We start from the raw sequence: 115,343 nt of genomic DNA, 5'->3' as shown, positions 1-115,343 counted from the left end.
CTACGGCGTGACCATCAAGAACATCTGCTACGCCGAGGGCGCCGACGACTACTCCACCGCACGGGTGCGGCTGCAGGCCATTGCCGGTGAGCCGGTCGCGCTGGTGCACACGGCAGCGGCCGAGGTCGGCCAGGGGCTGGTGACGGTGCAGCAGCAGATCGCGCGCACCGAACTCGGCGTGGAGCGAGTCACCATCCACCCGAACGACACCGCGGTCGGCGCCGCCGGTTCGAGCTCGGCCTCCCGGCAGACCTACGTCACCGGCGGCGCGGTGAAAACCGCATGCGAAGCGGTGCGCACCGAACTGCTGGAGCGGGTCGCGGCCGAACGCGGTGAGCGGGTCTCCGACCTGTCCCTCGGCGGCGGGAAGGTCATCTCGGCGGTCAACGGGGTGCTGGCCGACCTGGTCGAGGTCCTCGGCGAGGAAATCGTGGAGGAGACCAGGCGGTTCCACCACCTGGAGACCCTTCCGTTGGACGAGCTGGGCCGCAGCGCACGCGCCCAGGTCCAGCACGCGTTTTCCGCGCACCGCGCGATCGTCGACGTGGACGTGGAGCTGGGGCTGGTTAAGGTGGTGCGGCTGGACTGCGTGCAGGACGTCGGCAAGGCGGTCAACCCGGACGCGGTCATCGGCCAGATCCAGGGTGGCTCCGCGCAGGGGCTGGGACTCGCCGTGATGGAGGAAGTCCTGGTGGACGGGGGCGGCATCCGAAATCCCTCGTTCACCGACTACCTGATCCCGACGATCCTCGACATGCCGCCGATGGAGATCGAAATCCTAGAGCGGGGCGATCCCAACGCGCCCTACGGACTTCGCGGCGTGGGCGAACCGCCCACGATCTCGACCACACCCGCCGTGGTGTCCGCGATCCGCGCGGCCACCGGCGAACCGCTCCCCCACACGCCGGTGGCACCGGAACACATCGCGGGCAGCACCGCGCGTCCGTCCTGAACCGACCGATCGATCATCGACACCTGCCGAGGAGAACATGTCTGTGGACGCCGTTGAAACCGATTCGCACCAACCCGAGAAGTCCTGGCTCGCCGAGTCGATTCGGCTGGCGGTGGACAGCGTGGATTCGGGTGGTGGCCCGTTCGGCGCACTGATCGTTCGAGAGGGCGAGGTCGTCGCCACCGGCACGAACCTGGTCACCACGTCGTTCGATCCGACCGCCCACGCGGAGGTGACCGCCATCCGCCGGGCCTGCGAACGGCTCCGGGTGTTCGCGCTGGACGGCTGTGTGCTGGTGAGCTCCTGCGAACCGTGTCCGATGTGCCTGTCCGCAGTGTTGTGGTCCCGGGTTGATCGGGTGATCTACGCCGCCGACCGCGACGACGCGGCCGGCGCGGGATTCGATGATCGCGCGTTCTACGACTTGTTCAGCGACCCCGCCGCCGTGTGGCCGACACCGGTGACCCGGGTCGACGTACCGGAGCGCAACGCGGCCTTCGACGCGTGGTGCCGAAAGCCGGACCGCGTCGAGTACTGATCGATGGCCCGGTGCGCCGATTCGGCGTCCGGTCGGGGCACGATACCGACCGGGCGCCGGGTCGGCGCGAGTAAGCTGCCGACCGTGCACGTCGACGAGCCGAGCCCCCGCGTAGCGGGCGTGGTGCTGGCCGCAGGCGCCGGACGCCGCTTCGGGATGCCGAAAGCCCTGGTGCACCACGGAGCCGGGTTGCTGGTGGAACGCGCCGCCCGCGCCCTCGCCGACGGCGGCTGCGCCCCCGTCGTGGTGGTTCTCGGTGCCGCGGCGGACGAGGTCCGCTCCCGGGCCGACCTGTCGGGGATGACCGTGGTGATCAACGACGACTGGCCGAGCGGCATGGGTTCGTCGTTGCGGACCGCGCTGCGCACCCTCTCCGAGTTCCGCGAGACCGATGTCACCGCCGCGCTGATCCTCCCGGTCGACATGCCGGGGATCGGTCCGGAGGCGGTACGCCGGGTGGCCGTCCGAGCGGGCCGGGACGAGATCGTCGCCGCCGCGCACCACGGCCGCAGAAGTCACCCGGTGTTGCTGGGTCGCGCCCACTGGAGCGGCGCCGCCGCCGCGGCGAGCGGCGACTCGGGTGCCCGAAATTACCTGGCCGAGCGCGACGTCGCACTCGTGAACTGCGATGATGTATCCGACGGATGCGATATGGACCGCCCGGAAGACCTTCGAGGCGGTTAGGCCGTAGAGTCGAATTCCACGCATGAGGTGAGGCGAACACTGCCGGTGCCGACTGCGACGCCCGGCGTCCTCGGCTCCGGGCACGCGGACGTCACAGGGAGCTTCGAGCACGTCGACGCGGAGGCAGCATGGCCACGGGACACATCACCGCCAACTACGTGCCGGACGGCAACGACTGGTCGGTCACGGTCACGACCGACGAGGGTCACGAGAGCGCGCGGGCCCCCGGACTGATCGCTGCGCGGGACAAGGCGGACCAGATCATCGAGAAGGTCGCGCCCAGCCCGCACGGCCGGGTGGTCATCCACCTGCTCAACGGGGACGGCTTCGCCTTCAGCACGGCGTACCTGCAGGCTCGGCACGGGCTCTCGGACGAGGCGACGAGGCAGGCCGCCGCGGCCGCCGACGGCGCGTCCCGCAACGCACGTGGACCGACCGGCCACGCGGCCCGATAGCACGCGGCCCGATAGCGACGTGTGTCCGGTATGGGTAGCGTGCAACATAGGCCCAAGAGGTTCCGATCTCTAGGATGTCCGCCGTGAACGCTCCGACCAGCAGTGCGCACCAATCGCCGCACACCGACTCCGTACCCTCGCCATCCGGACGGGGGCGGCCTCGTGATGTCAGCCGCGATACCGCCCTGCGCACCGCCGCCCTTGAAGTGATGGCCGACGTCGGCTACCGGGCGCTGACGATGGATGCGGTCGCCGCGCGCGCAAGGGCGGGCAAGGCCACCATCTACCGGCGCTGGGATTCGAAGCTCGACCTGGTGATCGACACGTGCACCCAGTTGGTCCAGCGGAACATTCCCGAGCCGGACAGCGGTTCGATCGACAACGACCTCGGGGAGTTCCTTCGGGCCTTCGCGTCCTTCTTGACCGGCCCGGTCGGCAAGGCCGCGCAGGCACTGGTGGGAGAGCTCCCGCACGAACCCGAACTCGCTGCGGCGTTCCGGGAGTCGTTCCTGCTGCCGCAGCGAGCCGTGCTGCGGCGCATCATCGAACGGGCGCAGGAACGCGGTGAGGTCCGGGCGGACGCGCCGGTGGACACCATCGTCGAACTGGTCGGTGCCGGGTTCATCTACCGCCTGATGATCACCGACGAGCCGTTGGACTCCCGGTTCGTGGATCGCATCCGCACCGAGGCGCTGCTGCCGCTGCTGCGCTGACGCGCCCCGGCAGGCAGCCGATGTCGCCGCGCGGTGTGGTGGTACCGCGTCGACAGCGAACGTGCACGGGTGGACCGGAGATTCACCCGTGCGCGTTCGGCGGACCCACCGAGATCAGCGGAACAGTTTGCGGACCACCAGGATCGTGACCAGCGCCCCGGCACCGATCAGCACATACCGAACGGTCGGGTCGTCGAGCTTCTCCTGCAGGCCGGCCTTGCCGGACTCGACGAACCGCTTCGGGTCCGCCTTGGTGCCCAGGTCGTCAAGCGTGACGGCCAGCGCGTCGCGGGCTTTGTCGATCTCGCGCTGGATGTCCTCGGGATCGCGGGCCACGTGTCCTCCTCATGTTCCTGGCTGATGACACGTTAGATCACTCAGCGGCCAGGGTCATCGGCCGTCGACCGTGTCTGTCGCTATCACACGGCGTTCTGGGCAGTGCGGATATGATCGCTGATCGCCGCGGATCAGTGCATCTCGGGCCCACCACCCGAGTGGTTCGTCGACCTGCCCTGCAGATCAGGCCTGGTGAAGATCCCGGGTGCGGACACCGTGGGTGATCCCGGCACGTTAGGCTGTGCCGGAGAGGGGCCGTAGCCCAATTGGCAGAGGCACTAGGTTTAGGTCCTAGCCAGTGGGGGTTCGAATCCCCCCGGCCTCACACAGCAGCGCCCAGCGGATGCCGCTTCTTCGGTGTTGCAGGATGAGATCGCCCCTCGCACCCGAGGGGCGACTGCAACAAGCAGGCGACCAGGTCAGTCGTGGTCGAGACGTCCCGACTGGACGGCATCGGGAAGTTCGCCCATCGCGCCGCGACTCCCGGCGGTCAGTAGCCGTCGCCTCCGACGAAGATCTCCTCCAGTTGGTCGGCCGTGTCGGCCACGAACGTCAGCGGGTCGGTGAACTCGTTGATGTCCAGGTTCTCCAACGGCAGCGCGTGCCGGAGCACCACGTGTTCCCCCATGATCACCGCGCCGCACACCACCGATGTCTCGCCGATCTCCTTGAGCAGCCGCCCGAGGTTGACCTCGGAGACGGGCCCGCACACCGATGCGACCTGGACCCAGTCGTGGATCTCGTCGAGCACCTCGTGGCAGACGATGATGACCTGGCTGCGGTGGTCGGCGTACTCGATCAGGATCCGCAGCTCGTCGTCGTTGTCCTCGAGGACCCGGTATTCGGAACGGATGAACGAAACGAGATCGCCCCAGTTGGCCACGTGCTCCTCGGCTTCCACTTGCGTGCATTGCGTGATCAAGCCTATTTCATCCGTTGACCGACCCCTCGTGAGTACCGGTGTTAACCGGGTACTCACGAGGGCTCCGGTCAGCGGTGGGCGGGGAATTCGACCACCTGCTGGTAGGTCGGGCGGTTCTGCCAGCTGATCTTGTCCTGGCTGATGCCGCCGATCTTCCCGTGGATGATGGCGTCCGCGCACCACTGGTCGCCCGGCTCGCAGTCGGCGTCACCGGGGTAGGTCTGCTCGCTCGGTGTCGCCGCCGCCTGCTTCAAGGTGTCCAGCAACATCTGCCTGCACGCCCCCAGGTCGCCGCCACCGCACAGCGGCTCGCCGAACCCGCCGGGCACCTCCTCACCGAGAACACCACGGATGTTCTTGGAAACCTGGCCGAACCAGCCGAGCTGGAAGGCCGAGCCCTTGTGGTCCTGGCCGACGTGCAGTCCGGGCTCACCGTTCTGCCAGCCGGACGGGGATTCGTTGATTCCCATCACGTCGGTCAACGCCTGGTACGCCTGCTCGCCGAGCGCCGGTTCGAACTGGCCGCGCACGAGCAACGGCCACCACGCGTCCATCAGCTCGATCGCTTCGGAGTGGGCGTATTCGCGGCTGCCCGGTTCGGTTTCGGTGCGCTTGCCACCGTCCGCCGACCACGCCTTGAGCTGATCGATCAGGGCTGCCGCCGCCGGATCCTCGACGGGCTCGCTTTCGAGCACCCGCAGCAGGTCCGGCAGGTTGCGTTCGGCTCGGAGGTCGGTGATGCCCGCATCGGCCATCGCCTGGGTCAGATTGACCCGGGTCACCTCGCCACTTTCGACGAGGTCGGCGACCCGTGCGTCGAGCAGGTCACCACGCTGCACGGCGCCCTTCTCCATCCGGTCCCCGGTGGTTCCCGGCGCCTGCTTGTTGTTCCAGCTGACGTAGTAGTCCTGGTTGACGGAGTTCGGGTGTTCCTCCGGCGGGGCGTAGTCGGCGGTGTTGTTCGCCGGGTTCCAGCCCTGCCACTCGAATTCCGGGTCCGAGACGATCGGCAGGCTCGGATCCACCTTCGGGTTCCGCACCAGGTTGTCGCCCGAGTTGAAGTAGGCGGTGTCCTCGGAGTCGGCGTAGAACCAGTTGAACGTGTAGTTCACGTCCTGGGCCGCGCGCTGGAACGACTCAGCCGAGTCGACCGCGTTCGGGTCGTTGAACTTCTGGAACCCGATGATCGAGTCCACCTCGTGCAGGAACGTCGAGCGTGCGCTCGCGTAAGCGACGGGCTTGCCGTCGATCGTGGCGCGGTGGGTCACCGGTCCGTACTCGGTGCGGTACGAGACCAGCCGGTAGGAACCCGCCGGTGTGTCGTCACCCAGGTTCGGTTCCCACGAGTTCTCCCGCTCGACCGCTTGGAACGGTTTGCACTCGCCGTGGAACCGGTAGAAGTTCGATTCCTTGGTGACCGGTGCACCGTTCGGATCGCACAGCTCTACGGCGTAGGAGTCGATGATGTCCTGGCTGGCGGTGGTCGCGCTCCACGCGTAGTCCTGGCCACGTCCGAGCAGGGTGTAGAAGCTCAGCCCCGCGAACGAGGCGCCCTTCGACGAGATCCCCGGTCCTTGCAGTTCCTGCAGGGTCAGCAGCTGCGGAGCGAAGTAGCTCGTCTGCGGGCCGAACACCGCCACCGGGTGCCCGCTGTCAGTGTGTTCGCCGGAGACCATCAGAGCGTTGGACATGCCGTGCGGTTCGGACATGCCTCCGGGGACGACGCCGTCCTCGAAGACGCCGTCGAGCGCGTCGGTGGCCTCGGACGGGTCGATCTCCTCCGCGGTGGACGGGCGACGGGTCGCGGCTTCCGGCACCGGGGACTCCTGCTGCGCTTCGGCGGCCGATCCAGTGCGTTCGAACACCATCTGCTGTTCGGTCACGGAGCCGGGGTCGGGCATCGCGACCCCTTCCGGGTTCTCGGGCGAGACCGCGTACGGGAACGACTGCCCGTCGTGGAGCGTCGAGATCGCCTCCGGATCGTTCGCGGCGCGGAAGGTCTCGTAGACCTGTCCGCCGCGTTCGGGGCCGAAGCGTTCCTGCAGCGCCATCTGGGCCACCGCGTTCTGCACCTCGTTCCCACCGCCGCCACCGAACTGGGCTCCGACCAGCGAGGCCATCACGACCAGGTCGGTCAGCCGGAACGGCTCGATCTCGCCCTCGTTGGTGATCGGGTCGACGTGGCCGGTCGCCACGTACTCCCCCGGGAAGTAGCGGCCGTTGTGGGACTTCTCGATGTAGCGGTTGATCCCGTCCACATAGGACTGCGCATCGGCCAGAGCCAGCTGGCCGCGTTCACCCTGGGCCGCGACGGAATCGATCTGCCGCCGGAGTTCCTGTTCCGTGTAGGGCGAGGCCCGGAAGAAGCTCTGTTCCAACTCGCGGTTGGCTTCGGCCCCACCGGCGAAGGGCGTGACCTCCCCGCGTCCGGCGCGACGCAGCACGTCCATCAGGAACAGCTTGTCCTCAGCGGTCGTGTAGCCCGAGCCGAACATGGTTCCCGACCTGGTGTCACCGTAGATGTGCGGAATCCCGGCGGTTTCGTCCCGCACGACGGTCACGTCGGTGCGGGGCCGGTAGGTCCGTTCGACCTCGTCCTCGGGCACGCCGAAGGAGTGGTCGTTGAAGAAGTCGTTGATCGTGCCGGTGGTCAGCTCGGTGTAGCCGTCGGCGAGGTCGGCGTACTGGTCGATCTGGTCGTCGGAGTGCGGTGGCCGGGTACCGAACAGCATGTGCGAGGCCAACTCCACGAAGGTGGCGTTGCCGTTCTGCCCCGGCGGGAGGATGTCGTGGCACTGCTGGCGGCAGAAGTAGGTCGCCGGCTCCGGCACCTCGGGGTCTCGCGGTGCGGCGGGAGCTGCCGGCGCCATCAGCAGCGATCCCACTACGGCTCCGATACCCAAGGTAGCCACGGTTCGGTGGCGCCGTGTTCGCCAAGTCATACCCGGTCCCTTCGTTCGGTGACCTCGCGCACGCTAACCAACTTCCGACGAAAATGAAATGCCTTCACTTTTATGCGCCGGGCGGCCCCCGGATCACGAAATCCGGAAAACCGCAGCAGATCCTCACCTTCATCCGGACGACCACTCACCGGCTGCGACACGTTGAGCCATCCGGGTGGACGCGGTCGAACCGGCCCGGCGGCGCCGCCGAACTGGCTAACCTGGCAGAACCGGCAACGCGGGGACCATTGTGGACACTTGGGGGAGGCCATGCGGTGCGGAATCCAGGAGCTCGATGCGCTGTTGCGGCACGAAGGCCCGGAGACGGAGCACATCGGACGCTCCGGCAACCGCGAACTGCCCGCCTTCCTCGCCGACGGCGCGCGAACGGAGGCCCCAGCGAACCCGCCGGACGATTCGGCTTTCACCAGAGCGATGGCCAGGGACAACGGCTGGACCGGGGACGACGGGCGGCTGCTCCCGCAGTGGGTCGAGATCCTCACGACGCTGACCCGCGGACCCGAACGCGGAATGCTGCTGGTGCGCACACCCGAGGCCGAGACCAGGACACTGGTGGTCCGACGGCACGACACCGCCTACCGACTGGTGCTGCGCGACGGGGAACTCGACATCGACGAGGTTCCGGCACGAGCACCGTGGTTCGCACTCACACAGAATCTCCCCACGGCCGAACCCGCGCAGGGCAAACCGATGACGCTGCCCGCCAAGACCCTGGATTCGGCCAGGGCCGAAGCGCACAGGCACGCCGGCGACCCGGGCGAATGGGCAGCCTACGAGCTGCAACTGCGCAAGGTTCCGGCAATCACGGCGAAAGTCCTCGGCGCCTGGCTCAAGCGGGCCGATTCGGTCACCGCCGAACTCGGCGTCGCGCTCCGCGAGCCGACGGGATCGCTGCGCGTCGGTCCGTTCACCATCGCCGTCCACCGGTCCATGTCCGGCCGGGTAGCGGTCCTGCCGCAGCTTCCGGACGGGAGCCGGACCACGGTGGCGCCCGGTTCGAGCGTCGTGATCGCCCGAACGGCGCAGCACTACCTCGACGACCTCCGTCTCGATGCGCAGCCGGCGGAGCGACCGGGCAACCCGACACCGGGCTACCGTTCGTCGAGCGCACCCGACGAACGCCCCTGAGCGCGAAGCGGCCGATTACGTACCCTGTCCGTCCCGGACGGCCGCGAACCGCATCGGCAGAAGCTCGGCCGTCCCCCGCGCGCGGAGGACGGGGCGGCCCGTGTGGCCACCCCGCCCTCCGCGGGACGTGCGAGTCAGTTGTGGACCGGCGCACCGGTTCCGATCTGCTCCATCAGCACGTCATGGTAGGCGCCGATGCGGGCGTACACCCCCGGGTAATCCGGACGAGCGCATCCCTGGCCCCACGACGTGGCACCGATCAGCTTGCCGTCGACGACCATCGGACCACCGGAGTCGCCCTGACAGGCATCGATCCCGCCCTCGGGGTAGCCCGCGCAGACCATGCTGTCCGGCGAGTACTGGCCGTAGGCGGCCGAGCACGTCTCGTCCGAGGTCACCGGGACGGTGGCCTTCTGCAGGTGATCGGCCTGCTGGCCGCCTTCGCTGGTGGTGCCCCAGCCGAGGATCGTTGCCTGGCTGTCCGGCGTGTAACCCGCGTCATCGGCCGTCGCCAGCTCGATCGGAGTCTCCGAGACCGGCGCATCGAGAGTCAGGACCGAAACGTCGAAGCCGCGGGTCGCATCGGTGTAGTCCGGGTGGACCCAGACGTCCGAGACGGTGGAGACGGTTCCGTCATTCGCACTCATCTCGGTGCGACCGCTGATCACGTTGACCTCGGACGGGGTCGAATCGACCGTGCAGTGCGCCGCGGTCACGACCTTGTCCGGGGCTACGAGCGTGCCACCGCAGAACTGCTGACCGGACGGCGTGGCAAGTGCGACGACGTACGGGTGGTCCTCGATGTTGGCGTCCTCGCCGCCAACGATGAACGGGTTGACGTCCGCGGGCTGGTCCGGCGCGGCCTGGGCGACCGCCGCCGTCGCGAAAGCCGACAGGGCGACCGCCGTGGCACCTGCCAGCCGGGCCCAGCGTCGTGCGGGTGCGACCATGGTGTTCTCCTCGTCCGCTCCGACGCCGACCGAGCGATTGCTCGTCCGATTTGCCCGGAGCTGTCGAAAACGGCTGCTGGAGCAGTGATCTCGTCGCACCATAAGGGCGCGGCGAGCCACGCCAAAAGCGCACGAATTTGCCGTTTTCACAGTGCACGGCACCGACTGAACGAGAATCCACCAACCAGGTTTCGTATTTCCGACAACCGGGTTGCGAATTTTCGACAAGCGCTTGATCGGGACGCCCGAAATGGTTTCGGATACATCCCAGGTGTTCCCGGCACGCCCCGAACGCGCCGGGAACACCTGGTGTCGTCGCGAACCGCGCACCCGTCCGGTCGCACGACGCCACCGCCACCGCGGGCGGTGGGCACGACCACCTCCGACCCCGACTGCCCTCGGTGAACGTGCCGCACATGGTTTACCCGACAGCCGGCGGAGCATTCCACGACCGTTCGGACGAGCTTGACCGAGCACCCGTTGGACCAATCGAACCAGCAGCGTTGCCCACCCGCTCCCCTTACCGCACCTGCCGCCCCGCAAACCGGACTCCCGCAGGTCGCCTCCGGGGTTCCGGCGGAATCAGCGAGCGACCAATCCCGCGTCGTAAGCCAGGATTCCGGCCTGCGTCCGGTTCGAACACGCCAGCTTCACCAGCATCCTCGACACGTATCCATGATGGGACAGGTGCACGCCACACTCACTCCGGAATCGACCGGTACGCAGGAGCCGAGACCATTCGCCAGATGGCCGGTGTTCTCGGTCGCCGGGCTGTTCGCGGTCGTTCACGGAATCTTCGGCGGCATCGGGGACTACTGGTTCGACGAGGTCTACATGCTCGCCGCGGGCAAGTACCACCTCGCCTGGGGATACGTGGATCAACCGCCGCTGGTGCCGGCTCTCGCCGCGGCGATGGACTGGCTCGCCCCCGGCTCGCTGCCGATGCTGCGCCTGCCCGCGATCCTCGCGAGCACCGCGGCCGTCGTGTTGTGCGCGCTGATCGCCCGGGAACTCGGCGGGGACCGCCGGGCCCAGGTGCTCACCGCCGCCGCCTTCGCGACCGGCGCGTGGATGAACCTGGTCGGGCACTTCCTCACGCCGTACACGATGGAACCGCTGCTGTGGCTGGTGCTGACCTGGACGCTGGTCCGGTGGATCCGCACCCGCGACGACCGGCTGCTGCTCGGGACGGGCGCGGTGGTGGGGGTGACCTTGGAGACCAAGTTCCAGGTCGGCATCCTCTGCGTGGTTCTGCTCGGCGCGGTGCTGATCGCGGGTCCACGCGCGGTGCTGCGCCGACCGCTGTTGTGGGTGGGCGCCGGGCTCGCCCTGTTGATCGCGCTGCCCACCCTGATCTGGCAGGCCGGACACGGGTGGCCGCAGTTGCGGATGGCATCGGCCGTCGTCGCCGAGTCCGAGCTGCTCTCCGGCGGGCGCAGCGGAACCGCGCTCACGCTCGTGCTCTACGCTGGAGCGGCAGGCACCTTCCTGGTCGGATACGGCCTGTGGCGGTTGCTGGTCACTCCCGAACACCGCGAACACCGGTTCCTCGGCGTGACCTTCCTCGCGCTGTACGTGCTGTTCGTCGCGACCGCCGCGCGGCCGTACTATCTGATCGGCCTGTACGGCATCGCGATGGCAGCCGGTGCGGTGGGCTTGCAGCGGCGCCGGGAGACCAAGCGGACGCGCCGGTACGGCTGGCTCGCCTGGCCCGCGTACGCGCTGTCGATCGCGGTGGTCGTACCCGTGTTCCCGCTGACGACGCAGATGTCGTCGCTGCTCGGAATACCCGAGAGCAACGTCCTGACCAGGAAGGTCGCGACCGCTTACCACTCGCTACCTGCGGGCGCGCGCGAGCACACGGCGATCATGGCCAACATGTACGGAGTCGCCGCGGTCATCGACGTGCGCGGCGAGGAACGGGGACTTCCGAGGGCCCACAGCGCGCATCGCGGCTACGGGGCCTTCGGTCCGCCGGACGAGGACGCCACGTCGGTGCTCTTCGTAGGACGAGAACCGTCCGACGTTCGCCCCTACTTCGACGAGCTCCGGTCGGTCGGCGACGACGAACTGGAGATCTGGCTGCTCTCCGGGCGCACGGAGCCGTGGACGGAGATCTGGCCACGCATCCGGCATCTGTGAGAACGGGTCACCCCTGGGGGGTGTGCCCGGGCCGCGTCCCGCCGGTTCGCCGGTGAGGCGCGGCCCGGGTCTGTGCACTCAGCCGCCCGGTTTCACCGCGCGCAACGCGTAGAGCAGGGGGATGCGCGGGGCACTGTCCGGCAGTCGCCACCATCCGCTCTCCGTGCGTTCCATCGATCCCCAGCGCGGCCACGGCAACAGCTCGGTCTCGCGCACACTCGTCACCGGCAGTCCGGCACCGACCACCGAGCTGACCACTTCACCGAGCCCGTGCGCCCACTCGTAGCTGACCGTCGTTCCGGTGACCTCGGGGCCATCGGTGTAGGTCCGGGACGCATCGCGTTCCACCGCTCCCCTACCCGCGAGGTAGTCGTTGCGCAGCACCAGCTCGTCGCCCTGGCCGGGCGCCGGAACCGGGCCGAGCGCGTTCAGCACCGGGTGGAACTCCACCACGTAGAGCTTGCCGCCGGGCTTGAGGAGGTTCGCCATGACGTCGGCCCAGCGACGAAGATCCGGCAGGTAGCACAGCGATCCCTTGCCGGTGTAGATCACGTCGAAGGTGCGCCCGCGCAGGGCTTCCACCGCGTCGTAGACGTTCGCGTGCACGTAGTCGATCCGCAGCCCGGACTCGTCGGTCAGCCGCTCGGCGTGGGCCACGGCTTCCGCGGAGAAGTCCAACCCGACGGTGTTCCGCGCCCCGCGCATCGCGAACGCCTGGGTCTCGGTGCCCAGGTGGCACTGCGGATGCAGCACGTCGAGCCCGCGGAGGTCCCCGAGGTCCTCCCATTCGAACGGGGCGAACCAGTCCTCGGCGGTCCGGCTACCGTCGAGACCGTAGAAGGCGCTGGACACGTGCACCGGTGTCCGGCTGTCCCAGTTCGCCTCGTTGGAACGCATCATCGTCCGGGTCGACAGGTCGAACCCGCTCGTCATTTCCGTCATTTCGGAACAAGCCTCCAGTTGCTCGGCGCACGGCCGGTCGCAGGAACGGCTCCACCCCGCCACGGGCGAGCCGCACACCTCACGTGTCGAAGTCTCCGCGCTTGACGCCGGTGAGGAACTCCCGCCAGCGCTGGGAGGTCACCGCGAAGTGCCCGGCGACGCGATGCTTCGTGTCCCGGACACCGATCCGCTCGATGCCGAAGCCGACCTCGACGCACTGTCCCTGCCCTTGGGTGCGAGTGCTCGTGCGCCAGCCGGTGATGCATTCCATCTACAGTTCTCCAATGCGCTCATTGATGAGTTCAACAGAGCCCTCGGGGTCTCTCGCATGTGCGCGTAAATGATCCATCATCATCACGTAGTTGGACAGCTCCACTTCTCTTTCGAGGTATAGGCCACCCACGTGGGTTTCCAGATAAACAACGTCCGGGTCGATTTGATTGGCGTAGCGCAGGATCACGAACGGACCGGCCTGCGCTGGGTGCGCACCGGCCTCCAGTGGCATCACCTGCACCGTCACGTGGGGCAGTTCCGCGAGTTTCAGCACGTATTCGAGCTGTCTGCGCAGCACGCCGGGCCCGCCGACGCAGCGCCGGAGCGCGACTTCGCCGACCACCGCCCACAACTCCATCGGATTCGGACCAACGATCCGCTGCTGGCGTTGCACCCGCAATTCCACTCTTCGGTGTATCTCGGATTCGTCCGCGCGAATGAGTGTGGATTTGGTGATCGCGTACGCGTATTCACGAGTTTGGAGCAATCCGGGAATCGCCTCGGACTCGTACGTATGAATCGAGGAGGCCTCGGCTTCCAGGCCGACGTAGGTCTCGTACCACTCGGGGAGCACGTCGCTGTAGGAGTGCCACCAGCCGCGCTTGCGGGCGTCCCTCGCCAGGTTGATCAGCTGCTCCCGCTCGGCCCCGTCCACCTCGTAGAAGTCCAGCAGCGCCGAGACGTCGCCGACCGAGGGGGAGCGCTTGGCCGTCTCCACCCGCCCGATCTTCGCCTGGGTGCAACCGAGGTGAGTGGCCGCCTGGTGCTGGGTCACTTCCGCCAACGCCCGCAGTCGGCGCAGCTCGGCGGCGAGGCGGCGGCGGCGAACGGTCGGACTCACAGTCATGGAGTTCAGTGTCCACTCCCGCCCACGGTGAGTCACGAGCGAATCACACTTACGACATCTGGCGAGGCTGATCCACTCGGCGCACGCTGGGGATCACCCGGTCCTCATCCGGAACGTCGAGCGGGAGGGTGAGATGTACGAGCTGATCGCACTGGCCACACTGGTGTGGGCCGTCCTCTTCGGACTCGGGATCACCACGTGGTGGTGGGCGAGCCGGCCGGACCGCGCCGAACTCGTCGAGCGTCGCCGACCGGCTCCGCGACACCGGCACCGGCACCCCTAGGGCGCGTCTCGAAGGCAGCTGCCCTCCTGCGCGACCTACGGCCCCGCCCGGCGGCCCGGCCGGACGAGGACCTGAAACCACCTCGCCCCGGCTCGCCTCGCTCGGTACGGTCGCGAGAGTGCTCTCGCCGCGGACCCATCCGAGGGCTGTTCGACAGGCGGGCCTTGTTCGACAGGCGGGCCTTGTTCGACAGGCGAGCGCTGTTCGACAGGCGGGGGTGATCCCGACCCTGGTCGTCGCGAGCGGTCCCTCCGCTACCGGCCGGGCACGTTGCGCAGGTTGCTGCGTGCGAGCTGGACCATCTTCCCGACACCGCCGGACAACACCGTCCTGCTGACCGCCAGCGCGAACCCCTTCACCTGGGAGCCGGTGATCCGCGGCGGCATCGACAGCGCGTTCGCGTCGGTCACCACGTCGACCAGAGCGGGCCCCGGGTGCCGCAACGCGTCGTCCAGCGCACCACGCACCTCGTCCGGTCGTTCGGCGCGGACGGCGTGGATCCCGGCGGCCGCGGCGATGGCGGCGTAATCGAAGCGGTCGTGGTCGGTGCCGAAGTCCGGCATGCCGTCCACCAGCATCTCCAGCTTCACCATGCCGAGCGAGGCGTTGTTGAACACGACGAGCTTGACCGGCAGCTGGTGGGTGCGCAGCGTCAGCAGGTCACCGAGCAGCATGCTCAGGCCGCCGTCGCCGGACATTGCGATCACTTGGCGTCCCGGGTCGGCGTTCTGGCAGCCGATCGCCTGCGGTAGCGCGTTGGCCATCGAACCGTGCACGAACGAGCCGATCATCCGGCGACGACCGTTGGGGGTCACGTACCGCGCCGCCCACACGTTGCACATTCCGGTGTCCACAGTGAACACGGCGTCGTCGGACGCGAGGTCGTCGAGCACGTCGGCCACGTACTCCGGGTGAACGGGAACCTGGTGGGTCACCTCGTGGGTGTAAGCCGACACCACTCGTTCGAGCAGGTTGGCGTGCTCCTGCAGCATCCGGTCCAGGTACCCTCGGTCGGTCTTCTGCTCGAGCCTCGGCAGCACGGCTCTGATCGTCTCCCGGACATCGCCCTGGACCGCGAGGTCGAGCACGGTCCGCCTGCCGAGGTGCGCGGGCTCGATGTCCACCTGGACGGTGTTGGCCTGCGGCAGGAAGTCGTTGTACGGGAAGTCGGTCCCCAGCAGCACCACCCGGTCGGCGCGATGCATGGCCTCGTGGCAGGCGCCGTACCCGAGCAGACCGCTCATCCCGACGTCGTAGGCGTTGTCGTACTGGATCCACTCCTTGCCGCGGAGAGCGTGGCCCACCGGCGCGTTCAACCGGCCCGCGAGTTCCATCACCTCGCTGTGCGCACCCCGCGTTCCCGCCCCGCAGAACAGCATCACCCGCTCCGCCGAGTTCAACGAATCCGCGAGCGCGGCGACCTGCGATTCGGGAGGTACCACCGTCGACGGCTCGCAGTCGACGACACCGCGTCCCGTCGAGTGCGCGACCGGTTTGTGCGCGACGTCGCCCGGCAGCACCAGCACCGACACGCCCCGGCGCCCCGCCGCGGTCTGGATGGCGCTGCGCAGCAGGCGCGGCATCTGCTCCGGCTGGGACAGCAGCTCGCAAAAGTGGCTGCACTCGTCGAACAGCTCTTCGGGATGGGTTTCCTGGAAGAAGCCGGTACCGATCTGTTCGGACGGAATGTGCGAGGCGAGCGCGAGCACCGGCGCACCGCTGCGATGCGCGTCGTAGAGCCCGTTGATCAGGTGCAGGTTTCCGGGGCCGCAGCTTCCCGCGCAGACGGCCAGGCTGCCGGTCAACTGGGCTTCGGCACCCGCCGCGAAAGCAGCGGTCTCCTCGTGCCGGACGTGCACCCACTCGATTTCTCCGGAGCGGCGCACCGCGTCCACGACCGGATTGAGGCTGTCCCCGACTATTCCGTAGATGCGGCGAACCCCTGCCTGTACGAGCACTTCGATGAACTGGTCGGCGACTGTGGGCACGACTCGGCCTCCGGGGGTTCGGGTTGGGGCGCGTCCGCTCCCCCGGATCTACGCGGCCGCACCGAGGTGCGCAACTCGAAGCATCCGCACAGCAGCGATTTCGCGAACTCCCCGGAAAATCGGCACCGCTCGGGTGAGAGCGGTAACGCGAACGCTCCGAGCGACGATCACGTCACTGTCTGAAAAGAACAATTCGGGAAGGGACGGCGTTGAGCCTGCGCGTCTACACCATTTGCGCGATGTCCATCACTGCCTCTGCCGTGGCGGGACTGCTCGTCGGCGCATTCATCGCGGGCGGAGGCCGGGGCGAGGAGCCACAACCGGTGTCACAGGTTTCGGCGAGCGTTCCGGCGGAGTCGACAACGCACTTCGTCCGGCGGTGACCGGCGTCGGCTAATCTCGGCGGCATGACTGAACAGCAACGTCTCGCCGCCGGGGACGCCGCACCGGACTTCGCCCTGCCCGACGCGGACGGCAACACCGTCTCGTTGTCCGATTACCGGGGCAAGTCCGTGGTGGTGTACTTCTACCCGGCCGCGAGCACCCCCGGCTGCACCAAGGAAGCGTGCGACTTCCGGGACAGCCTCGCGGAACTCGAAGGTGCCGGCTTCGAGGTGGTCGGAATCTCACCGGACAAACCCGAGAAGATCGCCGCGTTCCGGGACGCGGAAGGGCTGACGTTCCCCTTGCTGAGCGACCTTGAGAAGACGGTCATGTCGGCGTGGGGAGCGTACGGCGAGAAGCAGAACTACGGCAAGATCGTCCAGGGCGTCATCCGCTCGACGTTCGTCGTCAACCCCGAGGGGAAGATCGACCAGGCCCTCTACAACGTGAAGGCCACCGGTCACGTCGACCGCCTGCGCAAGACCATCGGAGTCTGACCGGGCGGGACACCCCTGGGTGCCGGTCTCCCCGGCAACCGGCACCCGCGGAAACGGCAGGGGCGCGGCCACGCACCGGTCAGTCCAGCGCCATGTAGATCGCGACCCCGGCCGCGATGACGACCACCGTGTAGCGAAGCAGCGTGGCAGGCAGCTTTCTGGCGATCTTCCCGCCCAGGAACCCGCCCAGCAACGTGGTCGGCACCAACATCAGCACCGCGATCCAGTCGACCGGCGCGACCAGCGCTAGCACCACGAACGTCGCCGCGCTGCCGACCATCCCGAGCCAGCTCTTGAGCGCGTTGAGCCTGCGCAGGCTGTCGTTGGCCGCGAGAACCAGGATCGCGATCAAGATGACGCTGCGCGCCCCGCCGAAATATCCGCCGTAGATCGACGCCAAGAAGATGCCGATCGTCAGCAGGACCGTCTTGTCCGGCCCGGCAGGATCAGGATTGCCCAGCCACTGACGGATCTTGTGCTGGAAGGCCATGAGGACCGCCGACAGGCCCACCAGCGCGGGCACCACGGCGTCGAAGACCGAACTGGGCAGGATCAGCAACAGCCCGCAACCGATCACCGAGCCGATCACCGCCGCCACCGAGGTGAACAGCATCCGCCGCTTCGTGCCGGAAAGGTCGTCGCGCTGACCGACCGCGGCGCCGATGAACCCCGGCCCCTGCGCCACCGAGTTCGTCACGTTGGCCACCAGCGGTGGCATTCCCGTGGCCAGCAATGCGGGAAAGACCAGCAGTGATCCCCCGCCGGCGACCGCGTTGATCGCGCCGGAGAAGAAGCCCACCACCACGAGCAGGACCGGTTCGAGCCATTCGGTATGCACAGGTGGAAGCTAGTCATTCGCTCCGCACGTCCCCCGTCCGGGGTCGGTCACCTCCCGTCGTGCGGGCCGCACCGACCGATCCGGCGCCGCCCGTATCCTGTTCGCCGACCGCGTGATCACAGCTCGGCATCATTGCGACGCGCATCGTTCCGGCCGGCCTCGCGCAATCGGCATGCTCGACACCGAGCCCGCAAGCACCCGACCCCGCCCGCGGGCGCCCGTTGATCACGGCCACGCGGCGAGAGCTTCCAGCCGGCCGGAACAACCAACCGTGCTGAGCAGCGACGACGAAATAGGCACCGGTGAGCGATCGGGTCGGCTCGGCAGCGGTTCGCCCGGTGCCCCGACGGGTCACTATTCAGGGGTGAGCATTCGGCGGATGAGCATTCGGTCGGTGGTCGTTCGACCGGTGAGTATGCGACCGGTGGTTCAGCTCGCGAGTTCGCGCAGCTTCGGCAGCAACAGCCGCAGGGCCCGGCCGCGGTGCGAATCCGCGTCCTTCTCCTCCGGAGTCAGCTCGGCGGAGGTCCGCGACTCGCCGTCCGGTACGAAGATGGGGTCGTAGCCGAACCCGTTCTCGCCGCGCGGGGCACGAATGATCGTGCCCCGCCACTCGCCCCGCACCACGAACTCCGCACCACTCGGCTGAACCAGCGCCGCCGCCGAGACGAAGCCGCCACCACGCCGGGAATCGGGCACGTCGGCCAGTTGCCCCAGGAGCAGATCCAGATTCGCCCGATCGTCACCGTGCTTCCCGGACCACCGGGCGGAGAACACGCCCGGCATGCCGTTGAGCGCGTCGACGGACAGCCCCGAATCGTCGGCCACCGCCGGAAGGCCCGTCGCGGCGGCCGCATCAGCGGCCTTCGCCACCGCGTTCTCCTCGAACGTCGCGCCCGTCTCCGGGGCCTCGGGAAACTCGGGGACCTCGTCCAGTCCCACGACCTCGATGCCCCGCACGCCCTCGGCGTCGAGGATGCGCCGCAGTTCAACCAGCTTCCCCGCGTTGCGGGTGGCCAGCAGCAGCCGAGTCATGCCTGCTTCCCCGGAAGTTCCTTCGGATACGGTTCGGCCAGCGCGTCCGCCTGCGCCCGCGAGAGCTGCGTGCACCCGTCCAGGGCGAAATCGATCATCTTGTCCAGAGTGGACCGCGTGTAGGTGGCTCCCTCACCGGTGCCCTGCACCTCGACGAGCGTGCCGTGGTCGGTGGCCACCACGTTCATGTCCACCTCGGCCCGCGAATCCTCCTCGTAAGGCAGGTCCAGGCGCACCCGGCCGTCCACGACCCCCACGCTGATCGCCGCGATCGAGCAGGACAGCGGTTTGGGGTCGGACAACCGGTTCGCCGCGCTCAACCAGGTCACCGCGTCGGCCAGGGCCACGTACGCGCCGGTGATCGCCGCCGTCCGGGTACCTCCGTCGGCCTGGATCACGTCGCAGTCCAGGGCGATCGTGTTCTCCCCCAGCGCGCCCAGGTCGATGCAGGCGCGCAGCGACCGGCCGACCAGCCGGCTGATCTCGTGGGTCCGCCCACCGATGCGGCCCTTCACTGACTCGCGAGGACTACGAGTGTTGGTCGCCGAAGGCAACATCGCGTACTCGGCGGTCACCCAGCCGAGACCTGACCCGGTCCGCCAGCGCGGAACGCCCTCCTGGACGCTCGCCGCGCACAGCACGCGAGTCCGGCCGAATTCCACCAGCACGGAGCCGGCGGGCCAGTCCTGGTAGCCACGGGTGATCCGCACGTTCCGGAGCTCGTCGTCGCCCCGTCCATCAGCTCGTACCACGGAGACCACCTTACGGGGCCGGAAAGAGCGCTTCCGAGCGGGTGACACGACGAGTAACGCGCTTCGGTACCCGACTCCGGCCGCGTGGGACCTCCGGAACGCCGCGATGAGGCGGCCATCGTCGCCGCCGGATCACAGCTCCACGTGACGCCACTCCACCGAGGACGGCCGACGGCCGGTTTCCAGGAACTCCCGCAGCGCGGTGGCCAACACCGGCAGTCGAACCCCGCTACCGGCGGGAAACTCCACGTCATCGGTGATCAGCTCCGGGGACTCCGGATCTCCCGCCAGCACCGCGAAGTCGTGCTCGACATCGATGTGGCTCAGATATCCGTAGCCGCCCGCCACCGCGGCCGCCACGTCGTGATCGAGCATGCCCGCCTCGGCATCGGCGAGTTCGCGCGACTCGTGCCAGATCGTCGCCGCACCGGCGTTCTGCTCCGCCAACCGGTCGATCAGGTCGTCGATCCCAGCCGGTTCGGTGATCGTGACCCCGTCCCCGGCGTTGGCGTCGGTGGTCGAGCTGATCGGCCAGACCGCAGTGATCGTCATGACTTCTTCCCCTCCTGCGCCGATTGAATCTGGGTCAGACCGTGTAGGCACGCCCGGCCTCGACCAGTTCGGTGGGCCCGTCGAAGGTCCCGCGCGCTTCGTCCAGGATGGCCTCCCGGTCCGTCCACGGCTGCAGGTGGGTGAGCAGCAGGCGTCCCGCACCGGACTCCTTCGCCGCCTCGGCCGCCTGTCGCCCCGACAGGTGGACGTTCACCGGCGCATCGTCGAAGTCGACCCACGAAGCCTCGGCTAGGAGCACGTCGGCATCCCGACCGAGTTCGAGCAGCGCGTCGCAGGGCCCGGTGTCCCCGGTGTAGGCCAGCACCTTGCCCTCCGCCTCGATCCGCAGACCCCACGCGGGGCACACGTGATCCATCCGGACCGCACGGATCTCGAACGGCCCGACCCGGAACGGTTCCGCCGACAACGCCGAGAAGTCGAAGACGTCCGACAGGTCGGTCTCGGCCCGCTCTGACGCATCGGTCGCGTACAGCGCCGCCAACCGTTCAGCGGTGCCCTCCGGCCCCCACACGGGCAGCCGTTCGCTCGCCGGGTCGTACGGCGGATTCGGATGGTATCGCCGCAGCACCGTCAGCCCGCCGAAATCGGCGCAGTGATCGGGATGCAGGTGGCTGAGCAGCAGAGCGTCGACGCTGAACGGATCGACGAGCCGTTGCAGCGCACCCAGCGTGCCGTTGCCCAGGTCGAGCACGATCCGCGCCCCACCTGCCTCGACCAGGTACCCGGAAGCGGGTGAGTCCGGAGCGGGCACGCTTCCGGAGCAGCCCAGAATCGTCAGCTTCAACTGTTCTCCAATCCCACACCCGGTTTCGGCCTCCCGGGCGGGCTCGCTCGTGCATCCGTCCGGCGGATGCCGCGAACCTCAGAACGCCGACGAGCTTGCCACGCGCACCGGCGCCACCGCATCGGCCGCCAAGGTCGGCACCAGGAAACGCCGCGCCAGCCTCGTGAACCGCTCGGGCTCCCCGGTGCAGCGGAACTCGTGGTCGGCCGGCCTGGGACCGTCCGCGAGTCGACCGTGCCTGGTCAACACCCGGAGCACGTCTTTCGCGGTCTCCTCCGCGCTGGAAACGAGCGTCACGTGCTCGCCCATCGCCAGCTGCAGAACCCCCGTCAGCAGGGGGTAGTGGGTGCAGCCCAGCACCAGCGTGTCGACATCGGCCTGCTGCAGCGGGTCCAGGTAACCCTGCGCCAGACCCAGAACCTGGCGGCCACTGGTGGTGCCGCGCTCCACGAAGTCGACGAACCGCGGGCACGACACGGTGGTGAGCTCGACGTCCGGAGCGGCGGTGAACGCGTCGTCGTAGGCGCACGAGTCGATCGTCGCGACTGTTCCGATCACCCCGACCCGGCGGTTCCGGGTGGTCGCCATCGCCCGTCGCACGGCGGGCAGCACGACCTCGACCACGGGGATGTCATAACGCTCGCGGGCGTCGCGCAGACATGCCGACGACGCGGTGTTGCAGGCGATCACCAGCATCTTCACGCCCTCGTCCACCAGCGAATCGGTGATCGCCAGGGTGCGGGCGCGGATCTCGGCAAGTGGCATGGGGCCGTACGGCGCGTTCGCGGTGTCGCCCACGTAGCGCACGCCTTCGTCGGGGAGCTGCTCCATGATCGCGCGGGCCACGGTGAGCCCGCCCACCCCGGAGTCGAAGATGCCGATCGGCGCGTCCGTCACCCCGCCAGTGTGCCAGGCGAGCCGGAACCTTCCCGCCGGGTCGTGCGCTTCGCCACGAGCCATGCGGCCACGAGTCCGCCGAACGCGCCGAACAGGTGACCTTCCCACGAGATGCCGGGTTGCCCGGGCAGCACGCCCCACAGCATCCCGCCCCAGTAGAAGAACAGCACCAGGGCGACCACGATCTGACCGAAGCTGCGCTGGAAGAACCCGCGCACCAGCAGGAAGACCATCCAGCCGAAGATCACCCCGGACGCGCCGACGTGCGTAACCGGGGCACCGACCAGCCACGTGCCCAGGCCGCCGACGATCCAGACGATCGCGGTCACGCCGAGGAATTGGCCCAGACCGCCGGACATCACCAGCCAGCCGAGGACGACGAAAGCCAGGGTGTTGGCGAACAGGTGCTCCCAGCCCGCGTGCAGGAACGGAGCCCACAGGACGCCGTCCAGCCCGTGAACCTCCCGCGGGATGATCCCGTTGCGATCGAGCTGGGCGGGAACCAGCACGTCGACCAGCTCGATCGCGTACAGCAGAGCGGTGAACAGCAGCACGACGACCGCCGACCGGACAGGCTGTTCCGGCAGTACACGGGCTCTGCGACGATCCGGTGGCCGATTCACACCACCGAGGTTACGCGGGAAAAGGAAAATACGACTCAGGGATCACCCTGAGCTTCGTGTTCACCACGGTAGGGTCCGTTCGGTCACATGATCATTTGAGCTGGAGGTGGCCCCTTGTCGGCATCGGAGCGGATCGACATCGCCGTACCGGCGATGGCTCGGCTCGGGCAGGCGCCGACGTGGGACTCCGCGCTCGACAGCCTGCTGTGGGTGGACGCGCTGTCCAACACGGTCCACCGCTACGTGCCCGGGGACAAGAACCACACGATGGAGACCCCGCAGCAGGTCAGCGCCGCGAAACCACGCAGCCGCGGCGGTCTGCTGCTGCACATGACCGAGGGCCTCGCGCTCTACGAGGCCAACGGGCAGCACCGAACCTGGCTCGTGTACTGGAACCGTGACGGCTTCGTCGGCGCGGAGACCGCCGTCGATTCGACGGGGCGACTGTGGGCGGCCACCCGACGTCCCGACGAACGGGACGACGGCTGGCTGGCTCGTGTCGAACCGCACGGTGCCGCACGCGTGGTACTCCCGGGAATCGCGGGCGGCAACGGCCTTGCCTGGAATCCCGAGAGCACCCGGATGTACTTCTCCGACAGCGCGACCGGTCAGGTCGACGTGCTCGACTTCGACCCCGCCTGCGGTGCGGCCACCGGACGGCGGGTGTTCTGCTCGCTCGACGACACCGACGGGCAGCCGGCCGGGCTCTGCGTGGACGCCGACGGCTGCGTGTGGGTGACGGTGCGGGGCGCGGGCCAGGTCCGCCGGTACTCGCCGGACGGCGCGTGGGACCGGACGGTCGGGTTGCCCGTCGAGCGCCCCACCGGCTGTTGCTTCGGCGGCACGGATCTCACGGACCTGTTCGTCACCTCGGCGCGGAACGGCGTCACCGAACCGGGAGACGTGGACGGTTCGCTGCTGGTGCTTCCCGAGCTGGGAACCGGCCTCCGGGCCCACGCGTTCGCCGGCTGATCCACCCGGCACCCGCGGTTTCGGCGGCGCATCCGCGTGTGCGCGCGGGAGCGCGTGAAGGGTGCCGTCCTACGCACGGCACCCCGCCCCAGTCGCGTGGAAGACGCGATCGGGACGGGGGTGCCGTGCCAGAGTTCTTCGGTTCTCGTACGGAAGCCGCGATGGCGACCCGCGACTCGAACTCTCCGTGAGCGGGTCAGGCCCAGAGTTGGCCGTCGAGGCGCTGCGCCGCCTCGTCGAGCGTTCCGCCGTAGGCACCCGTCGAGAGGTACTTCCACCCGGCGTCGGCGACCACGAACACGATGTCGGCGGACTCGCCCGCCGCCGCCACCTTCTCGGCGATCGTCAGCGAGGCGTGCAGGACACCACCCGTGGAGATCCCCGCGAAGATGCCCTCGTTCTCCAGCAGTTGCCGGGTCCGGCGCAACGCGTCGTAGGACCCGACCGAGAACCGGCGGTTGAGCACGTCGGCGTCGTACAACTCGGGGACGAACCCCTCGTCCAGATTGCGCAGCCCGTACACGAGCTCGCCGTAGCGCGGCTCGGCCGCGACGATCTGCACACCGGGCTTCTGCTCGTGCAGGTAGCGACCGACACCCACCAGCGTTCCGGTCGTACCCAGCCCCGCCACGAAGTGCGTGACGCTCGGGAGATCCCGCAGGATCTCGGGCCCGGTCGATCGGAAGTGCGCATCGGCGTTGGCCGCGTTCCCGTACTGGTAGAGCATCACCCACTCGGGGTTCTGCTCGGCCAGTTCCTTGGCGACCGCCACCGCCTGGTTCGAGCCACCCGCCGCCGGTGAGGAGATGATCCGAGCCCCGAACGCCTGCAGCAGTTGCCTGCGTTCCTCGGAGGTGTTCTCCGGCATCACGCACACGAGGCCGTAGCCCTTGAGCTTGGCGGCCATCGCCAGCGAGATACCGGTGTTCCCGGACGTCGGTTCCAGGATCGTGCAACCGTGGGTGAGACGGCCTTCTTTCTCCGCCGCCTCGATCATCGACAGCGCAGGCCGGTCCTTGATGGAGCCCGTCGGGTTCCGATCTTCCAGCTTCGCCCAGAGCCGCACGTCGGGCGTGGGCGACAGGCTCGGCAGACCGACCAGCGGCGTATCACCCAATGCGTCCAGCAAAGAGTCGTAGCGGGCCACGATGCACCTCCTCGTGCGCGGTCAGGAAATCAGCGCATGCCGCCCGCGACCGCGGGCAGAATCGTCACGCTGTCGCCGTCGCTCACGTTGGCTTCGAGGCCACCGGAGAAGCGAACGTCCTCGTCGTTGACGTAGACGTTGACGAAGCGGTGCAGATTGCCTTCCTTGACCAAGCGGTCCTTGAGGCCGTTGTGCTTGTTGTCGAGGTCGTTGATGACCTCGGCGACCGTGTTGCCGCTCGCTTCGACCGCCTTCTTGCCGTCGGTGTGGGTACGCAGAATGGTCGGGATCGAAACGTTGATTGCCATGATGGGGAAACCCTTCTGTCCACGGGGACTTGTCGAACGAACTTGCACGCACCGCTGTTTCGCCACTACTGCCCCGCCGCGACGGGCGGGCGCGGGCTCAGTCGCGGTCGGGGACCTCGTCGGCACCGGTGTGGGCGAACATGTACGACTCCACGATCTCCACCGGCTCCTCGGCGACCTCACCGTCGACGATCCGGTAGGAGCGCAGCTCGTAAGTCTCCGGGTCACGCGTGGACACGAGCACGTAGTGCGCGTTGGGCTCGGACGCGTACGACACGTCGGTGCGCGACGGGTACGCCTCGGTGGAGGTGTGCGAGTGGTAGATCACCACAGGCTCCTCGTCCGCCTGGTCCATCGCGCGCCAGACCTTCAGCTGCTCGGAGGAGTCGAAGCGGTAGAAGGTCGGGGACCTCTCGGCGTTGACCATTTCGATCATGCGTTCAGGTCGGTCCGACCCTTCATGCCCGGCAATGACGCCACAGGCTTCATCCGGGTGGTCCCGTCGAGCATGCGCGACCATCGCTTCGACGAGGTCGCGTCGGATCACCAGCACAGGCACCATCCTACGGGCTAGACAGCGGCCTCCCACGATGTAGAACGCATCGCGCAGGCCGGCATGTTTCTTACCGGCTTCAACGTAGGACAACCATGGTTCATTCCCGTACCGAGGGGTAGGCCCGCGTGTAGGAGGTCACCTCTCCCACCGGTTCGGCGGCCAGCACCGCACGCACTATCGCGGTCGCCACCACGTCGGCGGCGACGGCGCAGAGCTCGTCGAGTTCCCCCGCCCAACCGTCCGCGCCCACCGGTCGGTCCCGTCCCCGGCCACCCGTCGCGAGGGCGAAGATCGTGTCCCCGTCGGTCATCGCGTGAGCCGGCCGGACCGCACGCGCCAAGCCGTCCTGGGCGGCCACCGCCACCCGGTCGCATTCCGCCTTGGTCAGCTCCCGGTCGGTGGCCACGACACCGATGGTGGTGTTCAGCGGGCGCCCGACCTGCCCGTGCCTACCCGGCCGATCACCGCTGCGGTCCCGCATCACGGCGACCTCGGCGGCGTCCGGGGGCCGCAGCCCGTGGCCGGTTCCCGCCCAGGGCAGTCCGGTTTCCGGATCGATCACCGAGCCTGCCGAGTTCACCGCCACCAGCGCACCGACCGTCGTACCGTCGTCGAGCACCGAGCTCGCCGTACCGGTACCGCCCTTGAGGAAGCCGGCGACCGCACCGGTTCCGGCACCCACGTTGCCTTCCCGCACCTCGGTGTCGGTGGCCGCTTCGCAGGCCCGGTGTCCGAACTCGGCATCCGGGCGGTTGCCCCAGGCACCCATCGGCAGGTCGAACAGAACCGCGCTCGGCACGACCGGCACCACCTCGCCCGGTTCCGCACCGACCTGCAGGCCGTGCCCGTGGGCTTCCAACCAGCGCATCGCGCCGTCGGCGGCGGCCAGCCCGTACGCGCTGCCACCCGAGAGCACGACCGCATGGGCTCGCTGCACCAGATGCGTCGGATCGAGGACGTCGGTCTCCCGCGTGCCGGGGCCGCCGCCCCGGACGTCCACGGCCGCCACGGCACCGTCCGGCACGAGAACGACGCTGCATCCCGTCGCCCAGCGCTCGTCCAACCGCCCGTGGTGGCCGACGCGGACACCGGCGACATCCACGATCGCATTGCGCGGCCCCGATCGCCCCACAACAACCTCCCCGCCACCCTCGACGCGCGCCGACCGGAATCACTTCAAGCGGCGCCGGCCGCCTTCACCACATACCCAGACCGGCCCCGCCGCGGGTTCTCCGGAGTCTTCTCGCGAGGACAGCTCCACCGCCGCGTATCGGCATACTCAAGACGGAGATCCCGCAGCGAGAAGACCCCGGAGGTTCCGCCACAGGACACCACACCCAACCAGAGCGGCGAGCTACCCACCATTCAGGAGGTCACGGCTTCTACCAGGCTGTCCTGTACCCAAGTCAGCCACTGGTACACGCCGAGGTGTTCGCTCCGCAGGTCGTCGTCCGGAAGATCCTCCGGCATGTCGTCGACCACGTCCAACGCGGTTCCCAGCGCCAAGCGGACGTCGTTGAGCGCGGAGAGCCAACCGTCCGCTTCCTCGGCCGTCAGCTCGACCCAGCCTCCGTCGGGCGGGCAGGTGCGCAGCACGGTCTCGGCGACACCGGTCTTGCTCTCCACCAGCTCCGGCTCGTAGATCGAGCGCATCGCACCGGTCTCGTCGGCCTGCTCCTCATCGGACTCACCGGTTTCCGGGTCGCTGCGGTAGAAGTCGGGCAGCAGCCGTCCCAGCACCCGATCCTCGGGTGGGGTGGTCGGCCCGGTCCGGATACCGGTGAGCTCGGCGAGTTCGTCCTGTGGTGAGTCGGAAGCCCGCGCGGTGAGCATGTCCTTGATCTGCCCCACCAGTCCGCGGATGACCGCTGCCTCCTGCTGGGAGAGGTCCGCCACCACGTGGCCGTTCTTGCGCGTCCAACCGTTCACAGTTTCACGAGTCTTTCTGCATGGTCGCCCAGAGGCCGGCGGCGTGCAGTTTCGTCACGTCGCCCTCGACCTTCTCCTTCGAACCCGAGGACACCGCCGCACGTCCCTTGTTGTGCACGTCCAGCATCAGTTCGGTGGCGTGGTCCTTGGAGTAACCGAACACTTTCTGCAGAACGTAGGTAACGTACGACATCAGGTTGACCGGATCATTCCAGACCACGGTCACCCACGGCTTGTCCTCGGAACCGAGTTCGCTCGGTTCGAGTTGCGCGCGCTGCAGTTCGGCGGGCGAGGTCATACTTCCATGTTCGCACGTGTGCGCCATCACCGTGTCGACCGCACTGGGCAACCCGCACAAGCCGTCCGGACCTGGAACGCGAGGTTCACCGTTCGAGCTTTCGGGGACGCACACGTAATCTTTCGGCCATGACGGCCGCAAGCACTACGGGATCGGGCACGGTCCCCGCGCCGAGCACCGCGTTGCTCACCGACCACTACGAACTCACCATGCTGGCGAGCGCGCTGCGGGACGGCACAGCGCACCGTCCGTGCGCGTTCGAGGCGTTCACCCGCCGACTGCCGGACGGCCGCCGGTACGGGGTCGTCGGCGGTGTTGAACGGGTGGTCGACGCGATCGAGAACTTCCGCTTCGACGAGCACACCCTCGCACGACTCGCCGACGACCGGATCGTCGACGACAGGACCCTGGAGTGGTTGCGGGACTACCGCTTCGAGGGAGAGGTCGACGGCTATCCCGAAGGCGAGCTGTACTTTCCCGGTTCCCCGCTGCTGTCGGTGCGCGGCACGTTCGCCGAGGCCGTGGTGCTGGAGACGGTGATCCTGTCGATCCTCAACCACGACAGTGCGATCGCGGCCGCCGGAGCACGGATGGTTTCGGCCGCCAACGGCAGGCGGATCATCGAAATGGGCTCGCGCCGCACGCACGAGGAAGCCGCCGTCGCAGCCGCCAGGGTGTCCTACCTGGCCGGGTTCTCGGGAACATCGAACCTGGAAGCCGGGCGCCGCTTCCGCATTCCCACCGCCGGTACCTCCGCGCACTCGTTCACGCTGCTGCACGATTCGGAGCGATCGGCGTTCGAATCGCAGGTGGCGACGCTGGGGCCGGGAACGACGCTGCTGGTCGACACCTACGACATCACCCGGGGAATCGAAACGGCCGTCGACGTCGCGGGCACCGGATTGGGCGCGGTCCGGATCGACTCGGGCGATGTGGGCGTGCTCGCCAGGCAGGCACGCGAGCAGCTCGACTCGCTGGGCGCCACCAACACCCGAATCGTCGTCTCCGGCGACCTCGACGAGTACGCCATCGCCGCGTTGCGGGCCGAACCGGTCGACGGGTACGGCGTGGGCACCTCGCTGGTCACCGGTTCCGGCGCGCCCACCTGCGGGATGGTCTACAAGCTCGTCGACGTGGGTGGACGGGCGGTTTCCAAGCGCAGCTCGTACAAGGAGTCGCGCGGTGGCTGCAAGGCAGCGTTGCGCAGGCACAAGGACACGGGCACCGCGCTGGAGGAAGTCGTCTACCGGACCGAGGAAGGCTTCGAGCGACCGGAGCCGGGCGCGCACGACCGATTCCTCCAGATCCCGTTGCTCCGGAACGGCAAGAGGGTCGATGGCCTTCCCTCGTTGGAGGACAATAGAGAACGGCTGCGGCACGCTCTGGTGAGTCTGCCTTGGGAGGGTTTGAAGCTCTCCAACGGAGAACCGGCGATTCCCACGGTTTTCATGTGAGCCTCACGGAGGGACAGATATGCGCAAGGCGTTGATCGTCGTCGACGTGCAGAACGACTTCTGCGAAGGCGGTGCACTCGCCGTCGCGGGTGGGGCGGGAGTCGCCAGTGCGATCTCGCGGCACTTGGGCGAACTCGACGATGTGCACGTGCTCGCCACTCGCGATTTCCACATCGACCCGGGCTCGCACTTCAGCGAGGAACCCGATTTCGTGCACTCGTGGCCGGTGCACTGTGTGGCGGGCACCACCGGTGCGGAGTTCCACCCGAATCTCGACGTCTCCCCGGTCGAGGCCGTTTTCTCCAAGGGCCACTACAGCGACGGCTATTCCGGTTTCGAGGGGGTGGACTCGGACGAGGTCACGCTGCCGCGATGGCTCGCGGACCACGACGTCGACCGGGTGGACGTGGTCGGCATCGCCACGGATCACTGCGTGCGCGCGACCGCACTCGACGCGGCCAGGGCCGGGTTGCGGACGACGGTGCTACTCGGCCTGACCGCAGGGGTCTCCCAGCAGACCGTGGACGAAGGCATGGCCGAACTCCGCTCCGCGGGAGTGAACCTCCTCGGCCATCCGGTCGTGAGCTGACCGGCCCGACTCCCGACAGCTCGTCGGCGTCGACGGTGGTGGGCGGTAGCGTCTGCAGACGTGCCGCCCTCCGCTCCGCGCTGGTCCGACCTGACCACTTTCGATTCCGACGAGTCCGACGAACTCCCACCAGAGATCGCCGCCGATCTCGCCGGTTCCGACTCCGGCGGTTCCGACTCCGGCCGGAGCGGCACGAACGGCTCGAAGCGTCGCGGAACCGAACGGCAGGCGGCGCCCGCCGCGAGCGCGTACTCCGGCGGACCGGTCACCGACCTGCCGACCCTGCTGTCGATCGCGGTGAACGCGGTGGGCGGCTCGCCCCGGGAGGGCCAGAGCCGGATGGCCGAAGCCGTCGGGCACTCGATCAGCGCGGGTGAGCACCTGGCGGTGCAGGCGGGAACCGGGACCGGCAAGTCGCTGGCGTACCTGGTGCCCGCGATCCACCACGCGATCAACGCGAACACCACCGTGGTGATCTCGACCGCGACGATCGCCCTGCAACAGCAGCTGGTCGACCGGGACCTGCCGCGGCTGGCGTCCGCGCTGGCCGGTGCGCTGGGCCGGGAACCGAGCTTCGCCATCCTGAAGGGTCGGCGCAACTACCTGTGCCTCCACCGCGTGCACGGCAACGCGCCCGAAGAGCCCGACGAGGCCGCCCTGTTCGACCCGTTCGCCGCTTCGGCACTGGAACGCCAGGTCAAGCGGCTCCGCGAGTGGTCGTCGGAAACCGACACCGGAGATCGGGACGAACTCGTCCCCGGAGTCACCGACCAGGCGTGGCGGCAGGTGTCGGTGACCGCCAAGGAATGCCTCGGAGTGCACCGCTGTCCGGTGGGAACCGACTGCTTCGCGGAGCGCGCCAAGAGCGAGGCAGGGCGCGCCGACGTGGTGGTCACCAATCACGCACTGCTGGCCATCGACGCGCTCGACGACCGTCCCGTGTTGCCGGAGCACGACGTGGTGATGGTCGACGAGGCCCACGACCTGGTCGACCGGGTGACCTCGGCGGCCACCGGAGAGCTGTCGGCGAGCGCGGTCAAGCTGGCGGCGCGCCGTTGCGGCCGCGCCATCGACCAGGAGGTGGCCGACCGGCTGGACGAGGCGGGCGACGGCCTCGAAATGATCTTGCAGGACTGCCCCGCGCAACGGCTCGACGAACTGCCCGAAGCCCTGTCCGGGGCCTTGCGATCCACCCGCGACGCCGCCTCGGCGTGCGTGACCGCGCTGGGACCGGACCGCAAGGAGGACATCGAGGGCAGCACCGCGCGCAAGCTCGCCCTGGCACTGAGCGAGGAGGTCCACGACACCGCGGTCCGCCTGCTGGACGCGTTCGACGACCCGGCCGACCAGCGGCGGGACGTCGTATGGACCACCGGCGACGCCAACCGCGCGAGCACGGTCAAGGTCGCTCCCCTCGGTGTCGGAGGCCTGCTGCGGGAACGGTTGTTCGGCCAGCGCACGACGGTGCTGACCTCCGCGACGCTGGCGCTGGGCGGCTCGTTCGACACGCTCGCCCGCCAGTGGGGCCTCCCACCGGAAAAGCAAGCCAGGGCGGTCGACGGGATGGCCACCGAGAAGGAAGCCCCCTCCGACACGAGCTCGCCGAAGTGGACCGGGATCGACGTGGGGTCACCGTTCGAGCACCAGCGCAGCGGCATCCTCTACGTCGCCCGCCACCTGCCACCGCCGGGGCGGGACGGGTTGCCCGAGCAGTACCTCGACGAGTTGACCGAACTGGTCCGAGCGGCGGGTGGCCGAACCCTCGGACTGTTCTCCTCGATGCGCGCCGCGCGGCAGGCTGCCGAAGAGCTCCGGCAGCGATTGGACACCCCGGTCCTGTGTCAGGGCGAGGACAGCACTTCGCTGTTGGTCGGCAAGTTCGCCGACGACGCGGCGACCTCGCTGTTCGGCACCCTGTCGCTGTGGCAGGGAGTCGACGTGCCCGGCGACTCCCTGCAGTTGGTGGTGATGGACCGGATCCCGTTCCCGCGACCGGACGACCCGCTGGCCTCGGCGCGGCAGAAGGCGGTCGCGGCGCACGGCGGCAACGGGTTCCTCACGGTGGCGGGTACGCACGCCGCGCTGCTGCTGGCCCAGGGTTCCGGCCGCCTGCTGCGTTCCACCGACGACCGCGGTGTGATCGCCGTGCTCGACCCTCGACTGTCGACCGCGCGGTACGGCGGATTCCTCCGGGCTTCGCTGCCCCCGTTCTGGACAACCCACGACCCGCAGGTCGTGCGGGGCGCCCTGAGCCGGCTGGACGCCGCAGCGAAGACGACCTGAACCGGCCCCCGATTCCCGCGGACCTCCCGGCCCGTCCCGGACCCGGAGGTTTCCGGTTGTGGAACCTCCACAACCACACGGCAATCTTTCTGTTCGACGGTTCGACCCGGGTACGTTGTGCCCGCCCCGCATCCGCCGTGGGGTGGGTACCCCCGAGAAATGAGGAGATTCGAGAACCGTGTCGCGAACCGCACTTCCCGCCGCGGGGTTGGCCCGCACGGTGGTCTTCGCCGCGTTCATCGCCGTGCTGGGGCTCTTCCCCGGTTTGTACCTGGGCGCCGCCGCGGTACCGGTCGTCCTGCAGAACATGGGGCCGTTGCTCGCGGGCAGCGTCCTCGGAGCACGTCGCGGGGGCGCTGCCGTGCTCCTGTTCGTCGGCTTGGTGGCGCTGGGGCTGCCGCTGCTTTCCGGTGGGCGCGGAGGCATCGCACCGTTCTTCGGGCCCAGCGGTGGTTTCGTCCTGGGGTGGGTGCTCTCCGCCGTGGTGGTCGGCTTGATCGTGCAGCGCGCGATCCCGCGCCCCGGGCTGCTGGTGCTGCTGGTCGCCAACGTGGCGGGCGTGGCGGTGGACTACCTCATCGGCATCCCCTACTGGGCCGCGTTCACCGGCGATATCGGTTCCGCCGCCGTGCAGTCGTTGGCGTTCCTGCCCGGTGATGCGATCAAGATCGTCGCGGTGTCGCTGGTCGCCGTAGCGGTGCACCGCGCCGTCCCGTCCTCGGTGGTGGGCACGCCGCGTCCGGTGGCCTCGGAGGGGTGAGCGTGCCGTTCCCGGTGCCGCCGGTCCTCGGCGATCGGATCGGCGCGAACGTCTCGTACCCGGGCGGTTCCCTCTCCGGCCGGGAGTTGTTGGCGCGCGCGTACGACGCCGCGCGGCGGCTGCCGACCGGTTCACGGATCGCGGTGGACGCCGACGATGCGCTCACCCGCCTGTGCTGGTTGCTCGGGGCCGACATCGCGGGTTGCGCGACCTTGCTCATCGAGCCCGCCTGGAGCGCGTCCGAACGGCGATCGGTGCTGGCGGACGCCCGACCGGCCATGACTGTGGGAGCCTCGTGGCCGTCGGCAGCCGTCGACACCACCGGGACCCGGTATCCGGTCGGTGACGAATCGACGCGCTTCTACCTGCCGACGACGTCCGGGAGCAGTGGCCGGCCGCGCGTGCTCGTGCGCTCACGACGTTCCTGGCTGCGCAGCTTCGAGGCTTTCGACATCGGGACGGGAGCGGACGACCGAGTCCTCGTACCGGGTCCGTTGACTTCCTCGCTGTTCCTGTTCGGTGCCGTGCACGCGTTGCACGAGGATCTCGACCTGCACCTGCTGGATCGCTGGTCGGCGGCGGACGCTGCCGAGGAGTGCCGCTGGGCGACCGTGCTGCACGTGGTTCCGGCGATGCTCTCGGCACTGGTTTCGAGATGGGAGGCCGATGCGGCGCTGCGGCACGGGTGCACGCTGCGCACGATCGCGTGCGGAGGCGCACGCGTGGATCCGGTGCTTCGGGAGCGGCTCCACCACGTGCTCCCGGACTGCGACCTCGTCGAGTACTACGGGTCGGCCGAGCACTCGGTGGTCGCGATGCACCACGGCGAGGCGATGCGCCCGGTCGTCGAGGTCGACGTCCGCGACGAACGGGGCGACTCGCTGTCCCCCGACGAGCCGGGCGTGTTGTGGGCCCGCTCGGAGCTGCTGTTCGACGGGTATCTCCGGCACGGTGAGCTCGACTCGTCCGAAACCGGGGAGGACGGCTGGTCGAGCGTCGGTGGCCAGGCCGTGCTCCACCACGACGGCACGCTGACCGTGCACGGCCGGAGCGGATCTACGATCAGCACGGGAGCCAGGCTGGTCACGGCCGAAGAGGTCGAGTCGGTGTTGCGCAGGGCGCCGGGAGTCGGCGACGTCATCGTGGCGGCGACACCCCATCCCAGGTTGGGTTCGCTGGTGACCGCCCTGATCGAAGCGGACGGTCCGCCGCCCGCGCTGCGCGCCCTGCGCGGGCTCGTGCGCGACGAGCTCGAACCGGCCAAGCGTCCCCGACGGTGGCTCGTGACCCACGAGCTGCCCCGCACCTCCGCGGGCAAGCCCGCGCGGGGACTGGTGGCCGAGAACCTGCGCACCGGCGTTCCGCCTGGGGAGCCCCTGACTTGACCGACCGAACACCCGTGGTGGTGGCAGCCCGGCGCACCCCGATCGGTGCGGCAGGCGGGTCGATGCGCCACCTCGCCGTCGATCAGCTCGCCGCACCCGTCCTCCGGGCCGTTCTCGACGACGCCGGATTCGGAGACGCCGGATTCGGAGACACCGGACTCGGAGACACCGGACTCGGAGACACCGGACTCGGAGACACCGGACTGGGAGACGCGGCCGAAGGCGCCGTCGACGACGTCCTGCTCGGCAACGTGCTCGGCCCGGGCGGGAATCCGGCTCGTGTCGCCGCGCTGCGAGCCGGCCTCGATTACCGGATACCGGGTATGACGCTGGACCGCCAGTGCGCGAGCGGGCTGAGCGCCATCACCACCGCCGCCGCCATGCTGCGGGCGGGTGTCGGTGACTGGTACCTGGCGGGCGGGGTGGAAAGCGCGTCGACAGCGCCGTGGCGCGCGTGGCGTCCCCGATCCACGACCGAACCACCCCGGTTCTACACGCGAGCACCCTTCGCACCCGCCGAGATCGGCGATCCCGAGATGGGTGCGGCCGCGGACGTGGTCGCCGCCGAGGCCGGTGTGTCCCGCGAGCGACAGGACCGCTTCGCCGCACGCAGTCACGCTCGCGCCGTCGCCGCCAGGGCCGAACACCGGTTCGCCCACGAGCTGGTCGAGACCGGCGGGGTGAACACCGACGAACGACCGCGCGAGCGGTTCACCCCCGAACGCCTCGCCCGGTTCCGGCCCGCCTTCACGCCGGACGGCACCGCGACGGCGGCGAACTCCTGCGGAATCAGCGACGCGGCCGCCGCCGTGCTCATCACCACCGAGACCAATCGGCGACGGCTCGGTCTCGACGGGATCCGGCTGGTCGACTGGCACACTGCTGGAGTCGACCCGAACCGTCTCGGCCTGGGAGCGGTCCCGGCGATGCGGACCGTCCTGCGGCGCCGCCGGACACCGGTGGACACCGTGGAGTTCAACGAGGCATTCGCCGGGCAGACCCTGGCCTGCCTGGACGCGGTCGGCATCGACGAGCACAACGCCGGTCCGGACGGCGGTGCGATCGCGCTCGGGCACCCCTGGGGTGCCTCGGGCGCGGTCCTGGTGGTGCGATTGTTCAGCAGCATCGTGCGCGGCGACGGCCCGCGCACCGGCCTGGCCGCCCTGTCGTCCGGAGGCGGGCTGGGCGTGGCGACGGTCTGGGAGCGAGTGGGTTGATCGAATTCGACGACATCGGGCACAGCTACGACGAGCATCCGGTGCTCGCCGACGTGAACCTGCGGCTGACCGAACAGCGGGTCGCGTTCGTGGGGGCGAACGGTTCGGGCAAGTCCACGCTGGCCCGCATGATCAACGGTCTGGTGGCGCCCTCGCGGGGACGCGTACTCGTCGACGGGCTCGACCCGGCGCGCGACGGCCGGGCCGTCCGGCAGCGGGTCGGATTCGTGTTCACCAACCCGGACAGCCAGATCGTAATGCCCACCGCGGGTGAGGACGTGGCGTTCTCGCTGCGCAAAAAGTCGTTGTCGAAGCAACAACGCAAGCTCCGCGCTTCGGAGATGCTCGCCGAGCACGGGCTCGCCGGCTACGAGGAGCACCCGGCCCACCAACTCTCCGGCGGGCAGAAGCAGCTGCTCGCCCTGTGCTCGATGCTGGTCCTGGAACCGGACGTGCTGGTGTGCGACGAACCCACCACGCTGCTGGACCTCTCCAACAAGCGGCATTTCATCCGGGTCCTGAAGGAACTCCCGCAGCAGGTGGTGCTGGTCACGCACGACCTCGACCTGCTGTCGGATTTCGATCGCGTCGTCGTGCTCGATCGGGGACGCGTCGTCACGGACGGATCTCCGGAAACGGCACTACCCCACTACCGCGAGCTGATCAGTTGAGCATCGTAGGCCTCTACCAACCCGGCCGGAGCCCGCTGCACCTGCTCGGGGCGGGCAGCAAGCTGATCGGTCTGCTGTCCTTCGCCGTGTTGCTGTTCGTGTTCCGGACGCCGTTACCACTGGCGATCACCGCACTGGTGGCCGTGCTCGGCTACCCGCTGGCGCGTATTCCGGCTCGACGGTGCGGGCAGGCGGCCCGGCTGGTCGTCCCGCTGCTGGTGGTGGTGTTCCTGGTGCAGTGGTGGCTGCTGGGGTTCGACCAGGCGGCGGTGGTGTGCCTGCGGTTGCTGGCCGCGCTCGCGGCCGCGAACCTGTTCACGCTGACAACCAAGGTGGACGACCTGGTCAGCGCGGTCGAACGTGGCCTCGGTCCCACCCGGCGGATCGGACTCCGGCCGGAGCGGATAGGTCTGCTCGTGGGCCTGACGCTGCAGGCGGTGGCCGTGCTCTCGTCGATCGCGAGGGAGACCCGCGAAGCGCAGATCGCGCGGGACGCCGGGGGTTCCATCCCGGCGTTCGCCGTCCCGTTCCTCGTCCGCACGCTGCGGCATTCCGACGAACTCGGCGAGGCACTGGCCGCACGCGGCGTGGACGACGACTGAGCCGTCTCGGCGAGTCCATGGGGATCCGGGACTTTTTCCCCTGTTGTGGATCAATCGTTCGCCGCATCCTCGGACGTGCCGGGAAACCGGTGACCCGTTCGAGGATGCAGTGGCCTTGACGACTTTCGGGCCGCCAACGACCTATCAGTCGCAAGACTGAGAAACATTCTCGGACGGGCCTTTTATGTGCCGGACGCCCCCGAACCGCCGGGTCCGGTTACCGCTCCGGCCACTGCGCCAGGACCGTCACCGTGCCGGGATCGACCTCGGTGAATCCGGCATCCCGCACCATCGCGACCCGTCGTTCCCGCCACGCCGACTCCGGATCGTCGCGCGGGTGCAGGCGGTCCCACTCGGCCTGTTCGGCAGTACGCACCGAGCAGCCGAATCCATCGGCCGACCAGCGTTCGAGCGCGGAATCCGAGCCGTCCCCGTGCAGCAGCGCAGCCAACATCATGCTCGCGTGACCGACCTGGGCCGCGGCCTTTCCCGCACTCATCTCGACCTCGGGGTTCAGCCACAACGTCGGCCGGTGACCGACGGGCGACCCGGGCTCGCCGGACGGCAGCTCGCTGCCGGAAATCTGCAGGCGGGTGAGTTCCTTCGGCATCTCCGAAACCCGCATCGGCAGCATCGCGCGGACCTGCGCGCCACCGACCTCCACGGTTCGGCCGGGCAACGACTGCACGGCCGCCCAATGGGCGCCGCGCGCGCGGCGGGAAACCTTGCGGATGCGCCCGGATATCCAGCCGCGCATCGCCTCGTGCCACTCCCCGCCCGGTTCGCACCGCTCATCCAGGCACACGGCCAGCGCGGAGGCGGCCGCGGCTTCCAACATCGCCGCGCGATCCGGCGGCTCCGTTCGCTCGATGCGCAGCACCATCGGCATGAGGACCACGTTCTCCGGGTCCTCGTCCGAGGTGTCCGCGGTAGCCGAGTCCGGCAGCGCGAGCCAGGAGGCGTAGCGGGCGGTCAGTGGATCCAGCACAGCAGCGACGTCGAACACGACGATGATTATCCGACGATCCCGACCCGCGTCGGCACGCAGGTCGGGACCGCGACGGACCGGATCAGAGCATCTCGGGTTCGAGCGGCACGCGCCGCAGCACACCGTCCTCGGCGTCGGCCGCCTCGACCTCGGCGCGCGTCACGCCGAGCACGAACAACACGGTGTCCAGGAACGGGTAGGACAGCGCGGTGTCGGCGACCTCGCGCAGCGCGGGTTTGGCGTTGAACGCCACCCCCAGTCCGGCGGCCGAGAGCATGTCGATGTCGTTGGCCCCATCACCGACGGCCACGCACTGCCCCGGCGGGACGCCGAACTCGTCGGCGAACCGCCGCAACGACTTCGCCTTGCCGGGGCGGTCGACGACCTCGCCCAGCACTCGGCCGGTCAACTTGCCGTCGACGACTTCGAGCTCGTTGGCCGCGCTGAAGTCCAAGCCGAGGTCGTCGACCAATTGGTCGATGATCCGAGTGAAACCGCCCGAGACGACACCGGTGTGGAAGCCGAGGCGGCGCAGCGTTCGGACGGTGGTCCGGGCGCCGGGGGTCAGTTCCAGTTCGGCGGCGACCTCGTCGAGCACGGTCGCGGGCAGGCCCTTGAGCACCTCGACGCGGCGTCGCAGCGATTCCTCGAAGTCCAGTTCACCGCGCATCGCCTGCTCGGTGACCTCGCGCACCTGGTCCTCGCAGCCGGCCTTGGCCGCCAGCATTTCGATGACCTCGCCCTGGATGAGGGTCGAGTCGACGTCGAAGACGACCAGCCGCTTGGCCCTGCGGGTCAGCCCCGCGCGTTCGACCGAGACGTCCACTCCGATGCCCGCTGCCAGGTCGGCCATCTCCGAAGTCAGCAGCGTGTCGGCATCCACACCCGATTCCGGCGCGCTGACCTGCAGCTCCAAACCGGTTACGGGGTAGTCCGCGACCCGCTTGATGGAGTCGATGTTGACGTTGATGGAAGCCAACCGGCGGGACACGTCACCGAAGTTGCGGGCGGTCACCGGCTGGCCGAGAACGACGACGACGTGGGTGGAACCGAGCTTGTCGGCTTCGTCGTCCTCCGCACCGATCCGAATGTCGACGTTCATGCCCACGGTCGCCATCGCTTGCTCGACGGCTTCCTGCAGGTGCTCGGGATCGCCCTCGATCGAAACGAGGACTCCGAGCACGAGTCGATTCCTGATAACCACCTGTTCGACATCCACGATGTCGACGTTGTGCCGGGTCAAGGCGGCGAACAGCACGGACGTGACGCCCGGCTTGTCCCTCCCGGTCACGGTGATCAGCACGGTGTTGGGATTCGACGTGCTCACGACTGACGGCTCTCCCTCTACGTGGCGGTCATACGGGGCCCAGATGTGCGAAAAGCCCTGGCGGACCGGACTTCCGGCCTGCCAGGGCTCGTCGCTGAGCTAACCCCACCTTTACACAATCGCGCGGTGCGGGGCTAGCGTCTACGTCACTTGTCCTTGGGGTCCCTGTCACCACCCTGCTCGGGCGGAACGGTCGCCTGCGCTGCTTGTTCCGACGGTGCCGCATGCGCGACCGGCTTGCCGGTGAGACCGATGTGGGCCTCGAGTCGAGCGCGCTCCACCACGTGCGGGTAGTGCAGCTCGAACGCCGGGCGCTCGGAGCGGATGCGGGGCAGCTCGGTGAAGTTGTGCCGCGGGGGCGGGCACGAAGTGGCCCATTCCAGCGAGTTGCTGTAGCCCCACGGGTCGTCGACGTTGGCTACCTCGCCGTACCGGTAGCTCTTGAAGACGTTCCACAGGAACGGCAGCATCGAGGCGCCCAGGGTGAACGCGCCCACCGTGGAAATGATGTTCAGCGAGGTGAACCCATCGCTGGGCAGGTAGTCGGCGTACCGGCGCGGCATGCCCTCGTTGCCCAGCCAGTGCTGCACGAGGAACGTGCCGTGGAACCCGATGAAGGTCAGCCAGAAGTGCAGCTTGCCCAGCCGCTCGTCCATCATCCGGCCGGTCATCTTCGGGAACCAGAAGTAGATGCCCGCGAACGTGGCGAACACGATCGTGCCGTAGAGCACGTAGTGGAAGTGGGCGACCACGAAGTACGTGTCCGACACGTGGAAGTCGATCGGCGGCATCGCCAGCAGCACACCGGTGAGGCCACCGAACAGGAATGTGACCAGGAAGCCGACACTGAACAGCATCGGTGATTCGAAGGTCAACTGCCCCTTCCACATGGTGCCGATCCAGTTGAAGAACTTGATACCGGTCGGCACCGCGATCAGGAACGTGGTGAACGCGAAGAACGGCAGCAGCACCGCGCCGGTGGCGTACATGTGGTGCGCCCACACCACGACCGACAGGGCGGCGATGCCCATCGTCGCGTACACCAGGCCGGTGTAGCCGAACAGCGGCTTGCGGCTGAACACCGGGAAGATCTCCGAAACGATGCCGAAGAACGGCAGCGCCACGATGTAGACCTCGGGGTGGCCGAAGAACCAGAACAGGTGCTGCCACAGGATCACACCGCCGTTGGCGGGATCGAACACGTGTGCACCGAGCTGGCGGTCGGCGAGAAGGCCGAGGAGCGCCGCAGTCAGGATCGGGAACGCCATCAGGATCAGCACGCTGGTCACCAGGATGTTCCAGGTGAAGATCGGCATGCGCCACATCGTCATGCCCGGAGCGCGCAGGCAGACCACCGTCGTGATCATGTTGACCGCACCCAGGATGGTGCCCAACCCGCTGACGAGCAGACCGGCGACCCAGAAGTCGGCGCCGTGCCCCGGGGAGTGAATGGCGTTCGACAGCGGCGTGTAGGCGAACCAGCCGAAGTCGGCGGCACCACCCGGCAGCAGGAACCCGGAGATCACGAGCAGCCCGCCGAAGGTGAACAGCCAGTAGCCGAAGGCGTTCAACCTCGGGAACGCGACGTCCGGAGAGCCGATCTGCAACGGCAGGATGTAGTTGGCGAACCCGAACAGAACGGGGGTCGCGTACAACAACAGCATGATCGTGCCGTGCATGGTGAACAGCTGGTTGTACTGCTCCTGGGACAAGAACTGCATACCCGGCACCGCGAGCTCACCACGGATCAGCATCGCCATCAGGCCGCCGATCATGAAGAAACCCATCGAGGTGACCAGGTAGAGGATGCCGATCTGCTTGTGGTCCGTGGTGCGGAACATCCGCGCCATGAAAGATCCCTTGACCGGCTTGTGGACCGGATCGGGGCGCGTGGCGATCGGCTGTGGCGCGACGGCCGTCACGGTGCCTCCTGCACTGAGCCTCAAGACGTACCGGGCCCGGCTTGGGCGGGCCCGCCCGACCCGGGCGGGTCGGCGAGTCGGCAGTGCGCGAGACCCGTTGAGGCCGGGCCGTCACGATCGCTGCCGTCTGCGGATAGTAGTCCGACCGTCCCGAGGGATCTCGGCCGGGCCGTAGTCACCCTATTCATCCCGGACCCGGACGTCACCGGGGGCGAAGCGGATGCGATGCGCGCCACACGCCGGCCCTGCGACTCCCGGCGAGGCACCTGCCGAGGTCGCGGATCACGAATGTCCGACGTCGCCCACACGTCCCGTGCCGACGCCAGCTAGCCTACGGGCCGAGAAAGTCCGGCGTCGGCGTCTGCGATCGGTCTGGCAAAACGATCTACAGGGCCGCTCTGGGACGACCACCACGACCCCTGGAGGGAAGCACGTGCGGAGGAGCACGATCATCGGCGCCCTGCTGGCCGGCGGTCTCGCGCTCGCAGGCTGCTCGCCGAGCGAAGAGCCCAGCGACCAGCCCCCGGCCCCCGGAACGCCTCCGCCTGCGACCGAGCAGGCGTCCGGCGAAGCGACCGGGGCAGTGCAGGGCAGCGCGCACACCGGCACGGACAAGGAGTTCGCGCAGCAACTGCTGACCCACCACGAGCAGCTGGTCGAGCTCGCGGGCCTGGCCGAGCGGAACGCCCAGGACCCGCGGATCAAGGAGCTGGCGGCCGAGATCCAGCAGTCGGAGTCGGCCGAGATCGGCGAGCTCGAGGCGTGGCTGGCCGCGACCGCGGGCGAGGAGTCCGACAGCGCGCCGGAGGACGCCGAGGGCTCCGGCGCCGAACTCCCGAGCGCGCTGTCGCCGGAGGAGTTGGACCAGCTGCGCGAGATCAGGGGTTCGGAGTTCGACCGGCGCTGGCAGCAGGCCGTCCTCGCCTTGGAGGAGGGAGCGCTCCAGGTCGCGAAGACCGAGCTGGACGAAGGCTCCGACGAGGAGATGCGCGCGCTCGCCGAGAAGATCGTGAGCGAGCAGCCCGCGCAGATCGACAAGGTCAAGTCGCTGGGCTGAGCACCGAATACGACGAACGGCCGGGTGATCCGTCACCCGGCCGTTCGTGTGTTCGAGGTCGACGCGGCGGACCCCGGTTTCGATCTCTCCGGTCGTTCGCGCATCCGGTCGTTCGCGCATCCGGCTGCCACTGTGCCCGACGCATCGGTGATTCGACGGAGCCGGCTCTTCCGCAGATCACGAGTTCGACCTACTATGAGTAGGCTACTGTCGAGTAGGAACGTTCTCGTCGAGGAACCAACCAGGGAGTGCGCATGCCGTGGAACCTGTCCGGCAAAGTTGTCCTCATCACCGGCGCCGCTCGTGGCATCGGTGCTCAGACCGCCCGTGAACTGGCGCGGCGCGGCGCACGCATCTCGCTGGTGGGCCTCGAACCGGAGGAACTACGGGCAGTCGCCACCGAACTCGGCGACAACCACGCGTGGTTCGAAGCCGATGTCACCGAAGCGTCCTCCATCGAAGCCGCAGTCACCGCGACCGTCGAGGAATTCGGTCGGCTCGACGCGGTCGTGGCCAACGCCGGTGTCGCCCCCTTCGGAACCGTGCTCAACTGCGACCCCGACTCGTTCACCAAGACCATCGACATCAACGTCAACGGCGTCTTCCGCACCGTCCGCGCCGCCCTGCCGCACGTCATCGAGCAACGCGGCTACGTCCTGGTGGTGTCCTCCCTGTCGGCGTTCGCCCCGGTCGGCGGCATGAGCGCCTACACGGCGAGCAAGGCGGGTGCCGAAGCTCTCGCGAGCGCGCTGCACTCGGAGGTCGGTCACCTCGGCGTCGCGGTGGGCAGCGCCCACCCTTCCTGGATCGACACCGACCTGGTGCGCGACGCCGCCGAGGACCTGCCGAGCTTCCGCAAGATGCGCGCGCTGCTGCCCTGGCCCATGCGTGCCACCACGACGGTGGAGAAGTGCGGCGCGGCATTCGCGGACGGAGTCCAGCGCCGCGCGCGGCGCATCTACGTACCGCGCCCCATCATGCTCATGCACTGGCTGCGCAACCTGCCCGCCTCAAAGCTCACTTCGCTGCTCATGCGGCGGCCACTGCGGAAGATCATGCCGCAGATGGAGAAGGAGGTCGCCGGGTTGGGCCGTTCGTTCAGCGCACGCAACCAGCAGTTGAACGCGAAGCAGGACTGACCGCTCCGCGCTGACCGCGCCGCCACTCCTCGGAACCCGACCCGGCGGAGCCCGCCCCGGGACGCCGCTCATCTCGCGCACCCCGGGACGCACGGCTGGTTCGCGTTCCGGCGGGCCCGCGATGTCCTGCCCGCCGCTGATCCCACCGGCGTTCCTCCTCGATCTCGTCGATGAGCCGCCACACCGACCGGCCGTGGCGAGCGGACCCGCTGTGCTGTGGTCCCGCCGCTACCGGGGCCGGACGTTCCCGGCCCCGGTAGTGGCGCCACGGCGGCCGAACCAGCAAGCCGCCGAGCGTGGCACCGAACGTGTTCAGCACGATGTCGTCGGTGGAGGCCACCCGGCCGACAACCACGAAGAACTGGGTCAGCTCGATCGCGCAGGACAAGAGCAGGCCACCCGTGGCGATCCGACCGACGTTGTCGAACCACCGGAGCCGCAACGGAAGCATCGCCCCGAGCGGCAGCAGGAGGACCAAGTTGCCGGCCAGCTGAACCCACGGCGTCGTATCACCGGGTCCGGCCCGCATCGCCATCGAGAAGTCCATTCCGGGCGGCAGCTGCGCCCGTTCGGGAATGGACGGCTGCGGCATCAGCACCAAGTAGGCCACCGACAGGCCCAAAAACACCAGCGAGGCGTCGATCAACGCATCGCGGAGCGACGAAGCGGTAAACAGAATCCGTCGGAGCAAGACCGAAACAACGGCGGCGACCACGGCCACCGGAAAAGGGCAACTACGGGAACGAACCCGTCGAACGACACGAGAATCTTATGCAATTTCGCCGCACTTCCTCGGGTTGCCGACGCCAGGGCCACGCGACATTCACCAAGAGCACTTCAACGAAAGTCGCGAACCAACCGAATCGACTTTCCCGCGGATCGACGGACGCGCCGAATCCGCGGAAGCCACCACGCATCAACCCAGTTCCGCGAAAATTGACACGGGCACTCCATCAGTCGGTCGGCGTTGACCGGCAGCGAGCGCGGAAAGTCAGCTCCCTTCCGGCTGGAGACCACCTCGGGCGGATGCCCGAACGAACCTCGGACGGGAACGAACATATAGTCCACGGACGGCGGATTCACTCAGATGGCAAGAACCCGCCAGCCCGAGTCGGCCAAGACGGACATATCTCCCGCAAGAATCGTCGCGCCACCGGGAAGTGATTTAATCCCGAAATCACAGCACGTTCACACACCCGCGCAATTCTATTCATGCGCAGCTTCTCGGCGGATTTCGAGGACACCTCGGGCGCGTGGGACTCGCATCCGGTCATGGGCCTGTTTCGGAAGTCTGCGGAAACCGGTCACGGCCGGCGAGCGCAGCGCTCGGGCGTCTCGGAGCGGACTCGTCCGGAAACGGACCTCTCGGGGCGAGCACGCCCGAGAGGTCCGCACGCGCGAGGGCGCGCCCGGGGTTGCCGAGCACCCCGGAACGCGCCGCGACCGCGAACCGGTGGAGATCACTCGCGGCCACCGACCAGGGCAATCGACCGACGGCGACAGCATCGACCGACGGCGACCGCGCCGGCGACCGCGGCGAACTCAGTCCGGCTTCCGCCGGAAGAACCGCAGGATCGGGTCGTACACCCGGTCGGCCACCCGCTCCTTCAGCGGGATCAACGCGTTGTCAGTGATGTGGATGTGCTCCGGGCACACCTCGCTGCAGCACTTGGTGATGTTGCACAAGCCGAGACCGTGGTCGTCGCGGGCATCCTCGGCCCGGTTTCCCCCGGCTTCGTCGTAACTGTCGAGGGGGTGCATCTCCAGTTCCGCGACCCGAATCAGATGGCGCGGACCGGAAAAGGCCTCCTTGTTCTCCTCGTGGTCCCGGATCACGTGGCAGACGTCCTGACAGAGGAAGCACTCGATGCACTTGCGGAACTCCTGGGACCGCTGCACGTCCACTTGCTGCATGCGGTACTCCCCCGGAGCCAGTCCTTCCGGCGGACGGAACGCGGGGACCTGGCGCGCCTTGACGTAGTTGTACGAGACGTCGCAGACCAGGTCCTTGATGACCGGGAACGTCCGCATCGGGGTCACCGTGATGACCTCGTCCTCGTCGAACAACGACATTCTCGTCATGCACAGCAGCCGCGGCTTGCCGTTGACCTCCGCCGAGCACGAACCGCACTTGCCCGCCTTGCAGTTCCACCGAACCGCCAGGTCCGGGCGCTGGGTGGCCTGCAGCCGGTGGATGATGTCCAGCACCACCTCGCCCTCGTTGGCCTCGACGGTGCAGTCCTCCAGCTCGCCCCCGTCCGCATCTCCGCGCCACACCCGGAAGTGCGCCTGGTATCCCATCGTGGCCCTCCTCAGCCCGGTTGAACCGTGACGAGCTCGTCGTCGGTGAAGTACTTGCGGAGTTCCTCGACCTTGAACAGCGCCACCAGGTCCGCGCGCATCGGCATCTGCTCCCGTTCGACCACCTGGATCGAGCCGTCGGCCAGCGAACACGCCAGCAGCGTCCGGCGCCAATGGGCGTCCATCTCGGGATGGTCGTCCCGGGTGTGCCCACCTCGGCTCTCGGTTCGCAGCACCGCCGCGTTCGCCACGCACCGACTGACCAGCAGCATGTTCCACACATCCAGCGCGAGGTGCCAGCCGGGGTTGAACTGCCGGTTTCCTTCCACCGCCAGGTTCGGCACCCGCTCTTCGAGTCGTTCCAGCTCGGTCAGCGCAGTCCGCATCTCGTCACCGGTGCGGATGATGCCGACCAAGTCGTTCATCACCTGCTGAAGCTCGCTGTGCACCGCGTACGGGTTCTCCGTCCCGGAGGCCTCCGCCGCTGCGAACGGCGCCTGCGCCCGCTGCTCCGCGTCGGCCACATCGGACTCGACGAGCTGCGGCCGGTTGGACAGACCATCCAGGTACGCGGCCGCGCCCGCTCCGGCCCGCCGACCGAACACCAGCAGGTCGGACAGCGAATTGCCACCCAATCGATTCGAACCGTGCATCCCGCCGGCCACCTCGCCCGCCGCGAACAATCCCGGTACCCGAGAAGCAGCGGTGTCCGGATCGACCTCCACACCCCCCATCACGTAGTGGCAGGTGGGTCCGACCTCCATGGACTCGGCCGTGATGTCCACGTCCGCCAGTTCCTTGAACTGGTGGTGCATCGACGGCAGCCGCCGGGTGATCTCCTCGGTCGACAGCCGTCCGGCGATGTCCAGGAAGACACCGCCGTGCGCGGACCCCCGCCCTTCCTTGACCTCGTTGTTGATCGCGCGCGCCACCTCGTCGCGCGGGAGCAGCTCGGGGGGTCGCCGGTTGTTCTCCGGATCGCTGTACCAGCGATCGGCCTCCGCCTCGTTGTCCGCGTAGTTGTCCTTGAAGACCTCGGGTATGTAGTCGAACATGAATCGTCGGCCGTCGGAATCCCGTAGCACCCCGCCGTCCCCCCGGACCGACTCGGTCACCAGGATTCCCTTGACGCTGGGCGGCCAGACCATGCCGGTCGGGTGGAACTGCACGAACTCCATGTTGATCAGTGCCGCGCCTGCTCGGAGCGCGAGCGCGTGCCCGTCGCCGGTGTACTCCCACGAGTTCGACGTGACCTTGAACGACTTGCCGATCCCACCAGTAGCCAGCACGACCACCGGAGCGCGGAAGACCACGAAGCGCCCGTTCTCGCGCCAATAGGCGAAGGCCCCGGCCACCGCGCCCGAGTCGTCCTTGAGTAGTTCGGTGACCGTGCACTCCTGGAAAACCCGCAGCCGTGCCTCGTCATCACCGAACTCGGCGCGGTCTTCCTGCTGCAGCGACACCACCTTCTGCTGCAGGGTGCGGATCAGCTCCAGACCGGTCCGGTCACCGACGTGCGCGAGCCGCGGATACTCGTGACCACCGAAGTTGCGCTGGCTGATGCGGCCGTCCTTGGTTCGGTCGAACAGCGCGCCATAGGTCTCCAACTCCCAAACCCGATCGGGAGCCTCCCTGGCGTGCAGCTCCGCCATCCGCCAGTTGTTCAGGAACTTGCCGCCGCGCATCGTGTCCCGGAAGTGGACTTCCCAGTCGTCGCGGGAGTTGACGTTGCCCATCGAGGCGGCGATACCGCCCTCGGCCATCACGGTGTGCGCCTTGCCGAACAGCGACTTGCAGACCACCGCCGTCCGCAATCCGCGGGATCTCGCCTCGATCGCCGCGCGCAGTCCCGCACCTCCGGCTCCGATCACGACGACGTCGTAGTCGTGCCGTTCGATCTCTGCCATTCGAGTGTCGCTCTCCTTGTTTTCAGTTGAACAGGCGCAGATCGGGGAAGGCCCCGCCGGCCACGAGCATCACGTAGAGGTCCACCAGCGCCACCGACGCGAGCGACAGCCAAGCCAGGAGCATGTGCCTGCCGTTCAGCTCGCTGACCTTGGTCCACAACCAGTAGCGCACCGGGTGGCGGGAGAAGTGGTTGAGCCGTCCGGCGACGAGGTGCCTGCAGGAATGGCACGAGACCGTGTAGAGCCACAGCAGGACAACGTTGATCACCATCAACACGGTGCCGAGTCCGATGCCGAACCCACCGTCGGCTCCGCGGAACGCGATCACGGTGTCGTAGGTGAGCACGAGCGCGACCAGCAGTGCCGCGTAGAAGAAGTAGCGGTGCACGTTCTGCATCACCAGTGGAAAGCGGGTCTCGCCGGTGTAGCTGCTGTGCGGTTCGCGCACCGCACAGGCGGGGGGCGCAACCCAGAACGAGCGGTAATAGGCCTTCCGGTAGTAATAGCAGGTCAGCCGGAACCCCAGTACGAACGGCAGCACGAACAGCGGCGGCGGCACGAAGGGCGCCAGGTTCGGGAACGGCTGTCCCCAATGGCTCGCTCCCTCGACGCAAGCGGCGCTCAGGCACGGCGAGTAGAACGGCGCGAGGTAGTGGTACTCCGGAACCCAGTACCACTGGTTCATGAACGCGCGGATCATTCCGTACACCACGAAGGCCATCAGGCCCAGGAAGGTCAGCAGCGGCGGCAACCACCACCGGTCGGTGCGAAGGGTGCGGGGGTGCGCGCGCGTGCGGGCTTTCGATGTGGCGTTCGGCGTGCTTCCGGGCGTGTTCGGCGTGCTGTCGGGGGTGTTCGGGGGTGCGGACATGCATGACCTCGTTGTCGTGGGTGTCCGTCAGCGACCGTGCTGCCCTCCCAGCCCCTCGTCGTCGACACCGCGCCACAGCTCGGGGTCGTACGGGGTGTCCGGGACGATGACGGTCTCCCCCTCCGGAGCGGTGCTCCCGCGCCGTGGGGCTGGCATGGCAGCGGACAGATCGTTGACGTCGATGTCGAGCCGTTCCACGTCGTTGCTGATCCGGCGCACCGACGGGACGTCGCCGTACCGCGAGCGCAGCGCGCTCACACCGGTGCGCAGCTGCGTGAGGGCACGCTGGATGTCTGCCAGTTCGGTCGTGGAGGACATGCCGAGCACCTTTCGTGTGTGAGGTCGTCGTTGTCGCGGGGTCACGGGTTGCTGACGACGACACTGCACGCAACCGACCAATGTGACAAGGCACACACGTACTTCGGAAGCCGGATTCCCCCATCCGGATTGATGAGGAGCCCGATTTCAGTCGCCCGGGAAACGCACGAGCGGGTGGTGCCGATCTCGCGATGAATCGACTCAGCCGGGGGTCACGGGCTGACCGGCAGCCGTCGGGTCCGGGCGCCGACGAGCCCGCCGACGAGGAGATTCCGGACCCAGCCGGTGATCTTTCTCGTTAACCTCGTGCGGGTGAGGTTCCGACGAACGGCCGGACGGACGGGGCGGTCTCCCTCGTCGCCGACGGGCCAGGACAAGACCGACGCCACCATCCGGGCCGCGATGATCACGCGCCGCGGCGCCATCCTCGCGGCTGCCATGACCGCCTTGATCACCTTGATCACGACCTCGATCACGGTCTACTCCAGCACTCGCGCGCAGAACTCCGACAAGTCGTCGGTCCCCGCGACCGAAACCGTGGTGGTGACCGAAACCGTGCCGAGGAACGCCGACGCGGAGAGCGCGGCGAAGGCAGCGGCGGACCCCACCGGTCCGGCAACGGACGGAACCGTCGCCGGTGAAATCAGCCTCGCCGAGAAAACCCCGCAGGACGGTGCCCGCGACTTCGAACGCACCGCGATCACGGTTCGCCAGCAGGAGCGCCCACGCTCGTTGATCGCGGACCTGCAGTGCTCGCCCAGCACGATCGGGTTCAACGTCGATCCCGGTATGCGCACGTTCCGCACCCTGGTCGGCCTGTCCGACCAAGCGAGGTCCGACCGTTCGGCGAAGTTCACGGTCTTCCTCGACGGGGAGCAGACCGGCGCCTTCGCCGATGTCCAGGTCGGCGAGGTCGCCGAACTGACCGCCGACGTCACGGACGGATTCCGGGTCGCGGTGCGGGTCGAACCCGACTGCGTCGGTCCCGCCGCACTCATCGACCCGGTTCTCCGCCCCTGAGGCGAACCCGACCGGCTGGCCATCGCACTCACACCGCGGCGTTCGTACCCTTCAGCTTGGCGGCATCGCGCTCGGGGTTGACGGCGAACAGCGCCAGCAGCGCGCCGACCACCGCGACGAGCCCGAACACCTGGAAAGCCGATGCGTAACCGGCGGCAGGCGTTACCGCGCTGTCGACGATGACCCCGGTGACGTAGGGCGCGACCAACCCGCCGGCGGAGGTGATCGCCAGGAAGACGCCGAGCGTTCCCGCGAGTTGCTGCGGCGGCACGATCTCGGAGATCGCCGAGTTCAACAGCGGGAAGATGCTGGCTCCGAACGCGTACCCGACCGATACCACCACCACGGCCACCACCGGTACGGAGATGTAGGGCAGCGTGCTCAGCGCGATCCCGCAGATCAGCAAGCCGCTCGCGGGCAGCACGCCCCGCAGGGTCCGCGAGGTCGCGCCCCGCGAGATCATCCGGTCGCTGACGGTCGTCAGCACGAACAGCAGCACCAGGCTGGCGATACTGGGGAAGCCGAACATGGTTCCGGCCTGGACCCGCGAGTACCCCAGCCCCACCTCGAAGTAGGACGGCAGCCAGGTCAGGACCACCGTCACCAGCCCGTACATGGCGAAGGTGGCTGCGGCACCGCCGAGGAAGCTCGGCATCACGAAGATCCGGCCCCAGGGCACGCTCGGGATCAGGTTCCGGTCGGTGCTCTCGTCGGTCGCGGCCTTCTTGGAGTTCTGCTCGCCGTACGGGCCCTCTTCCCAGAAGAGCAGCCAGATCGCACACCACGCGATGCCCACCACGGCCAGCACGATGAACGCGGCGCGCCAACCCCAGGCGGCCACGACCAACGCCAATGCCGGCGCCACCGCGATCTTCGCGATCGAAGCGGCCGCGGTGATGCAGGCCGACGGCAGACCGCGCTTCTCCTTCGGGTGCCACGAGTACGTGCCGGTGTGGATGATCGCGCTCGCAGGCCCTTCCGTCGCGCCCAACATCATGCGGCTGATCAGCAGTACGCCGAACGTCGCCGCGAACACCACGGGGAGCATCGCCAGCGCCCAACCGAGCGACAGCAGCACCAGCGTCCACTTGATCGCCATGTACCGGTTGAGCAGCCCCGCGCCCAGTCCGCCGAGGGTGAACGCGAGGAAGAACGCACTGCTGACCAGTCCGATCTGCGTCGCACTGACCCCGATTTCCTCCGCGAGAGGTTGTGCGACCAAGCCGAGCACGGCCTTGTCGCCCCAGTTGATGACGTAGAGCAGCACCAGGAGCCCGGTCAGGTTCCACGCCTTGAAGCGCGACTCCCGCCCCGCGACCGTGCCCGTTTCCGGGGAATCCGACACCGTTCCAGTGGGCATGCTTTACCAACCCTTCGAGCCGACGAGCGCCACTCGGAAATCTCGCTGCGGCCGTGGAACCTTCGGAACCAAAAGCGCCGCCCTCGTCCGGTGAACAGCATTTCTCGTGCCGTGCCGCGAGCACCGGAATGGAAAGATCAAGCGGTTCGATTCTTCGGAGAACATTCCGCTATGCCGTGATGCATTTCACCAGGATGGTTCGATCGACGCAAAGACGTTCCGCCACACGCCCACATAGGCGAGTCCTATGGAGGGAGGCTCGCCCATCGATCGGCACGGGCGACCATCGGAATCGTGACGGGTCCGAACGCGAAGCGCCCCACCCGGCGCGGCCGGATGGGGCGCGGGCAGCGACGCTCAGTCCACGAGCGCGACGAGATCCGACACCGGTGCCGTGTGCAGGTCCGGGATCACGTTGCGAGTATCCGGGTCGTCCCGGTAACGGTGCGCGGCAGACTCGAACACGAGGTGCGCTTCGCCGCCGTGCTCGGTGATCCCCTCGCTCATGCTGGGCGCCCGGAAGCAGTGCAGCGGGGCCTGATCGAGGTCCGGTTCACCGCGCTCCACGACGTAGACGTTGCTGCGATTTCCCCGGCCGTACGAGGTGCTGTAGACGAAATGGCCGTCGGTGACCATGAGCCCCTGGGTCTTTCTCGGAACCTCGTAAGCCTGGGCCTGCGTGGTCAGCGAACCGTCGTCGTTGATCCGGTAGGAATACATCTTGTCCCGGCCGCCGGAATCGAACTGACCGGACCACAGGTATCCGTCATGTGCGGTCATGAAATCGGCGCCGTAGACGTTTCGGGCCGAACCGGTCTGCGCCAGGTACGGGATACCGGTTTCGGTCATCGCGGTCCGCAGCTCGGACAGCCGGTACTTGCGAACGGTCTCCCAGTCGGTGGAGTTACGTCCCTGCACGAACGCCCAGCCGTTGCTGACCGCGATGCCGCCGACGTGCGACTCGGCGACCGCCACCGTGCCGACGTGGTTCCCGCCCGGTGTGATCCCGATGAGGTGCGCGTCCTCGTCGGACCGCCCGTAGGCGGCGACAAGCAGCAGGTCGTTTCCGTTCCCGTCCCAGTCGGACCAGGTGGTCGCACCTTGTGGCGTGTGGGTGTCCAGTTCCGTCCCGGGGATCTCCGGGCCGTTTCCGAACCGCTCGTCGTAGGTGTACGAGGCGGATTCACCGTCGTAGAAAGTCGCGTTCTGGCCGCTCGAACCGGTGTCGCATTCGATCGCCGCCTGGGCGACGGCCGGTTGGACAGGAGCAGGTTGAGCAGGGGACGCCTCGGCAGCGCCTGCCGTCCCCTGCACCAGTCCCGCGGTGAATGCCGCGGTGGTCGCGACACCGATGATCGCCGTTCTCGTCCGCATAGGGGGTGCCTCTCGGTCGTCTCCACCGGTGGCCGGGATCTCCGGCGGTTCGGTGCCGACCCTGCCTCCTGCCGACCGCCGCTCCCCGGAACATCACGGCGGACCACTCGAACGGAGCAGCGCCCCCGGCCGGCCGTCGGCGAGCGCGCACTTCGAGCAGCAGCGGACGAGGCTGGTCCCCGCACGATGCGATGCCCGGATGTGCCGAGAACCCTGTTCCGCGCGGAGGAAGAGGCTTCCCCCGCGCGGAACCGGCCGACTCAACTCTGGTTGCTGACCGCCCGCTGCTTGCGGAACCGCAGGACGTAGGGCACCACCACGGCGATGATCATGGCCGCGTACAGCGTGATCGTAATCGGGCTGCTGAACAGGATGGTGACGTCACCCTGGCCCATCGCCATCGCGCGACGCAGCTCGCTCTCGGCCAGCGGGCCGAGGATGACCCCGATCAATACCGGTGCGATCGGGAAGCCGTAGCGCCGCAACAGGAACCCGAGCGCGCCGACGATGTAGAGCAGCACGACGTCGGCCAGCGAGGACTTCGCCGTGTACACGCCCAACGTGGCGAACACGATGATCCCCGCGTACAGGTAGTTCTGCGGGATCCGCAGCAGCTTCGCCCACACCGGCGCGAACGGGAGGTTCAGCACCACCAGCATCGCGCTGCCGATGAACAGGCTCGCCAGCAGCGCCCACACCAGGTCGGATTCCTCGGTGAACAGCAGCGGTCCCGGCCGCATGCCGTACTGCTGGAACGCACCGAGCATGATCGCGGCGGTCGCCGAGGTCGGCAGACCGAGGCCCAGCAGTGGCACCAGCGAGGTGGCGGTGGTCGCGTTGTTCGCCGCTTCCGGCCCCGCGACGCCTTCGATGGCGCCCTCGCCGAACTCGCTGTTGCCGCGCTTGCGGGCCAGCGACTTCTCCAGACCGAACGAGAGGAAGGTCGGGATTTCCGACCCACCTGCCGGGATCGCGCCGAACGGCACGCCCAGCGCCGTGCCGCGAAGCCAGGGCAGCCACGACCGCTTGACATCGTGACGGCTCAACCACGGACGCCCGGTGGCGGCCACTGCCTCGGTTCGCGGCCGGTGCTTGGCCTGCGAAGCCGCGTGCAGGACCTCACCGACCGCGAGCAACCCGACGGTGACGACGACGATGCTGATCCCGTCGAGCAGCTGCGGCGCGCCCAGGGTGAACCGCACGGCACCGCTCTGCTCGTCGATGCCCACCAGGGCCAGTGCCAGGCCGATGGTCAGCGCACCCAACCCGCGCAACACGTCCTTGGTGACCACGGCCGACGTCGCCAGGAAAGCCAACACCGCGAGGGCGAAGTACTCCGCCGGTCCGAATTCGACGGCGAGCTGGACCATCACCGGGGAGAAGAACACGACGATCGTGACCGCGATGATGCTGCCCACGAACGAGCCGGACACGGATGTGGCCAGCGCTTGGGCCGCCCTACCGCGCTTGGCCATCAGGAAGCCTTCGAAGGCGGTGGCCATCGACGAGCTCTGACCCGGCGTGTTGAGCAGGATCGCTGTCGTGGCGCCGCCGAACTGGCCGCCGAAGTACACGCCGGCGAACATGATGAACGCACTGGTCGGTTCGAGCTGGAAGGTGACCGGCACGAGCAGCGCGACGGCCATCGCCGTGCCCAGCCCGGGAAGGATCCCGACCGCGGTACCGAGCACCACCCCGATGAGGCTGTAGAGCAGGTTGACCGGGGTCAGCGCATCGCCGAACCCGTTGAGAAGCAGGGACAGAGTTTCCACTTACAGCACCCCAACCAGGATTCCGCTGGGCAACGACAGGCCCAGACCCGCGGAAAAGGCCACCTGCACGGCAGAGGAGATCACCAACGAGATGGCCAGGTCGCGCAGCACTCGCCTGCCGCCCAGCCCGTAGGAGACGCCCCAGAACAGCAGCGCACCGGCGAGGAGCCAGCCGAGCAGGTTCAGCAGCAGGAGATGCAGCACGAGGGTCGCGGCGACGATGCCCAACGACTTCCAGTCCGTGCTCGACTCCCGCGGAACCTCGGCTGCCCCGTCATCGCTCGCTCCACCGAGGGAGCCGCGGATCGCCTGCCCCGCGAGGAGCGCGCCGATCACGATCATCACCACGCCCACCACGACGGGGAAGAAGCGCGGTCCGAGGAAGGCCGCCGAGGACGACGTCCCCATGCGGGCGGTCTGCACCAGCAGGAACGCACCGACGCCCGCCACGAACACCGCGATCCCGAGGTCTCCGTACCGGAAGCGGCGGCCGCGCTGCGCGGGCGCGGTCTTTTCGTGCTGCTCGTTCTGTTCCAACGAGTTGGTCATGAGAGGCCCAACTCCCGACTGATCCGGTTGATCCGTTTGGTTTCGACGTCGACGAACCGCTCGAATTCGGGGCCGATCTGGAAGGTGTCCTTCCACCCGTTCCGTTCGAGGGCGTCCTTCCACTCCGGCGTGTCGTGCATCCGCACGACCATCTGCGTGAGTTCCGCACGCTGTTCATCGCTGAGCCCGGGTGGCGCCACGAGCCCACGCCAGTTGGCCAGCTCCACGTCCACGCCCTGCTCGATGAAGGTCGGCACGTCCACGCCCGGGAGCCGCTCACCCGCGGAGTGGCCCAACGCGCGCAACTCGCCGGCCTCGATCTGATCAGCGAATTCGTCGTAGCTGGACACGCCCGCGTCGAGTCCGCCGTTGAGCATTCCCGCGACGACCTCACCGCCGCCGGAGTAGGCGATGTAGTTGAGCTTGGAGGTGTCGACTCCGGCCTCCTCCATCAGCAGACCGGTCAGCAGGTGGTCGGTACCGCCCGCCGAGCCACCACCGATGGACACCGACAGCGGGTCCTCCCGCCACGCCGCGAGCAGGTCGTTGATCGAGTGGTAAGGCGAGTCCGCTGGGACCACGACAGCGCTGTAGTCGTCGGCGAGGCGGGCGATCGGCGTGACGTCCTGCAGAGTCACGTCGGAGTCCGTCATCGCGATCGAACCCATCATCACCGCGCCGCTCATCATCAACGTTTCACCGCGACCGCCCTGCCCGGAGAGCCGGGCGAGGCCGATGGTTCCGCCCGCTCCCGGAACGTTGAGCACCTCGGTGGTGTTGGCCAGTGAGTGTTCGTCGGCGGCTCCCTGCAGTTCGCGGGCCACCGAGTCCCAGCCGCCTCCCGGTGCGGCGGGCGCGATGATCCGCAGCTTGTCGCTGGGGCCCGCACCGCCCTCGGCGCTGGTGACGGCATCGGTCGCGCCCGCGGCCACCACGGCCAATCCGAGCACCGCCGCCACCATGCGGAAGATCCATCGTCCGGTCATTTTCTTCCCTGAAGTCGGGTTGTCATGCCTTTGTCATGTTTGGTTCGTCACAGGGTGTGCACCACACCGGCCGCAGGGAAGCTTCGGGTCGTAAGTTGTCGTATTGGTCTTTTTGGTCTCACCGAGGCCTGCGGTGGATCGATACAGCCCGGGCCGGGGGGTATCGGAGGCCCGCGACCGGGGGATATTTACAGTGCACACGCCAGCAGGAAGCGACGAATCGCCCGGCGACCGACACGGCCACGGGCATGGGAACGGAGGAGCGGCGGCATCGTCGGCAACGAGGTTCGGTCCGCGCAGCGGAGCCGCGGCAAGGGGCGGTTGTCACTGGCCGGGCAGCTGTTCGTGCTGCAACTCGTTCTGGTGGTGATCGCCCTGCTCGCGGGCGGGGTGTTCTGGTTCCGGCAGACGCGGATACAGCTGGACGACCAGTACGGGCAGCGGGTGCTCGCGATCGCCGAGTCGGTGGCGACGCTGTCGACGGTGCGCGAAGCCTTCGACGACCCGGTCCCCTCCCGCACGATCGCGCCGCTCGCCGAACGCGTGCGCAAGGCCGCCGACGCCTCCTTCGTCGTGGTCGCCAACGAACAGCAGGTCCGGTACTCGCACCCGGACCCGGCCAAGATCGGCGGAACCCTGTCGACCGACGCAGGCCCCGTGCTGGCCAGCGGTGAACCCTGGACCGGCATCCAGAAGGGCACGACCGGCCGTTCCATGCGGGCGAAGGTGCCCGTGCTCGACGACACGGGCGAGATCATCGGGGTCGTGTCGGTCGGCATCCCGGAAGCCGACCTCACCGCCGAAGTGCGGAACACCCTGCCCGAACTGTCCACCGCCGTGCTGGCGCTGGTGGTGGTCGGCGCGGGCGGCACCTACCTGATCGCCAGGCGGATGCGGCAGAAGACCCACGGGCTGGATCCCCACGAGATCGGTGCGCTGATCGACCACCGCGTCGCCATGCTCCACGCCTTGCGCGAAGGCGTCGTCGCCCTCGACCGTTCCGGACGCGTCACGCTGGCCAACGACGAAGCGCGCCAGCTGCTCGAGCTGCCCGCCGACGTCGAGGGTCGCGAGCTGGACGAGCTCGGCCTGCCGGAACGGCTGCACGAGGTGCTGTCCGGCCAAGTGGACGGCGACGACGAGATCGTGCTCTCGAGCGGGCGCGTGCTCGCGCTCAACTGGATGGCGGTGCACGTTTCCGGAAGCCGGACCGGTTCGGTGGTGACGCTGCGGGACCGCACCGAACTCGACCAGCTCGCCAGGGAACTGGACGGCACCCGGACCACGACCGACAGCTTGCGTGCCCAGGCCCACGAGTTCTCGAACCGGATCCACACGATCGCCGGCCTGCTCGAACTCGGCGAGCACGACGAGGCTCTCGACTACGCCACCGAGCTGACCGCCACGCACCTGCGCTTCTCGGAAGAGTTGCGGTCCACCGTGGGTGATCCCGCGGTCGCCGCGCTGCTGCTCGCCAAGTCCGCGGCCGCCGGCGAGAAGGGCGCGGAACTGGTGCTCCACCCCGACACCGAACTGGATCCGATCCCTACCCGGGCAGGCCGCGAGGATCTCCTCCTGGTGGTCGGGAACCTCATCGACAACAGCCTGGAATCGTTGACCGGGTCTCCCGGACGGGTGCGCGTATCGCTGCGCAGCGTCGCTTCGGGGAGCACCCCGGCGACGGACATCGAGGTCGCCGACTCCGGACCCGGCATCGCACCGGAGATCGTCGACGAGGTCTTCCGCGCGGGCTTCACCACGAAGGTCGCCCAGCAGGGCGGGCAACGCGGGCTCGGGCTGGCCCTGATCCAGCAGACCTGCCAGACCCGGGGCGGTTGGGTTCGGATGCGCAATGCCGACGGAGCGGTGTTCACCGCACACTTGCCCGTGGCCGACGACCACTCCCACCAGAGCAGCGAGAACACCCGATGATCCCAGTACTCGTGGTCGACGACGACGTCCGGGTCGCGGCCAATCACCAGAAGTTCGTCGACAGGCTCGACGGGTTCTCGGTGGTCGGCGTCGCGCATACCGCCGAACAGGCCTTGGAGCTGGTGACCGAGCTGCGACCTGAACTCGTGCTGCTCGACATCTACCTGCCCGACGATTCGGGGGTGCGACTGCTGCAGCGCCTGCGCGGGGGCGCCCACGCGGTCGACGTCCTGGTGATCACCGCGGCGCGGGACACCGAGACCGTGCAGGCTTCCATGCAGGCGGGTGCCGTGCAGTACCTGCTGAAACCGTTCCCGTTCAGCGCTCTGCGGGAACGCTTGGAGCGCTACGCGGCGGCCAGGACCAAGCTGGAATCGGTCGCCGAAGCCGATCAGTCCGATGTGGACCACGTGTTCGGCCTGCTGCGCAGCGAAACCCCCACCAGTCTTCCGAAGGGGCTGGCACCGGCCACCGCGCAGCTGGTGACGGACACGCTGCGCGCCTCCGGCACCGACCTGTCCGCGGCCGAAGTCGCCGAACGCGCCGGGCTGGCTCGCGTGAGCGCGCGCCGCTACCTCGACCACCTCTGCACCGTGGGCAAGGTGGAAGTGCGCATGCAGTACGGGTCGGCGGGACGGCCCCAGCACCGGTACGCCTGGAAGGCCAACGAACGACGCAACCCGGAGGAACGGCCGGAGTGACCGCCGGGCTGTTCCCGCGGGTCGGATGTTCATGGCCCGGCATCGTCGTCGGCTTCCCGTCTTCCGTGGGCAGCTGCTGGTCCTGAACGGAAAGCACACCGTGAACGAAGCGCCGCCAGCCCGGGGTATGCCGACTTGACCGATTCGGCACCCGTCTTCCGATTACCGGTCCGCCCGGGATTTCTATTGTGGACTCTCGCTTTCGCAGTGCAGAGCCGAAATCACGGAAATGCCCCCGATTTCCGTTGCACAATGCAGTTTTCGATCTCCCGGCACCCTGCCTGATCACGCGAGTGTCGGATATTCCCCGCAATTCTGGAAGGTACGCTCGGCCCGAAATGCCCGTCGGCTGGCGATGTTTCCTGATCGGCACACGAGCCAGCCTTAGCAAATGAGGCAAAGTGTCGGAAAATCCAGGGGAGTTCAGTCGAGCAACCGGCCGTGAGCTGGAGGACGACAGCGGCAAGCCGCGCTACTTGCGGTACCAGCGAGACCTGATCCGACCGCATTGCGGGCGCAGAGTCGTCGAGTTGGGAGCCGGGACCGGTGAGTTCGCCTCGGAGTTCACCGGCTTCGATCGCTACGTGCTCACCGACGTCGACGCTAACGCCGTCGAGTACATGGGACAGCGATTCGCCGGCCGGTCCGAGGCCGAAACGCAGATCCTCGACCTCGACGGTTCGAACAACGCGTTGTCCGGGCAGGTGGACACCGTACTGGCGATCAACGTGCTGGAACACATCGAAGACGACGTCGACGCGCTCCGCTCGATGAGCAAGCTCACCGGAAGCGGCGGCACGATCATCATGTGGGTGCCCGCCTACCAGCAGCTCTACGGTGACTTCGACCGCAAGGTCGGCCACTACCGGCGATACACCCCGCAGACCCTGCGCGCGGCATTCGACCACGCGGGCCTCGAGGTCCAACGCTGCGAGCCCAAGAACCTGCTCGGCGCGTTCGCCTGGTGGGCCGCCGTGCGCAAGGGCGGCAGCGGCGCCCCGAACCGCAAGCTGGTGAGCGTCTACGACCGATTCGTCGTTCCGGTCACCCGGAGCATCGAGAACGTCGCCAAGGTTCCGTTCGGCCAATCCGTTCTTGGCGTCGCCAAGGTCCCGTAAGCGCCCGGCCCACGCGGACACCTGCCGGGTGTCCGCGGCCTACCGCTCCTTGTCGAACGCTCGGCGGTACTCCGCCAGCACGTCCGCCAGCCGATCGCGAGCGACCTTGGCCTGCTCGTTGTCGGCCCCCAATCCGATGTGCGCGCACACGGCCCCGCCGGTGACCTCGTCCCGCAGCCGAGCCTGCTTCTCCTCTTCCACATGCTCATAATCCCGCACCCGAGGAATCCGGGCGATGCGCCCCGGCGCACCGGCCCGGAGGTGCGCCGGAGAAGAGACGCATCACCCTGATCGCCCCCCGGTCAGCTTCGGGGCCGCCCCGACCACTACCGCAAGGCGTCGATGGCGGCTCGGGCTGTTCGGGCGATGAGCGCGTTGTCGTACTCGGCGTCCGCGTCCCGTCGATCCGACATCACCGCGAGCACGATGGGAGCGCGGTCCGGCGGCCGGATGATCGCGATGTCGTTGCGCGTTCCGTAATCGGCGGCACCGGATTTGTCCCCGACCTGCCAGCCCGCGGGCACACCGGCCCGGATGAGGTCCTCGGTGAACTCGGCGGTGCGCAGCATCTCGTTGAGGATCGCGCGCTTTTCCGGGGACAGGACCTCGCCCGTGGTGAACTTCCGCAGGCTCTCGGCCAGCGCGCGAGGAGTGCTGGTGTCCCGGACGTCACCGGGCCGGGTCCGGTTGAGGTCCGGTTCGATCCGGTCGACGTGGGTGGTCGTGTCACCGATGTCGCGCAGGGCTGCGCCGAGGCCGTCGGGGCCGCCGAGTTCGCGGAACAGGAGGTTCGCGGCGGTGTTGTCGCTGTAGCGGATGGCCGCGTCGATCACCTCGCGCAACGTCATGCCGCCCTCGACGTGCTCCTTCGTGATCGGCGAGTGCTCCACCAGATCGCTCCGCTCGTAGGTGAGCCGCCGGTTCAGCCCGTCGATCGTGTTCTGCCGCAGGACCGCACCGGCGGACAAGGCCTTGTGGGTGGAGGCATAGGCGAAACGGGCGTCGGCGTGGTAGGTGATCTCCTGCCCAGTCGCCGTGTCCAGCGCGTACACCCCGAGGCGGGCGTCGAATCGCCGTTCGAGCCGTCCGAACTCCGCGTGCGTCGCCGAGGATTCGACCACCGACGACGGCGGAGCCGGTGGAGGTGCTGCCTCGCCGCTCGTGCAGCCGACGAGTGCGAACAGAGTCAGGAGCGGGAGGAGTGCTCGCCGCAAGTGCCGCATGCGCACTGGATTTCCTTTCGTCGTTGATCGGTGCGCACAGTCTGTGGCTCCCGTGCTCATGCTGTCCAAGACAGTAATGAGCAGTTCGATGCGGAAGACGCATAGACTGCCCGGATGGACCTCGTCGGCGGCTGCAGGGCGTTCGCGACCGTGAGCGAATTCGGCAGTTTCACCCACGGGGCCGCGGCGGTGGGCATTCCCCAGCCGGTGGCCAGCCGCCGAATCGCCGCGTTGGAGCGCCACCTCGGCGAGCGGCTGTTCGACCGCTCGACCCGCCGGGCGAACCTCACGCCGTTCGGCCGGGACATGCTGCCGTGGGCGCAACGACTGGTACGGCTCGCCGACGCGATGGAACAGGACGCGAAGCAGGCCAGGCTCCGCCCGCTACGGGTCGCCGTGCCGGCGACCTGCACCACCCGTGAACTGGCCGAACTCGGCGCCGAGGCACGCGCGCACGAACTCTTCCTCGAGTTCCGCCTGGCCGAACCGAGCGAGCGCGGCGATCTGGTGCGCACCCGTGACGTGCGCGCCGCTCTCACCGCGGTGCCCGCCGACGAGGGGTTCTGGACCGTGCCGCTGGGCGTGGCGAGTGCGGCGGAACCGGGCCGAGGAGCCGTCCACCTGGAAGCTCTGCGCATCGGCCGTTCAGGTCGCGTGCCGCGCCGCCGAGTGTGGATCCAGCCGGAGGACGACGTGCCGCACGTCCGCGACCACCTCATTCGTGTTCGAGATGCCGTGGGACTGCGACCCGCGCAGGTCGCCGTGGCCGAGTCGCTGAGCTCGGCGGTCACCGAGGTGATCGGTTCGGCGGACCTGCTGCTGTGCTCCCGGACGCAGGCGACGGAGTTCGGACTAGGCTGGCGGCCGATCGCCGAACTCCGCCTCGCGCGCGGTTTCGGTATCGAAGCAGACATCGGTGACGATGCCGAGCGTCTTCGCACCCAGCTGTGGGCGGGCATCGCGCGGTGCCTCGGGGCCGCCAACGCCGACGAGCGACCGGAGTGAGTGCACGGCCTCGCGGCTTCGCCGCCGCCGCAGGTCGGGTGCCGAATATCCCGCAGGACTCTGGAGACCGGGTGCACGCCGAAAAGCTGATCAGGGAGCTCGTCGCGGAACTCGACGACGGCGGGCTGCGGGGTTCGTTCTTGGTGCGCGATCTGCGTTCCGGGCATGAGATCGGGATCGAACCGGATTCGCCGTTCCCGGTGGCCTCACTGATCAAGGTCCCGCTGGCCGCCGTCACCGCCCATCGGATCCACCGTGGCGAACTCGACGGTTCGACAGCACTGCGGGTACAGCCCGGCCGCATCACCACACCCGGACCGACCGGACTGAGCAGGTTCCGGCATCCCGCTCAGGTGGCGATCGACGACCTGCTGTACCTGAGCATGTCGATCAGCGACAGCGTCGCGGCGGACGCGCTGTTCGAGCTGACCCCGCCCACCGAGGTCATGCGGATGCTGCGGGAGTGGGAACTGCGCGGAATCACCGTTCGGCACCGCCTCAGTGACCTCACCGCGACTCCCGCGGAGCGCTTCGACGTCACCGAGCGCCATCTCGCCCACTCGATGGCCATCGGCGCCGGTACCGCCGGACGCGGGCATCAACTCCCCCAGCTCGACGTCACCCGTGCGAACTCCGGTTCGGCACGCGCCTTCGTCGATCTGCTGCAAGCGCTGTGGACACCCTCGAAGATCGATGGTGAGGTCGCCGGGCGCGTACGCGAACTCATGGGCTGCAACCTGCTGCGGCAGCGGTTGGCACCCGACTTCAGCTCCGACGCCTCGACGTGGTCCTCGAAGACCGGGACCCTGCTCAACCATCGGCACGAGGCCGGTGTCGTCGAGCACGCCGACGGCCGGATGTTCGCCATCGCCGCGCTCACCGAATCCCGTGTGCCCGCCGTGAACCAGCCGGAAGCCGAGCTGCTCATGGGGCGAGTGGCCCGAGTGCTACGGGACCACCTGCGGCGCGACTGAGGTTCGCTTGCGGCGGCGCCGAGCGGATTGGTGATGCCGGTGCCCGTGCCGGTGGACGAGTACTGGATTGCGCGAGTGCGTGCCCGTACGGACGGGAACGCCGCTTCGTGCGCAAGACTCACTTCCGATATATCTTTCAATCAAGATACTTCTTTGCGAATAGCTTCGTTAAGCTGGTGCTGACCTGCCACGAGACAGAAGGGAGTTTCGGTGAGCAGTCCGCAAGCAGCCCACGAAACCGCGTCGACACCGAACGACACGCAGGTCGACGACCAGATCGTGTCCTGGTGGGGACTGGTCATCGAGGGGTACCACGCCACCCAGGGCGATCTCCTGGGCGAGATCGCGGATCGACTGGACCTCACGCCCGCCTCGTTCGACATCGTCGTCCGCCTACTGAGATCACCCGGTTACCGACTACCGATGTCCCGGCTCGCCAAGGAGACCGCACTCAGCATCGGCGGGTTCACCAAGGCCGCGGACCGCCTCGCCGCCGCGAACCTGATCCGCCGCGAACCGCACGAGACCGACCGGCGGGTCATCTACACGGTTCTCAGCGACCACGGACTCAGGGTCGCCGAGGAGGCACGACGGGTCTGCGCCGAGATCCTGCGCGAGCGAGTCCTCCGCCCGCTCGGCCGAGAGCAAGCCGCCGACCTCGCCGAGGCCATGCGGGTGTTGCGTGCGGTCAATCGCCCGAGCTGAGCCAGCACTTTCTCTTTCGCGCAAATCTCTTGCACGCGAGATGTTTTGGGGTATAGTTCTCCTCGTAAGGGACACACCCCCTCCGGAGTCACCCCAGGAGATCCTCATGTCGTTCCCCGCCTTCCCCCAGCTCACCGGCGAGTACGCACTCGACCCGACCCATACCCGCATCGGCTTCGTCGCCCGGCACGCGATGGTGACCAAGGTGCGCGGCATGTTCGCCGAGTTCGACGGCACCATCCACATCGACGGCGACGCACCGGGCAAGTCCTCGGCCGGCGTCACGATCCGGGTCGGCAGCGTCGACACCGGCAACGCCGATCGGGACGGGCACCTGCGCACGAACGACTTCCTGCAAGTCGACGACCACCCGACGATCACGTTCGCCTCCACCGGCATCGAGCAGACCGGGGACGATTCCTTCGACCTCACCGGCGACCTGACCATCAAGGGCGTCACCCAGCCGATCACTATCCCGTTCACCTACGAAGGCGCTGCCCAAGACCCCTTCGGCAACGACCGCATCGGGTTCGAGGGCTCCGCGGTCATCAACCGCAAGGACTTCGGAATCACCTGGAACGCTGCGCTGGAAACCGGCGGGGTGCTCGTGGGCGAGAAGGTGACGCTGGAGTTCGACATCTCGGCCGTCAAGCAGTCCTGACGCAGTCCCGGGCGGGGCGGACCACGCCTCGATCGCATCGAGAGGCGACGAGCGCCGCGCCACCGAGCTCGCGCGTACGAGTTCGACGTGGTCCTCCCGCCGAGGTCCACCAGTCACCCGACTCGGACCCGGCCGCCGCCGTCGAGCGCACCATCCGCTTCTACCAAGACGTACTCGAATTCCCCCTTACCGAGCTGATCGAGAACCGCGACTACCCGGGCTCGTCACACTTCTTCTTCGACATCGGAAACGGAAACCTGCTGGCGTTCTTCGACTTCCCCGGACTCGACCTCGGCCCCTACTCCGAAGTCCTCGGCGGATTGCACCACGTCGCGATCTCGGTGGCTCCCGAACAGTGGCAGCACCTGGTGACCAAGCTCGACCGAGCCGGTGTCGAACACGCTGTGCACAGCGAGGTCTCGGTGTACTTCCAAGACCCCGACGGCGCCCGCATCGAACTGATTTCCGACCCGCTCGGCGAGATGTACGGCAACACCGTCCTCTGACCCGGCAGTGTGTGCGGTGGGCAGCGTCGTGTGTCGTGCGGCCGATCTCCCCTCCGCATCGCCCGCACCGGGGCACTGGGGCAGTAAGGTCGATGTGGACATTGATCGGCGTGCGCGATCTTTTGGTTCGTTGATCAACCCGTCCACAGTGCGGCCTGCGCATAGACGGTGAATCCGACCGCAATCGCCACCCAGATCAAGAAGAGCGGGAAGAAGAATCGGACCCACTTGTCCCACCTGACTCCGGCCAGTGCGAGGGTTGCCATGAAGTAGCCGGAGGTTGGGTACAGGATGTTTCCCATTCCATCACCCAGCTGGTACGCGAGCACGGCAGTCTGCCTGGGAACGCCGAGCACATCGGACAGTGGAGCCATGATGGGCATGGTGACCAGAGCCTGGCCGCTCCCGGAGGGAACGACGAAGTTGAAACCGAGCTGCGCCAGGTACATACCTACGGCGGATAGCATGACCGGAAAATTGTCCACCAGGTTACCAAGGCCGTACACCATGGTATCCATGATCTTTCCCTCTTCGAGTACAACCGCCACGGCGCGAGCGACACCAACGATCATCGCACCGACCAGCACCTGACTGAGGCCTTTGTTGAAGGCCTCGCAAATCTGCGTCGCGGTCATTCCCGCTACCAGGCCGGCCACTATTCCTATTATGATGAAGAGTCCGGACATTTCCTTCATGAACCAGCCCTGGGTGAGCACACCCCAGATGAGCACACCAAAAAGGGCGAGGGTCGCCACGCCGGCCCACTTCTGCCGCAGGGCGAACTTCGGTGTCACCGACGTCAACGAGTGCCGGTAGAGATCTTGTTTCTCCTCCTCGTCCTTGTCTCCGCGCATCAAGCTCAGCTCGGGGTTTTTCCTGATCTTCGAGGCGTAGCGCATGACATACGCAACGGAAACGCTGATGAGCGCGACAAAGGCGGCCAGACGCAGCGGCACGCCGGAAAACACGGGAACACCTGCGATCTTTTGAGCCAGACCGGTGTTGATGGGATTCAGCACCCCGGCCGTGAACCCGGCGGCGGTCGCGCACAGTGCAACAGCCGCAGCGGTGACCGAGTCGAACCCCAACGCGATCAACAAGGGCAGGATAACCGGAACGTACACCAGCGACAGTTCCTGAGTCCCGATGAGGCTCGCGAGAACAGCGAACAACACCATCAGAACAGGGATCACCAGAGTACTTCGCCTGGTAAAACGACGAGTGAGTTTGTCCACTGCCGTCTCGATGATTCCGGTCTCCCGGATCACCATGAACATACCGCCGATGACAAAGGTGAAGAAAACCACCTCGGCGGCAGCTACAAACCCGTTGGGTATGGACATCATGAAATCGACGACACCCACCGGCGCGGAGTCGACAATACGAAATGAGTCAGGGTCGATCGTGGTTCGCCCGTCGGGCCCCGGAACACGATCGTACTGTCCGGCCGGAACGAAGTACGTAGCTACGGTGGCAATCGCACTGAACACGAAGAGGATGACGTATATGTGCGGAATCTGAAAAGATTTCGCCTTTGTCGGCGAGGTTGGATCCGAGGTGCCTTTGTCCGCGTACACGGCTAATCCTTTCGTCGGCCAGTATTCCGCGACGGAGCAACCAGGGCTTCGGACGACACGGGTGGACCCATTCGAAGCCTGGGCATCTCGATTTCCGGGGTTGCCGGAGAAGTGCCTGGAGTCAGCTATTCGACGTTTTCCATAATATGGAATCTGTGTTTCGTTATAAGGAATTATGTCCGGCGATTCTGCCCGTGTCAACGGGGAAGGCGCGGTAAAGCCGAACAAGCGGGGAATCCCCCGCCGCTCCGGACCCTTGCACGCGTCTGTTCGAGGTCAGCGCTGACTACGTCCGCAAGATCGGGTCCGCAGTCGCTCGAGCGCGACCTCGGGAACCCGGGCCGTAGCGCACCTGTCCGCACCGGACGAAGCTCGTGCTGTCGCCGAATCACCTCACCGGTTCGATGCGGCACACCCGCGAGGTCGGTCTGGTGCCGAACGATGTCGCCGACTACCGCCGTCAGGGCGTAGGTCAGTGTCGGCTACGTAGTCCACAGTCGACAACTACCGCCTCCGGGTCCGGTTCACTTCAACCAGCATGGGCCGGCTCGGCTGCCGTACGTGCCGCTTCCGCCTGGGGCGCGGTCTCCGCTTCCCGCTCGACCGGTCGCCGGAAGACGCGACGCCCCTTCCTGGCCAGGAAGCGGTAGAACCGGTCCGGCAAGAACACGGCGTCCGCGATGAGCATCGCGCACGAGGAGAGCGGAAGTCCCAAGATGACCGCGATCCCCAGGTGCATGCCCAGCAGCATCGTCAGGACGACGTACTTGAGCCTGCTGAACAATACGAACGATGCCCGCCGTCTTCCACACGGGCCTCACCCGCAGGCGCTGTTCCCTGGCCTTTCCCGAGATGGTGTTTCCAGCACCGCAAGACGTCATTCGAAATTCCGGAGCCGCTGACACACGTCATAGGGATTCACTGGCTGGGCGATTCAGACTCAACTTGTCGTCAGTTTCACCACACAGGCCGGTCAGATCACCGACGGTGGTGTCGATGCGGACGCTCGCGCAGTGTCGTGGCTGTACCTGGTGAACGGTTCGCTGTTCGTCGCGTCCCAATTCCTCGCCTTCAGCGCGATCAAACGCCTCGATCCTGCGACTCTGCTAGGTAGCGGCGGGGGGTTGATGGCTCTAGGCTCTGTGATCGCGGTGAGTGCGGACAGCATGCCCATCCTCGTCATGGGAGTGGTGGTATTCACCGTCGGCGAGGTGCTCGCGCTGCCAGGCGTCGAGCTGATCGTGTCGTCGATCGCTCCGGAGCAAATGCTGAGTTCGTACTTCGGGCTGTCCTCTTCCGTCGCAGGGCTGGGCGTGGCCGCCGACAGTTCCCTTGGCGGGATTGCGATGGCCAGTGGAGGTTACTCACCAGTACTGTTGCTCGCCGGACTCGGTTGTGGCGTGGTACTCGGCATGGTGGTGCTACGCCGCCGAATCATCACGGCTGACGTTCGGGGATGCGATGCCGAAACTGTCTGAACGAGGAGGAACGGCACAGGCTGTTCTGAGCTTGAGGCATATTCGTCTGGGATGGCGCATCGGTACCAGCGCGGCCTTCGAGCCGCTCATTGCCGCTGCACGCGGTCGGATCAACCTGGACGGTGCGGCGAACCGGTACGACATCTGCCTCTGCACGATCGTCGGCGCGAACGCGGCCATCGCCCAGACTCAACCCTGAGCTCGCCTGCTGCGAGCTCAGTCTGCAGCTCTTTCGCAACACTGCTGAAATGCACATCGGTCTCGGTAGAGCAAGGAGAAAGAGACAGCATGATCCACGAATATGACGCGATCACGGCCGATGAGCTCCGTGGCCGTGGTGGGCTCAAGTGGACGCTGCACGGTTCGGACACAGTGGGGGCGTTCGTCGCGGAAATGGACTTTCCCACTGCGCAGCCGATCATGGATGCGGTACAGTCCGCAGTGGACACGATGAACTTCGGTTACCTGTCACCGCAGTTGACCGAAGAGATGTCCCAAGCTTGCGCCGACTGGCACGCACAGGAGCACGGCTGGCAGTTGGACCCAGCGTGGATCACCGCGATTCCCGATGTGCACCGGGCGTTCGAGATCGCGATCAACTACTTCTCGCGTCCGGGTAGCGCAGTGATCCTGCCGACGCCCGGATACATGCCGTTCCTGAAAGTTCCTGGCGAACTCGGCCGTGAGGTCATCACGGTACCGATGGTCACCGATGGCGAGCGTTACGTCCTGGACTTGGATGCGCTGGATGCCGCGTTCCGAGCTGGCGGTCACCTTCTGGTGATGTGCAATCCGCACAACCCACTCGGCCGTGTCTTCACGCGGGAGGAACTGACCGCGGTTTGCGACGTGGTGGACCGCCACGGCGGTCGCGTGTTCGCCGACGAGATCCACGCACCGGTGGTCTACCCGGGGCATCGGCACGTTCCCTACGCAATGCTGTCGGAGACGGCTGCCAAGCACACAGTCACCGCCGCCTCGGCGACCAAGGCCTGGAACATGCCCGGCCTAAAGTGCGCTCAGTTCATCGTGAGCAACGAGGCAGATGCTAAGGCGTTGGCCGCTGCCGGCCGCCACGCGATCCTCGGTGCGGGCACGCATGGCGTGATCGCTACGTCCGCTGCCTTCAACAAGGGGGGACCATGGCTGGCGGACGTGCTCGACTATCTGGACGGCAACCGGCACGCGGTGACGAAGCTGCTGACTCAGCACCTGCCCGAGGTCAAATACCACGTGCCGGAGGGCACGTATCTGGGCTGGCTTGACTTCCGCGCGTTCGGGCTGGGTGAGCGCCCAGCCGAATTCTTCCTGGAAAAGGCGCGGGTTGCGCTCACCGACGGTGCGGAGTGCGGGCTGGAAGGTCGCGGCCACGTGCGGCTCACGTTCGCCACTCCGCGGCCGATCCTGGAGGACATCATCATGAAGCTGGCAGATGCCGTGCACATGCGCAGCTGAGGAGCACCTAACCAAGGTACCTCCCATCCGAAGATGCTCCACCCGGTGAAGGGCTCGGATCGAGAGAGTGACGGCGCGGTCCCTCCACCGGGTGGCCAGGGCGGCGCGGATGGTACCTGTATGTATGCAGGTCGCGGTGTCTCCCTCTGACTTTGCAGAGGCACCGCTTGCGATTCGCGTGCGGCGGGCTGCTCGCCGTCTATCGCGAGGCTACATTCGCGATTAGTCATCGACTATTGAGAGGGCCGGGTGGGCGCATCCGGCTTCCACCAAGCACGGGTCCTGCGTCCTGTTCGCTGAATAAGGTCGACGTCTTCGCCGTCCGATGGTGGTACCCCGTCTGAGGTACACAACGCGTCGCCGCCCTCATTGCGCAGTCAATCAGTTTCGCCGCCGTTCTGATTCAGGGAGAGAAGGAATGCTGCGTCTCGCAGTACCGAACAAGGGCGCGTTGAACGGGCCTGCGGCCTCGCTGCTGGTCGAGGCAGGGTATCGAGTGCATCGCGACGGCAAATCGTTATTCGCGATCGATGGCGACAACGCTTTGCAGTTCGTATTCCTACGTCCGATGGACATTGCTCGGAACGTCGGATCGGGCGTGCTCGATGTCGGGATCACCGGGCAAGACCTGATCGCTGGAGCGGGGACATCCGAGCACGTTACCGAGCTCCTCGAGCTTGGCTTTGGCAACTCGGCCTTCTACTTCGCGGTACCGTCTACATCGAGTGTGACCGATGTCGGCGACCTCGATGGTGCGAGCGTGGCGACTTCTTTCCCGGACATCGTGCGCGCTTCCGAGAACATCGGAATAAAGCTGGACCTTATCACCTTGGACGGTGCTGTTGAGAGCGCAATTGAACTAGGTCTCGCTGATGCCATCGCCGATGTCGTCGAAACTGGTGCCTCGCTGCGGGCAGCTGGATTAGTAACGATCGGTGATCCGATCATGACCTCGCAGGCGGTGCTCGTACGTGGCCAGCGGACATTGCCAGATGCGTCAGAGCAAGCAATTGAGGTGCTCATCGCGCGGTTGCGTGGTGTCCTGATAGCGCGACGGTACGTGATCATGGACTACAACTGTCCGGTAGCTGCACTTTCTGATGCGCGCACGATTACGCCGGGCATGGAATCGCCGACCATCTCTCAGCTCGACGACCCCGAGTGGGCGGCGGTGCGGGCGATGGTGCCACGCGGCGGCGTCCAGCACGTCATGGATCGCCTTTGGAAGACTGGGGCACGAGCCATCTTTGTCACGCCACTGGAAGCGTGCCGACTTCAATACGAGAGTCTGTCAGCTGATCGGTTTAAGTGGTTCTGACACGCCGAGTGTGTTCGGCGGGAAAGATTGTGGTGACCGATAACGTCGAGTCTACGGCCTCGTTGACTAGTCAGAAGTATGGAGTTGGGGCTCGTGATAAGGGTGTGGAGCACCAACGGTGCTGACACCCTCCCGGATCCACCGCACGGCGAGGACGACGATCCGCTGTGAGAGGAGGTGTACGGCTCGACGCCGAACACCGGAACCTCTACCAGGACCCGATCTCCGCCGACACACTCTGCCGGAAGCTCGGCATCCGTTCATAACGAGCCCGCGCCCTCACCCGCCGCATACGGCAGCAACGCCACCTCGGAGCAGTGTTGGCAACGGAATAGGACTCGGTCTCACTCGGAGTGCTTGCGGGCATGGCGCAGTGCTCCTTCCTGGTCACTTGCCGCTGTAGACAGGGAAGGCGCTGTGCTCGCCGTAGTCCCGCGCCTCCAGGTGTTGCAGGATGTCCATGTCGTCGGCGGAGATCTCGAAGTCGTGGTTCTCTGATCGGGAATCCATGGTCGCCAGGTTCTTTCCGCTGTACCTCAGTGGGTGCGGTAGCCGCGTCGACGGGCAGTACGCGAAACTCGCTGCCGGGCTGCACAGCCACAGGACCGCGGGGCGACCTCGTCGGGCTGGCCGAGGCGGCCGATGGGCTGCTGCGTGATGATCTCGGCTATCGGCTCGGCCTGGCCCTCGAGCATGCGACCATCGGGTCTCGGCGACGCCGGGGCAAACGGCGTTGATGCGGATACCGCTGCGCGCGTACTCGACCGCGGCACGCTCGGTGAATCCGATGACCCCGTGCTTGGAAGCGTGGTAGGCGGCGCGCTCGGGCAGACCGACCAGGCCGCCGAAGCGAAGGAAGATCGTGAGAACTCGCAACGACGGACCGGTCGTGCAGTGCCTCGTGGTTGGCCAGTGCCCGGCTAGGAAATTGCCTCCTCCCACACAAGGAACGCGTGCTTGCTGCGATGCTCACCAACTGGCACCACCTGTCGCCCACCCGTTGCCGCACCTTTAACTGATCGAGTTGCAATCCTCTCCAGCCCCGGAGGGCTAGCGATCATCTACGCCGCGATGTCGCCGTACCTGGCCTCGCTGCGCGCATCAGCCTCAGCGAGCACGCGGGACACGCGACTCGCAAACGTCGCTGAACGTCCCACCAAGCAGTCAAACCCCCGCCATCGACCGTTCGGAGCGATCTCAGCCCCTGGCTCCCGGGCGCTACCCGGCGAAGTCGACCCGCCGACTCAACACCCCACACCGCGTGCTCCGCCCACGCCGCACGACTGGTTGTCACGGCGGAACCTCACCATGTGACGATCGGGACCGCTCCGACGCGTTCAGAGTCCCTGAACCCGCCGGAGCAGTTCAGAGCACTACCGTGTCAAGGTAGTGAGTTTCCCCTGGTCAGCAGGGGTTTCGTGGCTCACCGCAGGTCAGCGGTCCTTGTTCCTCCTCGTTCCGACGGGATGCGACGCGTTGCCGCGTGTTCCCGTCGCCAGGAAATCGCCACTTGATCTTGGCCAACGTGGAGGATGGTCACCTTGCCGCACCCACTTTTCGGCTTGCCTCATAACCCTTTCATGCGACGGTACGAGCCGCGTAGTACTCGCGGAAGGCCTGCCGACCCGCGTCACGCGCACAGCCCAGCGGCTCGGGAGCAGGTAAACCTGAATGAGTGATCGCCCACCTCCCCGTATCCGCGGCGATGTGTCGTTGCGTCTGCAATGCGCATGCACCCTGCTGGTCGCTATCGGCGCGGCCTACGTGTCTTACCGGCATGGACATCAGTTCGCGCTGCGATATGGCGCCGATAAGACCACAGCGGCTCTCTGGCCACTGGTCGTCGATGGTCTCCTGCTGACCTCCACCATCGAACTGTGGAAGACCCACGATCACGGGGCTGCAAGCCAGTGGAAGGCGTGGTTGTCGTTCCTGCTCGGCATCGCTCTGTCCCTGTGCGCCAACATCGCCTCCGCCCCCGAGCTCAACGCCTTCGCCATCGCCGTCGCCGCCTGCCCACCCTTCGCACTCCTGCTCTCAGTCGAGCTCCTCAACCAAGGCCTCAAACGCCACCACGCCACCCCGGGCGCACAGCCCGTCACCGCTGAATCCCAGAACGCAGACTCCGAACCGGATCAGAACGACCCGGCGGCAACCACTGGTGAGGTGCCAGCACCGAGCACGGGCACGAACAACATGCCTGGCCACAACGCCAGCAGCGTGCCTGTCGACCCGCCGTGCTCTGCTCTCGATGACCCGCTCGGTGCCGAGGCATACCGCCTCGACGCCCACCACCGGAACCTGCACCAACGACCGATCTCAGCCGACAGCCTCCGCCAACAACTCCACATCGGCTCACGCCGCGCCCGCGCACTCGCCCACCACATCCGCCAACACCACCAACCGAGCACTCCCTCACCCGCCACCAACCAGTGATCAGAGGTGACCGCGGACAACGCAGTACGGAGTAGATCCGGCAGTCCCCGCCCCTACCCGGCCACATCGAGACTCGATCGTGTCCTGCCGCCATCCGAGCGACAGGGCGATGGGACGGACGAGTGCAACCCCATCACACGTCAGAAGTTCCACCGTTCCCTCCAACCCGGACCGGACCAATCCTTGGTTGATCCACAGGGCACGAACGGGACAACACAGACAGCGAAAGGAGCGCTTGGTGGGGTATTCCAGGTTGCGTCACAACAAGCAAGGTCAAGCGCGCTACACCGCCTACTACTGGGACCTGCGCGGCCGGGCCCGCTCAGCAGGCACCTTCGGCCGTAAACGCGACGCCGACCGCGCCTGGCGCCGAGCCGAAGCCGGCATCACCGAGGGCCGATTCCTCGACCTCACCAGCGGGCGTCAGCGCTTCGACCGCTACGTCACCGACGCCTGGTTCCCCGGCCACGTCATGGAAACCAACACCCGCCAAGGCTACGAATACACCCTCCGCAAATACCTCCTGCCCGAATTCGCCCCCATGCGCATGAACGAAATCGCCCCGAACCACATTCGCGGCTTCCTTGCCCGCCTAGGCGCCGACGGCGCCTCGGCACACACCCTGACCCGCTGCCGCACAGTCCTCTCAGCGATCTTCACCACCGCACTCAACGACCAGGTCATCTACTTCCACCCCTGCACCGGCATCACCACACCCACCGCCCCCAAACGCCCACTGCGCATCCTCACCCCCGACGAATTCACCGCCATCATCACCGGCCTCCACGACCCGCGATGGCAACTCCTCGCCGAACTCGCCGTAGAAACCGGCGTCCGATGGGGCGAGCTCACCGAACTACGCACCCACGATCTACACCCACAAACCCGAACCCTCACCATCGCCCGCGCCGTGGCAGAAACTCCACGCCGCACCGCCCGGAACACAACGCTTCATCATCAAGAACTACCCGAAAAGCACCGAATACCGGCAACTCCACCTCAGCCAACCCCTCACCCGCCAACTGGCCACACACATCCACCAACAGCACCTCGCCCCCGACGACCTCCTGTTCGCCTACCCAAACCACCGCGACGAGACAGCCACGAACACTTCACCAGGGCAAGACGACATCGACAACGGGCACGGCCGCATGTCGCGCTACAACCGCGGATGCCGATGCCCCGGCTGCCGCCACTCCTACACCCACTACCGCCAACACCGCCGCAACCACGGACACGACCACCCCAGAAACAAGCGCACCCGCGACACCGACGGCCACCTCCCCCGCGACTGGTTCCGCACCCAAATCTGGTACCCAGCCCTCGCCCATGCCGGCATCACCCACCACATCCGCATCCACGACCTCCGCCACACCAACGCATCCTGGATGCTCGCCGGAGGCGCCGACCTCGAAACCGTCCGCGAACGCCTCGGCCACTCAAGCCTCCGCGCCACCGAACGCTACCTCCACACCCTCCCCGAACGAGGCAACATCGCCATCACCCCACTCAACACCATCCGCAAAACCGCCTGAAGAACCCGACACGCATGGAATCCAAACAGCACTCCGACTCGGCGTTTGGCCGCCCTACCGGGGGCGCGCAGCACTCACATCATCCGACGGATCGTAGATCGTGATCAATTCGGCTGGCGCGTACTCACCAACGATCTCGAAGACAGTCTCGATCGCGGCGGCAACCAAGTAGTGATCCTCGACCGGCCTGGCCGGAGAGGAGACGGTTTCACTGGAACCTCGTGGCCAAGACGGAGCGCCCGTTCACGATCCGATCAGCGTAAGTCTTCGTGCCAATCTGTCGATGTTGTCAGGTGACGGAGGCCGACCCACTCCTGTGCTAGTCGATTACCTGCGGCGAGCAGTCCGGTTGCAGAGGCGCGGTGGGCACGGTCGAGCCACCCCAGATACGGTTCGGCTCGTTCTATGGTTGCCTTTTCGCGTGACGGGGAGGGCCGTCCTATCATGAGGAGTGCGTCGTAGAGGCGCGGCGCTGGCACCACCGGCGGCAAACCGCGGTCGTGAGCGACGGCTGCGGCCTGGGCGGGAATACGAACACCGCTGAGATCCAGATCACCGAAGTATCGCACTTGGGTGATGCGGTGGCGTTCCGCGATGGACTGGACCGAGCGAATAAAACTAGCCCCAAGCCCCCAGGCGACGTAGCCCACGCGATGCTTACGCGGTTCAGGTAGGGCCTTGACGATCGAATGCCAAGTGGTGCTGTTCTCCAAGACGAGAAGGAGATCACCGGAACCGACTCTTTGGTAGCCGCCCCCTGTCTCCTCCAGAACGGTCTCGGTAAGCAGGGGCGGAGGAACTCGATAGGTGCGCAAGACCGCCATCAGCCTTTCTTCCTCGCCAAACAGTACGGCAGTAGTCTTGGCGTCCAGGGTCTTCTCCGCTTCCGGGTGACATTCTGGGGATCCAAACGTCGCGAAGACGTCGAGGCACCGCTCTCGAATAGGTACCCGAGTACGATCCACGCCGCTCTTAAGCCACCGATTGACCGCCACATAGCGTGCGCGACGCAGTGGGTTGGCTGCCTCCCAGTGATCGGCCAAGTCATACAGCTCCCTGTGCCAGATCGGCATGTCTGGAACTTCGCTCGACCCCGCGGAAGCGACCGCAGTGAGGTGGAATCCACGGGCCAACGGGACCTTCTCCCGGTTGGTGGAACGCATCGCCCGCAGCACTCCCCTGTTACGTAGAATGTCTACGCAAGCGGCCAATGCAGCTTCCGGCTGAGTATCGTCCGTCCTTCCTTTGGAGGCCTCATAGAAGGCGCGCCGCACCTCGTCCGCAGTGACCTTTGTCGAGCGAATTCCCTTCCAACCTCTTGCATTCGCCCATCGGACCAACAGATCGTAGGTGGCGTCAGCCACCCGCTGCTCATTCCTCGTTGTCACGTTGGCGCTCCTTCAGTGTGACCCGACTGGCAGACAGTCGCGCCGTGTCGTCAGGCTCGGTGAGGGAGTCCAGTACAGCTTTGACCCGTGTATCGACGGAGAGGTACTTGCGTCCGGCACGCAGGTCTGCGTCGTTGCGCAACCGCACGATCAGTGGGAAATTGCCGAGGGCCTCTGCATCGAAAAGTCCGGTTGTGTAGACGAGTTGGACGCCTAGGGCGGAGGCCACGGCACGCTGCAAATCGAGCAAGTACGACGCTGACGCACGGCCGATAGGGTTGTCGAGGAACAGGACGCCAGAGTGTCGCTGGTGTGCCTTCCCTTGGTTGTTGGCACGTAGGGCAGCGAGAGTGCAGTACAGCATGATCGCGGCGGTGAGATGCTGGCCGCCGGAGAATACGTCGTGGACCTCGGAGACTCGTACCCGCTCGGTTCGGAGCACTGCGTCGGGTTTGAGCATCGTTACCTTGAAACCGCGCGGAGCTGCCGATCGGACTCCGCGGAGAAGAAGACTCATTCCGTCCCGCTTGGCCGCTTTCCCCTGCGCGGCTTCATCAACCACTTGGGCCAGTTGCTGGGTCAGGACCTCGCCTTCGGCCGGTTTGAAGACAAAGCGCAGGAACTCCTCTCCCGCCCAGTCACCGAGCCCGGCGGGCAGACGAGAAAGCCGCTGAGCTTGGCGCAGGGTACGGAGGGCGTTCTCAACCATTCCTTTCAAGCGTCCAATGATGAGGGCGCGATGCCGGTCGCTTTGGGCGAGATCCTCTGTCAGTGCACGCAACCGTGGCCGGAGCGACGCTGACCAGGTCTCAGCGTGCTGCGGGAGCTCGCTGGGGGGCACGGTGGTGATCTGGGTGCGTGCGGCGGAGACGAGCGTGTGGAACCTGGTCTCGGCCACCGCGGTGCGCAGGACATCCACGGTCGTGTTCACTAGTTTGAGCGCTTCGCCACGTTCCTTGCGAGCCTGCTTCAGTGCTTGGGCCAACTCGATGTGGCGTTGCCACGCGGTATCGGGGTCGCCATCGTATGGCCTTTTCGTCTCGATCTGAGAGTCGGTCCGCAGGTCATCAGCCGTAGCCAAGGCATCCGTGATTCTGGTGAAACCGGCGAGAATTTGATCGGTTCGATGGAGCGACGATGCCATCACGGCGAGTTCGTTCTCCTTAACGGCCACTGCCGCCTCTACCTCGCGACATGCGGCCTCGGCGTCGCTAAGGAGCTGTTCGGCGTGCCCGATTCCTAGCGGTTCTACGGCTAGGACGACAGGCGAGCTCGGCGCTGGCAGATCGACAAAACGCGCCTTGCGCTGGCCTAGTGTGCTCACGGCAGCGTCACGGGCTTGGGCCGCGTCAGACTGACGGGCTTTGGCAACATCGAACGCCGCGGCTCGTCCGGCGGCATCTGCGCTCTCAGGGGTTTTCAGCAGCTCCTCAGCTCGAGCGCGAGCCGACTCGGATAGACGGTCGACGCTGGCCTTGGCCTCGGACGCTGCCTTGGTCGCGGTGGCAACTTCGGACAGAAGATCGGACCCGACCTGGGCTTTGAGGTAGGCGATCTCGGCTTCGTGCAAGAGTCGACGGAGGACCGGGAGCGGTTGTGCAGGGGCCTGCGCTCCGCGGTCGACTAGGCTATCGCCACCTGCTTGGACGATCTCCTCACGGAGGCGTACGACTGTCGAGCGGTGCTGGTCAGCAGCGCGCTGGTGCTCACTTGCCTCCGCACGGCGTCGATCTCGCAGCGCGCTCAGTTCGGCAGCGCGTTCGCCCTCGAGGTGCTCGGTTTTTCGGGCAGCCTGAGCTTCCTGCCTCCAATTTGCGGCGTCAGCGACCCGCGCACGCAACTTGCCTGCGCGCGTGGCGCGGGCTTCGGCTTCGCCAGCATCCCGCGTGAGACTGGTGAGGACACTTCGGGCCTGCTCTCGGAACCGCTTGGCTTCCTCGAGAGCATTCACACGACTACGTACCATCTCCCGCACCGTGGCTAGGCCCTCGGTGGCGGCGCTCAGCCGTCCGGTCAGCTCGCCGAGCCGGCCAGGCGGGTACTCCTCGCGCCATTGGAGCAGCCGCGCTCTAAGGCGCTGATCCCCGACATAGCGGTCATTCAGCTCAGAAATCTGGTGCTGGCGTTGCTCGTATCGCTCGTTGATGCGTACGCTCTCTGCTCGGGCTGCCTGGTGGTCGTAGAGCGCCTGGTTCGGTAGAACGATGAAGCCGGCGTCGACGGTCGGGATCAAGTCGAAGTGTTCGTCGGGGTCCAGGTCAAAAGACTGGGTACTGGCGATCGCAACGAGACGAGTGGGTTCGTACCCGCGCTCGGCAACTAGCTGGCGGGCCCGGTCAAGATCACCCGGGTCATTCAGCAATACCCCTGCGGCTAGGTGTGGAAGTCGTGTGACGAGCTCGCGTCGTGTGTCTGGGTCGGGAAAGTCGGCGAGAACATCCCATCCGCTGTAACAGCGGACCTGCTCGTCCCTGAGCAACTGGACAAGGTCCTCAACCTCAGGCGGTGGTGGGTAAAGAGCGTCATCGCCGCTTTCAAGAGCGAGCCGAGCCCGTTCGTCAGCGGCCTCTGCTACCCGGATCCCGATGCGGTCACGATCGACGGATGCCAGAGCTTCGGTCAGTGCTTCGACGAGCCGCTCGGCGTCGAGTTCGAGCGCGACCTCGTCACCCTCAACCAGCTCCATTAGTCGTGATTCGGTGGCCAGAGCGCCCATCGTCTCCTGGGCACGTGAAATCGCGGCACTGGCCTTGTCGTGTTCCGCCACGGCGGTGCTTTCCCGACTGCGGGCAACGACAAGCGCTGCTTGGGCGTTATCGACTCCCTCGTCGATTTCGGCGAGCCGCGTTTCCTGCTGGGCAGCGGAGGCGGCTGCGGCCCGAGCTGTCTCCGCCAAGGTGTCGGCTGCGGTGGGTACCGATTCTGCGTCCTGGATTAGTCCGTCGCTAACCGCCGAGGCCACTTCGGCGTCTACCTCGGCGATTGCACCGTCGAACCGCTCCGCCGTGGCGCGGGCGTTGGCTCTCGCCGTGATGGCTTTGTCCAGCTCATCTTGTTTTTGTTGGGTTTCCTGGATCAGTCGGGCGGTCTCAGAGTCCTCCACGTTCACTTTGTGCCGAGCGTGGTCTTCTGCGTCGAGCAAAGCGCACACGAGCTCACCGGCACGGGTGTCACGAACCCGCAAGGCCGCGGTCTCCGCGTGCCGCTTTTCTCGGAGCACGTCCCGTAGCTGTCGGGCGGTCTGGTCCCTGACCGTCCAGTCGATCAGCGGACCAGTGGCCTCCCATGCTTCCACTAGAGCGGTCGCGTCACGTGCAGCCGAGTCGGCGGTTTTAAATGCCTCCTCCGCCTCCTCCATGCGGAATCGAGCAACTCGCCTCGCCAGCTCGTCCTGCACGGATTTTGCACTAACCTGATCTTTCCGCGCGGACTCGACAGCCACCTGAGCTTGATCGAGCTTGCTTTGCTGGTCTTTCGATCGCGCACGCTCCAGTTTGATTCGTGCCATAACTGCAGCCACAAACCTGTCCCGCTCAATTTCGCGGGAAGTCACACGCTGTTGTGCTGTCTCGGCCGCGGTGTGCCGCTCGGCCAGCGGTGCGAGGTGGTCGAGCACGGCTGCAACGAAGTCGCGTTCGAGTTCGAGTGCGTCCCGAGTGGACAGTGTGCTTGCGTATTGCTCTAACGACTCAGCCAGAGTGGTGACGTCCGCAGTCGGCGTGACTGCCTTCAGCAAAAACTCAATAAGCGCTTCGTCGCTGGCAAAGGTAAACGTCTCGGCGGCTTCTCCCTCACCAGCATTCATTCGCCGCTGGAATTCGAACAGCTCCGGGTCGAGGCCAAGAGCGACCAGGCGGTCCGCCCATTTTCCATGCCGGTCTGCCCAAAACAGTTCGAGGGAGGGGTCGTGGTCGGCGAGCTCGTTCAGCCGCGCCTGAAACTCGCTGGCGACGAGATTCTCTCCGTCCTCAGCGAAGGGAAGAGAGGCGATTCCAGTGGATGAGGTGGGACGTAGCGAGTACCACACTTCGGCCAGTCCGTCCTCAGCGGCGTTCTTACGTGCACGCCACTCTGACACCTTGCCGGTGATGAGAAGCCTGCCGGTCTCGGTGTGCATCCATTCCAAGACGACGTGGGCGACGTCACCACGCTCAACGAACTTCTCGAGTATACGGGTATTGGACGTGCCCACGATCTGACGTTTGCCGGGCAGCATGACCGAGAAGATGAGTTTGATCAGGACCGACTTACCGCCGCCGTTTTCCAGAAACAGCACGGACGCGGCAGAGGGCCGGAAGACGCCGCCCTCGTCGAGCAGCGTGGGTTGTGCGTGTTGCACTGGTTTGCCTGCCTGGGACAGATCAACCGTGACATCCTCGTACCGTGCGCCGGGCGGGCCGACCGAGTACAGGCGGACACGAGACAGTTCGTACACGTGGATTCCTTCAGTCGTCGAGCGGATCGCCGGAGTTGGGGGCGACCAGGGTCGCGCCCGCCATCGAGGTCACGGCACCAAGTGCAAGCATTTCCCGGAAAGCGGCGTGCGAGGCCAGCTCGCGCACGTGCACCTGGTAGCGGTGCGTGGTGCGATAGACCTCGTCGATCTCCTCCCCGACCTGATGCACGAGCCCTCGCTCCGCGAGGTACTTCAAGGCCCGCCGAATGATTTGACGGGTCGTATCGGCGTTGGCCCTGTTGTCCTTGGTCGACGCGACCTCGGGCCTACGCAAATAGGCCCGCCATGCCCGCTCGAGTTCTCGGTCTTCTGCCAAGGGGTCAGCTGTGTCAGCGACGCGCTCGTTAAGCAGCCGACATGTCTCGCGGACGACCAGATCGACTTGGTCAACCGACACCCGGCCGATGTAGGAGTCGTTAGCTAGGTCGTCCGCGCGAGGAAAACCGAGGGCGGCGATGGCGAGGTGGGCAATGCCGTGGAGCACCTTCTGGGTGTCGCGCCGCTCCTTGGTAGATATGTGCCTGGCGTAGTCGTCCATCTTGGTCTCGAACACCGACCCTGGCTCTGCGACGAGGACGACTCCACTACGTCCGCCCACATGCAGGACCGCCAGGCCTAGCCCGGTGGCGATGGCTCCAACAAGTCCTGCGAAAACGTCGTCTTGGGTGTAGCGGCGTACGAGGTCTCGGTAGGCGACGTCGCGGTCAGGCAGTTGTTTGGGGCGCATGCCGAATGCAATCAATTGGGCCGCCTGTTCGGCGTCACCGGCGTGGGTCATGCCGTTTCTCCAGGGGCGTCGGCGCTGGTGTTGTCTTGAGTGATAGCGATGTCGGCGGTTTCTTCGGCAACAACGAGGCCCGCACTTGTCACGAACAGGTCGTCACCAGTGGCGGTACCCCGCGGACCGGAAAAGGTCGCCCCGGCGGGGACCGCGACGAGTACCGCAGGGGGCTTCTTCCCGCGCGCTGACTCGAGCGCTGGAGCGAGCGCATGGGAGGCTCTGAGAACGACCAGCGCGGGCAGATCGTCGTCGTGCTGCGCCGCCTCCGCAACGAGGTCGCCAAGCGAGCGGACCCGACCGGGCAGGTCAAGGAGTTCGTCGGCGAGTCGCCAATGTTCCTCGGTGAACCGGGGGTCCTCAGGAACGCCCTCAGGGCTTGGGTGCACGACCGGGCCGGCAGTGCGCTGCGTTTCAACGGGTGGTCGTAGCAAAGTCGAGACCAGGCCGGGAAGGGTTACGACCTCCGGCGAGGTTAGACCAGCCACAACACGGAAAAACGTTGTCAACGGGCCGACAGCGGCGCTGACAGGCAGGTGCAGTATCGGTTCGAGCAGCTGTCCGTGCAGGTTAATCGCCGAACGTTGCGGTGGTCCGGAAAACTGCTGGCGGTCTTGCTCCGCCCGGAACACTGAGCGCGCGGTCTGCAGTCTGGCTTGCAACTGGACATGCCTGCGCAGGCAGTCCTCGACTACCTCGACCAACTCGGCCGCGTGGCGTTTCCGCTCCGCCTCATCGGTCGTGTCGCGAGCCTCGGTGATGCTGGCATGGATGCTGTGCTCGACGCGCACTCGGTCTTCAACATGGTCGAGTGCACTGTTGAGCATGGTGGGCAGTTCTTCCTCCCAGTCGACCAGGAGCACGTCCCGTTGAGTGGCCTCCAACCGCCTGCGTAGCGTCTCCCCGTACTGGACCGTGCGGTATCGCGCCTGTTCAGCGGCAGATCGGGCGTCGGCCAGCTTCCCCCTGTCGATCAGGTTCTTCAGCTTGACCTCGGCGGCGATCTGCGCGGATTCGACATCGGTGTCGAGCGCGCCAATGAGCACGGTGATGGCCTCGTCGCTGGCCCGCAGTGAAAGCGACCCCGCCGGACCAGGAGCTTCCTGCACGATCTTGAAGTAAAACGGCTGACGTTGGTACCGGCCCTCAATATCGATCTCCCCGTAGACTTGATAGAAGGTCCGGTCGACCGTGCCAACATTGATCAGCCGTTCCAGCACCCACCTGGCTACCCGCTCGTGCTCATGCGCGGGCCGGTGAGGCGCCTGGTTTGCCACGAACGGCAAGACCTGTCCCACGATGTCGTCATGGCTCGCGCCCTTATCGAAATCCATTGCGATGGTCACCAAGTCGATGGTCCGCAGCGCGATCTCGGCCATCTGATAATCGGCAGGGTCGAGCCACTCAAGCATCGCCTTACGGTTGTCAAGGTCGTGCAACGGTGCCGTGCACGCAAGCGCCTTAAGCCTCCTGGTGAAGCCGGGATCCGCGCTAGTGCCCGCCATCGACTCAGGAACGCTGGCCGATTCGGGTTCAGGTTCAGCAGCTTCCTGGATTGGGCCAGGCCGGGCCGGCGGCGTCTCCCCCAGTTCCGCATAGCAGCGCGCAGCGATGTCGGCAGCCCCGTAGTAACCTTCAGCCTCGGCCGCTAGGCACCATTCCAGGGAATCTCGATACGCACCGAGCCGGGCATAGCAACGGGCCAACCGCAGTGCCGAGTCACCGAGCCGAGCCTGGGCGGCAACTTCGTACCCGGAAACCGCAGCTGCGTAGTCACCACGCTCCTCAGCTTCAACACCCGCATAGAAAGCCTCTTCAGCAGCATCGAAGCGGGCGATGTCGTCGTCGACAGCGGCGAGCTGCTCTGGGTCGGCCAGCACATTCTCGTACCCCTGCAGCACCTGAGCTGCCAAACGTCGAGCAGTCACCTCATCGGTGTGGCTCGTCATCGCAGCAGTATCTGCGGCGAAAAGGTCATCAAGATCCATCGAGACTTCCTTCGTCGGTGTCTTCCAGCCCGTCGACCGCCTGACGCAAGGCCGAGACCGCCTGCCCCACCATCCACCGCACCGTCCCGGCAGGGATTCCCGTCATCGACGACACCTCGGCGGAGGTGAACTTGGCAAGACGACACAGGAGAAACGCCTCAGCGAACCGTCTGGGCAGAGCGGCCAACACATCCTCAGCTACGTAGTAGGCCGCGCGGTCCTGGTCGACCAAGGAGGCGCGGTCAGGGATAGCCCCGTACAACACCTCTCCACCGCGGCCGGCTTGGCGCAACCGGTCATTCGCCGTGTTGTCCGCGACCTTGTACACCCAGCCGAAGGTGATCTCCTTATCCGGGTCTTTATCCCACCGACGGAGCGCCTTGACGAGGCTGTCCTGCACGACATCCTCGGCCGCCCCACGATCGCCCATCTTCCTAGCCATAGGCGTGACGAGGGCACCCCAATACTTCCGCAGGAAACACTCAAGCCACTTGTCCCGCTCGCCACGTCGATCTCTCGTTGTCTCAGGGGGTGTGACCTCCTCCGCATGATCGGCGCGCGACGACTCATCAGGTAGTTCGTCGGTCACCTACCGCTCCCCATCCCTCGCGCGTATCTGGGCATCGCACCCCAGGTGCCCCTCTCGCGTGTGCCGACATCGTGCGGGCCTCCATCGTTTGTGTTCCCACTACTTAGACCCCAGACACGGTGCGAACTGTTGGCGAATCAGCCAAAAAACGCCCGATTGGAAGCACCCGTGTGACGGGATGACGGTTGCTGGAGGCATCAGAACACCTGCAACAGGCTGGGAAAACTTGCCCAATGCGTCTCCCAGACGGAGAACGCTCCCGCGCTGTATTGATCGGTTCGAGCTCGTTCCCGGATCCAGACTTGCCCGGTCCAGGCCCGCACCCGACATAACGTCGAGCGGACCGTCGGTGCGGTCAGGGTCGACGATCCCCGACGAGATGAACCATGCGTGACGGAGGCCGCCAACTGCTCGGCATCGCCCGGACCAGCGTCGACGCCCGCCAGCATCTGGAACCCATCAACACATACGCCGAGGCTCTCAGCGCGAACTGCCGACACGCCCTACCGGCGCTTCCGGTGGAGCCGGGCAGGACAGGTTGAGCGCAGCAGCCACACGATCCTGCGGGCATCGGCGCGGCGTCGTGGATTTTCGGACAATACTGCGCCACCAACCGCGATCAACAGTGGCGCCGTGGAGATCAGGCACGTCAGCACCACCCCCAGCACTGGAACCACCCCCATCACTTTTCCTCCCTGGTTTGGCATTTGGTCAATCTGCCGGAGGCATATGTCTGCCGGCGGGTGGTCGACACACGCCAAGATCTCATCGATTTGCTTAGGGGTCCTTGCAGTTTGATCTTGGTTTGGCATGGTGGGGGTGGGAGTTGATCACGTTCGCTGTGTTGGGGGCGTGGGATGGCTCGTGCGGAGCCGTGGGAGATCAGTGATGAGCTGTGGGCGGTGATCGAGCCGCTGTTGCCGCGGCATGAGCGGCGGTTCCGGTATCCGGGGCGCAAACGCATCGATGACCGTAAGACGCTGCAGGGGATCCTGTTCGTGCTCTATACCGGTATCCAGTGGGAATACCTTCCCCAGGAGCTGGGCTTCGGATCGGGTTCGACGTGCTGGCGTCGGCTGGCCGAGTGGCATCGGGCCGGGGTGTGGGATCGGTTGCAGCAGGAGCTGCTGGACCGGTTGCGTGCGGCCGATCAGATGGATTTTTCCCGGGTGGTGGTGGACTCGTCGTATATCCAGGCCAAACGGGGGCGTGGGAGCCCAAAAGTGGGGCCGAGTCCGGTTGACCGGGCTCGGCCGGGCTCGAAACACCATCTGATCACCGACGCCTGCGGCACCCTGCTCAAGGTCGTGTTCACCCGGGCCGGCACGCACGATGTGACCCAGCTACTGGGCTTGGTCTCCGGTTTGCCCGCGGTCGCGGGCAAACCGGGAGCCCCCAAACGCAAGCCGGGCGCGTTGCTGGCCGATACCGCCTACGACTCCAACCACTGCCGCCAGGTGTTGCGTGAGCAGGGCATCACACCCCACATCGGGCGGCGCAAACGCGATCACGGTTCCGGGCTGGGCCGGTGGCGCTGGGTCGTCGAAGCCGCCAACGCCTGGCTACACGCACCCCGCAAACTCCGCACCCGCTGGGAAACCCGCGACGACATGCACGACGCCCTGCTCCAACTCGGCCACTGCATGAACCTCGCCCGCAAACACCCAGCATTCTGAAAGGACCCCTTAGGCAACGTCTTGCGCTTGCTCGGTCGCCACGCGTGAGTTGGGTGGCACCGTCAGACCTAGAACCGCGCGACAGAGATCCCGACCTGGGGACCGTGGATGGACGAACGCGAAGATGAGCCCGAGGAGGTGCTGCGTGCCGACAAAGAGTTGTACGACCGACTCCGATCGGTGGGCTGTTCAGGGCCGTGGTGGAACCTGCTGGCCAACGAACTCGACCGGTACGCGTGGTCGGCCATGACAGCTTGGTTGAACACCGGGCTGATCGCCCAGAAATGCCACGAGAAGGGCCGACACGTCACGCTGCCTGATGACTGGACGTACCAGGACCGTGAAGATCTCGTGGCCACCACCGTCGCACACGGCCTCGCGCTGTTTCAGCGAGCACTGCAAGCCGATCTCTGGAAGCCGGAGAAAGGCGCATCCTTACGCACCTACTTCGTCGGAGGATGTGTACTGGCCTTCCCCAACGTCCTGCGTCAGTGGCGCAACGAACGGCAACGTTACCGAGACGGCGCCGCTGCGTACGCGCAAGAAAGCGCGGTGCATCCGCCACGCGTTGACCCCTTCGACATCGTCGACACTCTGGACGCGTTGAAGGACCTGACACGAGACGAAAACGGACGCAACCAAGCAATCCTGAATCTCTGCTACGACGGGTATTCACCAGCCGAGATCGCGAACGTGCTGCGCATGACACCAGGAGCCGTCAACACGACGCTACATCGACTGAGACGTCGACGGCGTGACAGCGAAGGGAGGGAGGGATGAAAGAGGAAACCGCGAGGCCAGTCCCACAGGACGAACTCGATTCCTTCGCCAGGGTGCTCAAACGCTCCTCTATTGGGACAGACTCGACCAGGGCGCTCAGACACCGCACCCCACCGGACAAGGCCGAAGACGCTGTCCAGCGTGCCGCCGAACTCCAGTCGACCAGCTTGAACCAGGCACCGAAGCCCGGCACACCCGCGGATCGCGGAAACACGGAGCACTCCACTAAAAACGCATCGCCCGTGACCGCCGGCCTGGGCGACAGGCTGGCGGCGAGCACGCTGACCGACCTCTACCAGGAGCATTACAACCAACTGCTGCGCATCGCGGTCCTGCTGGTGGACGACCGCGCCTCCGCGGAGGACATCATGCAAGACGCCTACATTCGAGTCTTCGAATCACGCTCGCAGCTGCGCGACCTGGACAAAGCGCTGGCATTCCTCCGCCAGGCGGTGCTCAACCAAGCCCGCTCGATGCTGCGGCACCGGACGATCACCAAGAAGTACCAACCGAAGCTCGCCACCCAGGACAGCCAACCGGACGACACGAGACGCGGCATCGATCGCGCGATACTCGCCGACGCACTCGCGCAGCTGTCGCGGCGACAGCGAGAGGCTCTCGTACTGCGCTATTACGCCGATCTCAGCGAGTCCCACACCGCCGAGTTGATGGGCTACAGCAGCGGAGCGGTGAGGGCGTTCTGCTCGCAAGGGGTGTCACGGCTGTCGAGCCTGCTCGGAGCGGGCGCGAAGGAGCACACCACACAGGAGGTCAACCTGCTGCGCATGCAGCTGCACCAGCTGGTCGCCGCATCATGAACCCAACGATCAACAGGATGCGCCGCTCAAATGGAATTGCCAAGCAGCGAGACGGGGCACTCATTCGCAGAAAAAAGTCGGAGAATGCATGCAAGCAAACAACAGATCCGCATAAGCTCGCACAGACAGCAAGAGTGCAACAACGGGCCACTGTTCAGTGGCACGACAACTGGTCAGCTCACAGTCAAACGATCACGGGGACCGACACGATATACCCAACCCGCGCCGACCACCCATAGAGAAACATCGCTGACAAAACGTCAGGTCATGCGCTCGTCTAGATGGCCCCCTGGCGCCGCGCGATCGCAGCTTCGCTTCAAGACAACCACCGCACCGACGCCAGAAGGCGTTCAAATCGCAGTGCACTCCACAACCACGTCACCGTCATAAGATCTCATACACAACACCGCCCCTGCCGGTGATGATCACGGCAGGGCCACGGCGTCTACCGTGAACCGACGCTCCACATGCGTGAGGAGCACGCCTGCGCGAGCTCTCACGCGTATGCACCCGCATCAGAATCCATACGGCCAGCCGAAGGTCCCTCTGGACCTCCCAATACGCGGCGAGTCGCTTACGTGCCCGAGACCGAACTGCTGGCCATCATCTCCGTCGCTACTCAGGTACTCGACGACGAACTGAATGAGAGTGGAGCGTCGTCGCACGGGAATCTGCGCCGCACGCAAGATCGGACGCTCGTCGAGCCAGCAGGGTGATCAATGCTGACCTGCTGGAACGTGCGAGGCTAGAGGATGTCGTCACCGGCCAGAGCACCGGCGGCCGATCTCCGCCGGCACGCTCAGGGAGCGACTTCGTATTGGCGCGGCACGGTCTCGGATGCTGGCGTCCATGATCCGAACCAGCCGGTCCGAGCGAATCGTGCCACTTTCAGAGGATCTGCGTGAGTTCGCACTGTCTTGAGCAATGCCCCGGCCTGAGTGTGATCAATCGCGTTCGAGGCTGTGTTGGGCGGAGCGGTGGCTGCTCGTGAGCTTTGCCGTAGTTCAGCACGCGACGTCAGTGCTCCTCGGCCTCGAACTGCAGCGCTCGTTCGGCGCTGTCGACCAGCTCCTTGAACGTGAGGACCTGCACGCGACTCAGGTGTGCGTTGTAGGAACGGATCGTCTGCTCGATCTGTTCACGAGTCGCTGAGTCGGTCGCACATAGCTCTGGATGCCCGATGACCACCGTGCCTTTCACACGACGGTAGTCATAGACCACGCCGAGTTCGTTGCGATGAAAAGTCTCAAGACCGGCGCCTAGCTCGTCGAGCGCGCGGATGTAGTTCATGCATTGCCCTACCGCCTCATGAACTTCGTTGGAGACAATCAAGTGGTTGCGGTGTTGCTTGACGAGCTGATGCCCTGGTCTTTTGAGCTCGACGATGTGAATACTGCGATCGGCGCAGACGAGTGGGATGTCGTGTTGATCGAGCGGGACGGCATTACGGCGATCGAATACGCCCGTGTAGTGACCACCAAATATCCAGTACCTCCGGCCGATCATCTTCTGGATCTCGGCTTCGGTAGTCGCTGGGTTCAGCACGAGCTCGCGCAGTTCCGCGACTGCCTCGCGGCGTCGGCGGATGACGTCGACATCCACCGCCAGGCGTCCCGCATCGGTCGAGGTGAGGCCCGAGACCACACCGCCCACGTCGGCGAGCCCGGCGAGCGCGCGACCCAGCTCGGACGGGCTGACGTTGAGCTCGGCGAGCAAGCGGCCCAACTCAGCCGCGCTGAGGTTGCGCCGCCGCCTAGCCTCACGCACCTTCGTGATCCGGTCGACCAGCGTCTGCGCGAAGGTGGCGAAGCCCATCTCTGGGTCAGGTTCGCGAACGGTTACGGTCGGCGGGGCGTGAGAAACAAGGTAGCAAATGGCGTCGTACATCCCGTCGCGAACGAGGCGTTGAAGGAAATCCAGCAGTCGGCCTTCGTGTGACTTCAGCGGGCCAGCCGATTCGGTCGCGTCGAGTGGGTTAGGTCGTTGACGTACCGGCGTGGTCGTCGCGGAGCGTTCTTCGAGCAGGAACACCTGTCCGAGTGCAGGTTTGAGCGCTTGCACCGATTGTTGATCGTAACCCCGCGAGATGTTGGTGGTTTGGGCGAGGATTTCATCCATTCTGTTTCGCAGGTTGTTGCTTGACGGCCCGGTATTGGTCGTGACTTCGACCGCAGCGACGGGCACCCCCTCGTCAATGACGACGATATCCCACGGCCTGCGACTCTCATGGTAAGAACCGGGGAGGGTTAGTGGCTGGTCGCGATGGATCGACGCTCGATCCAATCCGCGAAGCACCAGTTCCTCGATGACGGCATCGACAATAGCTTGGCCGCTCGGACCGAGCCGCACTCCGCCAGCCCCACGGGTGCTCAGCCGAGCCTCGTGGGCTTCCCAGAAGCTCTGGACGGCGTCTTCCGCCGGGTGCGATGACACTAGTCCCTCCGACCTTCACGACACGTACCGGTAGCGGACCATCCTGCCGGAGTCGCGATCCGCTGCGCCGAGGTTTTGGACAACCGAGCCCAACCGGGAACTGACGGCGCTTGCACCGGCTGGGACACGGCCGCCCCGTATCGTCCGACTCTTCTCGGTGAGCTTCCCTGGGCGCCATGCGCCCATTGCGGCAGGACAACCGCATAGTGACCACGGCGGCGGAGACGACAACCGTTGCCTCACCGGTCAGGGTAAGTCGCTTGGCGCTGTCCCCATTGTCGCGGTGTGATCGCGCGGGCCTGGGCAGGCGTGATGAGCCATGCTTATGTTTTTGGCTTTGTCCACCTGCTTGTTTATCAGCGAGAGTGATCGCGACGGAGTAGCCGGAGGCGAGCTCGGGTCCGCGAGTAGGCCCTGATAGGCGGCGAGATCTCGGGAACTTGGGACAGCGGGGCCGGAGTGGGTGTGCCACTCTCCGATCCAGACGCTTCGGTCGCGTCCGAAGGCCCAGTCGCCGAGAGCTTGCGCGTGACGGAGATCGCGTTGGGGGAACAGTCAATACCATCCTCCGAGCACGACGAGACCGGCCGACCTGTACCAAGGCGTCCGACCAACCGTTCGACGAGCCGCAGCCGGACCCAAGCGCCGGCAACGAGCCCTAACCTTTGGGGGCTTGTCACGGTTCCCCAGCCACACAGAGCACAGGACCGGCCAACATGCCTGACCGGCATGCAACTACGAACCCCCGCTCTCACTGACCTTCGAGGAATACCGACCGGATCAGGTCGGCAGCGTCGACGACGTCACCAGTGGGCGCCTGGAGCTCGCCTGTGGTGACGGCGTCATTACCGTCCTCGGTGAGAACCCATGTCACGGTCACAGAACTCGCCTCCAAGTCACGAGAAAGGATCACATAGTCGTCCTGATCGCTCATCCAGGGCGTGTCGGGACGGAACGACTCGGGTGTGAGGACAACTTCGGCGTCGTCGCCCCGATTTCTCCACGACACGGGGTAACCGCGCGGCGTGAACTCGAGCGCGCCGGGATCGAATCCCACCCCGAACGGATCCTGCCGACGAACCACCGGCTCGACTACCTTCGTGTAGTCAGCGTCGTCGGCATCGAGGAGGTCGATCGCCTCGCACTCGTGGAATGTCACGATGAGCTGAGGCTTGGCGACGAACCGGCCGCGGCTGACGACCTTGATCCCCGCGCCCGGCAGGACGACGCCCAAGAAGTGCTGTCGACCTTGCGCAATGTGGGCGCTCTTCTCGGCCCGCCAGGCGTCCAGGCACGCCTCCCGTTCCTCGGGCGACAACGGCTTCGGCCTACCGAAGACGCTCTGTACCAGGAACGGCGGCGTGACCGGCCGCGATGCCTGCCCGCGCGGCTTACTAAACCGCTCCTCCTCTGATTCGTACAGTTGTTCGAGCACGTCGTCAACGCGTTTAACGCGGCTGATGACGCCGAGGACGCCGACGAAGAGCTCGATGGGGGATTTGCCGCCGCCACGGGCGCGCTCGACGAGGCCCAGCACCTCACCGGCCCGAGCCGGACGGGTGTTGCTAGCGCCCCGCACGTAGATCGCACCGTCGTCGAGGTTGTCCCGACGATCCTCACCCTGAAAGCTCTTGTGGCACGGAAAAATTCCCTGCCCCTCTTGTGGCGGCTGCGCGATCAGGAACAACACCTCTCGGTCCGCATCGACGCCAATCCTCCCGAACTCGAAGGCAGGAAACTGCGGCCCGAGGTAGGGCCGGAGCCGATCCTCAAGCTCGTGGGCCTCGACGCCCCGCGGGATACCTTGCGTCTGACCTTTCTGCGCACCGATCACCAGAACGGCGTAGCCCTGAAAGTTCCGCACGGCTTCCTGCGGGCGGCGGTTCGCTACTCCCAGGAGGAACTTGGCGACCTTCGCGACACCTGCCGTCTTGGTGAGGTCCAGACTGCTCTTGACCTCCAAATAGCTCGTCTCGGCTTCGTCGCCGAGGACGAGGACGTGCTCCAGGATGCGCCGCAAGGAACGCTCGCCGAGCGGCGGAACCTGCGTGTCCAACACATTAGGCGCCAATTCTGACGGGCTGACCGGGGCATGGTCATCAGGCATACAACGATTATCCCATCCCAAGTTGGCCTCGGGCCCGAATCAACTCACCGATCCGAGAGTGGTGAACCGTTCGGCCGTCTTTCTCCAACGGTTCAGCCGAGTTCGACGGCGCCTTTACGCTCTCTTGGATGCTCGCCACCGAGCGCTACCTCCACACCCTCCCCAACACCCACAACACCGCCCTCACCGCACTCCACCGAACCCGCGACACAAACCCATCCCACACCCGGCAGCCGGTCAGCTCACGATCACCAACCCAGCCCCTACACCACCCGGAAACCAGCACCCCGCAATTCAAAACCGCAGACCAGAGCAGTAACCATCCCCAAGCACCGCAGTGCGAACCAAAACAGCCGTGAAGCCCGCGGCCGATCCCACGGTCATACCACGGTCAACACCTTGCTCGGATAACAAAACACCCTGTCGGTACCAACACCGACAGGGCTTCTCACCTGGGAATACAATTGGTGCGCGATACTGGGATTGAACCAGTGACCTCTACCGTGTCAAAAAAAAGGTAGCGCTCCCCCACTGGCTACCAGCGCTTTCGTGTTCCGCCGCAGGTCCGTGGCTCTCGTTCCTCGTCGTTCCGACGGGATAGCACACGTTACCACACGTTCCCGTGGCCAAATAACCGCCACTTGATCACGGCGATCGAGCAAGACGCCTTGCTCACCCTCGTTTCCGGAGTCGAACGTCACTGGAATGAGCACCGCCGCCCGATCTCCGTAGACACGCTGCTGGACGCACCTTCATGCCGATGATCGATCGGCTCGCACATGTGGCGGTTGTGCTGAGTCTGGGAGGGATGTTTCTGGCCATTAACCGGTCGGTCGCACTGGCTCCGCCCCAAATGGCAACTTGGCTGCTATTCGACCGAAAGTCACCGTTCCGATTCGCCGATCAACTTCTCGATGCCATGGGCCCCCGCGACTAGTAGGCCGTCGAGCACATCCAGCAGTGCTGACCGTTCGGCCGGGGAACGGCTTTGTGCGAGTCCACGGATGATCAGCTCGCCGACCTGTTGGGCGTTGCCGGCGGCGTGAGTGCGTATGTCGCCAGCATCCTTTCCAGACTCATCGACGAAACGTTGCGCGCACAGCAGTACTAGGTCGTCGACCCGGTCCGGCGCCTGCTCGAGCGTGATTAGCAGTTGGGGCACGGCATCGGCGAATGCGGGCGATGCCATGAGGGTCTTCAGCACGCGCTCGAACGGGCGGAGCGCATGTCCGCGAAGCGCTGCGGCCACTTCACTGACCTGCTTGCGAACCTCCTCGTCGGCGTCGGTGGCCAGGCGCGTCAGTGTCTTCGCACACGCCGGGACGTTGCCGGTATGTGGAATCCGATGGGCACACATCTTGGCCGCGCCCTGCCGGGCTTCGGTATCTTCGCCGTCGAGCACGGCGGCGAGGAGGTCCTCCATCTCCCATTCCATAGCGGCGAACGCGGCCAGTTCGCCTCCCGACTCGCGGACCCGGGGGTCCTCCGAAGACAGCATCCGCTCGATGATCGGACGGATGGTTGCTGAGTCCTGGCTACCGAAGTAGATGACCAGTCGTAGCACGTGTCGGGTAGCTAGTAGTGCGTCGTGTGTCTCGACTAGCTTCCAGAAAGCCTGGGTCGCTTCCCCATACTCGTGGCGGACAGCGTTCCCAATGACTCGGGCCGCGCACGCTCGGACCGGGACCGATGGATCGGTAGCGATGTGGTCCAGTGCCGGCGCCACGATTCCCGTGCGTGCCCCATCGGTGTCGTAAACGAGCAGGTCGGACATGGCTTCGACGAGGCTGCCTCGGGCGGTGTTGATGCCGGATACGAGGATGTCCGGGACTTGTTGGCCTTTCCCATCGTCGCTCCACATGCGGATGCCGTCGTCGCTGGGATCGGAGGTGGAGAGCATCCGGTCTCGGATGAGCTCCACGATGTCGAGAGGCACGGTCTTTAGGTAGGGCCTGATTGCCGACCCCAGCCAGCGGTCGTTTTCGACATGGCCAAGCGAAGCTATGTGCCTGACGGCTACGAAGACGACGTCCTCGTCCTCGATCGGCTCGGCCTCTCCGAGCCCCATTAGCAGACCGTCGCCGTAGGCGGGGTTGATGTCCGCAGTCAAGCGGAGAGCTAAGCGAGCGAACCGTGCGGGATCCTGCTTGGTCCGCTCACGCAGAACGTACGATAGCTCCATCGCGCCGCCCGTCATCATTGTCCAGTTGTGCGCTTCTCCTACGTGCTTGGTCATCGCCTGCAGCCAGTTGTCGTCGCTCATATATTCGGCGGCAGACGTCTTGATCGGTGAGTCCACAAATCCGACTGCGACTCCCCGAGGCTCTTCTGGTTGCTCCATCCCGCAGGCACGCCGTAGTTCGCCGAGTCGGCGGCGGCCAGTGTCTGACAGCCGCTGCTCATCCAGCCCCGAGAGCAGGCAGAAGGCGTACCAGCCAGGCGATCGCTTCTCCCAAGAGAATCGCAGATCACGGACGGCCGCTTCGAGTCGGCTGAACAGGTCGACGTTTAGATGTGGGCTGATGGCTTGCATCACCTCTCGAGCGGTCCACACGCCGTTGGACGCATAGCCAGACAGCAGCCTGTGCCGACCTTGGAGCAGGACTTCGGCCGCCCAATCGGCGTAGGCAGCGCCACCGGCGATCAAACCCTGGTAGAGCAGCCATTGGGCACTGTCGTACGGCTCGACGGCGAGACGTTCGAGCGTTGGCCGAGTTGCGTCTGGATCACGCGACACGAGCGTGCGTATGGCTGCAGCCATGCTCGAGAACAGCACATCATCGAGCTTGGCGTCCGAATCCGAGTCTGGCCAGCGGAAGCAGAAATGCGCGTCCTCGCGCTGTCCATACGAATCGTGATCGAGCGCCGTGAGAGCCGTGACCCGCAACAAATAGGAAAGCAACGCATCGCAGAACTCTCGAGGGGCGTCGTCAGCGACCCTCTTCACGAGCTCGGCAACCTGGTGATCGCGCATTTCGAGAGCGGCCACCTTGCCTCTGCCATTCTGAGCGAGAGCGGTCGGCCGTTCCACGAGATAGGCCACTAACAGCTCGATGGCCCGGTCTGGGAGCGAGTCTTCGGCGCCATGCAGGATCCAGAGCGCGCCCTCGTGCACGGAGTAGTCGCCAGCGCGTACCGCCTTCAGCGCCAGATCGAACAGGCTTCGACTCTCATCCAGGTTCGCGAACCGCGAGATCCAGCGCAATCCGCGTGCGAAGATGGCTGGCTCGTGCTCGTGCCCGGCAAGAAGCTCGGCAACCCGACCGGGTGCCGTCTGAGCACCCGGGCCCATCAAATCTAGGGCACGGGATTGCTCGGCTGCGTCACCCCGCAGCCAGCCGTCGACGTGGCGGTCACTGTTGAAGCGGGCGAACCATGCTGCGGTGCGTAACCTTGCCCACAGTCTCGCCTCGAACGGCGGGTGGGTGGCAGCGGCATCGATGACCATCACGCCCTCGGATCGAGTGGGGTCAGCGATGCCGGCAAGGACAGCCATCGCAGCGTCCTTGATGTGGAAGCGGACATCGTTGCTGAGCAGCAACGCCTTGACCTCATCGACGAATCGGTCGGGTTCTACGCTACGCAGGTGCGTCATAATTTGGCGCACTTGAGCCCGCCGAAACAGCTCCTGCTCACCACCGGTCAGGAACTCCACCAGGGACTCGCCTCTGGTGCCCCAATGACGTGCGAAGGCGTAGTCGAAGAACGCTTCGTGGAAGAACGCGAGCTCGCGGCCGTCGCGAACCAGGACGTGCTCTGAGACGAGGACATCAGCGTCGTTGCCGAGGTCTTCGCGGTCGAGCACGGTCATCGGCACCGACAGGCGCTGACGCTGGCTGATCGCCTCAGCTACAGCGGATACCACGGGCCCGAAGCGCGTCCCTTCGCGTCGCTCACGGACGTCACGGCGCTTACGGTCCCAGTAGGCATCGAACAAGTGCGCTGTACTCGCGAAATCCAGCGCGTTTGTCCCGTCGGCGACAGCTGCCAGAAGCACGAGGTGCAACGGCGACCGCAGCAGAGTGCGTTGATGAGACGAGACGGCGGCGGCGTCCAAACCCATCGCCCCAACAGCCGAGTCGACTTGCTCGTCACTCAACGGCCCGACCGAGACAGTCTCCGAATCCGGGATCGCGCGCAGCCTGCGGATTCGCTCATCGTTGTCGATGTCGAACTTGCGGCACGCCAGCACGACTCGCATGTGCTCGAAAGCCGTTGCCTCCCGGATCAACCAGGCGATGACGTCGAAGTTGCGAGGCATTCGACCCGACACCACGCTGACGGCGTCCAACTGGTCAACGACCAGCAGCGAAGGCCGGTCACTAGCTGCTGCAGCGAGAGCCGAAACTGGTGATACCTCAAGCCCCAACCGTCGGCCTAACTCGGCAGTGGAGGAGAAGGGCTCGACTCGATCGAGTCTGAACGCCAGGACCGGCATTCCCTGCTCACGAGCGTTACCCACAGCTTGGTGCATAACCACACTCTTGCCGCCGCCGGCCGCTCCGATGACGAATACCAGCCCTTCCTCGCCACCTTCGGCCAGGTTTAACAACTCGTCCGACTCAGGCCGCGGCAGAACCGGACGCAGCAGCTCTGCACCGACCGCGGTTGCCCAACGATCGGTGACGGCGTTGATCTGCTCTGCCGTGGCTCCCCCGCGTACCGCCGTGGCCGGGCGCAGCCCGTATTGCGGTAGACGGTTAAGGATGTCGACAGCGGACAACTCGACCCCGAGATTGTGTAGCAACAAATCACCGAGGCCCACAGCGGCAAGGCGCCCATCTGCCCCGGCGAGCAGCAACTCTGCCAGCGCCGCGTTCCCGTCGAGGAGGTCGCGCTCGTCCGGCCACCCAATCCGGATTCCGCGCAACACCTGCCACGCTTTGTCGGGCGACTCGAAGATCTTCGGTGCCGACAGTTCGGTGAACTCATCCCGCATCGATTGATTGGGCAGCCACTCCTTAGTGAACACGTCCAGGGAGGGGGCCCGGCGGGCGTTGTCGCACAGCTCGCTCAAGGCGCGCGCGGGCACCTCAGACATGAAGTGAAACTCTCGGCCGCGCTCCACGTGATGCCGAGCGCTTGCCCACACATCAAGCTTGTTAAGGGACGCGGCCGACCAGTTGTTGATCATCCGGTTCTGACGCTTCAGCTGATGAACCTCGGTCACGCTACCGCGGCGAAAGGTGAACTCCGAGCCTTGCGAGAGTTCACCGACGTCCTCGACGGTGATCGAGTCAGCGCGGCCCATCAACACATAGAGCACGTGGCGTACTGTCCAAGCTCCTTCGTAACGGTTGCCGAACTTGTCAGCTTCGCCACCAGGCCTAGGGCTCACAACGGTTACTCCAAGACAGCTGCGGCCCGCAACGTTCACGTAAAGCGTTCGGGCGGTACATGCAGGACGGTTGCGGGTGCTCTCATCGGCTCATGTCTGAGATCCGCTCTCCGGGTACTGCGAGTTGGCCGCAGGCGAAGACACTCTCATGCTACTGAGTGTGTCGATGCGGGAACCCGACAGCTCCCGTCGCGAAGCGTGAGTTCCCACAACTCGGCCCGGGTCGGGCTGCTCCCAGATGTCTTCGCGTCCCCAAGCCAGCCATCGAAACTCAGGGGAACCACTGGTGGTGATCAAGGTTTCAACTTTCGAGACTGCTCAAGACCTTCGCGAGCGTGGGCAGTATGTCGTCGTACATGGACTCCTGCTCGCGCCCCTCGCCGCTCGGCGCGATCGCCTCAGCGAGCGCACGAAGCGCCAACGGACCTTCGGCAGCCAGCGTGGTGGCCCTAGCACGTCCGCGTTCCAACTCGGAGGGCGTCTGCCGGCGGTACGGTCCGGTCCTCCAGAACTCTAGGTTCATGCACACGGGTTCCACGGGACGGCCGAGCCGGACGCTCAGGTTGTTGATGATGCCTATGCCGTCGGCGTCCAGGTCGCACCACGCGGCGATCGACAGTTCGAAGCCGGACAGGAAGGCGACCAACGGGCGGCTGGCGTAGCCCTTGCCCCACACGCACAACCACCGGTCGTAGATATCAGTCCGCTGGCAAATCTGTTCGAAAGCGTCCTTGTTTTCAATCACCAGAACGCCGCGCACGGCAGTAGTGTCTACGGTGCCGAGCAGTCCGAGGCCCCCGGCAGGCAGACCGATCCAAGGCTCGCTCGTGTGAGCGTCGGCGACGACGCTGCCGACGTGCCACAGTAACGGCCCGCGCATCAGGATCTCGACGTCGTTGACCTTCACAGCCTCGGTGAAGGACTTGTTGACAATGTTGGCGAACGCTGCTTCCCGTTCCGGGGTCCATCGCTTCGAGTCCCGAAATGCATGGCTGGCGACGTCCTTTGCGGTCAGCTCGACATTGGCACCGGAGTGGAGGTACCAGTAGCAGGCAGCTCGGATGGCGTCCTCGTAGACCGACCATACCTTGGTTCCCGCGCGGGTACCCGCAGGCGCGCGAAGCGGTGATCCCTGCTCGACGCGGGCCAGCCGAAGGCATTCGTCGGCCAGTTCCACGACGTTTGCCATCAGGTTGTGGAGCTCTGTCCGCGCGGTGTCGGGATCTGGCCTTCCAGTGACCTCATTGAGGTGGTCGAGACGCGCCGCCTGCCAACCTGCCGTGAGTCGCAGGTGCTGTGGCCGGAGGTCGAATCCGGTCTTGGTCGCGATCACCGTGCACCGCACGACGGCCACGCCGCTGCGGACAAGATCCATTGTAAACTGCCATGCCCCATTGCCGAACTGGGTGACGAGGCCGGACCAGCGGCGTTCGGCGTTGGTGTTGAGCACCCAGATGAGGTCGTGTTTGGTGAATGTAGCCGGAAGCGCGAAGGAGGACGACCGCGAGCTGGCGAGTAGGTCGACTTGGCGCACCTTGACCCGGCCCTTCCTGTCGCGGCGGACCCGGTCCGTCGGAGCGCCGAGTTCGAGTTCATCATCGTCGTCGGCGCGGGATTTCGGCACGGTGAATGCCTTAACGCCGGGAGGCAGCAGGCCCGGCAGCGGTACCTCGATTCGGCCGGCGCTTTCGCCGAAGAGGAACTCCAGCGAGTGGGCGTTCACGGTCAAGCTCCCTTGCGGCGCCGACCGGCGGCGAGGTAGTCGGCAGTCAAGTCAACTTGTTCGGAGTTCGCGTTGAAGCCCCAGACTCGCGTTGGCCGGTTATAGGCTTCCGCCTCGCTCGTGTGGGCGAACCACATCAGCTCGCCGCAGACGTCCGCCGCATCGACTAGCACGCTGTCCTGGCATGTGCCGAAAATCGTGACCTGGGTGTCTTCGGCGACGCGTTTGAGCGCGCCGAGGACATCCTTGCGGTTGACCTCACCCAGGCTGTTGCCGAGCTCGTCGAGCACGAGCACCCTGCCGTGGGTCTCGGCGTCGGCCAGAACTGCCGCGAGGACGAGCTGCACCGCGTGGACCTTGACCTGTGCTCCGTTGGCGACCTCCCTGTAGGACACCATCCCGCTGCTGCGGGAACGTTTCCACCTGGGCGTGACCTCCCAGACCCACTCGGCCGCACCCTGTGGTGGCGAGGCCGCGACGTGGAGGTCGGCTCCGCTGCCGCCACGTTGCCGGTCCAGCTCGTCGAATTGATCGCTCACGCGGCCGAGAATGCCTTCGAGGTGCTGCTCGATCATGTCCTGCATGACCTTAAGGTTCTGCTCACCGTCCGCCAGTTCACGCTCCAGTCCTTGATGGACGCGCGCGTGCTCGGCCCGCTGATTCTCGATCTTGGTTCGCATGACTCGGTCCTGGCCCGACATCGCTTCGAGTCTGCGGCGCAGTGGTTCCGCAACGGCGGGGAGATCTGTTGCGGGCGCACGATCGCCGGACCCCGCAGCGAGCGCCTTTCGCCGCCGTATGCAGTCCCGCATCTCGGTGGGCAGCGTTTCGTCGCGCTCGTCGATGCCGAACAATCGAATCGCGTCCGCCAACCGGTCCGTGGCCGCGACTCGAATCGTGCCGAGGTTCCGGATCGGCAAGTCTTCAAGGTCGCCGTCATACCGGTGCAGGGCACCACGCGCAAGCGCCTTCCACATCTCGACATCGAGATCGACGCGTTCCTGTTCGCGGACACGCAGCTTGCGGCGCTTCTCCCGTTCGTCACGCTGAAAGTTCTCCAGCCGGGCTTTGAGAAGAATTACATGCTGATCGTGCCCGTCCAGTACGCCCTTAGCCTCCTCCCAAGCTTCCTGCAGCTTGGCCTCTTCTTCGGACGCCTTACCAATCGCACGATCAAATTCGCCGATCTGATTGGACAGCCGGTCCTCTTCCTCATTCACAGCGTTCAGCCGCTCGGCAGCAACCGCGCAGTTGTGCTTGGCGGATGCGAGTCGGAGTGCAGCTTCAGCCAGCTGAAGTTCGGCTCTGGCTCGATCTTCGAGCTCAACCGCGTCATCTACATCCCTACGGAGGCGAGCCAGTAGTGCTTCCCTGCCCGCTATGGGGTTGGGGAAGTTGCCGCTGATCGTCAGGCTCAACGATCCGTCGTGAACACGGTCGGGAGTGGACTGATGCTCCAGGCGAGCTTCAAGCGTCTGAAGAAAGCGGGTGATCGGCAGCCGACACCGAACACCGTCCGGAAACGAACCTTCCAGCTCATCGGTGGTGATGACCATCGCCCCAGGGCGCTCAGCGAGGACGACATCCAGTGTCGGAGAAGCCAGCCGGTGGTCAACGACGACGGCATCCTGATAGGGCAGCAACCTAGGTTCCCAGATAGGACGCTCGGACTCCTCGACCTCGACCACATCGAAGAGCGAGGCGGCTTCGATCCCGTTGCTCTCCAGAGTGTCCAGCACCAGACCGGCCGCCCCGCCACGGCCGTTCTCTGCCCGATCTAGTGCCTTCTCGGTCTCGGCAACCGCGGTGTTTGCGCTCTCCCGCTTGAGTTCGGCCTTGTTCCGCTCACGGAGCGACCGCGCCTGGTCTATTGCCGTCTCAGTAGAAGGACGACCGTCCCACTCAACCGCATCCTTCAGAAGCTTGTTCCGCTCATCCACCAAGTCGCGGTGTGCTTTGTTAACCTCCGCGCGCTGGATCCGAAGGTCACTGATCTTCTGTTGCGCCCCCGTCCAGGCATCGCGAGCTCGTCGTTCGGTGGTTGCATGGTCTGTGGTTTTCTTTAGTTCGGCGAGCGCGGTCTCAGTCTCAGTAACGAGCCTTGCTGCGCCTACGTGCTTATCGCCAAGATCTTTGACGTCTTCGTCCGCGGCTGCCTCGTCGGACAGCGCCTTCTGCAGGCCGATTCGATCTGGCACGCCGTGCGCCACAACGGCACCTGTCCGCCCGTCGCATGGCCGAGCAACTCTACGGAGACGCACCCCGCTGCTTGACGTACCTCGACACCCCGCTGCGGCCTCCGGTGCCCTCGCTGCTCAGTCAGCAAATGACCGAGATGGAGCCGAAGGACATCGGGGAATCCCTGATCGCGCTGTCCGGATCCAAAGCTCACCTTGACGCTGAACGGACGCTGCGCGGAGACGTCCTAGTGCAAAGGCGTACTCGTGACGACTCGCTCTTGCGAGCAGCGGAGCGCGAACGCGAGGAAGAGGTCACGCTGCAGGCGATCGAGGACCGAGATGCCGCGCGGGCCGCGCTGACTGAGGCTGAAGGTCAGTGGGACCTGTACGTTCTTGCGCAGTACCGCAATCCGGCCTCGGTGACGGGGCCATCAGGCTGGGCCCCGCAGTGGCGACTTGGACACAAGCCGACGTCGATAGCCTGCGCCGCTAGGAGGTACCCACACCTGCGCAGACGGTTGACGGCGTGTGTGACGTTCTGGATGCCTAGCGGCGCAAGGGTCTGCCGCAGCTTCTCGAAGGTCGTGGGCTCGCCTGGGAAGATCGGTGCGTCCGGATCCGGCCAGCAGCAGCTCAGACACGCGGCGAACACGACCACCGTGCCTTCTCCCGCGCCGCCGGGGCCGCCCGTGTCGTCCGGCGTCAGAGGCACTTCTTCTCGCCAACCCAAGGTCAGTTCGACTCCGGAATCGCCGCTGCGCAACTCGACCAGTCTGCGACCGGCGCGAGCGGCAGCAGCCCGCAGGTCAGTAAGGTCCGCGTCGTCGGGGGAAGTAATCGCCCTCCAGACCCTTATCTGGGCCAGTCGGAATGCCTCAGTCACGGTGACGGCCCGTCTCGTCGGTCAACCGGATCGGGGTGACGTAGCTGACCGTTCCGGTAACGTGCACCCGCAGCTCATCGGACAGCCGCAGGGTGAACCCGAGTTCAGGGTCCCCGGTAGCTGCGAGCAGATCGGCGACGAGGCGGATCGCGTCACGCCACGACGAGTTCTCGATCTCGACGGTGAGATCGATCTCCGCGTTTCCGCGTAGGTGCAACCGTAGAACGGCTTCGCGACGCTCACGCAGACTCCCGCGCCTACGGCGCGCTTCACGGACCGGGTCGTGCTCCGGCGGCAGTTCTGGTGATCGCGGTGCGCGCCTACGTGGCTCGGGTGGCCGGTACTTCTCGAGCGTCGCGAGAATCTCGTCCGGCGTTATCAACGCCGACGCAGGGTCGAAGACCATGCCTCCGAACACCTCAGCAAGGTCATCAACCGACGAGCACAGAGCGGCGGTGTGGTATTGCTCCGGCAGCAACATGGAGAAGTCCCGCTCAGCGGTGACCGCGCGCAGGAGGCGATCGATCAGGTCACTGACCGCCGTCGAGTAGCGCAGCGCCTGAGTAATCAACTTCGAACCTGTGGGACTCAGTTCGGGAAACCGCGTCTCCACGACCGCCACGAGCGCCTTGGCCTCGGAAAGCATACGGTCCGCTCCCCGGCGTTTGCGTCGCTCGTGCAGCAGTTCCTCGACCGGCCGGTCCCGGAGTTGAATGAGTTCGCCCGTACTGATGGACAAGGCACGCCTCAGGGTCGTCAGCCCGCGCCAGCACATCATCGATGCCAAGCACGCCATCGAGGATGTCGCGTCTGGTCTGGTCGAGGAGGAACAGGATTTCCTGGATCCCCGTACCAAGACGGAGCTTGTCGAAAACAAGCAAAGCGGCGACACCAGCGCCGTCGAAGTGCAGCCGACGGTGGTAAGCGCGCCCTTGCGGAGGCCGGATCAGGCGCAGCTGCCTGAAGACGGCGATCCGGCTCTCAAACGTACCGGGACCTGCATCGCCGCAGGCCGCCTTGAGCTGTTCGACGGTCAGTCCTTCACCATTCTCATCGAGGTCGCCGTAAGCCTCGTAGACGGCTTGCGCCCACTTGAGCATCGCCGGGTCGCGGATGACAGCACCAGCGTTGTCCGCCACCGCGGCGATGAAGGCGCCAAGCCGTTCGAGAAAGGCATCCTCGGACTCCTCGTCGTCATCGTCATCCGTGAACAGATGTTGTTCTGTCACGACATCAAAGCCACGTTCGGGCTGTTCCACGACTGCACACCGTGAAATCGTCCAAGAAGCCCAGGTGGGATGTCATGCGCCGAACGGGTGATCAAGTGCCACGGGTGAGCCTCAGACGAGTAAGGCAGGCGTATTGGTGTGAACGAGAACGGTCGCTGCGGTCGCGAGCGGACAATCGCGATCAAGGCCGACGGCCTGTCCCCACCTACACCGGTTCGTATCCGCGCTTGAGCCGCGAACACGACGCCGTCGTCAACGGGCTCACCCTCCCGCACAACTCCAGTGCGGTCGAAGGCAACGTCAACCGGATCAAAATGATCAAAAGGCCGACGTACGGCTCCGCCCACTTTGATCATGGCCCTGTAGCCCGACACCTTGGCGTTGCCCTGGTGGCCTCCAGAATGGATGTTCGACATGCCCGTGCTCATCCCGCCTGAGTTCCGCCAACGCACGATCGAGGTCACCCTGACCAGCGACAACCCTTGGGCGAGGTGGCCGCCGTACTGAGGGTCAGCAGCTCCTACCTGCAAAGCTGGATCCGCCAGGAGAAGGCCGACGACAAATCAGCCGGCTCTTGAACAGCGCGGGGAAGACCAAACTGGGCGGACTGAAGACACACACGATCGGGTGGGCCTTCTCTTTGTAAGTCACGGTTGCGTCCTGGTCGGTATTGGGGTTGAGTACCTTGCACCTCAATGAGCAGCGATCGGTTCCGAACGCGTAGCCGCCCCAGCGCCCTGGTCTACCTTCCAGAAGGTGGTGGGTAGTGGGCACCAAACGAGACCGGAAGTGCCATGTGCGTCGCTCCGATTCACGATGGCTCCGTGTCAGTGACGAACGTCGTGAACCGCCCGATGTCGAGAAGCTCGCCAAGGTTCTCATCAGTCTCGCGTGAGAGCAGGAATCCAACCAGCCGGAAGCCGACACAGAAAGTGACCATAAGCCGCCACCTTCGGCGAGTTAGAACCCTTGAAATACCGCTCTGGCCTGGCGTTCCATCGAACGCCAGGCCAGAGGTCCGGAACTACGTAGAGTCAAACCGCAGTTCAACAGCAGTTAGAACCCTTAGGTGGAGCTGACGGGATTCGAACCCGTGACCCCTTGACTGCCAGGCACATCACACAGGTGTGCTACATGCAGCACCTACCGTGCTGACCTGCACGGACGGTCCTCCCCCGTCCACGTCAGTCCACAACCGTCGCCAGCGATTGACAGGCAGTTAGACAGGCAGCAACGCAGCAGGATGGAGCGCCTACATGTTGGCGCTACTCGTCCTACGCAGATGCGAACCCGCTGCCGACGATTGACCTAGCGTTCAAGCCACCGACGCACGAACCGTACGACGGATTTCTTCCAGCTAATCTTCAATACGTTGTTGAACAATCACATCGATAAAATCGTGCGACGTAAGGTACACCTTACCATGCCCGTCACGTTCTCTAAGTTTGATCGGAATAGCGTCACCGAAGGTAAACTCGATATCCAGCCGTGGAGACATTTCGACACCAGGGAACACCGCTAGGTTGACCACCTTGAATATTCTATCCCCATAGTCTCCATTATTTTCCTTAAGCTTAGCTGCGAGTTCATGCACACTTCGGCGCGGCCTCATCTCCAAATAGACATGCTGCTTCGGATAAATGGCATAAAAATCATCAGCAGCCGAACGTACCGGAATTCCCACCTTCCTGTCCTCAACCGGGTGGTTTCCTTGATAGAAGTACAACGGCTCCTTGGTGTAGAATCGTACAGCCCTATCCCCGTCATTATAGAGCGTCATTCGAGCAATGTAGAAGACTTCCAACCTGTTGCATTCGATATGACTTAGAGGCCGTTCCTCTAAACGCTCCAGTGGTGGATGGGGCGCAGGCGGCTCCTCCGAGCTCAGCAAAGGCTCCCTCAGTCCCCGCGCGCACTCTCCAAGAGAACTCTCCACTTGAACAATAATTCGCGGAGCTTTGAGGTCCACAACCTGTTCCTTTGCGACCTCAATGCTTTCTCGCGCCAGCCTCGACTGGGTTGCGGCGGTAGCAGCCTGAGCCTCAGAGGCCGCAGCACTACGACGAGAGACGTCTACACCTTCTTCGGCAGCAGACGCACTACGCATCGCCGCAGCAGCATTTTCTTCTGCATGTCTGGCACTTTTCTTAGTCGCCTTAACCGCCGTAGCTGAATAAAATGCAACACAGAAAGCAAGTGCTGTGGCCACCGCCGATACCCAGTCAGCATTGAGATACCTGCCGACCAATTCAAGAAATTCCACCAGGTTATACTATCGGCATAACCGATCCAGTCGAGGAAAGTCGCCGAGATGGAGTAATCCTCGACCAGCAAATTCTTTCCTGGCATGCTGGGCCTTGCCTCCCGCCGGAGGTGTTGGCCCCCAGGGGACGCTCTGGGGGCGCCGGTGGGGGTTTCCGGCGGGAAGGTGGAGGACCATGTCCGAGGAGTCTTTCGGGCAGGCCTTGCGGCGGCATCGTCGTGCGGCCGGCCTCTCTCAAGCCCAACTTGCCCAGGAACTTCACCTCGACCAGGGGAACCTCTCCCGGTACGAGAACGACCGGCAACGCCCCGAGCCTGCGACGGTGGACGCCTTAGACGCGATCCTGTGCGCCGGCGGCGAGCTCCGTGCCCTGGCCAACGCCACCACCCCACAGCCCGCGACCAGGGGTATCCCGGCCGCCGGCGCGGTGCAGCCGAGTGATGAGACCGATGCGATGGAGCTGGCCCGCAGGGTCGCGGCCTCCGACATCAGCACCGAGACGCTCGCCCAGCTCGAAATGGCCTTCGACGATCTGGCCACCGCCTACCCCGCCAGCAGTCCGCACGATCTCCTGCCTCGTCTGCGGGAGCACCTGGGCTACATCTCCCAGCTCATCGACGCACCCCGCAAAACCCTCGCCGCCCACCGCCACCTGCTGGTGCTCGGCGGCTGGTTCTCCCTGCTGGCCGCCACGGTGCACATAGATCTGAACCAGCACGCGCCGGCCACCGCCCGGCTGCGTACCGCCGCCGGCTTGGCCACCCACGCCGAGCAGAATGAGATCCGCGCGTGGTGCTACGAAACCGAAGCCTGGCGCACGCTGACCGGCGGCGACTACCGCCGCGCCGCCGAGCTCTCCCAGCACGCCCAGTCGATCGCCCCGTCCGGAAGCTCGGCCGAGATCCAGGCGACCGCACAGGAAGGCCGCGTGGGCGCGGCTCGGCGAAGCCGATGCCACCTACCGCACCGTCGAGCGCGTCCACTCGCTCTCGGCACACCTGCCGAGCCAGTGCCGGCCGAACACCACTACCGCTACGACCCCGGCAAAGCCGCGGCCTACACCGCAACCACGCTAGCCTGGCTCGGCGACCCCGAGGGCGAGCAGCACGCCCGCCAGGTCATCGAGCGTTTCCGGCCCACCAACGACTTCCAGCCCTGGCCCCGCCGCTACGCCACCGCCCACGTCGACCTGGCCCTCTGCGCGGCTCGCCACGGCCGGCTCGACGAAGCCGCCGACGCTGCCCAGACCGCGATCGAGTCCGGGCAGGTAGCCCCGTCCAACTGGTGGCGCGTCCGCGAAGTCGTCAACCACGTCACCGCAGGCAAGCTCCCCACCGCAGGCGAGCTCCAGGACTCCTACCGGACCATGACCAGCCGCTAACCCCGCCTGGCTATGCGCATCAGCACTGGGCTGTTGCGCATAGACCCGCATTCAAGGTCACAGACCGTGGTGGTTCGGCAGCGTTAAGCGCATGGAGACAGCACGACCAACACCACTGCTCGACGCGGGCCTGTGGACCAGCCCTGAGGGCTGCGTCCACATCCGCAACGCCGGCACCGGAAACACCTTCTGCGGCCAACCCGTCGGCAACTACGGCACCCAACCCACCCACGCCTGCGACGACTGCGTCGCGGTGAGCCTGCGCGAGTACGCACGCATCCACGCCTGCAACCTCCTCTGCCGGAAGCAGGCCGAGTCGTGAGCGCCCCGACGAAAGCCGAGCAGCGCTACGCCCAGGTGTGGACCGAGCATCTCGGCGTCGTGCACGAACGCCGCCAGGACGACCACGGCCAGACCCTCTGCGGCCTCAACGCCGGTGAGAGCAACCGCTTGGTCTCCGCTCGCGCCTGCCGAAGCTGCATCACCGAACGCCTTGCATACGAGATTCCCTAGCCGCCGAGGGGTGCGGATGACCCCGAACTCCACGCCCCTCGGTGTTCCACACCCCTCCCAACCCTCCAGGCCGAGCCCAGCAAGCCGTCTACGGCGCTCTCAGCGCGCCATGAAATGGCCGACACCGCCACCGACCAGCGAGGCAAGAACAAGGCCGTGTCTTTCTGAAAGATCCGCGAGCGCCTGGCACAGGCCCCGGCATCTCACGTTGGTAGCTCCGTCCGCAAGCTTGGCAATCAGGGTTTCCCGGAAAATAACTGAAGAACGTCTTTCAGTGGCCCAGTTCTCTGAGTAGCGCGTGAGTCTAATGAATAGAGAAGCGTGATTGCGGCCCATGCGGTGGCAGCAATCGCTAGGGACCCTGAGAGCCTCGCCGGCAAATCAATAGGTGAAATCTTGATCGCAAAAAACAAGAGCAACGGGAGTGAGGCGATTGCTAACGTCTGGGTGACATGCAGAAGCTTCCGCAAAATGGATCCTTTCCGAAAGCTGGAAGGATACACACTCGGAAGTTCACCGTACAGGCCGTACAGTAAGGCTTGTGTGGCGCGAGCAAGTTCATCCTCGATATTCCCGTATGTATCCGACACTGGTAGCGACATCCTCAGATGGCACCATTTCAGCATGCGCGAAAACGAAGTTGCCTTAGTTCGCAGTATGGATTTCTCGAGTGACCCGACTCCTCGCCTGGTGAGCAGACTGCGAACACATCTACTCGCTCGAAGCGAATGGTCTGAGAACCTGTAAGGGCTTCTGCGCGGGAATCCGTAATCGTCAGTGCCTTCTTGCAATGAATCAATGCAACGAAGTAGAGAAACTATGGCTTCAGATTCCGGTATCCGCGCCAGCCTTTTATGTCTGTGCCACAGTTTAACTGCTAGCTGGAGAAGCATGGGTGGAGCGAGAAGAGTTGTGACAATCGGCATTGCCAAAAAGAGGGTGACCCCAACGCTGTTGATGAAGCCACCAGGATACTGATATGCCGTATACCACGGCTCAAGAAGAGCGATCCCTTGTCTTGAGCAGATAAGGTAGCCAAGTGTGGTGGTCAAGATGAGCACTGCTGACGCGAAATGAGTCTCGTAAACAAAAAATCTGACTGGCAAGTACTCGTATGCGGTGACCATGATTAGGACGCCAAGGAAAAAGGAAAGCATGCCGGGAATCCCGGTCTCGAATCCGGTGTAGCCCAGCACGGCCAGTATCCACGCCGCGCTTAGCGGGGTCCCCATCCAGAATAAATTTTGCTCTTTGGCGCGGACTCGCGCATGCCTCGCCGCCACTCGCCTATACTTTTTAAGTAGATCCGTAAGAGTCGGATCGTCGCGGCCCGCGCTAATATACTTAGATAATTCTAAGTTAGCCCGAAGGGTGGACCGCATGGCTCTACGGCACTCCATTTTGCTAATTTCTAGCTCCTTCGGGATATCTCGCCTGGCAAGAAGTCGGACGTGATACGTCGAGCCGGTACAGGGACTTTATGCTCCGTCGCTGAGCAGCTTTTCAAGGTCTTCGGCCGGAGCAGTGCACCGGAACCCGGTGTCGTCGTCGCACATGGTCTCGTTGGCGTCGTTGAACTGCGACGGGACCGCACGGTCGAACTGGCTGGTCCAGGCTCCGCCCTTGAGCTCGCGTCGGCCGGGCGTGGATTGGGTGTCGAGCCATTCCCAGACGTTGCCGCACATGTCGTAGACGCCGTACGGACTGGTCCCGGACTGGTAGCAGTCGACCGGCGTCGTAGCGCCGACGCCGTTCTCTCGGACGTTGCACTTGGCCGGCGTCGGCTGGTCTCCCCACGGGTAGGTCGCCCCGCGGGTTCCCCTGGCCGCCTTCTCCCACTGCTGCGCGGTTGGGAGCGTCTTGCCTGCCCACTTCGCGTAGGCGGCGGCGTCCTTCCAGGTCACCCACACCACGGGGTGGTGGGCCAGTCCTTGCGGGAAGGTGCCGTTTTCCCAGTGCTGCGGCGGTTCATGGCCGGTTGCGGCGACGAACTGGGCGTAGTCGGCGTTGCTGACCAGGTAGATGTCGATGTAGTACGACGGCACCCACAGCGGCGTGTTGCTCGGGCCGGACTGGTAGATGCTGCCGTCCACTTTGACCATCGCGCTGCCGGTGAGGGGGTGGCGAACCTGGCCGCTCCCAATCGGTTCCACGGTGCTGGCGCCGGAGATCTCCGCGCCGTTGGTGAGCCCCTTGAACCTGGCCTTGGTGTCGGGGTCGCACATTCGCAGGGCCGTGTCCAGGATCGCCTGGTTGACCGGACGCGGCGTGATCTCAGCGCCCTTGGCCTCCCACTTCGAGATCATCCGCTCGCTCACGCCCAGGTGGGCGGCGAAGTCCCGAAGGCTCATCCGCATCGCCTCACGTAGAGCGCGGATTTCGGCCCCGGTCCAAACCTGCACATTCGCCACTTGCAGCTCCCCTTTAGCGACTTCCACCGGGGAGCCTAAACGTCATGATCGCTCGCCTACACCCTTTCGCCGGGGATGTCCGCGTACAGGCCGCGAAGCTCGTCGAAGACCTTGTGCTGTTCAGGCCATTCGTTGCTCTCCACAGCGGTAACGGCGCGGATGCCGGTGGCGGCGTTCGTGGCGAAGATCGCATCCATCTCGTTCAGGTCGGAGAGCGTCACCGGCTCCACCACGATCGACTCGTCGAGTTCCTGCTGAAGCAGCGTCATGGTGATGCCGGCCAGGTACTCCGACTTGGGCCAGATGATCTGACCCTCGCGTACGAACCCGATGTTCGAGGTCGCGATCTCGCTGATCGTGCCGTTGGGGTTGAGGAACAGCACGTCATCGAAGCCGTCTCGCTGGGCGATGCGGCGTCGGCGGAGTGCGGCGTACAGGCCGATGTGCTTCACCGGCGGATCGTCGCGCAGATAGGAGATCGCGCGGAGTCGCATGGGTAAGGCGATCCCTGGCGAGGCCGCACGGGTTGTGACCAGCACGTTCGGGTTGGCGTCCTTGCCGATCGTGCCCAGACCAAGCGCGGGATCGTAGATGGTTACGCGTGCGGTGGTCAGCGCTGGCGCGTCTTCGAGCGCCAGGCGGAGGAAGTACCGGACACGCTCGATGTCGAGATCGACGTCGAAGAGCTGGCGGCAGTCGCGCGCCAACCGCTGCATGTGGTGGGACAACCCGCGTACGCACCCTTCCTCGACCCGCATCGAGGTGAAGTGACCGTAGTTCGTCAAGGCCAGGGTCTTGACCTGCTCCAGGTCGGGCGGAGTGCCGTTGAGCTGCATGCATCCCAGCTTGTCAGCTGACGAGCCAATTCTGAACTTCAACGGAACCGAAGTTCAGCGCTGGTTCAGGGGCGCCGGTTCAGCGGTGGTTCAGCAAGGGGCGTTCAGGGGCAGTTCTTCACAGCTCGCTTGGGCCGCAATCTGGATCTGTCAGCGGAACGGGCACACGAAAAGTCCCAAGCGAGAAGGAGAAAGTCATGGCGAAGCAGGCGTTCCCCGGAGTCCAGACCGGCGGCGGCATCATGCCCAAGCTCATCGGTGCGGTCATCACCTTCGCGGTCCTGGTCCTCATCGTGAAGCACCCGGCCGAGTCGGCGGTTTGGGTCAAGGGCGCGTTCGAGCTCTTCATCGCCCTCGTCAACGGCATGGCCCAGTTCTTCCAGGGACTCATGGCATGACGGCGGCCTTGAACGCGCTACTGCGTCTCGTCCAAGCGGGAGGCGAGCGAGGCGATCCGGCCTTCCAGGGAGCCGAGGTTCGTTTCGAACCGTTGCGCGGCCTCGCGAAGTTCTCCCAGCTCGGCCCGCGCCTGGTTCAGCTCAGCAGCGATATCGACCTCTTCCGAGGCATCGCGCACGTAGGCGCCGGCATTCGGTCGGATCGTCACGGTGCCGGCGTCGCGGAGCACGCGAACAGCGGCCAACGCGGTGTTGACCGCCACGTCGTACTCGGAGGCCAGCTGCCGGTAGGTCGGCAGCTGATCGCCGGGTCCGAATTCGCCGGCGCTGATCCGCCCTTGCAGGGCTTCGGCCACGTGTCGGCTGGCTGGGCGTTTGTCCTCGTCAGTTGCCACGCGATCAGCGTACGCGGTTTGTCTTAAGACATCAGGTTGACAGGGGCACCCCTGCGCCTTAATGTCTTGAGACATTGAAAATGTCGCAAGACATCGGAGGTTGGAGATGAAGGACCTGGACAAGCTCTCGGTTGGCGCTGAGCTCGCTTTTTGCGAGGTCGAGCTCGACGAGTTCGAGCAGCAGGCGGTGCAGAGCTACTGGGAGCAGGTCATCGCTGAGGAGTTGGGGGAGGTCGAGCTGCCGGACACGCCGTTTGCCTGGTCGGAGCTGGGAGCAGGGGAACGCACCCGGCTTCGTCGCTATGAGCGTCGAGAGGTCGGCGCTGCGTTGCGGCTGATCACCGCCGAGGTGGATGCGACCTCCGACGCGGGGGAGGCGGCGTGACCGGCCCGCTGAGCTGGTTGTGGCCGCAGAAGCCCGATCCGCAGTGGTCGACCGGAGGCGGGCCCAAGGGCGATCGGCGGCGGAGAGAGCTGACCTGTGGTGAACACAAGCCCAGTAGTGGCGAGCAGATCACGGGGATGACGGTGCGCTGGACTTGCGAGTGCGGTGCCTACCGCGACGAGATCGACGCGGCTCCGCCGCACGGTCACGAGATCCCGACGCCCGAGTACCTGGAAATGGAGCGCAAGGGCCTTAAAGGGAAGACAGGTCCGTGGCGTTCCCAGGTCACTGGCAAGCCCTTGCTCGTCAAGCGCACCACCGAACTCGCTGAGTCCTACGCCCACCAGCTTCTGAACTGATGTCCCGGCCCAGCAGCACCGCTCCGCCAAGAACGCCTGCTGGGCCGGGTCTCCCACCGATCACGAAACCGTTAGGAGATCTCTGATGCTACGGATCGCCACCAGCCTCGGTGGGGGTGTGCGGTGAAAACCCTGGTCATCGGTTTGCTGAATCTGCTCATTGAGTTCACCGTGCTCGTGGTCCTGCCGTTGGCTCTGCTGGCTGTGGCTGGCCTGCTGCGGTTCACCGTCCTGACCGTCTCGCCGGTGGTCGTGCTGTTGGCCCTGGCTGTGGCCTCGGGTATCGCCCGCACGGTCGGTCTCGGATGGTTTGGCCTGGGTGTGCTGCTGCGCCTGGTGATGGCCGTCGTCGACGGGCTGGGTGTTCGGGTGCCAGCCCCGCGGCTTCCTTCGGGGGTGAGCCGATGACGACCGCGAAGAGTGCCTACCCGGTGCCGGTGGCAGAGCTGCTGCCGCAGGCCCGCCAGCTGGTCGAGGAGCTGGGCCGGACGCCGAGCCGCAACCAGCTCATGGCCGAGCTTCGGATCGGTGCGCCGAAGGCCCGCGAGATCCTGGATCACCTGGCCCGGGAGACCCCGGCGAAGGCTTCCAACCCGGCGGGGCTGCACGTGGTGGCCGAACCTGCTCCGGCCGAGACCGAGCCCACCGAGACCCACGACGACGAACCCGCCACGACCGATCCTGAGTCCACCGAGGTGGAACCGGTGGCTGAGTCTGAGCCGGTTCCCGCCGAGGCTCCGGAGCTGGTGCGTGAGGAGCCGTCTGAGCCGATCACCACGGCTACAGACCCGGCCGAACCCGCCGACGAGCAGACGGTGAAGCCGATTGCGGTGTGGCCGGTGATGCTGCTGGCGCTGCCGGCCTTCGTGGCGATCTGGTCGGGCTGGGTCGGACTCGGTCAGCTGACCGGGTTCGGGATCGTGCATCCGCTGCCTGGGATCGCGGATGGGTTCGCGATCAATACCGCGATCACGCTGCCGATCGGTGTGGAGACCTACGCCGCCTACGCCCTGCGGGTCTGGCTTTCCGGCCAGGTCCCGCCGCGTGCCTGCCGGTTCGCGAAGTACTCCGCGCTGGGCTCGCTGCTGCTGGGGGCGTTGGGGCAGATCGCTTTCCACCTGATGAAGGCCGCCGGCATGACCTCCGCCCCCTGGCTGATCACCGCTGCCGTGGCCTGCCTGCCGGTGGCGGTGCTGGGCATGGGTGCCGGCCTGGCCCACCTGATCAAAGACAACTCCCGGGAGGTGCAGCCATGACCGAGCAGCCGCAGAACCCCAAGCACGACGCCACCGAGCACGAGGCGGCCGAGGGCGGGCAGGCGCAGGTGCTGCGTTTTCCCTCCGAACGCCTCCAGCCTGACCAGACCGCCAGCGGCAGCGAGGCGGAATCGCGGGTCATCGAGGCGGAGCTGGTCGACGACCTCGACCGGGCCCCACAGGTAGACCAGACCGCCACGGAGACGGGGTCGAGCCTGGTCCGCCACGAGAAGCGGGCACCAGTGCTGCCCAAGTGGGCCAGCGACCTCGACGAATTCCGCGAAACCGCCCGCTGGGCCGTGGGCTACGCGGGCCACACCCTGGCGTTCCACGCGGTGCGCTGCCCGGTCTACCTCGGCCGAATCCTGATGCGGGTTCCCCAAGGCACGCTGCGCCTGCTGGGCGGTTTCCTGCGGTGGGTGACCGACGCCGAAGGCCGGCCCGTTCGCCACGCGGCCGCTGACCGCGCCGACGCCGCCGAGTACCTGCGCCTGTCCAGCCAGCGTGATGGCCGCGTGCGAGGCCGGGTCTACGCCAGCGCCGGCCTGGGCGCGGCCGCGTTGGCAGCGTTCTTCCTCGGCCGGGCGATCCTGCCGGAGCTGGTGCAGTACGCGATCGTGGCCGGGGCTCTCGGCGCGGTGGGCTGGTTGGGAGCACCGGCGGATCAGCCGATCGCCTCCCGGGCGGTGGAGGCGACCAAGGTGCCGAAGTTGACCAGCAACGCCGTCGAAATCGCCCTCGGCTCCCTGGGAATCTCCGGTATCAACCAGGCGATGGCCAAAGGCGGGGTCGGGATCGGCTTCCCGAAGCCCATTTCCCGAGATGGCAAGGGCTGGCGCGCCGATGTGGACCTGCCCCACGGCGTCACGCCTGGGGACATCATGGATCGCCGGGAAAAGCTCGCCAGTGGTCTGCGTCGGCCGCTGGGCTGTGTGTGGCCGGAGGCTGACAACTCCGAGCACGCCGGCCGCCTGATCCTGTGGGTGGGGGATCAGGACATGCGCAAGGCCAAGCAGCCCGTCTGGGCGCTGCGCAGGGGCGTCAAGGTCGACCTGTTCCAGCCGCAGCCCTTCGGCACCGACCAGCGCGGCCGGTGGGTGGACCTGCGCCTGATGTTCACCTCGGTGGCGATCGGGGCGATCCCGCGCATGGGCAAAACCTTCGCGCTGCGCGAGCTGTTGCTCATCGCCGCCCTCGACCCGCGTGCCGAGCTGCACACCTACGACCTCAAGGGCACCGGTGACCTCGACCCCCTGGAGAAGGTCACCCACGCTCACGGCGTCGGTGACGACGACGAGGAGATCGAGAAGGCCCTCACGGACCTGCGGAAACTCCGCGACGAGTTGCGCAGGCGGGCGAAGCTGATCCGGGACCTGGCCAAGCAGGGCTTGGCGCCGGAGAACAAGGTCACCCCGGAGTTGGCCGGCAAGAAGAGCCTCGGGCTGCATCCGATCGTGATCGGGGTGGATGAGTGCCAGGTGTGGTTCGAACACCCCGACCACGGCGAGGAGTTCGAAGCTATCTGCACTGACCTGGTCAAACGCGGCCCCGCGTTGGGGATCATCATCATGCTGGCCACCCAGCGCCCCGACGCCAAGAGCCTGCCCACCGGCATCAGCGCCAACGTCTCCACCCGCTTCTGCCTGAAGGTGCAGGGCCAGACCGAAAACAACGTGGTCCTCGGCACCAGCAAGTACAAGCAGGGCGTGCGGGCCACCACGTTCGCCTGGGCCGACAAGGGCATCGGCTACCTCGTCGGCGAAGGCTCCGACGCCCAGATCGTGCGTACCGTCGCTGGCCTGGACGGCCCGGCTTCGGAGAAGGTCGCCGCCTACGCCCGCACCCTCCGCGAACAGGCCGGAACCCTCACGGGGCACGCCATCGGCGACGTGTCCGAAACCGAGCAGGCCAGCCGCAAGGACACGTTGCTCGAAGACATCCTCGCGGTGTTCGCCGAGACCGAGGCGAAGGTGTGGAACGAAACCGCGATTTCCCGGCTCGCGGAGCTGCGCCCGGAGATCTACGGCCAGTGGGAAGCCGACGAGCTGACCGCCGCGCTCAAGCGCCACGGGGTGCGGGCCAACCGCCAGATCTGGGGCACCGACGAGCACGGCACGGGCCGAAACCGGCGGGGCTTCCATCGCGCTGACGTCGCCGAAACCTATACGAATCGTGACCAAGGGTGGGGCGCTGGTTAAGCCCCACAACGCCGCTAGGTCTAGCCGGCCAGCCCGCTAGACCTAGCGGCCCCGCTAGCAAACCCCATTCCCACTGACCAGCGCACTAGCTCCTAGCGCGCTGCGGGCCAGTGCGTCCAAAAACAGTCCCGGAGGCCACCTGTGACCCCCACCGACTTCGCTAGCCCACCCACGATCGCTCTACTTCTAATGGTCACGTTCGGTTACTTCGTGACGTGCTGGTTCTGGCCGTTCAAGACCTGCCGTACCTGCCGAGGCACCGGCACATTGCGCTCCCCATTCCTGCGCGCCCTCCGGCTCTGCGCGCCCTGCCACGGCACCGGACTCCGCCTACGTACCGGCCGCAAGGCCATCAACGCCGCCCGCCGCGTCCACCGCGCCAACCACCACGACTGAA

The 115,343-nt window shown here is 66.2% G+C and carries 106 protein-coding genes, 1 tRNA gene and 2 pseudogenes (1 of these 109 running past the window's edge); 53 read left to right on the top strand and 56 right to left on the bottom strand.

Going from position 1 to position 115,343, the window contains the following annotated elements; genetic code table 11:
* The 5 genes from pucD to ACYVAN_RS09280 all read left to right on the top strand — a co-directional run.
* Nucleotides 1–952: the 3' end of a xanthine dehydrogenase subunit D gene (gene pucD, locus ACYVAN_RS09300; RefSeq protein ID WP_460957760.1), read on the top strand. The gene continues 1,373 nt to the left of window position 1, outside the view; 952 of the gene's 2,325 nt are visible here — the last part of the coding sequence; its start codon lies beyond the left edge, outside the window; the stop codon is at nt 950–952.
* 37 nt (nt 953–989) lie between these two features.
* Nucleotides 990–1,490, top strand: coding sequence for a nucleoside deaminase (locus tag ACYVAN_RS09295; RefSeq protein WP_460957758.1), 501 nt, complete (start codon nt 990–992; stop codon nt 1,488–1,490).
* A gap of 84 nt (nt 1,491–1,574) precedes the next feature.
* Nucleotides 1,575–2,174, top strand: coding sequence for a nucleotidyltransferase family protein (locus ACYVAN_RS09290; RefSeq protein ID WP_460957756.1), 600 nt, complete (start codon nt 1,575–1,577; stop codon nt 2,172–2,174).
* A 128-nt stretch (nt 2,175–2,302) separates the two neighbouring features.
* Nucleotides 2,303–2,629 (top strand): hypothetical protein, encoded by a 327-nt coding sequence (locus ACYVAN_RS09285; protein ID WP_460957754.1) that lies wholly within the window; start codon nt 2,303–2,305, stop codon nt 2,627–2,629.
* Between the two features lie 83 nt (nt 2,630–2,712).
* On the top strand, nt 2,713–3,342 hold the full coding sequence (locus ACYVAN_RS09280; protein WP_460957753.1) for a TetR/AcrR family transcriptional regulator: 630 nt from the start codon (nt 2,713–2,715) through the stop codon (nt 3,340–3,342).
* A gap of 114 nt (nt 3,343–3,456) precedes the next feature.
* Here ACYVAN_RS09280 and ACYVAN_RS09275 read toward each other — a convergent pair whose 3' ends face one another.
* Nucleotides 3,457–3,678, bottom strand: coding sequence for a DUF3618 domain-containing protein (locus tag ACYVAN_RS09275; protein ID WP_460957751.1), 222 nt, complete (start codon nt 3,676–3,678; stop codon nt 3,457–3,459).
* A 251-nt stretch (nt 3,679–3,929) separates the two neighbouring features.
* On the opposite strand from ACYVAN_RS09275, the gene ACYVAN_RS09270 reads away from it, so the two are divergent.
* Nucleotides 3,930–4,003 (top strand) — tRNA-Leu (locus ACYVAN_RS09270).
* Nucleotides 4,004–4,168: 165 nt separating this feature from the next.
* Here the strand turns inward: ACYVAN_RS09270 and ACYVAN_RS09265 are convergent.
* Nucleotides 4,169–4,600, bottom strand: coding sequence for a type III secretion system chaperone family protein (locus ACYVAN_RS09265; protein ID WP_460957748.1), 432 nt, complete (start codon nt 4,598–4,600; stop codon nt 4,169–4,171).
* 68 nt (nt 4,601–4,668) lie between these two features.
* Nucleotides 4,669–7,542, bottom strand: a complete 2,874-nt coding sequence (locus ACYVAN_RS09260) for a penicillin acylase family protein (protein WP_460957746.1) — start codon at nt 7,540–7,542, stop codon at nt 4,669–4,671.
* Between the two features lie 270 nt (nt 7,543–7,812).
* Between ACYVAN_RS09260 and ACYVAN_RS09255 the strand changes: the two genes are divergently transcribed.
* Nucleotides 7,813–8,691, top strand: a complete 879-nt coding sequence (locus tag ACYVAN_RS09255; protein WP_460957744.1) for an ESX secretion-associated protein EspG — start codon at nt 7,813–7,815, stop codon at nt 8,689–8,691.
* Between the two features lie 134 nt (nt 8,692–8,825).
* Here the strand turns inward: ACYVAN_RS09255 and ACYVAN_RS09250 are convergent, their stop codons facing one another.
* Nucleotides 8,826–9,641 carry a S1 family peptidase gene (locus ACYVAN_RS09250; RefSeq protein ID WP_460957742.1) on the bottom strand — a complete coding sequence of 272 codons (816 nt, stop codon included), beginning with the start codon at nt 9,639–9,641 and terminating at the stop codon, nt 8,826–8,828.
* A 687-nt stretch (nt 9,642–10,328) separates the two neighbouring features.
* On the opposite strand from ACYVAN_RS09250, the gene ACYVAN_RS09245 reads away from it, so the two are divergent.
* Nucleotides 10,329–11,783, top strand: coding sequence for an ArnT family glycosyltransferase (locus ACYVAN_RS09245; RefSeq protein WP_460957740.1), 1,455 nt, complete (start codon nt 10,329–10,331; stop codon nt 11,781–11,783).
* A gap of 78 nt (nt 11,784–11,861) precedes the next feature.
* On the opposite strand, the gene ACYVAN_RS09240 is transcribed toward ACYVAN_RS09245, so the two are convergent.
* The 3 genes from ACYVAN_RS09240 to ACYVAN_RS09230 all read right to left on the bottom strand — a co-directional run bounded on the left by ACYVAN_RS09240 (nt 11,862) and on the right by ACYVAN_RS09230 (nt 13,845).
* The gene (locus ACYVAN_RS09240; RefSeq protein WP_460957738.1) at nt 11,862–12,725 is read right to left on the bottom strand and encodes a class I SAM-dependent methyltransferase; all 864 of its coding nucleotides are present in this window, start codon (nt 12,723–12,725) and stop codon (nt 11,862–11,864) included.
* A 79-nt stretch (nt 12,726–12,804) separates the two neighbouring features.
* Nucleotides 12,805–12,996, bottom strand: coding sequence for a DUF397 domain-containing protein (locus ACYVAN_RS09235; protein ID WP_460957736.1), 192 nt, complete (start codon nt 12,994–12,996; stop codon nt 12,805–12,807).
* Nucleotides 12,997–13,845 (bottom strand): helix-turn-helix domain-containing protein, encoded by an 849-nt coding sequence (locus tag ACYVAN_RS09230; RefSeq protein ID WP_460957734.1) that lies wholly within the window; start codon nt 13,843–13,845, stop codon nt 12,997–12,999. It abuts the gene before it with no gap.
* Nucleotides 13,846–13,978: 133 nt separating this feature from the next.
* On the opposite strand from ACYVAN_RS09230, the gene ACYVAN_RS09225 reads away from it, so the two are divergent.
* On the top strand, nt 13,979–14,128 hold the full coding sequence (locus ACYVAN_RS09225) for a hypothetical protein (protein WP_460957732.1): 150 nt from the start codon (nt 13,979–13,981) through the stop codon (nt 14,126–14,128).
* A gap of 254 nt (nt 14,129–14,382) precedes the next feature.
* Here ACYVAN_RS09225 and ACYVAN_RS09220 read toward each other — a convergent pair whose 3' ends face one another.
* Complete coding sequence (locus tag ACYVAN_RS09220; protein ID WP_460957730.1) at nt 14,383–16,116, bottom strand: pyruvate dehydrogenase; 1,734 nt, start codon at nt 16,114–16,116, stop codon at nt 14,383–14,385.
* A gap of 239 nt (nt 16,117–16,355) precedes the next feature.
* On the opposite strand from ACYVAN_RS09220, the gene ACYVAN_RS09215 reads away from it, so the two are divergent.
* Nucleotides 16,356–16,499, top strand: a complete 144-nt coding sequence (locus ACYVAN_RS09215) for a hypothetical protein (protein ID WP_460957728.1) — start codon at nt 16,356–16,358, stop codon at nt 16,497–16,499.
* A gap of 24 nt (nt 16,500–16,523) precedes the next feature.
* Complete coding sequence (gene bcp / locus ACYVAN_RS09210; RefSeq protein WP_460957726.1) at nt 16,524–16,997, top strand: thioredoxin-dependent thiol peroxidase; 474 nt, start codon at nt 16,524–16,526, stop codon at nt 16,995–16,997.
* Between the two features lie 79 nt (nt 16,998–17,076).
* Here bcp and ACYVAN_RS09205 read toward each other — a convergent pair whose 3' ends face one another.
* The 7 genes from ACYVAN_RS09205 to ACYVAN_RS09175 all read right to left on the bottom strand — a co-directional run bounded on the left by ACYVAN_RS09205 (nt 17,077) and on the right by ACYVAN_RS09175 (nt 22,499).
* A complete protein-coding gene (locus tag ACYVAN_RS09205) occupies nt 17,077–17,835 on the bottom strand; it encodes a sulfite exporter TauE/SafE family protein (protein WP_460957724.1) in 759 nt (252 codons plus the stop codon).
* Nucleotides 17,836–18,264: 429 nt separating this feature from the next.
* Nucleotides 18,265–18,870 carry an RdgB/HAM1 family non-canonical purine NTP pyrophosphatase gene (rdgB, locus tag ACYVAN_RS09200; RefSeq protein WP_460957722.1) on the bottom strand — a complete coding sequence of 202 codons (606 nt, stop codon included), beginning with the start codon at nt 18,868–18,870 and terminating at the stop codon, nt 18,265–18,267.
* Nucleotides 18,867–19,622: a ribonuclease PH gene (gene rph / locus ACYVAN_RS09195; RefSeq protein WP_460957720.1), complete on the bottom strand. Its 756-nt coding sequence runs from the start codon at nt 19,620–19,622 to the stop codon at nt 18,867–18,869. Before rph ends, rdgB begins: the two co-directional genes overlap by 4 nt.
* Nucleotides 19,623–19,754: 132 nt before the next feature.
* Entirely contained in the window at nt 19,755–20,174 is a 420-nt protein-coding gene (locus ACYVAN_RS09190) for an Imm1 family immunity protein (RefSeq protein WP_460957718.1), read from the bottom strand.
* Nucleotides 20,175–20,208: 34 nt separating this feature from the next.
* The gene (locus tag ACYVAN_RS09185; protein ID WP_460957716.1) at nt 20,209–20,979 is read right to left on the bottom strand and encodes an MBL fold metallo-hydrolase; all 771 of its coding nucleotides are present in this window, start codon (nt 20,977–20,979) and stop codon (nt 20,209–20,211) included.
* 78 nt (nt 20,980–21,057) lie between these two features.
* A complete protein-coding gene (murI, locus tag ACYVAN_RS09180; protein WP_460957714.1) occupies nt 21,058–21,876 on the bottom strand; it encodes a glutamate racemase in 819 nt (272 codons plus the stop codon).
* On the bottom strand, nt 21,873–22,499 hold the full coding sequence (locus ACYVAN_RS09175) for a rhomboid family intramembrane serine protease (protein WP_460957712.1): 627 nt from the start codon (nt 22,497–22,499) through the stop codon (nt 21,873–21,875). Before ACYVAN_RS09175 ends, murI begins: the two co-directional genes overlap by 4 nt.
* Before the next feature lie 114 nt (nt 22,500–22,613).
* Between ACYVAN_RS09175 and ACYVAN_RS09170 the strand changes: the two genes are divergently transcribed.
* Entirely contained in the window at nt 22,614–23,471 is an 858-nt protein-coding gene (locus tag ACYVAN_RS09170) for an SMP-30/gluconolactonase/LRE family protein (RefSeq protein WP_460957710.1), read from the top strand.
* A 196-nt stretch (nt 23,472–23,667) separates the two neighbouring features.
* Here ACYVAN_RS09170 and ACYVAN_RS09165 read toward each other — a convergent pair whose 3' ends face one another.
* The 6 genes from ACYVAN_RS09165 to clpS all read right to left on the bottom strand — a co-directional run bounded on the left by ACYVAN_RS09165 (nt 23,668) and on the right by clpS (nt 27,709).
* Complete coding sequence (locus ACYVAN_RS09165) at nt 23,668–24,618, bottom strand: PLP-dependent cysteine synthase family protein (protein WP_460957708.1); 951 nt, start codon at nt 24,616–24,618, stop codon at nt 23,668–23,670.
* Nucleotides 24,619–24,647: 29 nt separating this feature from the next.
* Complete coding sequence (locus tag ACYVAN_RS09160) at nt 24,648–24,926, bottom strand: MoaD family protein (protein ID WP_460957706.1); 279 nt, start codon at nt 24,924–24,926, stop codon at nt 24,648–24,650.
* A 97-nt stretch (nt 24,927–25,023) separates the two neighbouring features.
* Entirely contained in the window at nt 25,024–25,479 is a 456-nt protein-coding gene (locus ACYVAN_RS09155; protein ID WP_460957705.1) for a M67 family metallopeptidase, read from the bottom strand.
* Nucleotides 25,480–25,579: 100 nt separating this feature from the next.
* Nucleotides 25,580–26,614 (bottom strand): P1 family peptidase, encoded by a 1,035-nt coding sequence (locus tag ACYVAN_RS09150; protein WP_460957703.1) that lies wholly within the window; start codon nt 26,612–26,614, stop codon nt 25,580–25,582.
* A gap of 233 nt (nt 26,615–26,847) precedes the next feature.
* A complete protein-coding gene (locus tag ACYVAN_RS09145) occupies nt 26,848–27,411 on the bottom strand; it encodes a DUF2017 domain-containing protein (protein WP_460957701.1) in 564 nt (187 codons plus the stop codon).
* Between the two features lie 4 nt (nt 27,412–27,415).
* Nucleotides 27,416–27,709 carry an ATP-dependent Clp protease adapter ClpS gene (clpS, locus tag ACYVAN_RS09140; RefSeq protein WP_460957699.1) on the bottom strand — a complete coding sequence of 98 codons (294 nt, stop codon included), beginning with the start codon at nt 27,707–27,709 and terminating at the stop codon, nt 27,416–27,418.
* A gap of 128 nt (nt 27,710–27,837) precedes the next feature.
* Here clpS and ACYVAN_RS09135 point away from each other — a divergent pair, with 128 nt between their 5' ends.
* The 8 genes from ACYVAN_RS09135 to ACYVAN_RS09100 all read left to right on the top strand — a co-directional run bounded on the left by ACYVAN_RS09135 (nt 27,838) and on the right by ACYVAN_RS09100 (nt 36,670).
* Entirely contained in the window at nt 27,838–29,163 is a 1,326-nt protein-coding gene (locus tag ACYVAN_RS09135) for a nicotinate phosphoribosyltransferase (protein ID WP_460957697.1), read from the top strand.
* A 19-nt stretch (nt 29,164–29,182) separates the two neighbouring features.
* Nucleotides 29,183–29,752 (top strand): isochorismatase family protein, encoded by a 570-nt coding sequence (locus ACYVAN_RS09130; protein WP_460957695.1) that lies wholly within the window; start codon nt 29,183–29,185, stop codon nt 29,750–29,752.
* Nucleotides 29,753–29,812: 60 nt separating this feature from the next.
* Nucleotides 29,813–32,035: an ATP-dependent DNA helicase gene (locus tag ACYVAN_RS09125; RefSeq protein WP_460957693.1), complete on the top strand. Its 2,223-nt coding sequence runs from the start codon at nt 29,813–29,815 to the stop codon at nt 32,033–32,035.
* A gap of 178 nt (nt 32,036–32,213) precedes the next feature.
* On the top strand, nt 32,214–32,795 hold the full coding sequence (locus tag ACYVAN_RS09120; protein ID WP_460957691.1) for a biotin transporter BioY: 582 nt from the start codon (nt 32,214–32,216) through the stop codon (nt 32,793–32,795).
* Nucleotides 32,792–34,180 (top strand): AMP-binding protein, encoded by a 1,389-nt coding sequence (locus tag ACYVAN_RS09115; RefSeq protein WP_460957689.1) that lies wholly within the window; start codon nt 32,792–32,794, stop codon nt 34,178–34,180. The genes ACYVAN_RS09120 and ACYVAN_RS09115 overlap by 4 nt, the downstream gene beginning before the upstream one ends.
* On the top strand, nt 34,177–35,397 hold the full coding sequence (locus ACYVAN_RS09110; RefSeq protein ID WP_460957687.1) for a thiolase family protein: 1,221 nt from the start codon (nt 34,177–34,179) through the stop codon (nt 35,395–35,397). Before ACYVAN_RS09115 ends, ACYVAN_RS09110 begins: the two co-directional genes overlap by 4 nt.
* On the top strand, nt 35,394–36,068 hold the full coding sequence (locus ACYVAN_RS09105) for an energy-coupling factor ABC transporter ATP-binding protein (RefSeq protein ID WP_460957685.1): 675 nt from the start codon (nt 35,394–35,396) through the stop codon (nt 36,066–36,068). Before ACYVAN_RS09110 ends, ACYVAN_RS09105 begins: the two co-directional genes overlap by 4 nt.
* Nucleotides 36,065–36,670: an energy-coupling factor transporter transmembrane component T family protein gene (locus ACYVAN_RS09100; protein ID WP_460957683.1), complete on the top strand. Its 606-nt coding sequence runs from the start codon at nt 36,065–36,067 to the stop codon at nt 36,668–36,670. The genes ACYVAN_RS09105 and ACYVAN_RS09100 overlap by 4 nt, the downstream gene beginning before the upstream one ends.
* A gap of 217 nt (nt 36,671–36,887) precedes the next feature.
* Here the strand turns inward: ACYVAN_RS09100 and ACYVAN_RS09095 are convergent, their stop codons facing one another.
* From ACYVAN_RS09095 to ctaD, 3 genes are all read right to left on the bottom strand, one after another.
* Nucleotides 36,888–37,676, bottom strand: coding sequence for a peptidyl-tRNA hydrolase (locus tag ACYVAN_RS09095; RefSeq protein ID WP_460957682.1), 789 nt, complete (start codon nt 37,674–37,676; stop codon nt 36,888–36,890).
* A 64-nt stretch (nt 37,677–37,740) separates the two neighbouring features.
* On the bottom strand, nt 37,741–38,985 hold the full coding sequence (gene serB / locus ACYVAN_RS09090; protein ID WP_460957680.1) for a phosphoserine phosphatase SerB: 1,245 nt from the start codon (nt 38,983–38,985) through the stop codon (nt 37,741–37,743).
* 146 nt (nt 38,986–39,131) lie between these two features.
* Nucleotides 39,132–40,907, bottom strand: coding sequence for an aa3-type cytochrome oxidase subunit I (gene ctaD, locus ACYVAN_RS09085; protein WP_460957678.1), 1,776 nt, complete (start codon nt 40,905–40,907; stop codon nt 39,132–39,134).
* A 433-nt stretch (nt 40,908–41,340) separates the two neighbouring features.
* Between ctaD and ACYVAN_RS09080 the strand changes: the two genes are divergently transcribed.
* Both ACYVAN_RS09080 and ACYVAN_RS09075 read left to right on the top strand, forming a co-directional pair.
* Nucleotides 41,341–41,964 carry a DUF305 domain-containing protein gene (locus tag ACYVAN_RS09080; RefSeq protein ID WP_460957676.1) on the top strand — a complete coding sequence of 208 codons (624 nt, stop codon included), beginning with the start codon at nt 41,341–41,343 and terminating at the stop codon, nt 41,962–41,964.
* A gap of 254 nt (nt 41,965–42,218) precedes the next feature.
* On the top strand, nt 42,219–43,103 hold the full coding sequence (locus ACYVAN_RS09075; RefSeq protein WP_460957675.1) for an SDR family oxidoreductase: 885 nt from the start codon (nt 42,219–42,221) through the stop codon (nt 43,101–43,103).
* On the opposite strand, the gene ACYVAN_RS09070 is transcribed toward ACYVAN_RS09075, so the two are convergent.
* The 5 genes from ACYVAN_RS09070 to ACYVAN_RS09050 form a co-directional block, all read right to left on the bottom strand.
* A complete protein-coding gene (locus tag ACYVAN_RS09070) occupies nt 43,063–43,824 on the bottom strand; it encodes a VanZ family protein (protein WP_460957673.1) in 762 nt (253 codons plus the stop codon). The genes ACYVAN_RS09075 and ACYVAN_RS09070 overlap by 41 nt on opposite strands.
* Nucleotides 43,825–44,645: 821 nt before the next feature.
* Nucleotides 44,646–45,404 (bottom strand): succinate dehydrogenase/fumarate reductase iron-sulfur subunit, encoded by a 759-nt coding sequence (locus ACYVAN_RS09065; protein ID WP_460957671.1) that lies wholly within the window; start codon nt 45,402–45,404, stop codon nt 44,646–44,648.
* 11 nt (nt 45,405–45,415) lie between these two features.
* A complete protein-coding gene (locus ACYVAN_RS09060; RefSeq protein ID WP_460957669.1) occupies nt 45,416–47,311 on the bottom strand; it encodes a fumarate reductase/succinate dehydrogenase flavoprotein subunit in 1,896 nt (631 codons plus the stop codon).
* A 22-nt stretch (nt 47,312–47,333) separates the two neighbouring features.
* Entirely contained in the window at nt 47,334–48,182 is an 849-nt protein-coding gene (locus ACYVAN_RS09055; protein ID WP_460957667.1) for a hypothetical protein, read from the bottom strand.
* Nucleotides 48,183–48,209: 27 nt separating this feature from the next.
* Nucleotides 48,210–48,500: a hypothetical protein gene (locus ACYVAN_RS09050; RefSeq protein WP_460957665.1), complete on the bottom strand. Its 291-nt coding sequence runs from the start codon at nt 48,498–48,500 to the stop codon at nt 48,210–48,212.
* A 312-nt stretch (nt 48,501–48,812) separates the two neighbouring features.
* Between ACYVAN_RS09050 and ACYVAN_RS09045 the strand changes: the two genes are divergently transcribed.
* Nucleotides 48,813–49,520: an NPCBM/NEW2 domain-containing protein gene (locus ACYVAN_RS09045; RefSeq protein WP_460957663.1), complete on the top strand. Its 708-nt coding sequence runs from the start codon at nt 48,813–48,815 to the stop codon at nt 49,518–49,520.
* A 28-nt stretch (nt 49,521–49,548) separates the two neighbouring features.
* On the opposite strand, the gene ACYVAN_RS09040 is transcribed toward ACYVAN_RS09045, so the two are convergent.
* From ACYVAN_RS09040 to ACYVAN_RS09020, 5 genes are all read right to left on the bottom strand, one after another.
* The gene (locus ACYVAN_RS09040) at nt 49,549–50,880 is read right to left on the bottom strand and encodes an MFS transporter (RefSeq protein WP_460957661.1); all 1,332 of its coding nucleotides are present in this window, start codon (nt 50,878–50,880) and stop codon (nt 49,549–49,551) included.
* A gap of 357 nt (nt 50,881–51,237) precedes the next feature.
* Nucleotides 51,238–52,254 (bottom strand): hypothetical protein, encoded by a 1,017-nt coding sequence (locus tag ACYVAN_RS09035; protein ID WP_460957659.1) that lies wholly within the window; start codon nt 52,252–52,254, stop codon nt 51,238–51,240.
* Between the two features lie 260 nt (nt 52,255–52,514).
* Nucleotides 52,515–54,026, bottom strand: coding sequence for a tripartite tricarboxylate transporter permease (locus ACYVAN_RS09030; protein WP_460957657.1), 1,512 nt, complete (start codon nt 54,024–54,026; stop codon nt 52,515–52,517).
* On the bottom strand, nt 54,027–54,575 hold the full coding sequence (locus ACYVAN_RS09025; protein WP_460957655.1) for a tripartite tricarboxylate transporter TctB family protein: 549 nt from the start codon (nt 54,573–54,575) through the stop codon (nt 54,027–54,029).
* A complete protein-coding gene (locus ACYVAN_RS09020; RefSeq protein ID WP_460957653.1) occupies nt 54,572–55,561 on the bottom strand; it encodes a Bug family tripartite tricarboxylate transporter substrate binding protein in 990 nt (329 codons plus the stop codon). Before ACYVAN_RS09020 ends, ACYVAN_RS09025 begins: the two co-directional genes overlap by 4 nt.
* A gap of 321 nt (nt 55,562–55,882) precedes the next feature.
* On the opposite strand from ACYVAN_RS09020, the gene ACYVAN_RS09015 reads away from it, so the two are divergent.
* From ACYVAN_RS09015 to ACYVAN_RS09005, 3 genes are all read left to right on the top strand, one after another.
* The gene (locus ACYVAN_RS09015; RefSeq protein ID WP_460957651.1) at nt 55,883–57,493 is read left to right on the top strand and encodes an ATP-binding protein; all 1,611 of its coding nucleotides are present in this window, start codon (nt 55,883–55,885) and stop codon (nt 57,491–57,493) included.
* The gene (locus tag ACYVAN_RS09010) at nt 57,490–58,194 is read left to right on the top strand and encodes a response regulator (RefSeq protein WP_460957649.1); all 705 of its coding nucleotides are present in this window, start codon (nt 57,490–57,492) and stop codon (nt 58,192–58,194) included. The genes ACYVAN_RS09015 and ACYVAN_RS09010 overlap by 4 nt, the downstream gene beginning before the upstream one ends.
* A gap of 401 nt (nt 58,195–58,595) precedes the next feature.
* The gene (locus ACYVAN_RS09005; RefSeq protein ID WP_460957647.1) at nt 58,596–59,312 is read left to right on the top strand and encodes a class I SAM-dependent methyltransferase; all 717 of its coding nucleotides are present in this window, start codon (nt 58,596–58,598) and stop codon (nt 59,310–59,312) included.
* Between the two features lie 39 nt (nt 59,313–59,351).
* On the opposite strand, the gene ACYVAN_RS09000 is transcribed toward ACYVAN_RS09005, so the two are convergent.
* Complete coding sequence (locus tag ACYVAN_RS09000) at nt 59,352–59,531, bottom strand: hypothetical protein (protein WP_460957645.1); 180 nt, start codon at nt 59,529–59,531, stop codon at nt 59,352–59,354.
* 107 nt (nt 59,532–59,638) lie between these two features.
* Nucleotides 59,639–60,541, bottom strand: a complete 903-nt coding sequence (gene bla / locus ACYVAN_RS08995) for a class A beta-lactamase (RefSeq protein WP_460957643.1) — start codon at nt 60,539–60,541, stop codon at nt 59,639–59,641.
* A 108-nt stretch (nt 60,542–60,649) separates the two neighbouring features.
* Here bla and ACYVAN_RS08990 point away from each other — a divergent pair, with 108 nt between their 5' ends.
* The 5 genes from ACYVAN_RS08990 (at nt 60,650) to ACYVAN_RS08970 (ending at nt 64,386) form a co-directional block, all read left to right on the top strand.
* A complete protein-coding gene (locus tag ACYVAN_RS08990) occupies nt 60,650–61,540 on the top strand; it encodes a LysR family transcriptional regulator (RefSeq protein ID WP_460957641.1) in 891 nt (296 codons plus the stop codon).
* Nucleotides 61,541–61,611: 71 nt separating this feature from the next.
* On the top strand, nt 61,612–62,514 hold the full coding sequence (locus ACYVAN_RS08985; RefSeq protein ID WP_460957639.1) for a serine hydrolase: 903 nt from the start codon (nt 61,612–61,614) through the stop codon (nt 62,512–62,514).
* Between the two features lie 210 nt (nt 62,515–62,724).
* A complete protein-coding gene (locus ACYVAN_RS08980) occupies nt 62,725–63,219 on the top strand; it encodes a MarR family winged helix-turn-helix transcriptional regulator (protein ID WP_460957637.1) in 495 nt (164 codons plus the stop codon).
* A 106-nt stretch (nt 63,220–63,325) separates the two neighbouring features.
* Nucleotides 63,326–63,880: a YceI family protein gene (locus ACYVAN_RS08975; protein ID WP_460957635.1), complete on the top strand. Its 555-nt coding sequence runs from the start codon at nt 63,326–63,328 to the stop codon at nt 63,878–63,880.
* Nucleotides 63,793–64,386: a VOC family protein gene (locus ACYVAN_RS08970; protein ID WP_460957804.1), complete on the top strand. Its 594-nt coding sequence runs from the start codon at nt 63,793–63,795 to the stop codon at nt 64,384–64,386. The genes ACYVAN_RS08975 and ACYVAN_RS08970 overlap by 88 nt, the downstream gene beginning before the upstream one ends.
* A gap of 134 nt (nt 64,387–64,520) precedes the next feature.
* Here ACYVAN_RS08970 and ACYVAN_RS08965 read toward each other — a convergent pair whose 3' ends face one another.
* Both ACYVAN_RS08965 and ACYVAN_RS08960 read right to left on the bottom strand, forming a co-directional pair.
* The gene (locus ACYVAN_RS08965) at nt 64,521–65,963 is read right to left on the bottom strand and encodes a YfcC family protein (RefSeq protein WP_460957633.1); all 1,443 of its coding nucleotides are present in this window, start codon (nt 65,961–65,963) and stop codon (nt 64,521–64,523) included.
* 529 nt (nt 65,964–66,492) lie between these two features.
* Nucleotides 66,493–66,747: a hypothetical protein gene (locus tag ACYVAN_RS08960; RefSeq protein ID WP_460957631.1), complete on the bottom strand. Its 255-nt coding sequence runs from the start codon at nt 66,745–66,747 to the stop codon at nt 66,493–66,495.
* Nucleotides 66,748–66,976: 229 nt separating this feature from the next.
* On the opposite strand from ACYVAN_RS08960, the gene ACYVAN_RS08955 reads away from it, so the two are divergent.
* The 4 genes from ACYVAN_RS08955 (at nt 66,977) to hisG (ending at nt 70,214) form a co-directional block, all read left to right on the top strand.
* Nucleotides 66,977–67,441, top strand: coding sequence for an MFS transporter (locus ACYVAN_RS08955; protein ID WP_460957629.1), 465 nt, complete (start codon nt 66,977–66,979; stop codon nt 67,439–67,441).
* A 31-nt stretch (nt 67,442–67,472) separates the two neighbouring features.
* On the top strand, nt 67,473–67,640 hold the full coding sequence (locus ACYVAN_RS08950) for a hypothetical protein (RefSeq protein ID WP_460957627.1): 168 nt from the start codon (nt 67,473–67,475) through the stop codon (nt 67,638–67,640).
* A gap of 89 nt (nt 67,641–67,729) precedes the next feature.
* Nucleotides 67,730–68,896, top strand: coding sequence for a MalY/PatB family protein (locus ACYVAN_RS08945; protein ID WP_460957625.1), 1,167 nt, complete (start codon nt 67,730–67,732; stop codon nt 68,894–68,896).
* A 418-nt stretch (nt 68,897–69,314) separates the two neighbouring features.
* A complete protein-coding gene (gene hisG / locus ACYVAN_RS08940; RefSeq protein WP_460957623.1) occupies nt 69,315–70,214 on the top strand; it encodes an ATP phosphoribosyltransferase in 900 nt (299 codons plus the stop codon).
* 387 nt (nt 70,215–70,601) lie between these two features.
* Here the strand turns inward: hisG and ACYVAN_RS08935 are convergent, their stop codons facing one another.
* Both ACYVAN_RS08935 and ACYVAN_RS08930 read right to left on the bottom strand, forming a co-directional pair.
* On the bottom strand, nt 70,602–70,724 hold the full coding sequence (locus ACYVAN_RS08935) for a hypothetical protein (protein WP_460957808.1): 123 nt from the start codon (nt 70,722–70,724) through the stop codon (nt 70,602–70,604).
* Nucleotides 70,725–70,799: 75 nt separating this feature from the next.
* Nucleotides 70,800–71,156, bottom strand: a pseudogene (locus ACYVAN_RS08930) (SDR family oxidoreductase); the annotation flags it as partial.
* Between the two features lie 729 nt (nt 71,157–71,885).
* Between ACYVAN_RS08930 and ACYVAN_RS08925 the strand changes: the two are divergent.
* A complete protein-coding gene (locus ACYVAN_RS08925) occupies nt 71,886–72,650 on the top strand; it encodes a DUF2637 domain-containing protein (RefSeq protein WP_460957621.1) in 765 nt (254 codons plus the stop codon).
* A 322-nt stretch (nt 72,651–72,972) separates the two neighbouring features.
* Here the strand turns inward: ACYVAN_RS08925 and ACYVAN_RS08920 are convergent, their stop codons facing one another.
* Entirely contained in the window at nt 72,973–73,119 is a 147-nt protein-coding gene (locus ACYVAN_RS08920) for a hypothetical protein (RefSeq protein ID WP_460957619.1), read from the bottom strand.
* Nucleotides 73,120–73,122: 3 nt separating this feature from the next.
* On the opposite strand from ACYVAN_RS08920, the pseudogene ACYVAN_RS08915 reads away from it, so the two are divergent.
* Nucleotides 73,123–73,233: pseudogene (locus ACYVAN_RS08915) on the top strand (tyrosine-type recombinase/integrase); the annotation flags it as partial.
* A 568-nt stretch (nt 73,234–73,801) separates the two neighbouring features.
* Entirely contained in the window at nt 73,802–74,185 is a 384-nt protein-coding gene (locus ACYVAN_RS08910) for a tyrosine-type recombinase/integrase (protein ID WP_460957618.1), read from the top strand.
* A 254-nt stretch (nt 74,186–74,439) separates the two neighbouring features.
* Here the strand turns inward: ACYVAN_RS08910 and ACYVAN_RS08905 are convergent, their stop codons facing one another.
* Genes ACYVAN_RS08905 through ACYVAN_RS08885 form a run of 5 tightly spaced genes read right to left on the bottom strand, consistent with a single transcriptional unit; the run spans nt 74,440 to nt 83,384 of the window.
* On the bottom strand, nt 74,440–75,549 hold the full coding sequence (locus ACYVAN_RS08905; RefSeq protein ID WP_460957616.1) for a hypothetical protein: 1,110 nt from the start codon (nt 75,547–75,549) through the stop codon (nt 74,440–74,442).
* A 7-nt stretch (nt 75,550–75,556) separates the two neighbouring features.
* Nucleotides 75,557–80,008 carry a hypothetical protein gene (locus ACYVAN_RS08900; RefSeq protein WP_460957614.1) on the bottom strand — a complete coding sequence of 1,484 codons (4,452 nt, stop codon included), beginning with the start codon at nt 80,006–80,008 and terminating at the stop codon, nt 75,557–75,559.
* A gap of 10 nt (nt 80,009–80,018) precedes the next feature.
* Entirely contained in the window at nt 80,019–80,807 is a 789-nt protein-coding gene (locus ACYVAN_RS08895) for a hypothetical protein (protein WP_460957612.1), read from the bottom strand.
* A complete protein-coding gene (locus tag ACYVAN_RS08890) occupies nt 80,804–82,795 on the bottom strand; it encodes a hypothetical protein (protein ID WP_460957610.1) in 1,992 nt (663 codons plus the stop codon). Before ACYVAN_RS08890 ends, ACYVAN_RS08895 begins: the two co-directional genes overlap by 4 nt.
* A complete protein-coding gene (locus ACYVAN_RS08885) occupies nt 82,785–83,384 on the bottom strand; it encodes an RNA polymerase sigma factor (RefSeq protein ID WP_460957608.1) in 600 nt (199 codons plus the stop codon). The genes ACYVAN_RS08890 and ACYVAN_RS08885 overlap by 11 nt, the downstream gene beginning before the upstream one ends.
* A 386-nt stretch (nt 83,385–83,770) precedes the next feature.
* Between ACYVAN_RS08885 and ACYVAN_RS08880 the strand changes: the two genes are divergently transcribed.
* The 4 genes from ACYVAN_RS08880 to ACYVAN_RS08865 all read left to right on the top strand — a co-directional run bounded on the left by ACYVAN_RS08880 (nt 83,771) and on the right by ACYVAN_RS08865 (nt 86,658).
* Nucleotides 83,771–83,926 (top strand): hypothetical protein, encoded by a 156-nt coding sequence (locus ACYVAN_RS08880; protein WP_460957606.1) that lies wholly within the window; start codon nt 83,771–83,773, stop codon nt 83,924–83,926.
* A gap of 315 nt (nt 83,927–84,241) precedes the next feature.
* Nucleotides 84,242–85,060, top strand: coding sequence for an IS5 family transposase (locus tag ACYVAN_RS08875; protein ID WP_460957604.1), 819 nt, complete (start codon nt 84,242–84,244; stop codon nt 85,058–85,060).
* 108 nt (nt 85,061–85,168) lie between these two features.
* Entirely contained in the window at nt 85,169–85,840 is a 672-nt protein-coding gene (locus ACYVAN_RS08870; protein WP_460957602.1) for a sigma factor-like helix-turn-helix DNA-binding protein, read from the top strand.
* Nucleotides 85,837–86,658, top strand: coding sequence for a SigE family RNA polymerase sigma factor (locus ACYVAN_RS08865; RefSeq protein ID WP_460957600.1), 822 nt, complete (start codon nt 85,837–85,839; stop codon nt 86,656–86,658). Before ACYVAN_RS08870 ends, ACYVAN_RS08865 begins: the two co-directional genes overlap by 4 nt.
* A 1,017-nt stretch (nt 86,659–87,675) precedes the next feature.
* Here ACYVAN_RS08865 and ACYVAN_RS08860 read toward each other — a convergent pair.
* The 6 genes from ACYVAN_RS08860 to ACYVAN_RS08835 form a co-directional block, all read right to left on the bottom strand.
* Nucleotides 87,676–89,091 (bottom strand): Shedu anti-phage system protein SduA domain-containing protein, encoded by a 1,416-nt coding sequence (locus tag ACYVAN_RS08860; RefSeq protein ID WP_460957598.1) that lies wholly within the window; start codon nt 89,089–89,091, stop codon nt 87,676–87,678.
* Between the two features lie 751 nt (nt 89,092–89,842).
* Nucleotides 89,843–91,198, bottom strand: a complete 1,356-nt coding sequence (locus ACYVAN_RS08855) for a hypothetical protein (RefSeq protein ID WP_460957596.1) — start codon at nt 91,196–91,198, stop codon at nt 89,843–89,845.
* An 883-nt stretch (nt 91,199–92,081) separates the two neighbouring features.
* Entirely contained in the window at nt 92,082–96,464 is a 4,383-nt protein-coding gene (locus ACYVAN_RS08850; protein WP_460957594.1) for an NACHT domain-containing protein, read from the bottom strand.
* Nucleotides 96,465–96,837: 373 nt separating this feature from the next.
* Nucleotides 96,838–98,259 (bottom strand): Wadjet anti-phage system protein JetD domain-containing protein, encoded by a 1,422-nt coding sequence (locus ACYVAN_RS08845; protein WP_460957592.1) that lies wholly within the window; start codon nt 98,257–98,259, stop codon nt 96,838–96,840.
* Nucleotides 98,260–98,261: 2 nt separating this feature from the next.
* On the bottom strand, nt 98,262–100,469 hold the full coding sequence (locus tag ACYVAN_RS08840; RefSeq protein WP_460957590.1) for an AAA family ATPase: 2,208 nt from the start codon (nt 100,467–100,469) through the stop codon (nt 98,262–98,264).
* Between the two features lie 845 nt (nt 100,470–101,314).
* Nucleotides 101,315–102,061 carry a hypothetical protein gene (locus ACYVAN_RS08835; protein ID WP_460957588.1) on the bottom strand — a complete coding sequence of 249 codons (747 nt, stop codon included), beginning with the start codon at nt 102,059–102,061 and terminating at the stop codon, nt 101,315–101,317.
* On the opposite strand from ACYVAN_RS08835, the gene ACYVAN_RS08830 reads away from it, so the two are divergent.
* On the top strand, nt 102,054–102,596 hold the full coding sequence (locus ACYVAN_RS08830) for a hypothetical protein (protein ID WP_460957586.1): 543 nt from the start codon (nt 102,054–102,056) through the stop codon (nt 102,594–102,596). The two genes, ACYVAN_RS08835 and ACYVAN_RS08830, sit on opposite strands and share 8 nt — an antisense overlap.
* Nucleotides 102,597–103,908: 1,312 nt before the next feature.
* Here ACYVAN_RS08830 and ACYVAN_RS08825 read toward each other — a convergent pair.
* Nucleotides 103,909–104,814: a hypothetical protein gene (locus tag ACYVAN_RS08825; RefSeq protein WP_460957584.1), complete on the bottom strand. Its 906-nt coding sequence runs from the start codon at nt 104,812–104,814 to the stop codon at nt 103,909–103,911.
* Between the two features lie 175 nt (nt 104,815–104,989).
* Between ACYVAN_RS08825 and ACYVAN_RS08820 the strand changes: the two genes are divergently transcribed.
* From ACYVAN_RS08820 to ACYVAN_RS08810, 3 genes are all read left to right on the top strand, one after another.
* Nucleotides 104,990–106,195 carry a helix-turn-helix domain-containing protein gene (locus ACYVAN_RS08820; RefSeq protein ID WP_460957582.1) on the top strand — a complete coding sequence of 402 codons (1,206 nt, stop codon included), beginning with the start codon at nt 104,990–104,992 and terminating at the stop codon, nt 106,193–106,195.
* 91 nt (nt 106,196–106,286) lie between these two features.
* Nucleotides 106,287–106,517, top strand: a complete 231-nt coding sequence (locus tag ACYVAN_RS08815; RefSeq protein ID WP_460957580.1) for a hypothetical protein — start codon at nt 106,287–106,289, stop codon at nt 106,515–106,517.
* A complete protein-coding gene (locus ACYVAN_RS08810; RefSeq protein ID WP_460957578.1) occupies nt 106,514–106,708 on the top strand; it encodes a hypothetical protein in 195 nt (64 codons plus the stop codon). Before ACYVAN_RS08815 ends, ACYVAN_RS08810 begins: the two co-directional genes overlap by 4 nt.
* Nucleotides 106,709–108,186: 1,478 nt before the next feature.
* Here the strand turns inward: ACYVAN_RS08810 and ACYVAN_RS08805 are convergent.
* Both ACYVAN_RS08805 and ACYVAN_RS08800 read right to left on the bottom strand, forming a co-directional pair.
* Nucleotides 108,187–109,119 (bottom strand): SUMF1/EgtB/PvdO family nonheme iron enzyme, encoded by a 933-nt coding sequence (locus tag ACYVAN_RS08805; protein ID WP_460957576.1) that lies wholly within the window; start codon nt 109,117–109,119, stop codon nt 108,187–108,189.
* 56 nt (nt 109,120–109,175) lie between these two features.
* Nucleotides 109,176–109,955, bottom strand: a complete 780-nt coding sequence (locus tag ACYVAN_RS08800) for an aminotransferase class IV family protein (RefSeq protein WP_460957574.1) — start codon at nt 109,953–109,955, stop codon at nt 109,176–109,178.
* Between the two features lie 197 nt (nt 109,956–110,152).
* Here ACYVAN_RS08800 and ACYVAN_RS08795 point away from each other — a divergent pair, with 197 nt between their 5' ends.
* Complete coding sequence (locus ACYVAN_RS08795) at nt 110,153–110,353, top strand: hypothetical protein (RefSeq protein ID WP_460957572.1); 201 nt, start codon at nt 110,153–110,155, stop codon at nt 110,351–110,353.
* A 17-nt stretch (nt 110,354–110,370) separates the two neighbouring features.
* On the opposite strand, the gene ACYVAN_RS08790 is transcribed toward ACYVAN_RS08795, so the two are convergent.
* The gene (locus tag ACYVAN_RS08790) at nt 110,371–110,748 is read right to left on the bottom strand and encodes a GntR family transcriptional regulator (RefSeq protein WP_460957570.1); all 378 of its coding nucleotides are present in this window, start codon (nt 110,746–110,748) and stop codon (nt 110,371–110,373) included.
* 106 nt (nt 110,749–110,854) lie between these two features.
* Between ACYVAN_RS08790 and ACYVAN_RS08785 the strand changes: the two genes are divergently transcribed.
* From ACYVAN_RS08785 to ACYVAN_RS08760, 6 genes are all read left to right on the top strand, one after another.
* Entirely contained in the window at nt 110,855–111,133 is a 279-nt protein-coding gene (locus ACYVAN_RS08785; protein ID WP_460957568.1) for a hypothetical protein, read from the top strand.
* Nucleotides 111,130–111,492 carry a hypothetical protein gene (locus ACYVAN_RS08780; RefSeq protein ID WP_460957566.1) on the top strand — a complete coding sequence of 121 codons (363 nt, stop codon included), beginning with the start codon at nt 111,130–111,132 and terminating at the stop codon, nt 111,490–111,492. Before ACYVAN_RS08785 ends, ACYVAN_RS08780 begins: the two co-directional genes overlap by 4 nt.
* Nucleotides 111,493–111,615: 123 nt before the next feature.
* Nucleotides 111,616–111,900: a hypothetical protein gene (locus ACYVAN_RS08775; protein ID WP_460957564.1), complete on the top strand. Its 285-nt coding sequence runs from the start codon at nt 111,616–111,618 to the stop codon at nt 111,898–111,900.
* Entirely contained in the window at nt 111,897–112,748 is an 852-nt protein-coding gene (locus ACYVAN_RS08770) for a hypothetical protein (protein ID WP_460957562.1), read from the top strand. Before ACYVAN_RS08775 ends, ACYVAN_RS08770 begins: the two co-directional genes overlap by 4 nt.
* Nucleotides 112,745–114,946 carry a hypothetical protein gene (locus tag ACYVAN_RS08765; protein ID WP_460957560.1) on the top strand — a complete coding sequence of 734 codons (2,202 nt, stop codon included), beginning with the start codon at nt 112,745–112,747 and terminating at the stop codon, nt 114,944–114,946. Before ACYVAN_RS08770 ends, ACYVAN_RS08765 begins: the two co-directional genes overlap by 4 nt.
* A 189-nt stretch (nt 114,947–115,135) precedes the next feature.
* Nucleotides 115,136–115,342, top strand: a complete 207-nt coding sequence (locus ACYVAN_RS08760; protein WP_460957558.1) for a hypothetical protein — start codon at nt 115,136–115,138, stop codon at nt 115,340–115,342.
* Nucleotide 115,343: the final 1 nt, after the last annotated feature.

The sequence above is a fragment of the Parasphingorhabdus pacifica genome (assembly GCF_054779195.1).
Note: the sequence above shows the minus strand (reverse complement) of the source record. Positions and strands in the feature narration are given on the sequence as shown.

Bases quoted from the DNA above. Each gene is read 5' to 3' on its own strand.
- ACYVAN_RS09295 (WP_460957758.1), top strand. From the start codon at position 990: ATGTCTGTGGACGCCGTTGAAACCGATTCGCACCAACCCGAGAAGTCC.
- ACYVAN_RS09285 (WP_460957754.1), top strand. From the start codon at position 2,303: ATGGCCACGGGACACATCACCGCCAACTACGTGCCGGACGGCAACGAC.
- ACYVAN_RS09260 (WP_460957746.1), bottom strand. From the start codon at position 7,542: ATGACTTGGCGAACACGGCGCCACCGAACCGTGGCTACCTTGGGTATC.
- ACYVAN_RS09255 (WP_460957744.1), top strand. From the start codon at position 7,813: ATGCGGTGCGGAATCCAGGAGCTCGATGCGCTGTTGCGGCACGAAGGC.
- ACYVAN_RS09250 (WP_460957742.1), bottom strand. From the start codon at position 9,641: ATGGTCGCACCCGCACGACGCTGGGCCCGGCTGGCAGGTGCCACGGCG.
- ACYVAN_RS09240 (WP_460957738.1), bottom strand. From the start codon at position 12,725: ATGACGGAAATGACGAGCGGGTTCGACCTGTCGACCCGGACGATGATG.
- ACYVAN_RS09235 (WP_460957736.1), bottom strand. From the start codon at position 12,996: ATGGAATGCATCACCGGCTGGCGCACGAGCACTCGCACCCAAGGGCAG.
- ACYVAN_RS09230 (WP_460957734.1), bottom strand. From the start codon at position 13,845: ATGACTGTGAGTCCGACCGTTCGCCGCCGCCGCCTCGCCGCCGAGCTG.
- ACYVAN_RS09225 (WP_460957732.1), top strand. From the start codon at position 13,979: ATGTACGAGCTGATCGCACTGGCCACACTGGTGTGGGCCGTCCTCTTC.
- ACYVAN_RS09215 (WP_460957728.1), top strand. From the start codon at position 16,356: ATGTCCATCACTGCCTCTGCCGTGGCGGGACTGCTCGTCGGCGCATTC.
- bcp (WP_460957726.1), top strand. From the start codon at position 16,524: ATGACTGAACAGCAACGTCTCGCCGCCGGGGACGCCGCACCGGACTTC.
- rdgB (WP_460957722.1), bottom strand. From the start codon at position 18,870: ATGACTCGGCTGCTGCTGGCCACCCGCAACGCGGGGAAGCTGGTTGAA.
- ACYVAN_RS09190 (WP_460957718.1), bottom strand. From the start codon at position 20,174: ATGACGATCACTGCGGTCTGGCCGATCAGCTCGACCACCGACGCCAAC.
- ACYVAN_RS09160 (WP_460957706.1), bottom strand. From the start codon at position 24,926: ATGGCAATCAACGTTTCGATCCCGACCATTCTGCGTACCCACACCGAC.
- clpS (WP_460957699.1), bottom strand. From the start codon at position 27,709: ATGACCTCGCCCGCCGAACTGCAGCGCGCGCAACTCGAACCGAGCGAA.
- ACYVAN_RS09135 (WP_460957697.1), top strand. From the start codon at position 27,838: ATGACGGCCGCAAGCACTACGGGATCGGGCACGGTCCCCGCGCCGAGC.
- ACYVAN_RS09130 (WP_460957695.1), top strand. From the start codon at position 29,183: ATGCGCAAGGCGTTGATCGTCGTCGACGTGCAGAACGACTTCTGCGAA.
- ACYVAN_RS09075 (WP_460957675.1), top strand. From the start codon at position 42,219: ATGCCGTGGAACCTGTCCGGCAAAGTTGTCCTCATCACCGGCGCCGCT.
- ACYVAN_RS09065 (WP_460957671.1), bottom strand. From the start codon at position 45,404: ATGGGATACCAGGCGCACTTCCGGGTGTGGCGCGGAGATGCGGACGGG.
- ACYVAN_RS09060 (WP_460957669.1), bottom strand. From the start codon at position 47,311: ATGGCAGAGATCGAACGGCACGACTACGACGTCGTCGTGATCGGAGCC.
- ACYVAN_RS09055 (WP_460957667.1), bottom strand. From the start codon at position 48,182: ATGTCCGCACCCCCGAACACCCCCGACAGCACGCCGAACACGCCCGGA.
- ACYVAN_RS09050 (WP_460957665.1), bottom strand. From the start codon at position 48,500: ATGTCCTCCACGACCGAACTGGCAGACATCCAGCGTGCCCTCACGCAG.
- ACYVAN_RS09040 (WP_460957661.1), bottom strand. From the start codon at position 50,880: ATGCCCACTGGAACGGTGTCGGATTCCCCGGAAACGGGCACGGTCGCG.
- ACYVAN_RS09035 (WP_460957659.1), bottom strand. From the start codon at position 52,254: ATGCGGACGAGAACGGCGATCATCGGTGTCGCGACCACCGCGGCATTC.
- ACYVAN_RS09025 (WP_460957655.1), bottom strand. From the start codon at position 54,575: ATGACCAACTCGTTGGAACAGAACGAGCAGCACGAAAAGACCGCGCCC.
- ACYVAN_RS09020 (WP_460957653.1), bottom strand. From the start codon at position 55,561: ATGACCGGACGATGGATCTTCCGCATGGTGGCGGCGGTGCTCGGATTG.
- ACYVAN_RS09010 (WP_460957649.1), top strand. From the start codon at position 57,490: ATGATCCCAGTACTCGTGGTCGACGACGACGTCCGGGTCGCGGCCAAT.
- ACYVAN_RS08990 (WP_460957641.1), top strand. From the start codon at position 60,650: ATGGACCTCGTCGGCGGCTGCAGGGCGTTCGCGACCGTGAGCGAATTC.
- ACYVAN_RS08975 (WP_460957635.1), top strand. From the start codon at position 63,326: ATGTCGTTCCCCGCCTTCCCCCAGCTCACCGGCGAGTACGCACTCGAC.
- ACYVAN_RS08945 (WP_460957625.1), top strand. From the start codon at position 67,730: ATGATCCACGAATATGACGCGATCACGGCCGATGAGCTCCGTGGCCGT.
- hisG (WP_460957623.1), top strand. From the start codon at position 69,315: ATGCTGCGTCTCGCAGTACCGAACAAGGGCGCGTTGAACGGGCCTGCG.
- ACYVAN_RS08935 (WP_460957808.1), bottom strand. From the start codon at position 70,724: ATGGATTCCCGATCAGAGAACCACGACTTCGAGATCTCCGCCGACGAC.
- ACYVAN_RS08925 (WP_460957621.1), top strand. From the start codon at position 71,886: ATGAGTGATCGCCCACCTCCCCGTATCCGCGGCGATGTGTCGTTGCGT.
- ACYVAN_RS08910 (WP_460957618.1), top strand. From the start codon at position 73,802: ATGTCGCGCTACAACCGCGGATGCCGATGCCCCGGCTGCCGCCACTCC.
- ACYVAN_RS08895 (WP_460957612.1), bottom strand. From the start codon at position 80,807: ATGACCCACGCCGGTGACGCCGAACAGGCGGCCCAATTGATTGCATTC.
- ACYVAN_RS08890 (WP_460957610.1), bottom strand. From the start codon at position 82,795: ATGGATCTTGATGACCTTTTCGCCGCAGATACTGCTGCGATGACGAGC.
- ACYVAN_RS08880 (WP_460957606.1), top strand. From the start codon at position 83,771: ATGCGTGACGGAGGCCGCCAACTGCTCGGCATCGCCCGGACCAGCGTC.
- ACYVAN_RS08875 (WP_460957604.1), top strand. From the start codon at position 84,242: ATGGCTCGTGCGGAGCCGTGGGAGATCAGTGATGAGCTGTGGGCGGTG.
- ACYVAN_RS08870 (WP_460957602.1), top strand. From the start codon at position 85,169: ATGGACGAACGCGAAGATGAGCCCGAGGAGGTGCTGCGTGCCGACAAA.
- ACYVAN_RS08865 (WP_460957600.1), top strand. From the start codon at position 85,837: ATGAAAGAGGAAACCGCGAGGCCAGTCCCACAGGACGAACTCGATTCC.
- ACYVAN_RS08855 (WP_460957596.1), bottom strand. From the start codon at position 91,198: ATGCCTGATGACCATGCCCCGGTCAGCCCGTCAGAATTGGCGCCTAAT.
- ACYVAN_RS08830 (WP_460957586.1), top strand. From the start codon at position 102,054: ATGGACAAGGCACGCCTCAGGGTCGTCAGCCCGCGCCAGCACATCATC.
- ACYVAN_RS08820 (WP_460957582.1), top strand. From the start codon at position 104,990: ATGTCCGAGGAGTCTTTCGGGCAGGCCTTGCGGCGGCATCGTCGTGCG.
- ACYVAN_RS08815 (WP_460957580.1), top strand. From the start codon at position 106,287: ATGGAGACAGCACGACCAACACCACTGCTCGACGCGGGCCTGTGGACC.
- ACYVAN_RS08800 (WP_460957574.1), bottom strand. From the start codon at position 109,955: ATGCAGCTCAACGGCACTCCGCCCGACCTGGAGCAGGTCAAGACCCTG.
- ACYVAN_RS08795 (WP_460957572.1), top strand. From the start codon at position 110,153: ATGGCGAAGCAGGCGTTCCCCGGAGTCCAGACCGGCGGCGGCATCATG.
- ACYVAN_RS08785 (WP_460957568.1), top strand. From the start codon at position 110,855: ATGAAGGACCTGGACAAGCTCTCGGTTGGCGCTGAGCTCGCTTTTTGC.
- ACYVAN_RS08770 (WP_460957562.1), top strand. From the start codon at position 111,897: ATGACGACCGCGAAGAGTGCCTACCCGGTGCCGGTGGCAGAGCTGCTG.
- ACYVAN_RS08765 (WP_460957560.1), top strand. From the start codon at position 112,745: ATGACCGAGCAGCCGCAGAACCCCAAGCACGACGCCACCGAGCACGAG.
- ACYVAN_RS08760 (WP_460957558.1), top strand. From the start codon at position 115,136: ATGGTCACGTTCGGTTACTTCGTGACGTGCTGGTTCTGGCCGTTCAAG.